The sequence below is a fragment of the Marinobacter litoralis genome (assembly GCF_003336705.1).
In the GTDB taxonomy this organism is placed as follows: Bacteria; Pseudomonadota; Gammaproteobacteria; order Pseudomonadales; family Oleiphilaceae; genus Marinobacter; species Marinobacter litoralis.
Genome location: NZ_QMDL01000001.1, coordinates 114777 through 230119, shown reverse-complemented (window position 1 = coordinate 230119; position 115343 = coordinate 114777). Strand labels below are relative to the sequence as shown.

The following is a 115343-nucleotide window of genomic DNA, read 5'->3' as shown; positions in this document are numbered from 1 at the left end:
TCCTTGAACTTCGGCGAGCCTATTCCGCTGGCTAACGTGTTAGACGATGTGCGCGGCACCTGGCGCGAAGAAGCCTACGATCCCGAGTACCGGCCAGACTGGCTGCCTGATGCGGTATCAGAACTGTCTCAGCGGGTAGCGGGCAATATCAATGCGGCAGTCGCGGTCAATCCGATAGGCATTACCGCAACCGTTTTACTGGGCACCGAGAGAATGGCGATGGACGAAGGCCAGCTGGTGCGCCTAATGGACCAGTTTGCCAGCATGCTGAAAGCATTCCCATACGCCGACACCGTGACATTACCTGAAGGCGATGCAAAAGACTGGCTGACCTACTGCGAGGGCATGGGGCTGATTAACCGCTTGCCTCAAAAGCTGGGTGATATCATTTCATTGGAAGGCTCCAACGCCATCCTGATGACGTATTACCGTAACAACATTCAGCACCTGTTTGCCCTTCCGGCACTGATTGTCAGCCTGTTCGAGAACAAGGCCTGTCTGCGTCGCGAGAAAATCGTCTTCCTGGCGAGCGTTGCCTACCCTTACCTTCAGTCGGAGCTTTTCCTCCGCTACACACAAGACGAAATCGAAACCATCATCCACCAGTGGATTGACGTGTTGATCCAGCAAGGCCTGCTTGTGGCTCTTGAAGAAGACAAGCTCAGCCGGCCCGAAGAGGGCACTGAATCGATGTTGCGCGCGCGCATTCTGTCACGCTTTGTCATTCAGACCCTTGAGCGCTACCACATCGCTCTGGGCATCCTGCGTAAATACGGCTCGGGCAAACTGACTGCGGCCGAACTGGAAGAACAGAGCACGCTGCTGGCTGAGCGAATGTCGATCTTGTTTGGCCTGAACGCTCCGGAATTTTTCGACAAAACCCTGTTCCGCAGTTTCATCGCGAACATGCAAAAGAATGAAGTACTTATTGCAGACGAAGATGGTCGGCTATGTTACGGAGAGGGGCTGGATGAAGTCGCTGAAGATGCGCGCTTGGTGCTGAGCGTTGAGAAACGCCAGGCGATTCAGCAAATCACGATGATGGACGCCTGAACAACAAACCCTGCCGGGATGGATCAGATTCAGCCCGGCAGGGCTTTTAGCGGATAAATATCGTAACGACTGCTTTTGCCTTCCACCTGCGTTGCAGGTTTCGGCCCTGCCACTGACGGAGCCTTACGGGGCCGCTTAACCACCACCCGGTAGCGAGCCGCTGACAACGCGGCCTCCAACAATTGTTCCGAATCGTCATCATCGCCGACCACCTGCCGGAACACCTGCATTTCTTTCTTCACCAAGGCCGATTTATCACGGTGCGGAAACATTGGGTCCAGATAGACCACGTCCGCCACTTCGGCACCGGACTCCCGTAGCCAGTCCACAGAATTGCCGGTTTGCAAATCCATACGTTGCACCACGGCGGCACATTCCGCATTTAACGCGGCTCGTGCCAGACCGTCGGCCAACAACGCATGAATAACCGGATTACGCTCAAACAGCGTCACTTTGCAGCCCAGTCCTGCCAGCACGAACGCGTCTTGCCCCAAACCTGCAGTGGCGTCGAGCACGTGCAACTCCGATTTGGTTTTCTGCAAGCCCACCGCGCGGGCCACCAGCTGACCGGTGCCTCCCCCATGCTCGCGCCGATAACCCATCTTGCCCGTCACGAACTCGGCCCTGACAGGGCCGGGAGCGCCTTTCCCGGTTAGCTGAAGAGCCAACCCTTGGTCATCCATCATCAGCAACACAGGAAAGTCCCTGACAAGCTTTGGCTTCACTAAGCCCAGCCAAGTCAGTCCCAGTTGATCGGCGAGATTCCTGGCGCCCTGGTTGTCTCCCAACGGGGTACAACCCACGGCAACAATGTCTTCCAGAGAGATGGAATTTACGGGTGAGCTATCAGCCATGGCAATGGTCTCCCGAGACTATTCCCGCCCCGGGAGCTTCTTCCAGGTGACTTCATCGCGGACATACACTGGCTGTGCCTGCTCCGCAGGAACTGCCTGACCCGCATGAAATTCGGGGATCGCCAAGCGAGCGACATGAGCCGCCCTCGGCACGAGAGAGAGATCAACGGAGGCCATACGAGTTGCTACAGCCTCCGGCATGTCACTTTGAAACTTCCAGCCTTGACCTGCACCAAACCAGGTGCCGGTTATATCGTCCGACTCGGTCAGGCTGACCTTATCCGGATGACACACCCGTTCGTCGCCCTGCAAAACAGGCAGGCCGCCCCGGCAGGCAAAGGTCGCCCAATACACCTCACTCATACGTGCATCGAACGCGACCGCAACACCGCTACCGTCGGATAACTGATGCTCTTCAATCGCGTTAAGAGCTACAGCCGCCAATGAAGATACCGGTACAACCGGCAAATCGAGCCCCCAAGCCAAACCTTGAATAACTCCGGTGGCGATGCGTAATCCGGTAAACGACCCCGGCCCACGAGCAAAGGCTAAGGCATCCAGATCGGAAGGTTTCAGCCCCTGTTCGGCGAGCAGTTCGCGCACCATGGGCATTAAAAGGCGGGTATGGCCACGAGGGGCCAGTTCAAACCGCTCGGTAATCTGGCCATCGAGCCACAAAGCGGCGGAGCAGCCTTCGGAAGACGTATCCAGTGCTAACAACTTCACAGATCAGGCCTCCGCGGCTACTCCGGTTTCAGTTACTTGAGTTGTGACAGGATCTGGTCGCGAATGCTGTCCAGGCTGCCAACACCTTCCACGCGAACGTACTTAGGCGCATCTGCAGGAGCCTTCTCAGCCCAGCCCTGATAGAAACCGATCAGCGGTGCAGTCTGGTCATGATAGATGCCCAGGCGCTTACGCACAGTCTCTTCTTTATCGTCTTCACGCTGAACCAGATCTTCACCGGTTTCATCGTCTTTGCCGGCAACCTTGGGTGGATCGTATTTCACGTGATAAATACGGCCACTGCCTTCGTGAACGCGACGGCCAGATAGACGGCTAACAATTTCTTCGTCGTCTACGGCGATTTCCACAACGTAATCGATATCAATGCCTTGATCCTTCAGCGCTTCAGCCTGAGGAATCGTGCGCGGAAAACCATCCAGCAGATAGCCGTTTTTGCAATCCGGCTGCTGAATGCGCTCTTCAATCAGCGCGATAATGATGTCATCAGACACCAAGCCACCGGAAGCCATCACTTCTTTCACCTGCTTGCCCAGCTCAGATTCCGCTTTAACGGCAGCGCGCAGCATGTCACCGGTCGAGATCTGGGGGATATCGAACTGGCTGGTGATAAATTGGGCTTGAGTGCCCTTGCCCGCACCTGGCGCGCCTAGCATGATGATTTTCATAACGTTGTACTCCCGTTGTCTTAAATTGTCGTGCGAAAAGTTGTTGCAAAAACCCGAGTTTTTGCGACAACCTCTCCAGAATCGTAAGGCGGTTTCAGCAGGCCCAGACGAGAATCGAGGCCGCATTATACGAACTCAGCCCCTGCAGAGAAAGTCGACCTCTGTATCATCGCGTATTTTAAATAGATGCAAAGTGGATATAGCTGGCTTGAGCAAGGTCGTTTGGCTCAAGAAGACAAGGAGGATGCGAGCACATCCAAGTCGGAAGATACTTGCTCTACGTCTTGTTTCACCCGTTCCAGATCGGTTATGTCCAACCCTAACGCGGCAACCAGAGCCGGCACATCATCGGCATTGAACTCATCACCAATTCCTTGCTCTTTCAACACCGCATTAGCGAGTTGAACCATCACCACATACTCTTCATGGTCGCCGTTGTATCCAATATGTTGGTGCATGCCGGCCGCTTTGATTACAGGTTCTGGCAGCTGCCAAAGCCGATGCAAGATACCACCGATCGCGCCGTGACCCACGGAAAGAATATCTTCCTGTTCGCTGTGCCCCAGAACTTCCTGCTCCAACGCTTGCAGGCTGGCTTTGGGGTTAATCTCTCTGAGCGCGTTCAGCTCGTCGAATTCGGTCGGAAACAGATGCCCGATCAACAATAAACCGAAATTGTGCAACAGCCCACACAGATAAGCCAAACCTTTATCATGCCCGGCTCGGGCAGCCAAACCCTGGCAGAGGAAGGCACAGTACAACGAATGTCGCCAGAAGTTGTCCATCCCCAAGGGCCCGTTGCGCGGCACATCAAAGGCCTGGACCGAGGCAATCCCCAGCGCTATATGGGCCACGCGATCAAAGCCCAGAACTCGCGTCACAGCCTCTTGAACCGTATTGACCTGACCGGGGTAGGCAAACAAAGCGGAACGGGCATACCGCATGATCTGTGCCGTCATGCTGGGATCGAACTCGATCAGCTCCGACAGCTCCTTCGCCGAAGCCTCTGGGTTGCCAGTCAGCCGGAGAATGCGCAAGGCCAGGGCGGGCATCGGAGGCAAACGGTAAAGCTTCTGGAGCTTGTCGGCCACCTGCTCGAGCGTTAAGGCTTCACGCTCACCCACACCCTGACCATGGATCACCAGTCGCCCTTCCCTTGCGCCCGCCAGCGCAAGTCTCAATGAGCGTCCATCCATCTCAAGCAATGAATGATTCGCCCCGCCAGTAAAAATCACCGTATCGGCAGTATTGACGTCTTCATCCACCAGCACAGGAATCCCCCATGCCGCGCCCAGGGGCGGCACAAAGCCGGGCGCACAATCACCGAACAACCGGCTTATCTGGCGGGCGGTCAACGGCTTCAGGCGTCGCCCGGTTAGTTGCTGCACCGAGTCCAAATCCGGCGCACTGTCAAACCGGTGCACAGCCATCACCACTCCGGTCATGTCGATCAGCATAGTGGCCTGAATAAAGTCGTGCTGCGATCGCCCTGACGCAAGCACCAAGGCATCCAGACTGTTGGCGGGTTCGGTTTCAATGAGCCGATAGGCAATCCCTTTTCGGCTCAGAAAATGCGCCAGTTTCTCTACCACTGCCAACAGTGCTTACTCCTTTGATGATCACAACTGATATAGCGCCACAACCTCGCTCTCTTTGGAGAGTTAACCCGTGTTACGCATGCCCGCGGAGATACCGGCCATTGTCACTTTAAGAGCCCGCTCGACCAACTCGGGCACATTGGTTTTGCCCTCACTCTCCCGATCTCGGCGCAGTAGCTCGGCCTGAAGGTAGTGCAATGGGTCGGTATAAGGATTCCGAACCCGCATAGAGTGGGCAAAGACCGGCTCTTCCTCCAGAAGACTTTTTTGCTCTTTCAGCTCAAGCAAACGCTCAACGCAACCCTGCAAGCGCCCTCGCAAGTTAGCACCGAGGGATTTCAGGGTGTCGTCCTGCACAAGGGTCTGTTCATAATAGGTCGCTATTCGCAGATCTGCTTTGGCCAACACCATTTCCAGCATATCTACGTAGGTTTTAAAGAACGGCCATCCCTTCATCATTTCCCTCAGTTCTGGCAAACGATTTTGACGCGCAGCTTCTTCAAGCGCGAGATCACTGCCCAACCAACTCGGCAGCATCAAACGCATCTGAGTCCAGGCGAAGATCCAGGGAATAGCACGCAAGCTCTCGACACCGCCAGTAGGTTTGCGCCGGGCAGGACGGCTACCAAGGGCCAACTTACCCAGCGCGGTTTCCGGTGTTACCTGACGGAAATAAGGCACGAATTCCGGATTTTCCCGCACCACATCGCGATAAGATTTGAGCGAGATGCTGGTCAGCCAGTCCATCACTTCCCGCCAGCTTTCCTTGGGCACCGGAGGCGGCGCCAACGTCGCCTCGACCACAGCCGTGGTATAAAGTGTCAGGCTTTGCACCGCCAGCTTGGGCAAGCCGAACTTGAAGCGAATCATCTCGCCTTGTTCGGTGATCCTGAAACTACCATTCACGGAGCCGGGGGGTTGCGACAGGATAGCCCTATTAGCAGGACCACCACCCCGCCCAACCGTACCGCCACGGCCATGGAACAACGTCAGATGCACGCCATATTGGTTGGCCACCTCGGTGAGTTTTTCCTGTGCCTGGTACTGCGCCCAAGCCGCCATCATTTGACCCGCGTCTTTGGATGAATCTGAATAACCGATCATCACTTCTTGCCGGCCCCGGCAATACTCGCGGTACCAATCTACCTGATATAGCGCAGCCATAGCATCCGGCGCGCCTTGCAGGTCGCTAAGGGTTTCAAACAGAGGCACAACCCGCATGGGAAACTGCATGCCAGCTTCCCGTAACAGCAAGATCACACTGAGCACATCCGACGGCTGACTGGCCATGGAGATCACATAGGAACCCAGCGCTTCCGGGGTCTGCCTGGCAACCACTTCACAGGTCGCCAACACTTCCTTAACTGCTTCGGACGGCTGCCAACCACGGGGCACCAGTGGCCGGCGCCCTTGCAACTCCCGCAACAGGAATTCTTGCCGCTCGGATTCAGGCCAGGATGTGTAATCCCCCATGCCCAGATAATCGACAATCTCCGCCACTGCCTCGGCGTGGCGGGCGGCTTCTTGGCGGATATCCAAACGAATCAGAGGCAGCCCGAACGTATGCGCCCGGCGAATCGTGTCCAGCAGCGGACCATTGGCAATGTGTTCCAAACCACAATCCACCAACGACCGATAACAAAGTTCCAGCGGTGCCGTCAGATCCTCGTTTTCAAACAGAATGCCTGTATCGTCGGCGGCTTCGCCTTTGGCGCGTGCGGCTGCCCAATCGCGGGTTTTGATTAACCGGTCACGTAACTGCCCCAAGACAATCCGGTATGGCTCCCGCGAGTCACCCGCCAGTGCCTTCAATTCATCACTGCCCTGCCACATAGACAATTCGGCACGTAAGGCTTTGATGTCTCGCAAATAAAGATCAGCCGCCATCCAACGGCCGAGCAAGAAGACTTCCTGGGTCACTTCATGGGTAACATTCGGGTTACCGTCGCGGTCCCCGCCCATCCATGAAGCAACCTGAACCGGCGTAGCCTCAATGGGAAGACCTTGACCAGAAACATCTAGCAGTGACTTGTCCAGATTGCGCAGGAAGCGTGGCAATGCCTCCCACAGGCTATTCTCGATCACCGCAAAACCCCACTTGGCCTCATCGACAGCTGTGGGGCGCTCGTAGCGAATTTCGTCGGTGTGCCACGCCTCAGTAATCAACTGGGACAGACGGCTCACAATGTCGTCGCGTTCATCGGGTAGCAAGTCGCTGTGATCCAGCTTCTCCAGGCAATCCGACATCTCGTCATACTTCATGATCAAGGTGCGGCGAGCCACTTCGGTGGGATGCGCGGTGAGCACAAATTCTATGTGCAAATCCGCTACCTTCTGGTGCAATTCTTCGGGTGCAACACCGCCAGCCTTCAGGCGTTCGAACACTTCGGTAAGCGATTCCACCGTCAGGTCCGATGCATGGCCCTGTTTGCGACGAATCCCGTGGTACTGCTCTGCCAGATTGGCGAGGTTCAGAAACTGATTAAACGCGCGGGTGACAGGAAGGAGCTCATCGTCACTCAACTGACCCAGCAAGGTCACCAGGCGCTGTCCAGAACCGCTTTCCTGGAGCCGGTCGGCTTTGGCAGCAGCCCGAAGCTCCTCTATTCGATCGTAACAGTCTTGCCCGGGAAATCGTTGAATGCTCTGGCCCAACAATTCCCCCAGTAAACGTACGTTTTCTCGCAAGTCAGGATGCAGTTCAGTCACGTGGAGTTCCTTTTAAATGAGCAGAAACAATCTGAACTTACGATACTAAGGATTCGCCAAAAACGCTATCAGGCCTTAGGGTTAGCCTTTTTCAACGCCTTTGACTTGCTGCCAAATGGCATCCAGCGCCTCAAGACTCTCGCTGTCCAGATCTCGCCCTTGTTCGCGCAGAATACGCTCAATGGCCCGAAATCTGGCATCAAATTTCCGGTTGGTTCGCTCCAGTGCCTGCTCGGGATTCACTTTCATGAACCTGGCCAGGTTCACGCACACAAACATCAGATCACCGAGCTCGTCTTCGACGGCATCACGATCCCCCGTGCCCGCTTCTGCCGCTTGCCAGGCTTCTTTCAACTCATCAATTTCTTCATGCAATTTATCGAACACCGGCGTTATGTCGGGCCAGTCAAAGCCATGGTTGGAGGCACGCTTTTGCAACTTTTCGGCTCGAGCGATGGCCGGCAAGGTGCGGGCGATGCCATCAAGCCGGCTAACCGGCTCGTTGGTTGCAGGCTTACTTGCCCGCTCTTCGGCTTTAATTCGCTCCCAACTGGCTTTGATCCAGGCCTCGTCCGGGCGATTGTCCGGGTCGATTCGACTGTCCAGAGTACCGTCCGGAAACACATGCGGGTGCCGGCGAATGAGCTTACGGACCAAGTGATCAACGATGGCATCAAAGTCAAAATGGCCGTCTTCTTTGCCAATTTGTCCGTAAAAAATCACCTGAAACAGCAGGTCCCCCAGCTCATCTTTCAAATGCGGAAAATCCTCTCGGGCGATGGCATCGGCCACCTCGTAGGCTTCCTCGATGGTATGGGGCACGATCGTGCTGTAGGTTTGTTTGGTATCCCACGGGCATCCGGTTTCCGGCTCCCGCAGGCGCGCCATGAGGGTTTTCAAATCATCGATCGAATAACTCATGAGCGCTTTCGCCTTACGTCGATAATGTTCGGCAAGTTACGCACCTGAGCCAGCAAACGAGCCAGCTGTTCAAGGCTGGAAATTTCCACCGTAACCCGCATGGTGGCGGTATTTTCATCTTTATTGGTCTGTGTTTGCAGCGACAGCACGTCACACTTGGAGTTCGAAAACACTTGGGTGATGTCCCGCAACAAACCAGACCGGTCGTAGGCTTCAATCTCGATCTCGACCGGATAGACCGCAGCCGGCTGGCCACCCCAGTTAACCTCGATGATGCGGTTGGGCTCAAATTCCTGAAGGTTCAGGTAGGTGAGGCAATCTTGCCGATGCACGGTTACCCCGCGGCCAACGGTGATGTAACCGCCAATGGGATCGCCGGGTAACGGTTTACAGCAGTTGGCCACTTGTGTCTTTAGATTGCCTACCCCCCGAATCTGGATATCGGAGTCTGTGCTGTAACCGCTTTTCCGGGCCGGGCTAAATTTCAAGTCCAGCTGTTCGGTTTTCGGCTCCAACATCTGCTGGGCCACGTTCGCTACGTGAGACGGCCTTAAGTCACCGGCACCAATCGCCGCAAACATATCGTCAGAGGAATGGTAGTTAACCCGTTTTGCCAGATCCGTAAGATTCAGGTCATAAAGCGACAATCGCTTGAATTCATCTTCGAGGATCGCTCTGCCATCGATGATGTTACGGCCACGATCTTGCTGTTTGAACCAACTGGTCACTTTCGCGCGGGCACGGGAAGTTTGTATGTACCCCAGGCTCGGGTTCAACCAGTCGCGACTGGGCGCAGGGTTGTTCGAGGTCAGGATAAAGACCTGATCGCCCGTTTTCAGCGGATAGGTCAGTGGCACTATCCGGCTGTTAACCCGCGCGCCACGACACGAGTGACCGATTTCCGTGTGAACGCGGTACGCAAAATCGACCGCCGTTGCCCCTTGAGGCAAATCCACCACGTGGCCTTCCGGTGTGAATACGTAGATTCGGTCGGGCACGAAATCCGATTTTAGGTGGTCGGCCAACCCGGACAAGTCGCCCAACTCTTCCTGCCATTCCAGAACCTGACGCAGCCAATTTATCTTGGCATCGTAACCGCTCGACTTGTTGTTCGTATCCGTGCCTTTGTACAACCAATGGGCACAAACGCCCAGCTCGGCTTCTTCGTGCATCGCATGGGTACGAATCTGGACTTCCATCACCCGCCCTTCTTCGCCCACCACGGCAGTATGCAGCGATTGATAGCCGTTCTCTTTCGGGTTAGCGATGTAGTCGTCGAACTCATTCGGAATGTGCCGCCAAAGCGAATGCACAATGCCCAGCACCGCGTAGCAGTCCCGCACTTCCGGCACCAGAATGCGCACGGCCCGAACATCGTACACCTGCGAGAAATCGATACCCTTCCGGCGCATTTTTCGCCAAATACTGTAGATATGCTTGGCACGCCCACTGAGTTCGGCCTCAATGCCGGAGGCTTTCAGCTCGGTCTGCAGGGTTTCAAGTACGCGGCGAATATAGCTTTCACGATCCAGCCGCTTCTCGTCGAGCAAGCGGGCAATCTTTTTATAAGCGGTGGCATGCAGGTAACGGAAGGACAAATCCTCCAGCTCCCATTTGATGTGCCCGATGCCTAACCGGTGCGCCAGAGGCGCATAGATATCGAACACTTCCCGAGCCACTTTCATGCGCTTTTCGGGGGTGGTGTCCTTGATCGCCCGAATCGCACAGGTACGCTCCGCCAGCTTGATCAGAGCAACCCGAACGTCGTCGATCATGGTAACCAGCATCTTGCGGACGTTATCCAGCTGCCCTTCACTCTGCCCCAAGACGTTACCTTTGAGGGGGTGGTGAATCGAGGAAATCGCAGCCATCTGCTGGACACCGTTAATCAATCCGGCAACTTCATCACCAAATTCTTTACGGATTTCTTCCAGCTCTACCCGTTCTTCCCGCACGGCGCGGTACAAAACAGCGGCCACCAGACTGGCCTGATCAAGGTGCAACTCGGCCAGAACCTGCGCCATCTCCAGGCCGGTATGAAAACTGTTAGCACCAGGCGCCCATAAACGGTCTTCACGGAACGCTTCCAACGCTATTCGGTCGGCCTTTTCACAGGCCAGGCGCAACTGATCCGGATTTTCCAAATGGACCTGTTCCGCAATACGTTGAACCCAACGGTCAATATCGACCTGACCGTCGCCGGTTACCCCGTAATCTTCCCTAACTTTAACCATAGCAAGGACTTACCTGATGCTGGCCCGGTGTTTCTGGAACTACCCTGATCGCAGAAAACCGGACACTTCAAACTTTTTTACGCTTGTCGCGCTCGAACAAGGCGATCGACTCAACGTGAGTGGTGTGCGGGAACATGTCCATCACACCCGCACGAACGAGACGGTAACCATTGTTCACCATAACCCCGGCATCTCTGGCCAGGGTTGCCGGATTGCACGACACATAGACGATCTGATCCGCACCGAAAGCCGTCAGGTACTTACAGATGTCTTCCGCACCGGAGCGGGGCGGATCAATCAGGATTTTATCAAAACCCTCTTTGGCCCAGCTTTGATCGGTGAAGTCGCCGTGCAAATCTGCCCCGAAAAACTCCACGTTATCCAGACCGTTCAGCTTTGCGTTTTCACGGCCGCGAACCACCATGGCATCGTCGCCTTCCACGCCAACAACCTGCCCACCCTTACGGGCCAGCGGCAAGGTGAAGTTGCCAAGGCCACAGAACAGATCCAATACCCGCTCACCGGGCTGTATATCGAGCCATTCAACCGCACGGTGCACCATCTTGCCGTTGATACCCGCATTCACTTGAGTGAAGTCCATCGGATGGAACTGCATGGTCAGGTCAAACTCTTCCATGCGGTAGCTCAAGCGCTCGTCATCGCGACCGGAAGACTCGGGCCAGATGCGGTGAACCGTATCCGGGCCTTTTGGCTGCAGATAAATATGCAGATCATGGATCTGACCGAAGGCGATCAGTTTTTCCTGATCTTCCGGCACCAGCGCATCCATGTTGCGGAACACCATGGCCGCATGATCATCACCACACGCCACCTCGACTTGCGCAATCCGATCGAACGCTGCCATGCCGTGCAACAACTCTCGTAGCGGCATAATCCGCTCGCCAATGCGGGGATCCAACACGACGCACTCATCGATATCGGTCAGGAAGCTGTTGCGCTTCTCGCGGAAACCAACCAGCACAGACTCACGGGCTTTTACGTAACGAACACCCAAGCGAGCCTTACGGCGATACCCAAGCGTGTCCGGTGAGCGCATGGGCTCTACCCAATCTTCCGGCTCAATACCGCCAAAGTGCGCGAAGTGCTCACGCAGAGTATTTTCCTTAAAGCGTATCTGAGCATCGGCACTCATGTGCTGAAGACTGCAACCGCCGCACAAGTCGGCAAATTTACACGGTGGTTGCTGGCGATCCGGAGCCGCTTCCAGCACCTCCAGCGTACGCAACTCATCAAACTTGCTGCGGCTGCCCACCACTTTTGCCATAACTGTTTCGCCCGGCAAACCGCCGTCAACGAACTGAACTTTGCCATCGGCACGGGCAATACCCCGGCCATCGTGGCCAAGGCTTTCAATTTCACAACGCACGGGCTCTTGCGGCAGAACCTTACGGCGGCGTCTACTCATATCAATTAGTCTCTTGTCAGTTTCCGGCTTATGCGCTCGGGAACACACCGGTGGATAAATATCGGTCTCCGCGATCACAAATAATGGCTACGATTACAGCGTTTTCAACCTCTCGGGAGAGCTTGAGCGCGGCCGCAATGGCACCACCAGATGAAACACCGCAAAAAATTCCTTCCTCTTTGGCGAGGGCCCGCATGGTGTCTTCCGCCTCTTGCTGACCAATGTCCAGCACGGAATCCACTCTTGCGGCGTCGAAAATTTTTGGCAGATAAGCTTCAGGCCAGCGCCGAATGCCCGGAATAGAAGCACCGTCTTCCGGTTGCAGCCCGACGATCTGCACATCCGGATTACACTCTTTAAGGTAGCGGGACACGCCCATAATGGTGCCGGTGGTCCCCATGGAGCTGACAAAGTGGGTCACGCGGCCTTTGGTCTGTTCCCAAATCTCTGGCCCGGTAGTGCGGTAGTGGGCCAACGGGTTGTCCTGATTACTGAATTGGTCCAGAACCTTGCCTTTACCTTCGGCTTCCATACGAATAGCCAGATCCCGGGCGCCTTCCATTCCCTCTTCCCGGGTAACATTGACCACCTCGGCCCCGTAGGCGCGCATAGATGCCCGGCGCTCCTCACTCAGGTTATCCGGCATAATCAGTATCATTCGATACCCCTTGATGGCCGCAGCCATTGCAAGGGCGATCCCGGTGTTGCCCGACGTTGCTTCGATCAAGGTATCACCGGGGCTGATATCACCACGGCGCTCCGCTTCCTGAATCATGCTGATGGCTGGTCGGTCTTTCACCGAGCCCGCAGGATTGTTGCCTTCCAGTTTCGCCAAAACGACGTTACTGGTATCACCCGGCAAGCGTTGTAAACGCACTAACGGGGTGTGGCCGACATAATCTTCAATAGTGGGGAAAGTCATATTGAAACCCTGTGATACACTTTCGGGTTCGAATCATACTCGCTATAGCCGCTATGTCCCAATACAGCTTATCGCTATATCCATGACCTCTGGCTATAAATGAGTAACGTGCCTTCTCCGGCATCGCCGGGGACTCATGAGAATAACAGGAACAAGATATGCGGCGGTGGGGCATTCGCAAAAAAGTCTTGGTGGTAACTCTTGTTCCCACCCTCGTCACAACGCTACTGCTGGGGCTGTTCTTCACCCACAGTTGGATAAATAACATTGAAAGCCTGCTTCATGACCGTGGCGAATCCCTCTCTCGCCAACTGGCAGCAGGTTCCGAATACGGTCTGTTTACGGCCAACCGCAGTCTGCTCAGCAGCCTCTCCAACGCCTTGCTGGAAGAGCAAGACGTTCGCTCGATCTCTTTCTTCACTCCAGAAGGCAAGCGACTTCTACACACTGGTCCCGGTAGTTCCGAAGAAATCCCCACAAGCGCCTTTAAGCCCGATCAAGAAGTTAAACTGACCCTCAATCACACCACGCGCTTTATCAACCCTGTTCACCTGCAGGACCTGAGCATCGAAACTATGATCGACCCGGAGGCGCGCTTAACCGCATCTCGAGCGCAGAACCCATTGGGCTGGGTGATGGTCGAGATGTCTCACACCCGCACCGAAAAGGAAACCTACAAAGCCTTGTTGATTTCACTGCTGATGATCATCGGCGGCGTTTTCCTGAGTATGGGTATTGCCATGCGCCTGAGCCGCGCTTTCACCGACCCGGTGTTCCAGCTAAACGAGGCTGTGGCATTACTTAAAGAAGGCAAGCTGGAAACCCGGGTGTATACCGGTGCAGGGCCGGAGTTTGAGCAGCTGGAATCGGGCTTGAATGACATGGCTTCGGAACTCGGCAAGGCACAAGCCGAAATGCAGCAGAACATCGATCAGGCTACCGAAGACCTTCGGGAAACCTTGGAAACCATTGAAATCCAGAACATCGAACTGGACTTTGCCCGCAAGGAAGCCCTCGAAGCCAGCCGGATCAAATCCGAGTTCCTGGCCAATATGTCCCATGAAATCCGCACGCCGCTCAACGGCATTATCGGTTTCACGGAACTGTTGCTAAAAACCCCGCTGCCTCGGCAACAGCGGGATCATCTCAATACCATTCGAAAGTCGTCTGAGATTCTTCTCACCATCATCAACGACATTCTCGACTTCTCTAAAATCGAGGCCGGCAAGCTGTTACTCGACAGAGTGCCCTTCCCGCTTCGCGATATCGTCGAAGAAGTAATGACTATGCTGGCACCGGCGGCACACGCCAAAAATCTCGACTTGGTGCCCTTGGTCTATAACGATGTACCTGACCACATTGTCGGCGACCCATTACGGGTGAAACAAGTCATCACTAACCTGGTCAACAACGCCATCAAGTTCACGCAAACCGGTGAAGTGGTGCTGCGCGCAAGTCTTGAGGAAGAAGATCCCGAGAACAACCGCGTCACCTTGCGCTTGAGCATCACCGACTCCGGAGTGGGGTTATCCCGTGCCCAACAGCAATCCCTGTTTAACGCCTTCAGTCAGGCAGACGCTTCGACAGCTCGCCAGTATGGCGGTACCGGCCTGGGGCTTGCGATTTCCAAGCGCCTGGTAGAAGAAATGGGCGGCGAAATCGGGCTAAAAAGCGAGCTGGGCAAAGGTTCAACTTTCTGGTTCACACTTACGCCGGAACTGTCTTCACCCGCCGACAACAGACCCCCCAAGGAAGCGTTGCGTGGCGAGCGTGTATTTACCTTGAGCAGCAAAAAACCACCGGGCTTGCGGTTGAACACTTGTTGCGGGACTGGGGCATGGTGGTGGACCGGGTGTCATCGCCAGCAGCTTTACAGGAGCACGTCGAAGAAGCTCAACTGCACCAGGAAGGCTACGCCGCCGCGATCGTTGGCATCACACGCCACTTGTTGAACTCGAACCAGTACGGCAACTTGCTACGCGCGCTGGAAGTGGAAAGAGACTGCCGAACTCTGCTTTTAACCCCCACTCTGGAAACACTCGACACGCCGCTTTCAGGTTTGTCCAGCGGCCACCTGACCAAGCCGATTTGCCGGGATTCTCTTTACGACGAGCTACTGGCACTGATACACGGCATCCGCACGGGCCACCGTGAAGACACACCGGTGTCGATACCGGAACGCAATCAGGTGAAAGCACCCCGCATCCTGGCGGTAGACGATAACGAAGCCAACCTGAAACTGGTCATGACGCTGCTTCAAGACTGCAAAATCAATGCAGAAGGCGCGTCCAGTGGCTTCGAAGCTCTGACGAAGGCTCGTAAAAAGCCGTTCGATTTGGTTTTCATGGACTTGCAAATGCCGGGCATGGATGGTGTTGAAGCGACTGCACGTATTCGGGATTTGGATTCTGACACCCATTACACCCCAATCATCGCTCTAACCGCACACGCCTTGGCAGATGAGCAGGAACGGCTTTCACAGCAGGGGTTCGACGGTTATATGCCCAAGCCGATCAGTAGCCGCCAATTGAACGAGCTGGTGCGCGAATACACCGGCTATGACTGCAAAGCCTCCGGTACATCCTTCAAAATATCCGAAATCCGGGACACCGGACGCATCCTTCGCCCGTCAAATCGCCGCATACAACAGGATTGCATGAGCATTGGCGAAAGCATTCAGCTGGCTGCGGGCAAAGCAGATTTGGCCGAAGAGCTGTTCAGCATGCTGCTGGAACAACTGCATTCAGACGCGCCCAAGATTCAGGCTCTGTGGGATGAAGGTAATCATGAGGAATTATTGGAGTGCATCCACAAGCTGCACGGGGCAACCCGGTATTGCGGCGTGCCGGAACTGAGAGCCGCCGCCAACCGGTTTGAAACCGCGCTAAAATGCAAAGCGGCGGACCGCGAAATTCTGAAAGATCAACTCACCTGTGCGATCGACCGCTTGCAGAACTGGAGCGAGCAAACCGACTGGCAATCGCTGTTCCGTGAACAACAACGTCAGCCGGAAGCCTACTAAGCGATTCAGGCCCGCGCGCGATCTAAAATCGCGCGCATGTCTTTCACCGCGTCTTTCAGTCCTGTGAACACGGCTCGGGCAACAATGGCGTGCCCGATGTTCAACTCATTAATGCCGGGAATAGCCGCCACTCTTTCCGTATTGTGGTAGTGCAGGCCATGCCCGGCGTTCACGATCAACCCTTGTTGACGAGCGTAGGCAACCGCGTCTTCGAGGATCTTCACAGAAGCTTCAGCCTGCGCCGGCGTTTCCGCTTCGGCGTACTCGCCCGTATGGAGCTCAATCACAGGTGCACCGCAACGGACAGCGGCATCTATCTGAGCCCGGTCCGGATCAATAAACAACGACACTTCTGCCCCGATGTTCGCCAATCGCTCACACGCTTTCGCGACTCGATCTTCCTGCCCTACAACATCAAGCCCGCCTTCCGTTGTCAGCTCTTCGCGCTTTTCAGGTACCAGACAGACACACTCCGGCTTCACCTGTTCGGCAAACGCCAGCATGGCGTCGGTCACCGCCATTTCCAAATTCATTTTGGTCTGCAAAACGTCCTTCAGCAGCAAGACGTCACGATCCTGAATGTGTCGGCGATCTTCCCGCGGATGCACCGTGATTCCATCTGCCCCCGCCTCTTCGGCGACCAACGCGGCCTGTACCGGGTCGGGATAGCGGGTTCCCCGCGCCTCTCGCAAAGTGGCCACATGATCAATGTTTACACCAAGCAACACTCTGGGGTTCATAAGGTTCTCTCTGATGAAGAAACGGAATGACTGAATAAACTTCGGCTGTGCAGCGGCTTTCCCTGCAGCAGAAAATCGACAAGTACACGCATCACGCGCTTAGCTGTTCGACGCGCCGACTCATCGCTGTAATCATCGCCAGCCAGCGCAATCAAGGCTTCCCCTGGCAGTCGCCCTAAACGAGCGTCAGCACCACTGGCGGAGACAATTCCTTGAGTAGGATCATAACCATAATACCGTCCAACCTCTACCGGGCTTCCGGTATCGGTGGTCTGATCCCATGAAAAATCGTACCCCAAAGCCGCGGCGAAGGCTCTCTCGAAGCGCCGCAATATCGGCTCGACATCGCCGTTCACCTTAACGCCTGCCAAAGCTTGAAGACTCTCGATGTAACAGGCAAACAACTCCGGATGGGGGTCTGCAGCAGGCAAAACACGCTGCAACAGTTCGTTGATGTACAACCCGCTATACAATGCTCGGGTTTGACTTAAGCGGGGGGCCTCTCGAAGCTCCAGCTGCACCAGCGTTTTGAGATCGCTTTTACCCGTCCAGTCAATCAACAAAGGCTGGAACGGTTGAAGCTGAGCTTTCAGGGGGCTTTTAGCGCTGTTGCCACCACGGGCAATAACGCTCATACGGCCATGGTTCAAGGTGAAGATATCCACCTGCAACGTGGTTTCCCGCCATGGCCGCCGATGGATGACGTAAGCGGGCTCTTGTTGCACCGCTCCTCTCATATCAACCTCAGAGGTCGTTCATGCCCAGGCTTTTCAGGGCTCGGTCGCTGTCGGCCCAGCCACGCTTAACCTTGACCCAAAGTTTGAGCATGACTTTGGTATCGAACATGCGCTCCATATCAATCCGAGCTTCCTGGCCGATCTGACGCAACCGAGCGCCCTTGTCGCCGATGATAATCTTTCGCTGACCGTCACGCTCAACCAGAATCAGCGCAGAAATGTGAAGGGTCTTACCTTGTTGCTTAAACTCTTCAATTTCCACCGCAACCGAATAAGGCAGCTCTGCGCCCAATTGGCGGGTAATTTTTTCCCGCACCATTTCTGAAGCCATGAAACGCTGACTGCGATCCGTAATCTGATCATCCGGATAGAAATGCACACTCTGCGGCAGGAAACGACCGACGGCTTCTTCCAAAGGTTCCAAATTGGTCTCCCGCAGCGCGGACAACGGAATAATTTCGGCGAAATCCCGCTTTGCGGCCAAGCTTTCAAGGTGTGGCAGCATCAATTCACGCTTTTCCAGCTTATCAACCTTGTTGATGGCCAGAATAACCGGGCACTTAACCCGCTCCAGCTTCTCCAGAACCATCTCATCAGCGGTGGTCCAGTTCAATTGGTCAACCACGAACACGACAACGTCAACGTCCACCAATGCGGAGGTCGCCGCTTTGTTCATATAACGGTTAATCGCCCGCGGCTCTTCCTCATGCATGCCCGGCGTATCCACATAAATCGCCTGCACGTCCCCTTCGGTCTTGATACCCAGCACCTGATGGCGAGTGGTTTGGGGTTTACGTGACGTGATGCTGAGCTTCTGCCCGAGGATGTGGTTCAACAGTGTCGACTTACCCACGTTGGGGCGCCCGACGATTGCAACAAACCCGCAACGGCTGTTCGGATTGTCCGGGGTGGTAATATCGTTCATCATGAATTCTCCACGCCCAGCTTCTTGAGGGCACTGCGGGCGGCTTGTTGCTCAGCAATTCGGCGACTGCTGCCGGTGCCAGTGGTTTTACGGTCCAGCGACGACAATGCGCACGTAACATGGAACGTCTGATTATGGGCTTCGCCTTCCACCGAGATCACTTCGTACCGCGGTAACGGGAACTGGCGCGATTGCAGATATTCCTGCAACCGTGTTTTCGGGTCTTTTTGGGTATCCTGTACATCCAGACCTGCAAGCCGCTCGGTAAACCAGCGCAATACCTGCTCTCGGCAGGTATAAAAATCGCTGTCCAGATAGATGGCTCCGATGATCGATTCCACCGCATCGGCCAGAATAGACTCTCGGCGGAAACCGCCACTCTTGAGTTCTCCCGACCCCAGCCTCAGGTACTGCCCCAACTGGAACTCGCGGCCGATCTCGGCAAGGGTAACGCCTTTTACCATACGGGCCCTGAGACGACTCAACTGGCCTTCGCGGGCGGCTTCGAACTTCAAAAACAGGTGTTCGGCGATCACCATATTGACGATGGAATCGCCAAGAAATTCCAGACGCTCATTGTTCTGGTTGCCAAAGCTTCGATGGGTAAGCGCCAGCAACAGCCGTTCAGGGTCTTTGAACTGATAGCCGATGCGGCGCTGGAGTTGATCAAGATCTGGTTTTGAACTCACTTGCCTTTAAACTCATACTCGTGTTGAAAGTGAACGACGGTGTCGACACTGCCAAATAGATTGTTGCGAACCTCATAATCAACGTTTATGAGCACCCGATCGCCGTCCTTATCAACAGTGATATTCTTGGCATCAAAACCGCGTACGTTGTTCACGCTTAATTGCTTGTTGATGACTCCCCGCACCTGAGCTGGCCCCATTTCGGAAAGGCCGTCGATGTTTTCAAGGTTTTCGAGGGCTTCCTGAATCGTGTAATCATCAAGATAAGCCGGCCCCACTTTAAGAGCAAACGTCAGCAAACCGGCAAAAAACAGGGCCACGATCATCATCGTCAAGCCACTGCCTTGCTGGTACTTCATACCTGCGGGAAATCCGTTCTTCATACGTGTTCGCTCCGAAATCTTCAAATTCATTCTATGCCACCCACTCGATCAAAAGATGGCAAACTTGTGAAAGATTTCCAGTGCATCCAGATACCGAAGGCCTTGCCGACCACCAGCTCATCCGGAACCGTGCCCCAGAAACGACTGTCGTTACTATTATCCCGGTTATCGCCCATCACAAAGTAATGTCCTTCCGGAACCGTCCACTCGCCCTCTCCCGAGCCAGACACTCGCCCCATGGTAAGGTAGATATCATGCTCGACACTGCCCATGGTTTCACGCCAGCGCTCCATCGGAGGCAAGCGCGCGACAAAATCCCGAGGCACCGGCTCATCATTGATAAAGAGCTGCTTGTTACGGTACCGAACGGTATCGCCCGGCAAACCGATCACCCGCTTGATGTAGTTGGTTACACCGTCTTCAGGGAAGCGGAACACCATGACGTCGCCACGTTCCGGGTCGCCGATCTCGACAACTTTGGTACCCGCCACCGGCAACCTCAGGCCATAGGCGTATTTGTTCACCAATATGAAATCGCCTACTTCCAGCGTGGGCAACATAGACCCTGATGGAATCTGAAACGGCTCAATAAGGAACGAACGCAACACCAAAACTACGGCCAATACCGGGAAAAAAGAGCGGCTGATATCAATCAGCCAGGGCTCTTTGGGCTCTTCCGGACTGTTCGCTTCGGCTTGTTCGCTCGCGTTGGCAAGACGACGTTTTCTCAGAAACAGCTTGTCCGCCAGCCAAACCACACCCGTCACAAAGGTGAGAACAACCAATACCAGTGGAAAATCAATATCCATCGGGCGCCTTAGTTTTATTAATTATCGACTTTCAATACAGCAAGAAACGCTTCCTGAGGCACCTCAACATTACCCAGCTGCTTCATGCGTTTTTTGCCTTCCTTCTGCTTCTGAAGCAGCTTCTTCTTACGACTGACGTCACCACCGTAACACTTGGCCGTTACGTTTTTGCGTAAGGCTTTGACGGTCACCCGAGATACTACCTGGGTACCTATGGCCGCCTGAATCGCAATATCAAACATCTGACGCGGGATCAGCTCTTTCATCTTCTCGATCAGCTGGCGCCCCTTACGGTGCGCCAGATCACGGTGCACGATGATAGCGAGAGCATCAACACGCTCACCGTTGATCAATACGTCCAGTCGCACCAGATTCGCTTCCTGGAAACGCACGAAATGATAATCCAGCGATGCAAAGCCCCGGCTTGCGGATTTTATGCGATCGAAGAAATCCATCACCACTTCGGCCATCGGCAACTCGTAGCTGAGCTGCACCTGAGACGACATAAAGTGCATGTTTTTCTGAACACCGCGCTTTTCTTCGCACAGAGCAATGACGTTGCCCAAATGCTCTTGGGGTACCAGAATGTTGGCCTCGACGATCGGCTCGCGCATTTCTTCAATCGAGCCAATATCCGGCAGCCGGGACGGGTTGTCTACCGACACCGTCTCACCCTGTTTGGTCACGACTTCATAGATAACCGTAGGTGCTGTGGTGATCAGGTCGATGTCGTATTCCCGCTCCAGCCGCTCCTGGATGATTTCCATGTGCAGCATGCCCAGGAAACCACAACGGAAACCAAAGCCCAGAGCATCGGAGTTTTCAGGTTCGAAGAACAGAGACGCATCGTTGAGGGTCAGCTTTTCCAGCGCATCCCGGAAATCGTCATAATCATCGGCACTCACCGGGAACAAGCCCGCATACACCTGAGGCTTAACCTTCTGGAAACCCGGCAACATCGGGGTTTCTTCTGCGTATTTCTGATGCACAATGGTGTCACCCACCGGCGCACCGTGAATATCTTTGATGCCAGCGACCACAAAGCCTACGTCGCCCGCTTCGAGAATATTGGTATCGGTGGGCTTAGGGTTAAAAATCCCGACCTTGTCAGCGTTCCACGCCTTGTTGGTCGATTTGATAACGATCTTGTCGCCCTTGCGCAGAACACCTTCGATAACACGCACCAGCGACACAACGCCCAGATAGTTATCAAACCAGGAGTCGATGATCAGAGCCTGAAGCGGTGCACTACGATCGCCTTTAGGCGGTGGAATCTTCTGAATCAGATCCTCGAGGACATCTTCAACGCCCAAGCCACTCTTGGCGCTGCAGCGCACGGCATCCTGAGCTTCAATACCAATGATATCTTCAATCTCGGCAGCCACCCGCTCTGGCTCTGCCTGCGGAAGGTCCATTTTGTTCAGTACCGGAACAACCTCCAGCCCCTGCTCCAGCGCCGTATAGCAATTAGCCACTGATTGAGCCTCTACGCCCTGGCCGGCATCCACAACCAGCAGCGCACCTTCACAGGCATACAGAGAGCGAGAAACTTCGTAAGAGAAGTCCACGTGCCCCGGTGTGTCGATGAAGTTCAATTTATAGGTTTCGCCATCTCGAGCGGTGTAGTTGAGCGTTACACTCTGGGCTTTAATGGTAATGCCCCGCTCTCTCTCGAGATCCATGGAGTCAAGCACCTGAGCGGCCATTTCACGCTCGGTCAAACCGCCACAGCTTTGAATGAAACGATCCGCCAGCGTGGATTTACCGTGGTCGATGTGGGCAATGATGGAAAAGTTACGGATTCGGCTCAGTTCAGTCACAGACAATGATTACTCATATAAGACATAGGATTGAGCCCGGTATAGCCGCTACGGGTCCGGGAACGGCGTGATTTTACCGGTATCCGGCCGCTATTGCCATGATCAGGAAATAAGCGGCTTCTCATATTGGCGAATCAGGAACCCGATAAGGGCATCTTCATCCAGCGGATAGCTGAACAAATTGCCTTGGCTTTGAGCACAGCCAGCGGACTTCAAAAAGGCAAGTTGTTGTAACGTTTCAACACCTTCGGCCACGACCGTCAGGTGTAATTTGTGCGCCAGTGCGATAACGGCCGACGCGACATCGGTTGCACTGACGTTGTAGGGGATATCACGAATAAATCCGTGATCAATCTTGATAACATCCAGAGGCAGCTGTTGCAGTGCAACCAAAGAGCACGACCCCTTGCCGAAATCATCCAAAATCAGGCAAACACCGAGATCATTCAGAGATACCAGCAATTCTCGCAGCATTCGAGGATCTTCATTGAGCAGTTCCGCCGGAAGCTCCAATTCGATTCGATCCGCAGTAACACCGGTTTCGGTAATCACTCGCCGAATCAAGTCCAAAAAGCCCGTATCGGTGATCTGGCGAACCGAAAAATTAACTGCCATTTTAAGGGATTCAAAGCCCGCACGCTCCAGCGCCTGCACCTGAATACAAGCTTGTCGGAACGCCTGCTCACCCAACCGGATGATCAATCCGGTTTCCTCGGCCAGATTAATAAACTGCTGCGCGGGCACCAACCCCTTCTCGGGGTGATGCCAACGCAAGAAGGCTTCCACGCCGATCACCTTCTGGGTCACTAAATCCACCTTCGGCTGGTAATGCAGCACAAAGCGGTCTTCTTGCAGCGCTGTCGCCAACTCTTCCTGTTGTAGCATGCGACGCGCAGCCTTGATATTCATCGCCGGGGTAAAGAACTGGTAGTTATTGCGGCCCATTTCTTTGGCCCGATACATGGCCAGGTCCGCATATTTCATGAGTGTACCCACGTCTTCGCTGTCGTGAGGAACCATGGTAATACCGATACTGACAGTCACACCTACGTCGTGATCGCTCAGCCGTATCCTTTGGCACAATCGCCGCAAAATCGTTTCCGCAACTTTGCCCGCGGCGTCGGTTCCACTCACCCGGGAAAGCAGCACCACAAATTCATCGCCACCGAGGCGAGCCACAGAATCTTCTTCCCGGACACAGCCCTGTAGCCACTCCGCCACCTGCCGAAGCAACTCATCGCCGGCATCATGCCCCAAGGTATCGTTGATCCGTTTGAACCCGTCCAAATCCAGATACATCAAAGCAGCCGGTTCTCCGCTTCGACGGGACCGTTGCACAACGCTATTCAGGCGATCACGAAACAACTGCCGGTTGGCCAAACCGGTTAAGGGATCGAAAAAAGCCAGCCGATGCAATTCCGATTGCGCCGCTTTTAACTGTGTCAGGTCGCGCAAGCTCAACACGACCCCGCTCACCCCGGGCACGCCGAGCATAGACGTGAAGGTGCCTTCCATGTCGCGGCAATGTCCGTCGGCATCATTGACACGAGCCCGCACCACAGGCATTTGTTTACCCGGAGAAGACACGGCATCTTTGAAGGCCTGCCGCAAACCCGCCCAATCATCGGGATTGACCAATGACTTGAAGTCCAGTTCCGAAACCCGGTCCGGATCAAAACCGAGAATGTCCCGGGCGGACGGGCTCGCATACATCGGGTTACCCGCCCGATTCATGACCATTGTTACGTTTGCCGCACCTTCGGTAATCGCCCGATATCGGCCCGCACTGACCTGAGCGCCCAAACGTGACCGCACCAGAGCGAGCACAAACAGATACATCAGAACACTGATGGCCAATCCCGCGCCTAGCACAATAGGAGGACGCGGGTCCGAGGCCAGATAGTCAAACGCGGGGGTAGAACGCGTTTGCAATAGCCATTCTCGACCACCATGAGAGACGGTTTGACTGAGTTCGAAACTGAACTCGTTATCCAGCGACCCCAGGTTAGAGCCATACATGAGGGTGTTCCGGGAAACGACGGCGGCATCGTATATGCGCACATCAAGGAAGGGCGAAATCAGGCCGACAATGCCATCCAGCAGGTTATTCATGCGAAAGGCACTGAATACATAGCCGGCAAGCATCATCCTTCGTTCTGCTCTGACACTCGGGACGGCACCGCCCTGATAAACGGGGTAGTACATAAGGAAGCCCGCCTGATCTTCGGCCAAAGCTTCCTGAACCAACACGACCTTACCTGTTACCATGGGTTTGGCATCATCCCGAGCCCGCTCCATGGTCACCCGGTGGATAGGATCACTAAAGGCGTTATAACCGAGGGCGCTCAGATTTCGCTCGGTACCGGGCTCAAGGTACACCATGGGGTAATAATACGGCCCCGTGCCCAACGGTTTTACCAAATATTTATACACCCCTTCAGCCCGGACAAAGGCAATGTGGTCCGCCATTTGTCGAACCCCAATCCTCTGTACGTAACCGATCCCTTCTATTCCGGGGTAATAACGGTTGATATCGACTTTCTCAACGTACTCACGCCACTCATCACGACTGACTTCGCCTTTAACCGCGAACAGGCCGGCACTGCCAGCCAACACCTGTTCGTAGTTAAGCAGGCGCTCTTCAATGGCTGTTTTCAGCTGCAGAGATTGAGCCCGAAACTTGGCTTCAGCACGTTCTTCGACCAAGCGAATGGACACCTGCCAAAGCAATATAGTGACACAAACAGAGACGATGAAAACGAGCAATGCCAACCAGGAATTGCGCAGCTTAAGCAGTTGGCGGAGGGATAATTCCTTATTTTTCATATTGTCACCGGGTCCATCCCATGACCTAGGGTTCGAGAATATCCGGCGAGTATAGCAAAAGCTCCCGGGCATGTCGTGACACACCCGGGAGCCAGTGCACAGCTTTGACTAACAGGCTAACTTAGGGGCGCATCACCAGATAGATTGGCCGCCCCTGACGCACTACCCGAACTGAAACGGCCTGACCTTCGGGCAGGCTTTCTGCGATCGTCCGGAACGCCTTCAGCGAATTCACAGGTTTGCGGTTAATTTCCGTGATGATGTCTCGAGTTCGGATTCCCGCTTTCAGGGCTGGCCCTCGCTCAACGCCTGTTACCAAAACCCCGCCTTCAACACCCGCGGCACGAGCGTTCTCAGGCGTAAGCGGCTCAACCGTCAGACCAAGGGCCCCGGTTTTTCCGCCCAAGTGGTCACGAGCCTTGGAGCGACCGGTACGGCCATCCTCCGGCAACTCTCCGATTTCCACATCAAGCTCAATTTCGTCGCCGCCTCGGAGCACGGTCAGCCGGGCCGATTCACCCACGGGCGTGCGGCCGACTTTCGGGGGCAAATCCGAGGACAGTTCAATTTCCTCGCCGTTGTACTCCAGCACGATATCGCCAGACTGCAGACCTCCCGCCTGAGCGGGCGAATTAACCATCACTTCAGCAATCAAAGCGCCGCGCGGCCTCTTCAGCCCAAAAGTCTCGGCAAGATCCCGGTTAACCTCCTGAATTAGCACACCCAGCCAGCCACGGGCGACCGTTCCTTCGTCTCGAAGCTGACGGAACACACTCATGGCATCGTCGATCGGAATCGCAAACGATACGCCCATGAACCCACCGGAACGAGTATAGATCTGAGAGTTGATGCCAATCACTTCACCGTCCAGGTTGAACAGAGGCCCACCGGAATTCCCGGGGTTGATGGCAACGTCGGTTTGGATAAAAGGCACATAGTTTTCAGAGGGCAAAGATCGACCAAGTGCACTGACGATACCGGCGGTTACCGTGTAATCGAACCCGAACGGTGAGCCGATTGCGAATACCCACTCGCCCACTTTGAGCTCTTCCGAACTGCCTACCTTAACCACAGGCAGGTCATCGGCATTCTCGATTTTCAAAACCGCCATATCGGAGCGAGGGTCTGTGCCTACAATCGTCGCCGCAAACTCGCGGCGATCGTTCAGCCGGACAATCACTTCATCGGCGCCTTCAACCACATGGTTATTGGTCAGAACATAACCGTCTTTAGAAACGATAAACCCGGAGCCCATTGAACGTGCCGGCTGTTTACCTCCCGGAGCACCACCAAACGGGGAATTCGGGCCACGAAAGAAGTCCTGCAAAAACGGCGGCAACTGATCGAGCTGCCCTTCGTCAAACGGCAGTCCCTGAAAGCGTGACTGGCGACCCGCGGGCTCACTCGTAGTACTGATATTGACGACGGCGCTGGAGTTTTCTTCGACAAGTTCGGTGAAATCCGGCAAGCCTCGGGCCGCCAAATGTTGACTCCACAGCGTCGACACCAGAACAGCCAACACCAGCCATACGCCCGGGATGAGACCTGATCGGAACAAATCAGGATAACGAGCGACCGGCGTAGTTATTTTTTGCATGAGAACCCCCTTATTTTAGCCGTTGGTCTGCCGTTACAATTTATGGCTGCACGGCCACTTTTCAACTTAAAAATCGGTAGGTTTTAGAGACAGGTAACCGACGCTATCCGGTTTACTCGAACCATATGGGGTTGAAACCGGTCCCCGAGCTTTGATTGCCAACGGCGCACCAACGCGAACCCCGCTCCTAAACCCACTAGTGCTCCCAGAATTGCCACCAAGTCCGTTCCACCGAGCAATCGGAATGCTCCGATACTTACCAGGACCATCAGCAGCAGAGGCACCCCGTATACCGCCAACGAAGCCACCAACAACGATTGCTCATCCACCCCGATGACAACTTCGTCGCCAACCTGTGCATCGACAGTATTCAGCACCAAAACCTGATTTGCCTTGCCCCCGGAAACCGCCGCAAGCGCCCGCTGCCCACACCCTGCCCGGGCAGAGCAACTTTCGCATGCACTGGTCTGAATGGTTTGCACCCAAGCTTGTGTGCCCTGTAGGGCAATCACTTTTCCGGTTTCAGTGATCACTTGCTATCCATCCTTGGGCCAAGGCGTCGTCGATCGATACCGAGCGGGCAACTTTCCGAGCCGTTTCAGGTGGAATTTCCCCGACCACGACAATTAAAAATGGCCGCTCTGCTGCCGACACTTCATGTATATAGACCGTCGAAGCTCCCACTCTTGACGCCCCTGTGGGCATTTTGACCCCTTTAACGGGTTCGACAAACACCGAAAACGTTGCCAGGCCATCCGAGAACGCAACCGCTTTACCATTACTGGAGCTGGGAGTGGCGGCAGCCATGTAACCATCCGGACGCCAATTCAACGTCCAGCCGGTCATTCGCCCCACGGACGATTGCTGGGGTTCAGGATCGCCAAGGTGGCGGGTTATCTCGCGCCCCTCCGTTTGTACTTCGAATTTTTCGTCGGCAATATCATCGGTAATCTCAAGGCTGGTGAACTGAAAATGTTCCAAAACAGTCTCATCCACGTCGCGAACGTGGCTTTTGACCAATAGTCCGGTTTCTTTTTCAACCCAAAGACGATGGCTGTAACGATCGTTATCCTTGGCGGTCAGATCCACCGTCACCACATCGTAACCAGCGACCCGGTCCTCGCCCACTAACGCAGGCTGATACCATTGACTGACCGGCATCAGTTGGCTGGTAAACGCCTCGGCAAACGGCCCCGACGGAATGACTTCATCTAACCGAATGCGCCCCTGATCCGGTAACACACAGACTACGTCCATACCTTTCCGGACAATCTCACCCGAGCCGCCGTCTTGCATAACCAACCGCTCTTCCACTTGTCCGTTCCGGTACCGATGGGCAATGCGCATTGAATGCACCCGATCTCCCCGGGCGTATACAAACACGCCTTCATAAGAGGTCATATTCAGTGCCGGGCCTAGCCGCTCCAACCAGTCCATTGCGGTCATTGAAGATGGAGCTTCCGCCTGTTTGTTTTCAGCATGGACCGCCATCGCAGGCGCAAGCAATACCCACAGAACAACCATCAGCCTTCGGACCATGGCGAGCTCGCCTCTAAGCGGACTTTTCATATCCAGATACCTCAGGCTCAATATCCACCGTTCGCACTAACCATTCTCGCGTACCCCATCGAGCCGCGGCCTGCCCCCACGCTATTGTGCTGGGCATGTTCCAGCAAATACTGACGCACCTGGCGCAACTGTTGCTCATCTAACCTTTGCAGTGCGACCTCCTCAGTGCTTAACAAGAGCTGAGGCGCAACTTTGTCTGCTTCGTTCAATGCCAGTGCATTTCCTGCCTCACCCGGCGAGGTTCCCCAGCCGGCTCCGGCACCAAACCCAACCAGCAGCGCTAACGTTACCATGGCCGCCACCGGCCAATGCCAATACCCGCCGGCACGAGCGCTTGTCGCAGCGGCCTTAACGGCAGGCACCTCTTGGTCGTCAATCGCAGCTCGCACTGCACCCGCAACGTCTACACCGTATGAGGTGCCCGGTGCTTCGTGCATAAGGTCACGCACTTGCTGCCATCGTTGCCACTGTTCTCTAACTTCGTTCTGATCGTCGTGCGAAAGCAATCTGCGCACTGAAAGCTCGTCCGCTTCATCGTCCATCATTGCTGACAGAGTTTCTCTGAGACGCTCATCCATCGGGTGCAACCTCACTTACGTCACTGAATGATTAAGTAGTGGACCAATATGGCGATCCACTGCATCCCGGGCTCTGAAGATCCGAGAACGAACCGTTCCAATCGGGCACTCCAGAATCCGGGCAATGTCTTCATAACTGAGACCGTCATATTCTCTGAGCAAGAAAGCGGATCTTAGTTCCTCAGGTAATGCGGCAATGGCCTCCGCCAAAGCTTTTTGCAGCTGATCTTTTTGCAGAAGCTTTTCCGGTGAAGCCACATCTCTTAACCGGCGGCCGTCGTCATAGTTTTCCGCCTCGGAAGAATCCGCTGAACCTTGCGGCCGGCGCCCTCGGGCCTCTAGATGATTTTTTGCGGTATTCACAGCAATACGGTACAGCCAGGTGTAAAATGCGCTGTCGCCACGGAACCGGTCGATGGCCCGAAACGCCTTAATGAACGTTTCTTGCGCCAAATCCATCACCTCGTGACTGTCGTATACATAACGGCTGATAATAGACGCTACTCGAGACTGATATTTCACCACCAGCAGGTCGAACGCCGCCCGATCCCCATGACGAACCTTGCGCACCAGCTGCAAATCCGTCTGGCTTTCAGTCTGCTCACTCGATGTAGAATCTGTATCGGAAATCATGGACGAAGCAACGGAGTGTCCCGCTTGGTTGGCCAGTTGGCTGGCTTTTAATCGGCTCGCTTGTGTCATTGTGTTATTCCGGTGTTCATACATGAACCCAGGTTGCCGACAGCAACCGGCTCGAAGCATATCCATCGGGCCAAATAGACAGCAAGCACAAAGTTTAGTTCAATACACTTCCACATTATGGCCTGCGACAACAACCCAATGCCACAATCCTACGAATACGATGTTCTTATTATTGGCAGCGGCGCTGCCGGACTGACCGTCGCCTTGAATTTGCCAGAGCACTTGAACGTTTGCGTAATCAGTAAAGCTGACATCAGTTCCGGAGCTACGCTTTGGGCGCAAGGCGGTATTGCAGCCGTTCTCGATGCAACCGATTCGGTTGAGAATCATATTGAAGACACCCTGAACGCCGGGGGTGGTTTGTGCCACGAAGATGCCGTGCGCTTCACGGTAGAACACGGTAAAGAAAGCATTGACTGGCTTATTGAATCCGGCGTGACTTTCACTCGTAAAGAAAACAATGATCAATACCACCTGACCCGGGAAGGCGGCCACAGCCATCGCCGCATCATTCATGCCGCAGACGCGACGGGGCAAGCGGTATCAACGACCCTCGCCAGCCAGGCCGCAGCCAAGCGAAACATTGAGCTAAAATCTGGCCGGGTGGCCGTTGACCTGATCACCAACCGAAATCTGTCGCTGCCCGGCAACCGGTGCGTAGGTGCCTACATTCTTAATCTGGAAGACAACCACGTGGAGCTTTATCGCGCGCGCTTCACCGTTGTCGCAACCGGTGGTGCCTCCAAAGCGTACCGTTACACCACCAATCCTGACGGTGCCTCCGGTGATGGCATTGCGATGGCCTGGCGGGCCGGATGCCGAGTCGCCAACATGGAATTCAATCAATTCCACCCAACCTGCCTGTACCACCCTCACGCCAAATCCTTTTTGATAACCGAGGCCGTTCGCGGCGAAGGTGGCGTACTGAAACTGCCCGATGGCAGTCGGTTTATGGACAAGTTTGATGAACGTGCCGAGCTGGCTCCCCGCGACGTTGTCGCACGGGCTATCGACCACGAAATGAAACGCATAGGTGCGGACTACCTGTATCTGGACATCAGCCATAAACCGGCCGATTTTATAAAGCACCACTTCCCGACCATTTATGAAAAATGCCTCGGTTTCGGCATCGACATTACCAAAGATCCGATTCCGGTCGTGCCGGCCGCCCACTATACCTGTGGCGGCATCATCAGCGACAAGCGCGCCAGAACCGACATTAATCAGCTTTACGTAGTCGGTGAAGCAGCCTTTACCGGCCTCCATGGTGCCAACCGCATGGCCAGCAACTCCTTGCTGGAATGTCTGGTTTATGGCCGCGCGGCCGCTCAGGACATTGCTCGCCGCGAAGCGGATATCCCAACCGTGCCCTCAGTGCCCGCATGGGACGAAAGTCAGGTCCGAGACTCCGATGAAGACGTTATCATCTCTCACAACTGGGATGAGCTGCGCCATTTCATGTGGGACTACGTCGGCATTGTGCGAACCACCAAGCGCCTGCACCGCGCCAAACACCGGGTGGATCTGCTGCAGGGCGAGATCAACGAGTTCTACAGTAACTACCGGGTGACCAACGACCTCATTGAATTACGTAATTTGGTCACCATATCAGACCTGATCATTTGCTCGGCTTTGCAGCGCAAAGAAAGCCGCGGGTTACATTACACGCTGGACTACCCGCTGGCCCAGAGCGAGGCTCGCGACACAGTGTTGGTGCCTACAACTTATCGAACTCTGGCCCCGTGAGTCAGAGCTTTCAACAAACGCCTAAAAACGGAACCTGTTATGTCCGACACTCAAGACACAAACGCGCACACTGAATTCCACCGTCTTTGGTGGCACAGCCGTCGTGGCATGCTGGAACTGGACGTTCTGCTTCTTCCGTTTCTGGAAGAAGCTTACCGAGACCTGGAACCCGAAGACCAGGCTCGTTATCGCAAGCTGCTAAGCTGCGAAGATGCCGATATGTTTGAATGGTTTATGCAACGCAGCAAACCCGAGGATCCGGATCTTCGCCGCATCGTCGAAATGATTCTGAACCGTGTCCAACCGGATTGAACTAACCCTGTCACCTTCGGTTTCCGCTGGCCTTTTAGCCATTATCCCATGGCTTGGGCTTGCGGTGTTCACGGTTTCAGCGGCTCTGGAAGCCTCCTATCTGTTGTTGCTACTGGCGTTGCCAATACTTGCTTTGGGATGGGCATCGTTCCTGCGTTATGGATTATTACGCAAACCGGATGCGATCGTTGCCATCTCCCATGACCATGCGGGGCTAACCTGCCGGCTGGCCAACGGACGCCATGTGCCCGCGACGGTTAGCAACGCCAGCTTTTTCAGTTCTCGGCTACTTGTTTTACAGTTCAAACCACGAGTGCCAGAATCAAGCCCAATGCTCGCGATCATCACAGGCTCCCACGCTGGGCTAAGATCAAACGTTAACGACCCGACTGCTTTCAGACGGCTGCGAATGTTACTTCGCGCCGGTTCACCGGAAGCTGGACACAACACTCCTTCGCATTAATTCTGGAGACTATTTTGAGTAGACAGGATTCTCAGCAAGCCGCACATCCTAACGGCCACACTCTGTTGGGCGACCGTCTGATGGCTCGCATCAGCGGCCCGGGAACCGACAAGTTTGTGCAGGGCCAGTTCACCCAACACGTGGACGAAGTAACCAGCGAGCAATCACTCAGAGCCGCTGCGTGTACCCATAAAGGCCGAGCCTACTGCCTGACACGTCTGGTTCGGGATGGCGAAGACTTGCTCATGGACTTTGATGCCGGCCAAGCCGAAGCCACAATTGCCCACTTGAAAAAGTACCTGATGCTATTTCGGGGCACGACATTGGAAACCCTTCCGACTGGCCGGATTATCGGCCTGATCGGCGAATCCTCGGCAGTCTCGGTCGCCGGAGAAGATGCAAGCTCTCTGACCCAACCCGGCCAAGTTCTGAAGGTTGGCAACAGCCACTTGATTCGGATTGAAAACACCGCCGACCACAGTGCCCGATATGAGTGGTGGCAACCAACCGGAGAACAACCGGTTCCGGAGGACATACCCGAAATCACACCGGAGCAGTGGCTGGCCTCCAGCATTTCGGCGGGCGTGCCCTGGCTGACAGAGGCCTCTCAAGAAGCCTATGTGCCTCAAATGCTGAATCTTCAGCACTTGCAGGGCGTACATTTCAAGAAAGGTTGCTACACCGGACAGGAAGTTATTGCCCGCATGCACTTCCTTGGCCAGTTGAAAAAAAGCCTGCACCGACTATCTTTCAACAACGCTCATCAAGCGCCTGCAGTCGGCACCAAGTTGCTGACCGAGGGTAAAGCGATCGGCGAAGTGGTCAACGCCTTGATGACCAGTGACCAGAACGGCGAAATGCTTGCTGTCATTCGCCATGACGCCCGCTCCAAAGCACTTTCTTTAGACGGAATGGACGACGTAACCATCAGTCTTCAGCAATTGCCCTATGCTGTGCCTGAACAGCAACCTTCTGATACATAAGTTGACAGGAAAGGCCGCTGTTATTTGCTATAAAGACAGCCATAAACTGAGCCCTTCTTACGGGCCCCATTTACGCGGAAACAGACGAATTATGGCCGACATTATCGAAACCATTAAAGCTGACCTGACCAGCGCCATCGAGAACGACAAGTTAATCTTGCCAACGCTTCCCGAAGCAGCCCTGCAAGTCAGAGAAATCGCTGAATCGGAAGATACCTCGATTGCGGATCTGGTGACGGTGATCAGCAACGACACGGCTTTGTCTGCCCGCATCATTCGCGTTTGCAACAGCCCTTTGTTTCGCGGCAGCCGCGCCATTGAGAACCTGAACATGGCGGTGAGCCGCCTAGGCATGGCCTACACCAGCAACCTGGCAATGGGCCTTGCTATGGAGCAAATGTTCCAGGCAACGTCGGACATGGTCGACAAGCGGCTGCGTGCCACTTGGCAAACCAGCACCGAAGTCGCCGGGATCTGTCACGTACTCGCTCAGCACTACACCAAATTAAGACCGGACCAAGCCACCCTGGCCGGGCTGGTCCACCTGATTGGCGTGCTTCCCATTCTTCGCTATGTTGAAGACCATAACCTGGATCTGAGCGGTATCGTCCTGGATGCAGTAATCGAAGAACTGCACCCCCGCATTGGCAGTTTAATCCTGAAAAAGTGGCAATTCCCGGAAGCGCTGCAAAATGTGCCTTTGGACTACGCCAACTTCCAGCGCGAAGTGCCTAAAGCAGATCATGCTGATTTGGTGATGATTGCCAACCTGCAGCTGATCGCTGGCACCAACCACCGCTGGAACCAAATGGATTTCACCACCATTTCGGCGTTTGGCCGGTTAGGTCTGGACCCTGAAATGAACATGGCTGAGGAAGAGGATCTGAGCGCCCAGATGGAAGCCGCCATGGCGCTGCTCGGCTAAGCCGAGCTCATCTAGAAATCAAGCTGTTCCTGCTGTGAGGAAGATGCCAGAGCCCAATCTATCGGGCTCTGGTGGTTTTCAAGCAGCCACTGATTAGCACGAGAAAAATGCTGACACCCGAAGAATCCGCGATAGGCGCTGAGTGGTGACGGGTGAGGCCCTTCCAACACCAGATGACGATCGCGATCAATGATCTGCCCTTTTTTCTTCGCGTAACTGCCCCAGAGCAGGAACACTACGCCTTGGCAGTGCTCATTGACCACCTCAATCACCCGATCCGTAAACACCTCCCAACCTTTACCTTGGTGGGCTCCAGCTTTGCCTTGCTCAACCGTCAATACGGCGTTTAGCAACAAAACACCCTGCTCGGCCCATGACTGAAGGCAACCATGATCTGGCGGTATGACACCCAAGTCTTGCTGGATTTCTTTGAAGATATTCACCAAGGAGGGCGGTGTCGGCACACCGGGAGAGACGGAGAAACACAAGCCGTGAGCCTGACCGGGGCCGTGGTAGGGGTCTTGCCCCAAGATGACCACTTTGACCTGATCCAGAGGGGTGCTATTTAACGCATTGAAAAGCTGTGGTCTCGGCGGGAACAGCGTCTTTCCCGCATGTTCTTCAGCGGCAAGAAACTCCGCCAAGTGATGCATGTAGGGCTGACGGAACTCGTCCGCCAGCCACTCGTCCCAGCCGTGCCCGGGCTTCAATTCCTGAGCCAGTGCCTCGACCGGGTGCATAACTTATTCCTCTCCGGAATTCTGCTCTGCTTTGTGCTCGGGGCGCATGGCGGGGAACAGAATCACGTCACGGATAGACGGCGAATCAGTCAGCATCATGGCCAAACGGTCGATGCCAATCCCTTCACCCGCGGTCGGGGGCAAGCCGTACTCCAACGCCATCACGTAGTCGTCGTCGTAGAACATGGCTTCGTCGTCGCCCGCGTCTTTCTCGGCAACCTGGGCCTTGAAGCGCTCGGCCTGGTCTTCCGCATCGTTCAGCTCCGAGAAGCCGTTGGCAATTTCACGGCCACCCACGAAGAACTCGAAACGCTCGGTGACAAACGGATCGCTGTCTTTGCAACGAGCCAGCGGCGACACTTCTTTCGGATACTCGGTAATGAAGGTCGGCTGCATCAAACGGTGCTCGGCCGTCTCTTCGAAGATCTCGATTTGTACCTTACCCAAGCCCCAGATGTCTTTAACCTTGATGCCCAGGCCTTTGGCCAGCTCGCGTGCCTGAGCTTCGTCAGCCAGCTGCTCGCGGGTGAACTCCGGGTTATAGCGCAAGATGGCATCCACAACGGTCAAGCGCTCAAACGGCTTACCAAAATCATATTCAACGGTTTCTTCGGTACCGTCTTTCAACACACGAGTGTTGGTGACCGTGGTCGTGCCCAGCACTTTTTGAGCGATGGTGCGCAGCATATCTTCTGTCAGGTCCATCAGCTCGTTGTAATCCGCGTAGGCCTGATAGAACTCCACCATGGTGAATTCCGGGTTGTGACGGGTCGAAAGACCTTCGTTACGGAAGTTACGGTTGATTTCAAACACCCGCTCGAAACCGCCCACAACCAAACGCTTGAGATACAGCTCCGGTGCTATGCGCAGGTACATATCAATACCCAGAGCGTTGTGATGAGTCACGAACGGACGGGCAGTAGCGCCACCAGGAATCACCTGCAGCATCGGTGTTTCAACTTCCATGAAGTCACGCTCGGTGAAGTACTGGCGCATCACGTTGATGATTTTCGAACGCGCATGAAACACCCGACGGCTGTCTTCGTTCATCATCAGGTCCACGTAACGATGACGATAGCGAGCTTCTGTGTCGGTCAGACCTTTGTGCTTCTCTGGCAACGGACGCAGCGACTTGGTGAGCAAGGTGTACTCATCCATCGCCACGTAGAGGTCGCCTTTACCGGACTTGCACAGCACGCCGCGCACACCCACGATGTCGCCGAGGTCCCAGTGCTTGGTGTCTTTCTGAACATCTTTGGTGGCGTAGATCTGAATGCGGCCAGTCATGTCCTGAACCACTTTGAACGCCTTGCGGTCGAGCATCATGCGGCCAGCGATGGCCACCTGGATGCCCATGGCTTCCAGCTCTTCCTTGGACTTGTCACCGTATTTTTCCTGCAGTTCTGCGGCGGTCGCATCACGGCGGAAATCATTCGGGAACGCATTACCCTGCTCTCGCAGGTTGGCCAGTTTGGCGCGGCGCTCCGCTATCAGCTTGTTGTCCTCGGGCTGTGTCGCGTTCTGGGTCTGTTCGGTCATGTTAGCTCACTAAGAAGTCGAGAGGGGTCCGGTTCAGGTTGAATGGCGCTGTTTACAGCGCCATCTTCAGACTGGCTTCGATAAACTTGTCGATGTCGCCATCGAGCACCGACTGGGTATTACTGGTTTCCACCTTGGTGCGAAGATCTTTGATACGGCTGTCGTCCAGCACGTATGAACGGATCTGGCTACCCCAGCCGATGTCAGACTTGGAGTCTTCCTGCTTCTGTTTCTCGGCATTGCGCAATTGCATCTCGCGCTCGAACAGCTTGGCTTTCAGCTGTTTCATCGCCTGGTCTTTGTTCTGGTGCTGGCTTCGGCCAGCCTGACACGCCACCACGATTCCGGTGGGGTTGTGGGTCAGTCGCACGGCCGATTCGGTTCGGTTTACGTGCTGACCACCGGCACCGGAGGCTCGGTACACGTCCACGCGCAGGTCGGCCGGGTTGATGTCGATTTCAAAACTGTCATCCACTTCCGGCGAGATGAACACGGAAGAGAACGAGGTGTGGCGACGGTTACCGGAATCGAACGGTGATTTACGCACCAGTCGGTGAACACCGGTTTCAGTCCGCAGCCAGCCGTAGGCGTAGTCGCCCTGAATGTGGATGGTTGCGCTCTTGATGCCCGCGACTTCACCTTCCTGCAATTCGACGATTTCGGCCTTGAAGCCTCGACGCTCGGCCCAGCGCAGGTACATGCGCAGCAGCATATTGCCCCAGTCTTGGGCTTCGGTGCCGCCGGAGCCTGCCTGGATTTCCAGGTAGGCGTTGTTGGCATCCATTTCACCGGAGAACATGCGGCGGAATTCGAGTTTCTCGAGTTCTTTATCAAGGCCTTCTAGATCGGCCTCGATTTCTTGCACAGTGCCTTCGTCGTCCTCTTCAACGGCCATTTCGAGCAGACTTTCTGCGTCTGCCAGACCGGAGGTGAGGTTATCAATCGTTCTGACGATCAGTTCGAGGTCAGAACGCTCTTTACCCAGTGACTGGGCGCGCTCCGGATCGTCCCATACGGTTGGGAGTTCAAGTTCGCGTTCTACTTCGACCAGACGTTCGCTTCGCTGATCGTAGTCAAAGATACCCCCTCAGCGCTTCGGTGCGCTCGCGAAGCTCTTTGATCTTCGTCACTATGGGATTAATTTCCATGAAACCTTGTCTCGCTTTGGAAAATGGTGCGATAAAAACTGAGGGCGAATTCTACCGGAATTCGTGCGTTAAATCAGCTATTCGTAGATGGGTGCAAGCACGCTACGAGGTAGGGCTTTCCGAGAGACGCAGTCAGCCCAGCGGCTCGAGATAATCCACCATCAACTGCAAGTTGGTCCGCCCGCGGAAAGTGTTGGCATCCGGTTTGTAGACCACCCGGGCACCCGAGCGGGTGTAGTCTGGAACTTCAGGGCCGGTGTTAAAGGCGATGGCATCAATAATGCCACCACCCTCTGCCGGCTGAAGCACCAGTTTCAGGTGGTTTTCTCCCACAATGCGCTGGCTGACGACGTTGAATTCACCGTCAAACAGCGGCTCGGGGAAGTGTTGTCCCCAGGGGCCGCTGCGCTTAAGCAGGTAGGCGGTATCGAGATTAAGTTCTGCGGGTGCCAACGGGCCGTCGGTGACGATGGCCGCTTCCAGATCTTCCGGTTTCAGGGAGTCTCTCACCGCCTCGTCGAAGGCTTTACTAAATGCTTCCAGATCGTCGCGGGCGATGGTCATGCCGGCGGCCATGGCGTGGCCGCCGTATTTTTTCATCAAGCCAGGTGATTTCGCATCCACCACCGCCAGGGCATCGCGGATGTGCAGGCCTGGAATGGAACGGGCAGAGCCTTTGAGGCTAACGCCGTCGTCGTCCGGCGCAAACGCGATGGTCGGGCGATGGGTTTGTTCGCGGATTCTGGCGGCCAGAATGCCGATCACACCTTGATGCCAATCCGGATCAAACAGCGCCAACCCCCAAGGCAAACCGTCGATATCCAACGACATGGAAGCCAGCAGCTCTTGCGCTTGGCTTTTCATGTCTTTTTCGATGGTGCGGCGTTCGCGATTGAAGGTGTCCAACTCCTGCGCGAGGCGCAAGGCTTCATCGGGGTTATCCGCGAGCAGGCAGGCAATGCCGATGCTCATATCATCCAGGCGCCCGGCGGCATTTAGCCGAGGGCCAACCACAAAGCCAAGATCGGTGGAACTGATTTCGGTGTGGTCCCGGCCTGCCACTTTTAACAGCGCCAATATGCCGGGGCGGGCCTCGCCTTTGCGGATGCGGCGTATGCCCTGCTCTACAAAAATCCTGTTGTTATGATCCAGTGGGACAACGTCCGCCACTGTGCCCAAGGCGACTAAATCCAGCAATGTGCCCAGATTCGGCTCAGGGCTTGGTAGCAGGTTGTGATCCCTCAGGTGTTTTCGCAGCGCGGTCAGCACGTAGAACATGACACCCACGCCAGCGGCGTTCTTGCTAAAGAACGGGCAGCCGGGCTGATTGGGGTTTACGATGGCATCTGCGTCTGGCAATTCTTCTCCCGCCAAGTGGTGATCGGTCACAACCACTTTGATCCCGAGATCCCGGGCTGCCCGCACACCCTCGATGGCCGAGATTCCGTTGTCTACCGTCACCAAGAGATCGGGCAGCTCACCTTCTTCCTGCAACCGGTGAATGATTCCCGGCGTTAGACCGTAGCCATCAGAGAAGCGGCTCGGTACTCGGAAGTCAACCGCTGGCACCCCCAACATCGACAAGCCGAGCATCGCGACGGCGGTACTGGTGGCTCCGTCTGCGTCGAAATCACCCAGAATCATGACGCGTTGCTTGTGAACCACGGCGTCAGCCAACAATTCAACAGCCCGGTCTATACCCCGCAACTGCATCGGCGATGCCAAGTGCTTCAGGGTGTACTGGAGTTGTTCGTCGGAATGAACCCCTCGGGCGGCGTATAACCGACGAAGGATTGGAGGCAGACTTTGCCCCCAGTCCGGACTGTTAACCGGCTGGGGGCGACGCAGGATCTTTTTGGGAGTCATGCCGGATCAGGCATTCTTCCAGTGCTTGGACAAAAAGCCCTGCACTTCAGCCAGATCATTCTCCAGCACGGTGTAGCGCTCTTCCCGCTCAAACAGATCCGCCATATGAGGCGGCAACTGCGGCTTCACCGACAGGCCGGATTCTACAATGGCATCCGGGAACTTAGCCGGGTGCGCCGTACCCAATGTAATCATCGGAACGGTTGCATCGCGGCGGCAGTTGCGGGCCGCGCGCACACCGATGGCGGTGTGCGGATCCAGCAGGTATTCGTTCTGCTCGTAGATCTCACGGATGGTATCGCACGTTGTTTTGTCGTCTACCGCATCGCTGTCGAACAGCTTACGAGCAGCCTTCCAACGATAATCTTCGATACTGACCGGACCTTTCGCGGCATTTTCCAGCAAATCTTTTACCGCTGCGCCATCACGACCGTGCAGGTCAAACAGCAGGCGTTCGAAGTTGCTGGACACCATGATGTCCATACTCGGCGACAAGGTGTGCTCAAGCTGCTGTTGCTCATACCGGTTGCCGCTCATGAAGCGATGCAGAATATCGTTACGGTTGGTGGCGATCACCAGCTGGCTGATTGGCAAGCCCATCTTCTTCGCCAGGTAACCGGCAAAGATATCGCCGAAGTTGCCGGTAGGCACAGAGAATGCCATGCTGCGATCAGGACCACCCAGGGCCAATGACGCTTGGAAGTAGTAAACGATCTGGGCCATGATCCGCGCCCAGTTAATGGAGTTTACAGCCGCCAACTGAGTTTTACCGCCCAGGAACGACTGATCACCGAAGCTTTCTTTGACCATGCGCTGGCAGTCGTCAAAGTTACCCTTCACAGCGATATTGTGAATGTTATCGCCCTGCACCGTGGTCATCTGGCGGCGCTGAACTTCAGACACGCGCTGATACGGATGCAGGATAAAGATATCCACGTGTTCGCAGCGGCGACAGCCCTCAATGGCTGCCGAACCCGTGTCACCCGAGGTCGCCCCCATGATCACCACATGCTGCTTGCGCTTTTCAAGCACATAGTCGAGCAAACGTCCGAGCAATTGCAACGCGAAGTCTTTGAATGCCAGCGTGGGACCGCGGAACAATTCCATCACCCATTCATTGCTGTCGAGCTGCACCAGCGGCGCTACCGATTGGTGGGCAAAGCCGCTGTAGGTTTCATCCAACATTTTGCGAAAGTCATCCGCCGGGATGGCATCTTCCACAAACGGGTACATAACCTTAAAGGCCAGCTCCGAGTAGGGAAGGCCCCGCCAGCTGCGAATTTCTTCCAGGCTGAAATGCGGCAGTGACTCCGGTACATAGAGGCCACCGTCCGTCGCCAATCCGGTCAGAAGAACGTCTTCAAAGCCTAAAGCGGGTGCTTCGCCCCGTGTGCTGATGTATCTCACGTGCGTACCTGTTAGTTAAAATTTTCTGCGCGGATGCGGACAACGGAGCCGTCTACGTCGACCAGCGATTCCATTTCTTCAATCGCCAGGTTCATCTGACGCTCCTGCACCGTATGGGTCAGGATAATGACCGGAATACGGCCGTCCTCAAACTCGGATTCTTTCTGCATGATCGATTCGATGTTGATGCCATGCTCACTCAGAATCGATGCAATTTTGGCCAGTACACCTGGACGGTCAAACGCCTGAATCCGCAAGTAGTATGCAGATTGAATCTCTTCCATCGGCAACACGGGCAAGTCTTCCAGTGCATCTGGAGTAAAGCCCAGATACGGAACTTTCTGCTGGCTGCCACTTGCAACCGCTCGGGCAACGTCCACGATATCGGCAATCACCGCAGAAGCCGTAGCTTCGTCACCCGCACCGGGGCCGTAATACATGGTTTGCCCTACGGCATCGCCATCAACCATCACAGCATTCAACACACCATCAACCTGAGCAATCAGATGAGTTTTCGGCACCAGCGTTGGGTGAACACGCAACTCGATACCGTCATCTCGACGGCGGGCAATACCCAGATGCTTAACCCGGTAACCCAGCAATTCTGCGTGAGCGATGTCGCTCGGGGTGAGCGATGAAATGCCTTCGGTGTAGGCTTTTTCGAACTGCAGCGGAACACCGATACCGGACGATGCCAAAATCGTAAGCTTGTGCGCCGCATCAATGCCTTCAACATCAAACGTCGGGTCGGCTTCCGCATACCCCAGCGCCTGCGCTTCTTTCAACACTTCATCAAAGGGACGGCCTGCGCGCATCTCGGTCAGAATGAAGTTACCGGTGCCGTTGATGATTCCAGCGATGGTGTCGATACGGTTTGCCGCCAAACCTTCACGAACGGCTTTGATAACCGGGATACCACCGGCCACACCGGCTTCGTAGGCTACCACCACACCCGCTTTCTCGGCGGCCTCAAAGATTTCGTTCCCGTGCACGGCAATCAGGGCTTTGTTGGCGGTGACCACATGCTTGCCATTGGCGATGGCAGTCAGCACCAGCTCTCTGGCAACGTCGTAACCACCGATCAATTCAACAACGACATCAACCGAAGAGTCATTCACCACATCAAAAATGTCGGTGCTGAACGGAATATCGCCTAGGTCAAGATCGTCCCGGCGCTTCCGGCTGGCCACTCGGGCAATTCGGATGTTGCAGCCGACACGGCCAGAAATAATCGCCGCGTTGCGAGTCAGGACATTAAATGTACCGCCGCCGACGGTTCCTAATCCGCAAATTCCGACATTAACGTCTTTCAAGCTCTCACCTCTGATCCCGCTTGGGGTGCTAATGGATTGCAATTGGGGGCATAGTATACCGATTCAGGCGCTCCTGAATAAGCCCTGAATCGGTTACGTTTCAAACAGTGGGGAACGGCCCTCAAACGAGAGCCGAAAATTTAAAGCAGACCAAGACCTTCCGCCAGATTGCGAGCCGGGACATAGCCTCGAATCATATTGCCGTCCTCAAGAACAATTGCCGGGGTACCGGTTACCCCAACCTTGCCGCCTAACTGATACTGTTCAGCAACCGGGTTCTCACAGGTTTTACTTGGCACTGATTTGCCACCTTTGGCTGTGTCCATCGCATCACGCTGATCTTCGGCACACCACACCGACTCGTATTTCCGAAACGAAGGGGTATTAGGTCCTGATCGCGGGAAAGCATAATAGTTAACGGTAATGCCGTACTCATTGAGTTGCGGCACTTCATCGTGCAGCTTTCTGCAGTAGGGGCAATCGATATCGGTAAACACGTCGATAACGGCTTTCTGCTGGCCCTTCGCCGGGTAAGAGATGACTCCGCCGTCTCCAAACTCAGCCATCTGTTTCTGGCGCACCCGAGCCCGCGCCTCTTCTGTCACGTTGGCGATTCCATTGTCGGTAATTTTTAACATGTCGCCAGTCAGCAGATAGACGCCATCTTCGGTGGTGTAAATGGTGTCACCATTACTGCTTTGCACCTCGTAAAGGCCCGGAGCCTCTGATTTGCTCACAGACATTATTCGCAGGCCTGGCACTGCCTGCGACAAACGCTCCGTGATGGTTTCCTCAACCTCACCGGCATTTACTGCGCTCACAGTTACCATCGACGCCACCAGGCCAGCCATAGCGGCCAAAGTTCTTAGCTTCATATGCTTACACTTACCTTGTTGTTTAAGGAATTCAGGACTCAAACCCCACCCGCCGGCAGATTCAGACGATTAGACCGCCATTCATAGGAGAGTGCGACACAGAGCAACAGCAAAAGTTCAATCCCACACCATACCAGATCAGCCTCTGGGATGATGCGTTCGATGCAGATCCTGCAATCGCTGGCGGGCGACATGAGTATAAATCTGTGTGGTCGAAAGGTCTGAATGACCAAGCAGCATCTGCACCACCCTCAAATCGGCACCATGATTGAGCAGGTGAGTTGCAAATGCGTGACGGAGAGTATGAGGCGACAAGTGTTTCTGTATACCGGAACGAGAGGCGTATAACTTGATACGGTACCAAAAAGCCTGCCGGGTCATCGCACTGGCGCGATTTCCGGGAAAAAGCGCGTCACTGCTCTTACCCCTTAAAAGCTCGCCCCGAGCTTCCCGCATATAGCGTATCAGCCAATCAACCGCCTCTTCACCCAAAGGTACCAACCGTTCTTTTCCACCCTTACCACTCACGCGAACCACACCCTGACGAATATTGACCTGATCAACCGTCAGGCCGGTCAATTCCGTGACGCGCAAGCCGCAACCGTACAAAATTTCGAGCATAGCCCGGTCACGTAACTCCAATGGCAACTCGGGGTCCGGCTCTGCCATTAATCGCTCGACATCGTCCTCGGTCAAGGTATCCGGCAGCCGCCGAGGCAAGCGAGGACTGTCTATCCGCAACGTCGGATCCTCGGCGATCAACCCCTCTCGCAACAAATAGCGGTAAAAGCGCCGAATGCCTGAAAGGCGACGCGCTGCGGTACTTGCTTTCAGACCATCCGCCATCCCCCGGGACATCCAAGCCAGTAAGTCGGTGCGTGACGCCGATTGCAAACCCGGCGACCCGGGCTGTTGCTGCAGCCACGCAGACAACCTCGATAAATCACTGGCATAGGCCATTCGGGTTTTCTCACCCAACCCATCCTCAAGCCAGATGGCATCAGAAAATCTGGCAATCAGCGATTGATCTTGAGTTCTGAGCAAAAGCACCCCCCACGGCCACCTCACTACCGAAATTTAAGCACAAAAAAAGCAGCCGCTGGGGCTGCTTTTTTCTGCACTGATCGGTCGAACCGATATCAGCCCAGCTTTTCCTTGATACGAGCTGCCTTACCAGACAGGTCGCGAAGGTAGTAAAGCTTGGCCTGACGCACATCACCACGACGCTTCACGCTCACGCTGTCTACCAGTGAGGAGTAAGTCTGGAAAGTACGCTCAACGCCCACGCCGTAAGAAATCTTACGAACAGTGAAGGAAGAGTTCATGCCACGGTTGCGCTTACCGATAACCACACCTTCGAACGCCTGCAGACGCTCACGGCTACCTTCTTTTACGCGAACCTGAACAACCACGGTGTCGCCCGGCGCAAACGCTGGGAGTTCCTTGGTCATCTGTTCTGCTTCAAGTTGACTGATGATGTTGTTCTTGCCGCTCATCGTAATGCTCCTGATACCTAATCTTTCAATGCCCTGATGATTCAGAGGCACCCGGTTCGTTCAAAATTTCACCCAGTAGCTGACGCTCTTCTTCCGTAAACACCCGCTCTTCAAGCAGGTCGGGGCGTCGCTCCCGTGTTCGCCTCAACGATTCTTTCAACCGCCAACGCCGGATCTGTTCATGGTGACCGCCCAAAAGAACTTCCGGCACCGCCTGACCTTCGTAAACCTCGGGCCGGGTGTAGTGCGGACAATCCAGCAAACCATCAGCAAAGGAATCTTGCTCTGCCGACTGCGCATGACCCAGCGCTCCGGGGATGAGGCGTGTTACCGCATCAATTACAGCCATCGCCGCCAGTTCGCCACCTGAGAGCACAAAATCACCCAGTGACACTTCCCGGTCGACTTCCGCCGATATCAGACGTTCATCAACGCCCTCGTAACGACCGGCAACGAGAATCAGCTGTTTTTCGGCAGCGAGAGACTCGACTACCGACTGATCCAGCCTTTCACCCTGCGGAGAAAGATAGACCACACAGGCCTTGCCGGGTGCCGATGCCCGCGCCTCATGAATAGCATCCCGGAGCGGCTGAATTTTCATCAGCATTCCCGGGCCACCGCCATAGGGTCGGTCATCAACAGTACGGTGACGATCATGCGTGAAATCACGGGGGTTCCAGCTCTTGAAGGTCAAAAGACCTTCTCGAACAGCCCTACCGGTAATCCCGTAATCCGTCACCGAAGAAAACATGTCCGGAAACAGACTGACTGCGCCAATCCACACTCGTCAGAACTCCGGATCCCAATCGACCACCATACGCGAACCACTCAGATCCACACTCATCACCACCTGGTCCGGCAGATAGGGGATCAGTCGCTCCCGCTGGTCAATAGAACCGGCTGTCGCACGCACAACCAACACATCGTTGGCGCCCGTTTCCAGCAGATGATGCACCTTACCCAGGCACTCATCCTCAACCGTGAAGACATCAAGACCTTCCAACTGAAACCAGTAGAACTCCCCATCAGGAAGCGCTGGCAATTGCTCAGTCGGAACCCTGATCTCCGCCCCCGCATAGGTGCGGGCCACTTCACGATCATCAAGTCCTTTCAGCTTGACGACGATCCCCTGCCCTTGGCGGCGACCATCCTCAAGCTTTGCCGGGATACGCTTACCGTCAAGGACCAAGGTCCAATCACGGTAGTTCAGTATTCCCTCTTTGGGATCGGTATCAGAGAAGACCTTAAGCCAACCCTTGACCCCAAACACCGAGGTTACCCGGCCGATCACAGTTTCCTGCGAAGTCTGTGTCATGCCTGTCAAACCTCGATATTAAACTGCAATTACTCAGCAGTCTTAAGCAGCTGCGCAACGCGATCGCTGGTTTGAGCGCCTTGGCCCACCCAGTAATCAACGCGCTCACGGTTTACACGCAGACGCTCTTCCTGACCGCGGGCAACCGGGTTAAAGAAACCAACACGCTCAATGAAACGGCCGTCACGAGAATTACGGCTGTCAGTGACTGTCAGATGGTAGAACGGGCGCTTCTTAGAGCCGCCACGAGCCAAACGGATTGTTACCATTTCGACCAATATCCTGTTCTGTTGTACGAACTTTGTACGATTCTCACCAGGCTGCTAGCAGCCGACGAGAAGACCCATACTCGAAAGGGGCGCTATTCTATGCGAAAAAAGCGCCAATGAAAATAGGGAAACGCTCGGTTTCCCTATTTTATATGTAAGGCTTTTTACATACGGCCAAACGGAGGCATTCCGCCACCGCCGCCGCCAGGTGGCATCATACCACCTAGACCGCGCATCATGTTGGCCATTCCGCCTTTCTTGCCAAACTTTTTCATCATCTTCGCCATCTGCTTATGTTGCTTGAGCAGACGATTCACATCTTGTATCTGGGTACCGGAGCCCGCAGCAATGCGGCGCTTACGCGAGTTATTGATGACATCCGGATAACGACGCTCCTTCGGGGTCATCGAGCAAATGATCGCCTCCATCTGCCCCACCGACTTGTCATTAACCTGCTGCTGGGCCATCTGGGCCATCTGACCCATACCCGGCAGCTTGTCGAGCAAGCCACCAATACCACCCATATTCTTCATTTGCTGAAGCTGGTCCCGAAAATCTTCCAGATCAAAACCTTTACCCTTCTTGATCTTCTTGGTCAGCTTTTCTGCTTTCTTCTTATCCAGCTTGCGTTCGGCTTCCTCGATAAGCGACAACACGTCACCCATCCCAAGGATTCTCGAAGCAACCCGCTCCGGATGGAACGGCTCAAGAGCGTCTGTCTTTTCACCAACACCCAAGAACTTGATCGGCTTGCCGGTAATATGACGAACAGAAAGCGCCGCACCACCGCGGGCATCACCGTCAGTCTTGGTGAGAACCACACCCGTCAAGGGCAAAGCATCGTTAAACGCTTTAGCGGTATTTGCTGCATCCTGACCGGTCATGGAATCAACCACGAACAATGTTTCGATCGGCTCTACAGCTGCGTGCAGGCGACCGATCTCACCCATCATCTGCTCGTCGATGTGCAGACGGCCGGCAGTATCAAGAATCACCACGTCCACGTGTTTACGGCGGGCTGCATCAATCGCGCCGCTGGCAATATCAACAGGATCCTGATCCGCACTACTCGGGAAGAACTCAACCCCGACTTCCGAAGCAAGAGTTTCCAACTGCTTAATAGCGGCCGGACGATAGACGTCCGCACTCACCACCATGACAGATTTTTTCTGACGCTCTTTAAGGAAGCGAGAGAGCTTGGCGACCGTTGTGGTCTTACCAGCACCCTGAAGACCCGCCATCATAATGACCGCAGGCGGGCGTGTAGACAGATTGAGAGCCTCGTTACCCTCTCCCATTACCCGCTCAAGTTCTTGCTGAACAACTTTGACGAACACCTGGCCCGGAGTCAGGCTTCGCTGCACTTCCTGGCCGATCGCGCGCTTGCGCACACCCTCGACAAAGTCTTTGACCACCGGCAACGCCACATCGGCTTCGAGCAGCGCCATGCGCACTTCGCGCAGCGTATCTTTGATGTTGTCGTCGGTGAGGCGCGCCTGACCAGAGATCTTGCGCAAGCTACCGGATAGCCGGTCCTGGAGATTCTCAAACATGTTGCTCTTCCGTACCCCGGAGAAATTTGTCCACACAAATCAAGAAGCCGGCCCGGGCCGCTTGATTCCTGTTGCATAATCGCGACATTATACCCAGACTTGGGAGCCTCAGAACAACTCCGAGGCCGCTTTAACCCTTAGACCAGCATATAAAGGACGTCATGGGAACGCTGATTATCGCGGTTACCGCACTTTTCTTGTACAGCGTTGGAACTGCCCTTCAAGCACTCCATTTCAGAGGCAAAGTCGAAACCAGCCTTGCGATTACAACGCTCATCGGCATTCTCGCCCTGACCGGGCACGGCTTGCTCATCGCGCAAACCGTGTATTTGGACGGCGGCTTCGATCTCAGCTTTTTCAAAAGTTCGGTCCTGATCTCCTGGCTTATCGTATTTCTTTTATTGGGCTTGAATTTGACCAAACCAGTTGGCAGCTTGTTTCTGGGCGCCTACCCTATCGCCGCCGGCACCATTGTCATGGCTCTCATTGTCCACACCGAATCAAGGTTAGTGTCAGAGCAAAGCTACGGAATGCTTTCGCACATCGCCCTATCCGTCACGGCCTATAGCCTGTTCACGCTGGCCGCCATCCAGGCTGTGCTGCTTTACGTCCAAAACCGACAACTAAAACATAACTACAACAGTCGCCTGATTCGCAACCTGCCCCCACTACAAACCATGGAGTCACTGCTCTTTGAGATGGTTTGGGCGGGCGTTGTCTTGCTGGTTCTGGCCATTATTACCGGGGCCGTTTTCATTGAAGACCTTTTTGCTCAGGATTTGGCCCACAAAACCATCTTCTCCCTCCTGTCGCTTTTAGTGTTTGCCGGCCTCCTTGTTGGCCGATACACCAAAGGCTGGAGAGGACTTACCGCAAGCCGATGGACCCTGACCGGTTGCGCTCTTCTCATGATTGCTTTTTACGGCAGTAAATTCGTACTCGAGCTCCTGTTCCGGTAGGGCTTGACCGCCCTCCGCGGCACCGCTTGACAGTACAGGCTTTAACACCTTATTTTCGCAACTTGTCATCCATAAAAGGGTTTCCCTCTTGAACGAGACATCGCTGACCGCGCTGTTCATTCTCCTTGTCGGTTTAATCATCCTCTCAGCCTTCTTCTCAAGCTCCGAAACCGGGATGATGTCACTTAACCGCTATCGCCTTAAACACATGGCGAACACCGGCCACAAGGGCGCAAAACGTGCCCAAAGACTCCTGAACAGGACCGATCAACTGATCGGCGTCATCCTGATCGGCAACAACTTCGTCAACATCCTCGCTTCGTCTATTGCTACCGTCATTGCCATCCGTATATGGGGCGATGCCGGTATTGCCATTGCGACTATCTTGCTGACCGTGGTCATTCTGATTTTTGCGGAAGTTACACCAAAGACCCTGGCAGCATTGTTCCCGGAAAAAATTGCCTTCCCGGCCAGCCATGTGCTCGCGCCACTGCTCAAACTTCTCTACCCGCTGGTTTGGTCGGTCAACCTTTTCACTACCGGCATTTTGCGTTTGATTGGCATTTCGTCAGCTCAGGCAAACGAAGATCATCTTAGCCGTGAGGAATTGCGCACCGTCGTTAACGAAGCCGGCGCCCTGATTCCAGCGAAACACAAGGACATGCTGGTAGGCATTCTGGACCTCGAGAAAGTCACCGTCACTGACATTATGGTGCCTCGCAACGATGTCGTTGGCATCGACCTGGAAGACGACACGGACGACATCATCCGGCACTTACGCAACAGTCAGCACACGCGCCTTCCGGTGTTTGAAGGCGACATCAACAACATTCAGGGCATCCTGCACCTGCGCAGCGTTGCCAAGCTGCTGCACGAAGACGACATAACCAAAGACATGGTGCGGCAGCTATGCCAAGAACCTTATTTTATTCCGGAAAGCACGCCTCTTAATACGCAGCTACTCAACTTCCAAAGTGTTAAACGCCGATTCGGCATGGTCGTTGACGAATACGGAGAAGTGCTCGGGTTAGCCACCCTCGAAGACATACTCGAAGAAATCGTCGGCGAATTTACCACCGACTACTCTTCAACCTCACCTGACATTATTCCTCAGGACGACGGCACCTACATCATTGATGGCAGCACCTCGGTACGAACTATCAACAAAACCCTGGACTGGGAACTTTCAACGGATGGCCCCAAGACGCTTAACGGGCTCATTACCGAACGGCTGGAAAACATTCCCGACACCAACGTGTGCCTTAAGGTCGAAGGACACCGGGTGGAAGTGCTGCAAATCAAAGATAATGTCGTGAAGGCCGCGATTGTGCACCCGAGACACAGCTCTAAGCGCCTTCGGAAGAGGCCTGCGAAAGAAATCGAATAAACACGAAACAGCAAACACCTCACCCAGAATGTTGACCCAGGTCCCAGCTTTCGGTTTATTTGTGTTCTTTGTGCAAAAAGTGCGCTAAATTTAACCAAAACGATAACGTGGAAATAGCTCGGTCATGTATCCGGTTAAGGCGTAGACAGGAGTTGGCCATGAACAAGCAGTCCGGTATACATTACCTTCGCGAGCATAGAGAAGCTGCCAGCAGTGACTCTGTGCCCTCTGAGGTTACTCGCATACGCAATACCGTTGTTGCCGGATTGGGAGATCTGCTGCAAGGAGCGTTTGATGCTGTGGACGACTCACTCTTTGAGCTCGCCAACAACGCCCGAAGCAACAACGAACAGAATCGATATTTTGAAGCGATGCGGGAAATCCGCATCAAGCGCAAAGGTGTGGAACGCCATTTTCAGGGTGCTGTTTCTCAGTTTTTCACCACACCGCCTCATGCTGGTGCACAGCAAGACCAAGATGTACAGCCGCAGTCAGACGCGTCCAACCTGACTCTGCTCGGCAATGACGACCTGGAAGAGCAGGTCGCTTTGAATGCCATGATCAGCAAGGCGAAAACCCACTTCCAGGGAGCGCTGCTTCAGCTCCAGGCCCGTTTCACACAGGCATACCCTTCCGCGAGCGAAGACCACCCGGTCAACCCCATGGCCCCGGAACATCTGTGCAGCGCCTTTACCGAAGCCATTCAAGCTCTGGACATCCAGATTCGTGAACGCCTGATTCTCTTGAAGCAGTTCGATCGATACGTGGTTTCGAATCTCGGCATGCTGCTCGATGAAGCCAACAGAATCTTGATCCAGGCCGGCATCATTCCCAACTTCCGCTATCAGGGCAAAAGCCACGGTTCGAAAGCCAAGCCTGCAAGCGGAGAGTCTGCGCAAGCCGATTCTGACTCGCCCGCCAGTGAATCCGAGACTGGCCGCGAAGACAGCGCGATGTTCGAACAAATTCGGCAGATGCTCAGCCAACAAAGGCACAGCACGGGCACCATGCCCCGAAGCTCTGATCCATCACTGCACGTTATCGGAGGCCGCGAGCTGGCCGACCTTCTCAGTTCGATACCAACCCACCCTACTGAGCAGGATTTCGGCGACCTGAGTTCTGGCGAACCGGTGACCGTTGATTTGCGAGAGGTAGTGCAACAAATACTGTCGCACACTCAAACGACGGATGGCCGCAAACCGGCTTTGAATGAGGTCGACGAAGACCTGATCAACCTGGTTTCAATGCTGTTTGAGTTTATTCTGGACGACTACAACCTGTCAGCACCGGTACAGGTGCTGATCAGCCGGCTTCAGATTCCGATTCTGAAAGTCGTCATCAAAGACAAAAACTTCTTCAGCAAATCCAGCCACCCTGCTCGCAAGTTACTGAATTCGCTTGCCAAGGCGGGCATCGGCTGGAGCAGCAGCGATGAAAAAGCTCGAGACAAGCTTTACGGGCAGATTCATAACGTGGTCCAGCGAATCCTGAATGAGTTCGACGGAGACGTAACGCTGTTTGAAACTCTGAATACCGATTTTGAACAATTTCTGGAGCGGGAGAACCGCAAGTCCAATCTGGTTGAACAGCGAACCCGCGAGTCAGAGCGCGGTCGCATCAAATCCCAGAAGGCACAGGAAGCGGTCGACAAACTCCTGAAAGAAAAGCTGTCCCGCTATAAATTGCCAGAGTCGATTCACGAAATTCTTACTAACGGATGGAGCCGGGTCATGTTCCTGGCCTACCTTCGCGACGATTCTGAACACCGGTGGCAGGAAACCGTCAAAGTAGTCGACGACCTGATCTGGTGCTTACACCCGCACGAAGAAGACGAAGAACGGGACCAGTGGGTACGCGTGGTACCAAGGCTACTGAGAACCCTCCGAAGCGGCCTGGAAGAAGTCTCCTATAACGCCGCCAAGCTCGACGACATGATGGCACAACTAAAACACCAGTTGGCCGAAGCGTTCCGAACCAACGCGACGATTGAAGCCCGGAAAGACGGGCCTTCCCCGGAAGAGGATTCTGCGTCTCCCGAAACCCAAACCGCGATCCAGAGACAGCAAGAACTGGAAGATGCTGCAGTCTCCGAGTTCATCACTAAGATCGATCAACTGGATATCGGAAATTGGGTCGAGTTTCGTCTTGTCAATGGCGCAAGCTTCCGCTGCAAACTCTCTGCAATTATCGAAGAAGCCGATTGCTTCGTCTTCGTGAACCGTATGGGCCTGAAAGTTATTGAAAAAACCCGGGTTGAGCTGGCACATGAACTTCGCCGCGGACGCCTGACCATGCTAGAACAAGGCGCTTTAATCGACCGGGCTTTAAACGCTGTTGTGGGTAGCTTGCGCGCAAAAACCGCCTAATTCCCTATGCTGCAGTCTGATTCTGGCCCAGCCAAGTCCGTTCCGGCGTCCTACCGGATCGGCTTGGCACTTTCGTTAGCGTTGATGTCGCACATCCTGCTTCTTGCCGGAATGCCCTCTCCCCTTCTTGAAGCACAAGATCTTAGCCACCGGCTCGTGTTCACCCTTAACGCCACAAGTTCTCAGCCCGGCGTGCATGCCGCGCCTGACTCTGCATCACAGGAACCTCTCCGGCACTCCGAGTTCAGTGTCGAACCAAAAAAGCCCGTTATAAAAGCAAACTCCCCCGAGAACCCGGTTGCCGCCAAACAACCCAAACCAACCAGCACGCCGCAGCGCCAAGAAGCCCGTCAACAAGCCGCCAAAGCACAACCGGGCTTGGCGGCCGCACAATCTGCAACGACGCGCTCTCCCAAACAAGAGAGCAAGGAGACGATTCAGAGGATCGCCAAATCACCGACGGAGCAAGATCCCTATTTGGTCAAACTGGCCGTGCATTTGGCGGAGGAGCTGGAAAAAATGAAGGTACCGGCGATATCGCAACTGGATACAACCAAAGAGATGACACTTGAGCTGAGGATTTTGGCTAACGGGGCGCTGACTCTGGCGCGAGTAAAAGAATCAACAGGTATCGATACGATTGATCGGGCGGCCTATCGAGCGGCTTTGTCCGCCAGCCCTTACCCGAAGCCAGAGGGCGAAAAATCCGATCGCTTTGACGTAAAGCTGATGTTCACGCCAAAGCGCCCGGAGCGATAAATCAGGCTTCAGCTGACTTTACGGCTTCTTTCACCGCGGTCGCAAGCTCGCCGCTCTCTGACATTTCAAGAACGATATCGCAACCACCGACCAATTCACCGCCGATGTACAGCTGAGGATAAGTCGGCCAGCTGGAGTACACTTTCAGGGCTTCGCGAAGCTCTTGGTTATCGAGGATGTTCACGAAAGCGAAACGCTCTCCACAAGCCATCAACGCCTGAACCGTACGCGCAGAAAAACCACACTGAGGGGCTTGCGGTGTGCCCTTCATGTACAAAATAACCGGATTCTCTTCTAATTGGCTTTTGATGGTTTCATTGATATCCATGAACACATACCTCTGGTTGAAATCTGGAGTACCGTCTGCCGGCATATCATAACATTGTACACCGCCGATCAAGGCCGCACCAAACCGCCCGCTTTGACGCAGAACAAACCCACGCTCACGAGCGTTGTCTTAACGGGAACGAAGGGCTAGACTTGATTCCCTTTTCAAAACGAAAACCTTAGCGCAGTTTCCTTGAAACAGGGGCCATTCATGGCAGTAAGACATTTTCTGACACTTAACGACATGACAACCAGCGAACTCGAGCAGTTGCTGGACCATGCTTCACGGCTCCGCAAGGAATGGCGTGAAGGCAAAGTCAGGGACTCCCTGAAGAACCGCGTGCTGGCCATGATTTTCGAAAAGTCATCAACCCGCACGAGAGTCTCCTTCGAAGCAGGCATGACCCAACTGGGCGGCACGGCCTTGTTCCTTTCCCCCCGAGACACTCAGCTCGGCCGCGGCGAACCGATTGAAGACTCTGCTATTGTCATTTCCAGCATGGTAGATGCGGTCATGATCCGCACCTTTGCACACGAAACCGTACAAACCTTTGCATCGGCTTCGAGCAAACCCGTGATCAATGCGCTGACCGACGACTTCCACCCCTGTCAGCTGCTAGCCGACATGCAGACTTACCGTGAACATCGCGGCAGCATTCAAGGCGCCACCGTCACCTGGATTGGTGACGGTAATAACATGTGCCACTCCTACATCAATGCGGCCGAACGATTCGGATTCCATTTGAACGTGGCCTGCCCGGACGGGTACGAGCCCGACCAAGCTCTGCTTGAAGCACATAAAGACCGCGTTACGATCTTCAGAGAGCCACAGGAAGCGGCGCGCGGCTCAAACTTGCTGGTCACCGATGTCTGGGCCTCCATGGGGCAAGAAGACGAGCAAAAAGCCCGCGAGGAAGCGTTCCGCAACTATCAGATCAACCCCGAACTGATGGCCCTGGCCGACAAAGACGCTTTGTTCATGCATTGTTTGCCGGCCCATCGTGGGGAGGAAGTTTCCGCCGACATGATGGAACACGCAAGCTCGGTGGTTTGGCACGAAGCGGAAAACCGCCTGCATGCGCAGAAGGCCTTGCTTGAATTTCTTATTCTCAACCGCCTGGACTGATCCATGCCAGAACCCAAGGTGCAGCCAAGTGATTGGCTTCTGAACGTCAACAACCTGTCTGTCGGGTATGGCGGCGAAGCCGTAGTCAAGAACATCAACTTCGCTTTAAGCCACGGCGATATCGGCTGCCTCCTTGGGCCCAGCGGCTGTGGCAAAAGCACCATTCTGCGTGCGCTTGCAGGCTTTCTGCCCATCAGCCAGGGAGAGATCAGCCTGCAATCACAAGCAATCAGCCAACCCGGCCGGTCGGTACCTCCGGAAAAACGTAAAATCGGTATGGTGTTTCAGGATTACGCCCTGTTCCCTCACCTGAGCATCGCCGACAACGTCGGATTTGGCCTAAAGTCCCTGAGCAAACGTGAGCGCCAGCAGAAAGTTACTGAATTGCTGAATTTGGTGCATTTGCAGGATCTCGCTGACAACTTCCCCCACGAGCTATCAGGCGGCCAGCAACAACGAGTCGCGCTGGCCCGGGCATTGGCTCCCGAACCCACGCTAATCCTGTTGGACGAACCCTTCTCCAACCTCGACACGGACCTGCGCCGTCGGCTGAGCCTCGACGTACGCGAGATCCTCAAAACACTGGGCATCAGCGCTATTCTGGTCACTCACGATCAACAAGAAGCCTTTGCCATGTGTGACCAAGTGGCGGTTCTCCGTGACGGCCATATTCAACAGTGGGACGTGCCTTTCAACTTGTACCACGAACCCGCTAACCGCTTCGTTGCCAGCTTTGTGGGGCAGGGCGGATTTATTCCCGGCAAAGTACTCGGGCCCGACGCCATCGAATCAGAACTTGGCGTTATCCACGGTAACCGGGCGTATAACTGGAAAGAAGGAACGCTGGTGGATATTTTGATTCGGCCAGACGACATCGTGCACGATGAAAACTCCGATCTAAAGCCAAAAGTCGTGGAAAAAACCTTCGCGGGCACCTCAACGCTTTATCGGTTTCGGTGTTCTGAAGACACCGAATTCGAAGCCTTATTCAGGAGCCATCTGGACTTCAACTTAGGCGAGCAGGTTCCCGTTCGTGTTGAGGCCGATCACTTGATCGCTTTTGAGCGAACAGCTTAAGGCTCACGGACAGGCTTATCTTTCAGGCAAAAAAAAGGGCTGGTAAAAACCAGCCCCAAAATGACGAATGAAACAAGGAAAGTTCGTAAGAACTACAACCTCTAAAGTCATCCCTTACGCAATGAAGTATCAAACAATCAGCCGCCCTATTCAGTAGCGGTTGTGTAGTGGTTTGTTACATCCCGTGAGGGGGCGAGACGCACGTCACAAAACAGACGATTCAAGCTTTCGCCTAGGCCATACCAAACTGAATTTAGCCCCGCCAAGCTGCTCGCTTCTGCCAACAAAAGCCTGCCCACCGTGCCAGTACAAAATACGCCGTACAATCGACAACCCCAATCCGTACCCGCCGGATGTTCGTGTTCGGCTATCGTCCAGCCGGGCAAAGGCCGTAAAGACCTTTTCCCAATCTGACTCCGGAATACCCCGACCATCATCTTCAACATCGATACGACAGTTCTCGTCGTCCAGATGGCACGTCACAAGAACTCGACCATCCGCGTAACGGGCCGCGTTACCGACCAGGTTTTGCACTGCACGATGAATATACCGAGGCTCAACATCAGACTGGGACCATCGACCGTCACCGTCCTCAATACGACACTCTATATCGACACCCTCACGAATAATGCGCTGCTCGGTAACAACCTGTTCAACAATTTCCGTCACCGAATCATCACGCAAGCTAAACACCGGCCCGCCCTGCTCCAACCGGGCGTAAGTAAGGATCTCATCAATCAACTCGTCGAGTTCTTGAATGTCACCATCGATCCCGGTCATCTGCTTTTGCAACGCTTCCGGCGAACTGGCTGATTCAATCATCTGAACACCAAAACGAATCCGGGCGACAGGCGTTCTGAGCTCGTGCGACACGGCATGAATCATTTCCCGCTGCACCTGAACCAATCGCTGGATGTGCTCGGCCATGCCGTTAAACGCCGAACCGAGCCGCGACACCAGCGTGCCGTCTTGCGATTCCACTCGGGCACCCATCTCGCCACGAGCAATGCGAAGCGCCACTGATTCGACTTTTCGCAGGTGCCTATCCACGAAACGGAGCGCCAAGAACAGCCCCAGCGCCAGCACTCCACCCACCAACACGAGCAGTAGGGTAACGATCGGCCACCCCCAAGGGTTGAATGCTTCTGGCATATTAACCGCAATCAAATCACCTTCTGACAGGCGAACCACGCCCGCGAGCCCACCATCATCTCTTCGCAGAAGGGCCAGTCCCGACGAGCTCAACCGATCCAGCACTGTCTGCGCGGGCAAATCCGCTTGTTTCTGCAACGGGTTAATTCGAACACCTAGTGCTTGCGCCAGATAATCCGAGGTTTGCGCACGCGCCTCTAACGGTGCAGCGTCCAAGTGCCAGCGCACGATCAGCGCGGTCGCACGTGCCAGGTCACGATAGGGCTGTTCAAGATTCAGGCTGATCAAACCGCCCGACTCCGAGGCTACGTAAAACACGAAACCTTCACCGGAGGGCTCAGCCACCACCTGACCATAGCTTAAGCGCTCACTGGCCACCGGCGTCAATTGAAATGCCCGGCTATCGCCAGTTTTCATACCGAATAAGGCTGGCATCCAATGATACTGCTCGGCGGGGGCCGGTACGGCCGCTAGCCATTCCATCAAAGGCTGCAGTGAACGCTCATGCCAAGCTTGGCCACGCACATTGTTTAATCCGTTAAACAGAACAACACACATCAGCGCCACCAGAGCGGCGACAGCAACTACCTGTGCGTAGGCTTTGAGGAGGAATTTCAGGGACATGGGCGCAACCCGGTGATTGGCGCGAGGCTAAGGCAGCATCACGCCAAAAGGACGGTCAGGCTTCTTTTACGAAGAGGTAACCCTTGCTCCGAACCGTTTTAATACGCCTCGGATGGATAGGGTCATCGCCAATTTTGGGACGAATGCGAGAAACCCGCACATCGATCGAGCGGTCTTGGCCGTCGTACTCAATGCCACGAAGGGCCGTAAAGATCTCTTCCCGGCTCAGAACCCGCCCTGCATTGCTGGCAAGCAACCACAGCAGATCGAATTCGGCACTGGTCAGATCAATGCTGTCGTCGTTCAGCCAGGCTTCGCGCATTGAGCGATCAACAATCAGGTCATTGAACTGGAGCCGAACGGCCTCTTCGTCATCGGCTTCTTGGCTAGATGCCTGGTTTGTCTCCGTCCGACGCAACATAGCCCGAATTCTTGCCAGCAAAACGCGAGGCTGTACGGGCTTACCAATGTAATCATCCGCACCCATTTCCAGTCCCAGCACCTGATCAAGATCATCTGTTCGGGCAGTCAGCATAATGATCGGCCCGGAGTAGTCGGGGCGAACTCGCCGACAAATCGACAAACCGTCTTCGCCAGGCAACATGAGATCAAGCACCACCAGATCCGGCTGCTCTTTGCGAATCCGTTCAACGGCAGCCCCGCCGTGAGTTTCCAAAGATACGGTCAGGCCATTACTCTCCAGATACTCGCGGGTTAGATCCGCCAGCCGCTCATCATCTTCTACAATCAGGATTCGCCAACTCTCGTTTGTATGTTCCACGCCGTCCATCTCTGATTATTATCTTTGATTTTAAGGTTATACACACAACAATACAGGCAACTAACGGTTACAGCAATTATACACTGCGCCCTTAACGGTACAGGCCACAACAAAACATTACAGCCTGTGACAAAGATCCAATTCTGAATGCCACAGGCTCCGGACTAGCGGCTCGACCAACGTCAGAACAACGGACGCCCTTGTGTGATTTCGTCCTCGGTCGCTTCACGCCGACCAACGATTTCTAAATCAAAATATAGCGTAAAACCGGCCAAAGGGTGGTTGGCATCCACTTTTACCAAGTTGCCATCAATACTGACCACCTGGACAATCTGTGCCTGATCGCCCGAATTGGTCTGAAATTTCATCCCGACATCGAGGTTTTCGACGCCCTCGAACAACGATCTTGGCACTGTCCGCACAAGGTCTTCCCGGTGCTCTCCGTAGGCCATTTCGGGCGGCACGGTGACTTCCAGACAATCGCCAGGCGAGCGGCCTTTCACCGCGGCCTGAATGCCTTCGATCACATCGGGACTGCCCATTAAAAAGTGGAGCGGCTCGCTGCCTTCGGAGGTGTCCACCAGCTCGCCAATTCGGTTCTTCAGGATGTAATGAACAGTGTAAACTTCCGGTCTGGTTTGCTGCGAATCTGCTTGCATTAGCTTTTCACGCTTCCTGTTTAGTTCGGAGATTCAAGTTGCTGGAGGCCGAGTATGACTAGCTTTCGGTCAAGTTTTTCCCGAAAACTTTGTGGGTTCGATAACCCCATACGGTCGATCATCGTAGAGTAGCGACCATCGTCATTCACTCGCACGGCCCGCCAAAGGGTCGAGAGTTTACCACGGGGTGTCGCTGTTGCGGCTTTAAGCGACTTAAGGGCTTTCCCCAACTTCAGCTCTTCGTCGGTAAAATCCCGCCCAAACGGGAAAGCCGGGAACCAGTCTCCTTTTCCCGCCGCAGCCAGAGTGTCTCGCACCTGTTTCGGAGTATTGTTTGCCCATTCCTTTGGCAACTTGAAACCCGACGACACTTTTCCGGCCTTCTTTGCCTGTTTGAGCAAGGATTCCTGAAAACGGGAATCCGCGATTTGGATCAGACTCAGGAACACATCCTCGTCGGATTTGCCGCGGAGATCGGCTATACCGTACTCAGTGATCACTATGTCCCGCAGATGTCGTGGAATGGTGCAATGTGGGTAGTTGAATACAATGTTGGAGACGGCTTCGCCTCCCGAAATCCGAGATGCCCGAAGCGCAATGATGGATCGGGCACCTGGCAACTCATGGGCCATGGCGACAAAGTTGTACTGACCACCAACGCCACTAACAACCCGGGCATCTGCCAACCCATCGGACACCGCTGCACCATTCAAGGTATACATCATCGTGGTATTGATGAATCGGCCGTGTATACGTTGTGCCGCTTTCATCTTCTGATCACCATAAGTGTGATCGTATAGATGGTTGATGAAATTCACACTGGTCATGCAAATTTTTTCACGCTGCTCTTTCGGTAAGCTTCTCAGTTCCTGATAGAACTTTTCCGGCCCCACAAAGAAGCCACCGTGCATCACGACACCACCCGTGAGCTTTTCTCCCAGTCCAATGGCCTGCAGCCGATCCCGACTATCAGAGTTGTCCAAATCCGCTACAACCGATGTGTCGTTATCCAGCCGTAAGCGGCCACCCTTAAGCTCAACTGAGCTTCTAACAATGCCATGATCTATCAACCACTGAAGGTCCCGGCTTCGGAGGGGTGAATCAATCAAGCCTTCGGTGCGCAGCACATCCAGCATTTCAAGGGAGGGCTTATCCGAGATCCTGGCTTCGTTGATCAGGCGTTGCAGCCCCTCGTGCTCAAAAACTTCACGCTTGAGGATGCCTTCTTGCAGCAAGTACAGAAACCCATCCACCATCATTTCACTGCAACCGTACAAGCCCGCCTCAAACGGCTCGGTGCCGCCATATTCACGTACAACCGGGAACCGCTCGTCTACACGGGCATGCTGATAAACAGACTTCCAAATATCATTGTGCTTGTGCCGAGCGATGGCACTGTGCACCAGAGCGACGCCCAACGATCCAATACCCACCTGCAGTGTGCCTCCATCCTTAAGCAGGCAGCTGGCGTAAAAACCTATCATGTGATCAGCGGGACTCACCGCCATCTGCGGTGCAGAAAACAAAGGATAATCCGTTTCAGCGGACGAAAGGATGACATCGAACCGATTGTTATCAACCATTGAATCGCGACCAAACCAAGGCAACTGCGGGTTCTGCTCAGCCACCATGGCGACCGGCATACCTTCAGCCTCCCGCTGACGCAACAAGGGTAAAATATCGAGGGAAAGATCCGGGTTGCAGCTGAAACTCATTTTACCAGGCTCGCCATGAAGCTCTCCCGGTGCCATCAACTGCCCAACGACGTTGACACCCTGAGCCATCAGATCCCTGACCGCATGGGTGTAATTGGTGCAGATGTAGTTACGCTGCTGGCTGGCATTCTTCAGGTAGCTGCCCGCTTTAAAAAAGAACTCTGAAACCTTTACGTTATCGGGAAGCTGGTTATTCACCACATCCCGCGCGTAAACCAGTTCCGGAATCGAACCATAAAGTCGCTTGGCGAACGGTTCCATAAAGCGCCGCTCCAGCGATGAACTGCCTTTGGGAGCCAATAATGAGAGTGCCGTTACTATGTGCAGGCGGATCTCGGGGTCTTCTTTGGCCCGCTGGTAGAGCGCATTAGCAAACCGTATCGGCTTGCCCAACCCCAGCGGTAGCCCCAGAGTAATCTCTTTTCCAACCCGCGCTATTACCTGATCAACGCAGGCATCTGCATCCTTCAAGTAGACTGTGTTCTGCCCTGTCATCGTATCCCTCATCAATCCGGAATGAGCCGTGGCTTTGATAATCACACGGTTGCATTCGCCTGACAATGAGGCAAATCACGAGTTACATCACTGAGAGATATTGAACGTTTACGGGAGGCCGGCTGAACTCGGCGAAAAGGAGAGAGAAGAAATTCAGAACATCCAACGAAGATTCAGACAGGCACCTTCATTCAGCAGCGCGATGCCGTGATCAGGTTGGGCAGGGTCTGATGCGTATTTCTTTCGAGATGACGCCTTTCGGCTAAAGCTAAGGCTCAGCAGCCTTGAGCCGATTGCCGCCAAAGCGTCATCATGATCATCCTGCTCATCGCCCGACATCCACTCCTGAAGCTCGTACATATCTTCCGCCGACATCGCTTCCTCACGCTCTGCCATCATCCGGTCAGAGAACAAAGGCTCTGATCGGGCAGGCTCTGCGGCTTCAGCGCTTGCCACAAAGGCGGCGCTATTTAAAGCCAGCAAAAGAAGGAAGATGCGGATAATCATAACGAACGGCGTGCCTCATGGCTTTTTTATAATTGCAACTGTCTATGCACTAAAGTCTAACCATTCTACTTGATAATAGTGTGAAATTGCACACAATTGCGCCAGTATGCCGACCCAAATTGGTCATTTTTTTGTCAACAAATGGACAGTTTATTTTGCGTTTTGTAACCACCCCGGCTCCCAATCGACCGAAACCGGGGCCCCTCATCAATATTAATTTACTGAATTACCGGGCGTTTACGGGCAGGGATACGTAAATTCGCTGTGTATCTCTTCAATCGCCGAGACAATATCCGCGCTCAGATTGATATCGACCGACCCGATATTTTCTTTTAGCTGCTCCATCGTCGTGGCACCAATGATATTACTGGTCACAAAATCACGACTGTTCACCCAAGCCAGCGCCATTTGGGCGGGAGATAGCCCATGCTGATGTGCCAGCTCGGCATAGGCGCGGGTCGCATCTGCAGCGTGCTCACCGGTATAGCGGGAAAAACGCTCATACAGAGTTAATCGCGCCTTTTCGGGCCACTTGCCCCCGAGGTATTTACCCGTGAGCATGCCAAAAGCCAGAGGCGAATAGGCCAATAGCCCGGTGCCTTCCCGATGCGCAAACTCGGCAAGCCCGGCCTCAAATGAACGATTCAACAGACTGTACGGATTCTGTATGGAAACCACACGGGGCCAATCATTCTCGCGGGCGTATCTCAGGTACTCCATCACCCCCCAAGGCGTCTCGTTCGATAACCCCACGTGTCGCACCTTGCCTTCTTTCACCAACTCATTCAGCGCTCCGAGCGTCTCCTCGATGGGAGTCATAACCTCTTTCGGATCGTGCTGGTACCCGAGTTTGCCAAAGAAGTTGGCATTACGATCCGGCCAATGCACCTGATAAAGGTCGATGTAATCCGTCTGCAATCTCTGCAGACTGCCCTCACATGCTTCACGAATTTGCGCCCGGGTCATTCGGGGCCCACCACGCATATAACCAAGGCTGGGGCCAGGACCCACTACTTTAGAGGCAATGACCAGATCATCGCGGCGCCCTCGTCGGGCAAGCCAATTGCCCAAATACTGTTCTGTCAGGCCCTGAGTTTCAGCCTTGGGAGGCACCGGATACATTTCCGCCGTATCGATAAAGTTAATGCCGGCCTCCACCGCATAATCAAGCTGCTCAAATGCTTCCTGCTCAGTGTTCTGCTCCCCCCAGGTCATGGTGCCCAGGCAAATCAGACTGACATCAATATCAGTGTTTCCAAGTTTTCGCATTCGCATAAAAGCTCCTTAGCGGCTTTCAGAAAAGAGTGAAACAAGCGTAAGAGGAATGTCACGAGGTTGTCGCAGAGTTGTCATGGCCTGCATCCATAGTGGCCACATGACAAAGAAACTTGCGGGATGCACCGTGACTGAGACCAAAAGATCAGGCCGGCACAGGCAACAGATTACCATTGTTTCTGAAACCTTTCCGCCGGAAATAAACGGCGTAGCCAACACCCTGCGTTACCTGTGCATGGGCTTGGTTGACCGCGAACACCAAGTAACGGTGGTACGCCCACGGCAGACCCACGACGCCACAGGATTCTACCCTAACACCGGCGGCCAGCTGTTTTCACATGAATTGGTAGTCCGCGGCCTACCGATACCCGGGTACAACGAATTTCGCTTCGGCATCACCCGGCCCTCTACCCTCGTCACGCTGTGGCAGAACAACCGGCCGGACTGCGTTTATGTGGCCACCCAGGGCCCTCTTGGCGTGGCCGCAGTGGCGGCTGCGAAACGGCTCAACATTCCGGTGCTCTCGGGTTTCCACACCAACTTTCACAGTTACTCGCGCTACTACGGGCTAGGTATCTTCGAACGCCTGCTGAGCACCTATGGTCGGTGGTTTCACAACCTAACCCAAAGAACCCTTGTACCCACCCGACAAACCATGGCGGCCGCCCAAGCAATCGGCATTACCAATACCGAGCTATGGAGCCGTGGTGTCGACTGCGAGCGCTTCACCCCAAAAAAACGGAGTCAGTCACTGAGGCAGCGCTGGGGCCTGACAGAAAACGATCTCGCCATACTGTATGTCGGTCGCCTGGCGCCGGAGAAAAATCTTCCTTTGGCAGTGGTTTGCTTTGAGCGTATTCGAAAGCTGTACCCGAACGCGCGTTTCGTATTGGTGGGAGACGGCCCCATGAGAGCGCATCTGGAGGAGCGGCACCCGGATTTCATCTTTTGCGGCATGCAGCGCGATGAAGACCTGGCCCAACACTATGCTTCCGGTGATCTGTTCTTGTTCCCGAGCAAAACCGACACCTTTGGCAACGTTGTTCTGGAAGCCATGGCCAGCGGCTTGGGCGTCATCGCGTTTAACGACGCAGCAGCATCGGAACACATCTACCACAACGAAAATGGTATGAAAGCGCCGCTGCATAACGACGACAACTTCGTCCATCACGCGCTCAAGCTGGCCGACCAACCGTCCTTACTCAGGCGGGTTCGCGCCAAAGCCCGGCTAGACGCGCTCGATCTCAACTGGAACCAACAAATAGAACAATTCGAACGCTTGCTGTTAAACCCAAACGCACAGGCCACCTATCATGCAAATCACAAACAAAGCTTCCCGATTCTTTGAACGGGCAGACCAAAGGGAGTTCGCCCTGTGTCAGTCCATCAACCGAGCTATAAGGTTTCGACCGATTAAAGGTTACTTCCGCTTGGTCAGCTGGCTGGGGGATGGCTGGCTTTGGTATGCCCTCATTCTGGCGATTCCCTTCATCAACCCGGTTCACGGCCGACAATTTGCACTTCTGATGGCACTGACAGGCCTGACCTGCACACTCACCTACAAGATGCTGAAACACCGACTCATCCGGGAGCGACCATTTATTTCGTTTCCGGCCATTAACTGTGCCATGCCTCCACTGGATCGCTACAGCTTCCCGTCCGGGCACACTATGCACGCAGCCTGCTTTCAAGCCATGCTGTTTACCCTGTTACCGGCAGTCGCTTGGGCGGTGCTGCCCTTCACGCTATCGGTTGCCGCATCCCGGGTGGTTCTGGGCTTGCACTACCCCAGTGACGTTGCCGCCGGGGCATTGATTGGGGGGTTGATGGGGTGGACATCCGTGCAACTGTTTGCCGACCTGGCCGCGTGATCAATCAAACAACCGCAACTGAGTCACTGGCGCTTCGTCGTTACGAAAACGAACGCCGACACCCATCAGGCGAACCGGGCGATCCTCGCGCGTGACCAACTCATCCAACAGAGGTTGGTAGTCGGTCGCTTCAGGTTCGGAAATCTGATCCCTGACACGCTCCAACGTGTGGGTAGAAAAATCGCTGTAGCGAATTTTGACGAACAACTTGTGAATGGGTTTGTCTCGGCTCTTGCGGGCCAGCCGCAGATTCAAATCCGCCACCAGTGACGGCATCACCGATTCACACGCCGCTTTGCCCGCCAGATCCTGGGAAAAGGTCCGCTCCACACTGACCGACTTGGCAACCCGAGACACCACCACCGGCCGCTCATCCCGCCCATGGGCCATTTCAAACAAGCGGTACCCTTGTTTACCGAACTTTTCAATGAGCACTTCAACACCCAGCGCTTGCATATCACCGCAGGTGGTGACTCCCAGTGCATGGAGTTTTCCTGCTGTTACCTGCCCTACCCCGAACAGCTTTTCAACCGGCAACGCTTGCACGAAAGCATCTACTTCGTCAGGCGTAATTACGAACAAACCATCGGGTTTGCGCCAGTCACTGGCAATCTTGGCGAGAAATTTATTCGGGGCAACGCCCGCAGAAATGGTGATACCCGTTTCCCGTTGGACGCGCTCCCGCAGGTGCCGGGCCATCAACGTGGCACTGCCCTTATGGTCGGTGATTTCAGACACATCCAAAAAGGCTTCGTCTAACGACAAGGGTTCCACCAGATCGGTCATGTCACGCAATATCGCCATCACCTGCTGCGACACCGCCCGATACTTGCCCATGTTCGTTGGTACGGTCACCAAGCCCGGGCACAGGCGCCGAGCCTCACTGCCGGGCATGGCCGAGCGCACCCCATAAGCCCGTGCTTTATAATTGCAGGTGGTCACGACACCTCGACCACCATCACCGCCGACCGCCAGCGGAACATCCCGCAGGGACGGGTCGTCCCGCATTTCGACCGCGGCGTAAAAACAATCGCAATCTACGTGGATGATCTTGCGCTGGGGCATAATCCGTGGCTCAGGTTAACAATCTGTACGTTTATACAGCCTTGTATCTTACGGTAACATACCGAGAATGTCAGGAAGTCCAAAGTCACTTCGACAACCTATTGCGAGGCTCCATGAGCAACCCTATTCCCGAATCCGAGCGCACTGAAATCGAAGCCGCCGCGTTCAGACGGCTGGTTGACCACCTGCGTCAAAACACCGACGTTCAGAATATTGACCTGATGAACCTGGCCGGGTTCTGCCGTAACTGCCTGTCAAAATGGTATCGAGCCGAAGCACAAGAGCGTGGCTTCGAACTGTCCGACCCCGCCGCCCGTGAAGAGATCTACGGCATGCCCTACGAGCAGTGGAAAGAAAAATACCAGACCGGCCCCAAGCAGGATCACAAATCATGAACATCACTGAAGCCGTCCGCATACATCTGGCATCGCTCCAAGGCGGCCACGCCGATTTCGACGATACCCTCGCCCTGATCGACCAGCATTTTGAGTTTGAACCCACCGGATTTGACAACGGCCCGCTCCGCAACGAAGCCGGAGAGAACGCCGGTTCCTGCCGCGTGTTCGCCCTGGGCCAGTACTGCAACCTGAACGAGAACGACACGCTCGCCTTGTTCGCGCAGCATTACCAGCAGGTTCTGGGCGACCCGACAGGCTCCAGCCATGGTAATATCCGGCAATTCATCAGCACCGGATGGTCCGGCATTCGTTTTGACAATCAACCGCTGCGGGCCCGTGCCGAATCCACCACCCAGTAACCCATCAGGGAAACGAGCATTCATGAGCGATACTGCTAACCCCGAAGTAAAACAGAGTTTCCAACTCAAAAGCGCGAACATCTCGCTAACCGCGCTGGAACTGTATTACTTCGATGAACATGAATTCGAAGCAAACCTGCGGGACAAAATCAGCCAGGCCCCCGGCTTTTTCAAAGACATCCCTCTGGTGATCAGTCTCGACAAGTACGAAGGCATCGACAGCGAGATCGACTTCTTCAAAATCATCGGTACTTGTCGCCGTCATAACATTCAGGTTATTGGTGTTCGGGCAGCTAACGAAAACCAGCGGCGACTTGCCAAGGGAGCTTCTCTGGCGCTTATGCCCGGCGGTTCGGTTCGCGAAAGACCAACAACACCAGAGGCCGCGGCAGAAAAAGCCGAACCGGTTACCGAAACCCCGGCAGTAACGCTCGCACCCGAGCCGGCAGCCACTAAAATTGTTACCCAAACCGTTCGGTCCGGGCAGCAAATACACGCCCCCGAAGGCGACTTGATCATCCTCGCTCCGGTCCAGGCCGGTGCCGAAGTCCTGGCGGCAGGCAATATCCACGTGTATGGCGCATTACGTGGCCGTGCCTTAGCAGGCATTCACGGTGCCGAATCTGCGAGAATATTTTGCCAGTCTCTGGAAGCAGAGCTTGTGTCTGTTGCCGGACACTATAAAATTCCGGAAGATCTTCAGAATAATGGCTGGAAAAGCGCTGTGCAGATCCAGCTCAAGGATGACGTGCTGGTGGTATCGCCACTGGAGAAAGGCTAGTAGTGCAATAACAAACCGACTTTGAAGATATGACGAATCCACCGCGAAACAGGAATTGAATCTTGGCTAGAATCATTGTCGTTACCTCAGGAAAAGGCGGCGTTGGCAAAACCACCACCAGCGCTTCAATCAGCACCGGGCTTGCCAAACGGGGCCATAAAACGGTCGTGATCGACTTCGATGTAGGTCTGCGAAATCTGGACCTGATCATGAACTGCGAGCGCCGGGTCGTGTACGATTTTGTTAACGTCATTCAGGGTGAAGCTACGCTGAACCAGGCCCTGATCAAAGACAAGCGCGTCGACACGCTGTACATTCTTCCGGCCTCACAAACCCGCGAGAAAGAAGCTCTTACGAAAGAAGGCGTTGAAAAAGTCATCAACGAGCTTTCCGAAACCTTCGATTACATCATCTGCGATTCCCCGGCCGGCATCGAGCATGGCGCACTGATGGCACTTTATTATGCCGATGAAGCGGTTGTGGTCACCAACCCGGAAGTGTCGTCCGTGCGCGACTCCGACCGTATTCTGGGCATCATGCAGAGCAAGTCTCGCCGGGCCGAAATGGGGCAAGATCCACTCAAAGAGCATCTGCTGCTGACCCGGTACAACCCTGATCGCGTTGAACGTGGCGAAATGCTGTCGGTGCAAGACGTTGAGGAAATTCTGGCCATCCCGCTGCTCGGCGTCATCCCGGAAAGCCAGATCGTTTTGAACGCCTCCAACCAGGGCCTGCCGGTCATTCTCGAAGAAGACAGCGATGCCGGACAAGCCTACGACGATGCGGTAGCACGACTTCTGGGCGAGGAGCGCGAACACCGCTTCATGACCGCACAGAAGAAAGGTTTCTTCTCACGGATGTTCAAGGGGGGCTAAGGGATGAGTTTCCTGGATTACTTCAGAAGCAGTAAAAACAACAGCACCGCAAGCGTTGCCAAAGAGCGCCTGCAAATCATCGTGGCCCACGAACGTGGCCAGAGGGGCCAGCCGGATTACCTCCCCCAGATGCAGCAGGAATTGCTTGCGGTTATACGTAAATACGTGCAAATCAGTGACGACATGGTGCAGGTCGAAGTTGATCGAAACGACAGCTGCTCGGTACTGGAGCTGAACGTCACTCTACCGGAGCAATAACACCAGCCCGCCTACCAGCGGGCAAAGTGGTCCTCCATCAATCCCCGTAGTCCCGCTACGGGGATTTTTTTACCCGACTTGCCCTCCACGGTTCCCTCGAAGGTGCCCACAAACTGGCGAAAATTCGAAGCCAGTATGCCGGCATTCAACTTTTCTTTGCGCACACCGGAGGGAGAAAACGACAGCTCGACTTTTCCGTCTTCCGTAGTCACCCGCCACTTGGCATCCTGCTGATACCGGTTAAATTCGAACCGGGCTGCCCCCAGCACGAAGCGCTGGCCATCCAACCAGAGCGCATTTTCCGTCATACCCGTTTCGTTAACACCCGCCGCCAGATTCAAGCCAATAGCCACGCCATCATCCGTCTGTCCGGCCAGGCAGGCCCAGTTCCAGGCCGTTTCCCGGCGCATGAAGCCACAGCTCCAGTCTACAGAGCCTCGACTCTTTTCCTCAGTTCGCCAAATCTGCTGCCCCCAGCGCACCTCCCCTTCAACCGGCAATCCTGCCGACTTACGGGTAAATACCCAGCCCGTATAACCAGCCGGGCAGACTAACCGATGAGGATCGTTGTCGTCGGTCAATTCCAAATCAACCTCGATGTTACCCGGCGCACTCACCCGCACATTCCGGCCACCGACCGAAGGTTTGATGGACAGCGAGACATCCCCCTTTCTGAAACGCGCCTCGCCACGCTCCGGGTAGGGCTCAATCTTGGTGTTGCGCGCCAAAGGCTGGAGGAACGATTGCTCGAACATCTGCCCGGATTCAAAATCAAACAGATAGAAAAATCCGGACCCCACCAGTTTTAAATCGACAATGGCCATTCCGAATACCCAACCCGGCGACATAGCGCTGACAAACTGGAATTGGTTGAAACGCCACTGCCGCGCCAACCGTGACCGAGGCTTATCCATTACCGTGCGCAAGTCGTAATCCATGTAATTGATGACATCCACAGGTTCGGACATCAGCCCCGGGGCAATCCGCCCTTTCGGGTCGATCAGTTTTTTCTGGGTCATAGTTTCCGTCAAATCAGGCCAATTCGAGTTTAAGCGGTATCAGGAGACTACCTGGTTCACAATCTTCCCTTGCAACAGCAAAAGGCTGTAGAGCAGCGTGGTAGACTTTCCTTAACCATTAATCGCAAAGTGTAGCTTATGACCATCACCCGTGTCCGTGGCACTATGGGCATTCTCTTCGGGTTCGCCGCCCTGCTATTAGCCGTTCCTGCATTTGCAGACGACCACTCCGCCTTGCCTCCGGAAAATTCGGAACACTGGGCTCTGCAAAAACAAGTAGACAACATTCGCATCTACACCATGGATCAGCCCGGTTCGGGCTTTCGAGCGTTCAAAGCCGTAGCCGATCTCAACGTGCGCATCAATAACCTGATGGCCGTCATGATTAATCCCGAATCTTGCAAAGAATGGGTTCACAACTGCACCGAATCATTCGCCTTCGGCAAGGGAACTTTCCATGACCGCTACGCTTACTCCGTCAACGACATGCCCTGGCCTGTTTCCGACCGGGATTATGTATTGCGGATTCGCACCCGTGGCAACGCCGATACGGGCGAAATCATCATGGATCTGAACGCCACGCCGGGCATGCGCGCCGAAGCAAACAGCCGTGTCCGGGTTGACGTTTCCAATACGCTTTACCGGTTCACTCCGACCGAACAAGGCACGCACATGGTGTGGGTACAACACACCGAACCAAACGGTGCCCTGCCGGAATGGCTGGTCAACCAGTTGGTGATTGATATCCCCGTGAAATCCTTGAAAGCTTTGGAAGCTGTAGCCGGTAAAGAAAAATATCAGGGCTACCGTATCCAATGGGGAGCCGACGGCAACATTGAGGCCGTTGTTCCTCACACCCCCTAAGCGCTTGATCGAACGGGGGTGACGACAGGCCAAGGAACGGCTAAGCTGCATCTGAAACATTGCGATTGGAAGAGCTATTATCTGATGCCTATTCTCGCCCACGAGATCATGACTCCCACCATCAAAGCGGTCCCTCAGAACTGGACGATGGATCGACTGGCCCGGTTTCTCACCGACAACGAAATCACCGGCAGCCCTGTCACCGACGACGACGGCGAAATCATCGGCATTGCCACCCTCAAAGACATCACCGAATTTCGCTGGAACGCCTCTCGCTCTGAAAATCAGCCCAAGCTGACCGCAGAAGAGCAAGACGAAGCCCGGCGCCTGCGCATGGTGATTTTCGAAGAAATGGGAAAAGTCCCCGTAGAAGTCAGAGACATCATGACGCCGCTGGTATTCTCAGTCGATGAAAACACCCCCGTTCGCGACATCGCCAATGTCATGATGAGCGAACACCTGCACCGCATTTTTGTCACCCGGGATTCAAAAATCACGGGCATCATTACCACTTACGACATGCTCAAACTGATTTCAGACAAAGAGCTGTCAAAGCGCTGCGCCGCGTGCGACTGACACAACAGAGGTAACGCATCTATGCCAAGAGCACCGCAAGCTCGCAAAAAAATGTACGTCCTTGATACCAACGTTCTTATCCACGATCCCAATGCCCTCCTGAACTTTGAAGAACACGCTGTCATCATCCCGATGACCGTCCTTGAGGAACTCGACAGTCTGAAATCCGGCAAACAAACCGTTGCGGCCGACTGTCGCCAGGCAATACGTAACATCGACAAGCTGCTGGGTGATGCCAACCCGAAAGACATCGAGAAAGGTGTGCCCATTCTGCGGGGCAAAAAAGCCGACCCGCTGGGTACGCTCGCCATCATCATGAGCACCGAACGCAACGGCAACCATTCACTGCCCGAGCACCTGAACGACAACAAGATCATCAATACCCTTGCGGCGCTGCAAGAACGGCACACGTCTCACGACATCATACTGGTCAGTAAAGACATCAACATGCGCCTGAAAGCGCGGGGCTTTGGCGTTGAAGCTCAGGACTACCACAACGACCAGTTGCTGGACGACATTGATCTGCTTCCCAAAGGTTACACGGAGTTTCCGAACTCCTTCTGGGATAACATCGCTAAAGTGGAAACCGTTCAGCGCGCCGGCGTTACCGAACACCTGCTAAAACGCGAAGGCGATCTGGCCAAACTCAATATCAACGAATTTGTTATTGATGAGCGAGGTTTCATCGGCCAGGTAGTGGATATATCCGAAGACCAACTGGTGATCAAAGATCTGCTCCACGACGACCTGATGAACGAAGAAGTCTGGGGGCTGATTCCGCGAGACATCTATCAGGCCATGGCCCTGCATCTGCTGCTGGACCCCGAAATCCATCTGGTTAACCTGACCGGGTCTGCCGGTTCCGGCAAAACCATTCTGGCGCTGGCTGCCTGCATCGAGATGACCGTGGCCAGCAAACTGTACAAACGCATCATCGCCACCCGCTCTACCCAGGGGCTGGATGAAGACATCGGTTTCCTGCCGGGTACCGAAGCCGAGAAAATGGAGCCATGGCTGGGCGCCATCGTCGATAACCTGGAAGCACTGCACGAAGACGACGAGAACATGTCAGCCAGTGTCGATTACATCCTTAGCAAAGTGCCGCTGCACTTCAAATCCATGAATTACATCCGGGGCCGCAGTTTCCAGCACAGCCTGATCATCATCGATGAATCCCAGAACCTGACCCCCCATCAAATCAAAACCATCATCACTCGTGCTGGTAACGGCTCAAAAGTGATTTGCCTGGGCAACCTGGCACAGATCGACACCCCGTATTTAAGCCCGCTCAGTTCCGGTTTAACTTACATGACCGAGCGTTTCAAAGGCTTTAAACACGGTGGTCACATTCATCTTCAAGGGGTACCTCGCTCGGTTCTGGCAGAGTTTGCAGAAGCCAACCTCTGATCGGCCAACTGAAACACGGGGCGACTCATCCCGCCCTGTGTTTAGGCCCTCCCTGACAACCCGTCATGTCTTGACCTAGCCTCCACCACGGGGCAGCATCTATCTATAACTATTACAAGCAGAGCCAACAGGACACCACATGGCGAAAACCATTTCATCAGACGTGCTGGTCGCCGGTGGCGGCCTGGCAGGTATCATCACTACCCTTGAAGCCCTTCGAGCCGGAAAAACCGTCACCCTGGTAGACCGCGATACGCCGGAACGTTTGGGCGGACTTGCCTTGTGGGCCTTTGGCGGCATGGCGTTGATTGACACCCCCCTGCAACGCCGATTAAAAATCCCCGACTCCCCCGAAACCGCTCTGACCGATTGGCTAAGGTTCGGCGAACTGGACCCGGATGATGAGTGGCCGATGAAGTGGGCCCGCTACTACGTGGAAAACTCCCGCACGGAAGTGTATGACTGGCTGCTGAGCGAAGGGCTTAAATTCATGCCTGCGGTGAACTGGGTTGAAAGAGGCCGACTGGCCGATGGCAATACCGTGCCCCGTTACCACATCGTTTGGGGTACGTCCCGGGAACTCACCCGAAAAATGATTGAAGCCATGCACCAGGCCAATTCAGGTGGTCGCCTGACCCTGTTGCATCAGCACCGGATCACCAGCCTGGATCACGAAAGCGGAAAGGTCTCAGGTGCCGTCGCCATCAACGAACAAACCGGCGAGGAGGTTCGTTTCACCGCGCCGGCAGTGGTCCTTGCCATGGGCGGCATCAACGGCAGCCATAAAGAATGCCGCGCCAATTGGCCTTCGGAACGCCCACAACCAACCAGTATGCTCAATGGCGCCCACCCGTTTGCGGATGGCAAGCTGCATCACTGGAGCGAAGACAACTTAGGGGCGAAAATCACCCACGCGGGCGAGATGTGGAATTATGCAGCGGGCTTCCCGCACCCTTACCCACACTTTAAAAACCATGGACTTTCCACCATTCCCTGTAAGTCTGCGCTCTGGCTAAACCACCGCGGTGAGCGCATCGGCCCGGAACCCTTGGTCACCGGCTTCGACACTCACTGGCTGTGCCAGCAAGTCGCGGCTCAGGAAAAACCCTGGACCTGGCATCTACTGAACCGGCGCATTGCTCTGAAAGAATTCGCCATCTCCGGCGCAGAGCACAACGCCCGGATTCGAGACAAACAATTCCCGTTATTCCTGAAAGAACTGCTGTTTGGTAACAAGAAACTGGTTCGTCAGATGGAACACGAAAGCCCGCACTTTCTGGTTGCCGACACCCTAGAGGAACTGGCTGACAAGATGAACAGGCTGACCTGCTCCGTGGATATCGACCCGGCTACCCTCAAGGCCACCGCCGATGCTTTCGATGCCAACTTCCACAAAGGCAACCAACTGAACAACGATCCACAAATCCGGCTGATCCAGCACGCGCGGCAATGGGGTCCGGACCGGCTGCGCACCTGCAAACCCGCTCCCTTGCAAAAGTCCGGTGCCGGCCCGTTTATCGCCATTCACATGCAGCTGACCACCCGGAAAAGCCTCGGCGGCCTGCGTACCGATTTACAAAGCCGTGTTCTGGATGGTGCCGACCAGCCTATCCCCGGCCTCTACTGCGTGGGCGAAGCCGCTGGCTTTGGCGGTGGTGGCGCAAACGGCAAACGATCACTCGAAGGCACCTTTTTGCCGGGTTGCATCATGACAGCTCGCGCTGCGGCCCGTTCCATCTTGGCGGCGGATTGATTCAAGTGCTTAGCAAAACCAATAAGAATACTGATCAGGAGAAGTTCCATGCCTAACGGCGCTCAGGCTTTGATGAAAACACTGGTAGATGCCGGAATCGAGGTTTGTTTCAGCAACCCGGGCACCAGCGAAATGCATTTTGTAGCCGCTCTGGACAATGAGCCCAAAATGCGCGCTGTACTGGCTCTGTTTGAAGGTGTGGCAACCGGTGCTGCCGATGGCTATGCACGCATGGCCGACAAACCCGCAGCCACCCTGCTTCACCTCGGGTGCGGGCTGGGTAACGGTTTGGCTAACCTGCACAATGCCCGCAAAGGCAAAGTGCCGATCGTGAATATTGTGGGTGACCACGCGACCTATCATGTGAAATACAACGCTCAGCTGCAATCGGACATCGAAACCGTTGCCCGAAACGTGTCGCCGGGGTTTGTTCGCACCTCTCAAACCACCGAACAGTTATGCCAGGATGCCGCTGAGGCCATTGCCGCCGCCAAAGGTCTTCCCGGCCAGGTCGCCACGCTGATTCTGCCTGCCGACGTTTCCTGGGGCGAAGGCGGTGTGCCTTGTCAGCCTCTACCTGAACCGGAACTCATTGGCGCCGACGATGCCACGGTTCAAACCGTTGCGGACGCGATACGCAGCGACAAGAAGACCGCGCTGCTGCTGGGTGGCCGGGCACTTCGTGAACCCAGCCTGATGGCAGCGGCGCGTATTGCCGCGCACAGCGGAGTAAAACTGTTCGCAGAAACCTTCCCGACACGCATTGAACGGGGCGCGGGCCTGCCGCCGGTTGAGCGGATCGCTTATCTGGCAGAATTGGCCACACTGCAATTGTCCGAATACGACAATCTGATTGTGGTGGACGCCAAACCACCGGTGTCGTTCTTTGCCTACCCCGGCAAAGCCAGCGACCTGGTACCCGAACACTGCACGCTCTATACCTTATCCACGCCCGAGCAAGATGCTCTCACCAGCCTGAACAAACTGGCGGACGCACTGGGAGCCAATACGACAGAACCCGAACTGCAGAAGCCTGCTCGGCCGTCACGTCCGCGTGGAAAACTCACAGCGGAGAAAGTCTGTAAAGCGCTGGGCCACATGATGCCGGAAAACAGCATCATCGTAGACGAAGCCATTACCTCCGGTTTGATGCTGAACGCCATGACCGCAGGTGCCCCCCGGCACGACATCATCACCCTCACCGGTGGTGCCATCGGCCAAGGCTTACCCAGTGCAACCGGCGCTGCCATCGCCTGCCCGGACCGGCCAGTTTACGCATTGATTGGTGATGGCACCGCCATGTACACCATTCAAGCCTTGTGGACCATGGCGCGCGAGCAACTCAACGTCACCTCGATCATCTTCAACAACGCCTCTTACTCAATTCTGAACGTTGAGCTGGAGCGTGTGGGCGCTGAAGAAGCCGGGGAAAAGGCCAAGTCTCAGCTGGACATCAGCGGGCCCGTTACCCACTTCGCCCAGTTGGCTCAAAGCATGGGCGTACACGGCATTCGGGTACACACTACGGAAGAGTTATTAAAAGCCATGGAGTACGCCCAGAACAACCCGGGGCCGCACTTGATCGAAGCGATCGTGCCCGAGTCACTGAACGGCGTTAAACGGAAGGTTTTACCGTGGCTGCTGCGCTCGCTGCCAAGCTTGCCACGGCCGGTGACCAAGGCGCTTAAGAAAAAAATCGCGCCTTAAGCGATCACCGCGTACGAGTCGGTGCGGCCTGGGTTCCCGCACCGACTCAGTCTTTGAACTGAGCCTTATCCAAACCGTGTTTTTTCATCTTGTCGTACAGGGTTTTTCGGGCAATGCCGAGCGCCACCATGGTGTCTTTAATGCTGCCCTGACACGCATTCAGTGCACTCACGATAGCCGCCCGCTCAAACCCGTCCATCATTTCGGACAACGTTTGCCTACCCGCTAAATGTCGGGTGTCTGCACTGTCGCTATCTTCTAAGGCTGCAGGCCCTAGCAGCACGTAACGCTCCGCCAGATTTCGAAGCTCCCTGACGTTTCCGGGCCAGGAGTGCTGCATCAACCGGGCCGCCTGGCGAGCATCCAGCGGCACGCTTTCCCGGTCATAACGGGCAGCGGCAATCAACGCAAAGTGATGGAACAGCGTGGGAATGTCGTCTTTCCGCTCGCGCAGTGGCGGGATATCCACCTTTACCACATTCAGGCGGTAATACAGGTCTGGCCGAAATTCGCCGTCATCACACAGTTTTTTCAGATCGGCTTTGGTCGCCGCAATGATGCGGACATCCACATCCAGCACCTGGTTACTTCCCAAGCGCTCCACCTTCTGTTCCTCAAGCACACGCAGCAGTTTAACCTGCAGCGGCATAGGCATGCTTTCGACTTCATCCAGAAACAGCGTGCCCTGATGCGCGTATTCCACCTTACCGATACGGCGCTTATCCGCGCCGGTAAAAGCACCTACTTCGTGGCCGAACAGTTCACTCTCGATCAAATTCTCGGGCACGGCACCGCAGTTGATCGCCACAAAATTGTGAGCACTGCGCGGGCTGCTCTCGTGAATATAACGGGCCAACGCATCTTTACCCGAGCCTGTCTCGCCGTGCAGCAAAATATTGGCTGAAATATCGAGAATCGGCTCGACCGTTGCCATCACCCGCTGCATGGTTGGGGAGTCCCCCAATATCCGCGGCCCCGGCTTTGCCAATTGCCGCAGTTGCGCCTTCAACCGGCGGTTTTCCAGCGCCAGATGACGCTTCTCCAGCGCGTGTTTCAGAAGCTCGATCAGCTCTTCGTGATCAAACGGCTTCTCGATGAAATCATAGGCACCCTGCTGCATAGCCGATACCGCGGTGCTGATATCGCCCTGACCGGTCAACAGGATCACCGGAATGTCTTCGTCGATGGTTCGCACGGCCTGCAACAACTCCAAACCGTTCATGCCCGGCATGTTGTAGTCGCTCAGCACGATGCCTTGGTACTCCGGCCCCAAGCATTTGAGCGCTGATTCTCCATCGGCAAAACAGGCCACCGGCATATCTTCCAGCGCCAGCGTCTGCTCCATCACCATCCGAATATCGGGATCATCATCCACAAAGATCACTAACGGTGCGGTCATTCCCCTGCCCTACGCTGTTTCAGTTTCAGAACAAACTCGGCGCCCGGGCCATCCGCCCGGTTCTGGCCAGACAAACTGCCCCCGAGAGACTCAACAATCTGTTTCGAAATCGACAAACCCAACCCCAACCCCTGCTTCACCGATCGGGTCGTAAAGAACGGCTCGAACACTTGTTCTGTGTTTCTCGGCAAGCCGTGGCCGTTATCCCGAACCACACAACGCCAATAATCGCCATCTTCCGAGATCTCCACCTGAATCTCCGGCTCGGCCTGCTCTTCCACGGCCTGAACGGCGTTGGCCATCAAGTTAACCATCACCTGCTCAACCCGAATCAAATCACCATGGCACATGATGGGCGCATCCGGCCGAATCCAGCGGATATTGATGCCGTCGCTGCTGCTCTGAGCAGTTATGATCTTCAAGGCAGCGTCTACCGGTAACCGAAGATCCACCAGCGACGGTGGCCCTTCTGATTTGCGCGCGAATACTTTGAATTGGCGAATCAGCTCGGCCATTTTGTCGCACAACGTGACAATTTCCTGCAGGTTGGCATCAACCATATCGCCCGCGCCACGTTCCAGGAACTTCCGGCTGTTGCGAGCGTATGCCTGAATGGCCGTCAGGGGTTGGTTAATCTCATGGTTAAGGCCCGCAGACATTTGCCCAAGCACCGCCAACTTAGCCGCCTGAATCAGTTCCTGCTGGGTTTCACGCAATTCCGTTTGAGCGCGCTCCCGCTCCTGTATTTCCGCCAGCAATTGGTCGTTCGAACGCTTCAAATCAATGGTACGCTGGGCAACCCGGCGCTCCAACTGCTCGCCTCTGGCCGCCAACTCTCGTTCCCGTCTTTGCCGTTCACGTAAATACAGCCAGGTCAGAAAACCGGCAAGGAAGATTGCACCGCCGCCCACCAGAAAACCGATCCGTGTCCAAACTATCGAACGCGTATCTGCAATCACGACCAGCCGCCAATCCAACCGCGGCAATCCGGCGTCCAGCGCCAGATAGCTTTGCTCCGAGTCGCCGTCTTTTATTCGCATGCGGGTTGCCTGTTCCGACAACACCCATGGGCCATCTTGCAAACGGAAATCGACAGGTGTCAGGTCCCGCTGCGGGTATCGCTGACGAATTTTGGGGTTTTCGGCGGCATCCCCCGTCGGCGAAAAATCCCGATACAGCCACTTCCGATTACTGGCCAAAAAGCTGATGCCGTCACCATCCAGCACCACCATTTCGGCCTGTCGCTGAATATCAGGTCGCTGCCAGTGCGATTCCAGCTCGTGCACCAACACCTTGACCGCCACTACCCCAAGAATCGCCCCACGCTGATCCCGAACCGGATGGGAAAAGTACAGGCCACGTTCAAGCGACATGGTGCCGAGTGCAAAATACACCACCGATCCGCCGGTATTCAGAGCATCGTAGAAATAGGGCCGGTAAGAATAATTACTGCCCACAAAACTGTCGGGCTGACCAAAGTTATTCGCGGCAATCGCGAGGCCGGTCAAATCCATCAGATAAATGTCGGAGCCACCCACAATGGTCGCCATACGCTGCATTTGCTCATTGGCTTTAAGCAAGGTGACAGGATCATCAGGGCGTTTTAGGGCTTCGGCCAATAAAGGATGTTCCGCAATCAATTCGGGAACGGGGATATAACGGTTCAGTTCATTGGCGACCAACTGCCGGTAACGGAAGGCTTCCTGAAGACTGTCGTTCTCAAGCTGGCGATACCCAAACCAACCACCAAGCACCCAAGCCAACAGCAGGGTAGCAGTCAGAACGACAACAACACTGATCCGATAAAACATGGGGTCGGGTTCCGGAAAAGCCTCTAGACTAACGTCCGGAACCCGGCAGGACAACCGGCTGCCCTGCCTGTTGCCCTGCTCTGACTTAATCACGTCAGGCCGCGGCCAGTCCTGGCGCACGTTTACGTTGGATCAGGAAGGCAATCACTGCCAGCCCAATACCCGCCAAGTCTGTCCACATGCCCCCCTCAATGGTCAGCAACGCAGCAGCAACCAGCAGCAAACGAACCAAAACCGGCGCAGCGGATTTCGCGAACCAACCCAGTACGCCCGCCGACAGCAAGTACACACCAAAGATGGCGGTGATCAGCGCACGCGCAATCTCAAGCCACTCGGCCTCCATCAACAGCGCACCGTTGTAGAAGAACATGAACGGCACGATGAACGCAGCAATACCAATCCGGAATGAAGCCACCGAGGTTGACATGGCATTGGCACCGGAAATGCCCGCTGCCGCATAAGAAGCCAGCGCTACCGGTGGTGTGATCGCAGACACAACCGCGAAGTAGAACACGAAGAAGTGTGCCGTCAGCGGCTCAATACCCAACTGCACCAAACCTGGTGCCACCACCGAAGCAGCTACCGCATAGGCAGCCGTGGTTGGCATACCCATACCCAGCAGGATGGAGATGAACATCGCGAACACCAGCGCCAACAAGTTACTGTGCGCAGCCACATCCAGCAGCAACACCGAGAAGCGGGCACCAACACCGGTCAGTGAGATTACACCCACAATAATACCGGCCGCCGCACACACCACGATGATCTGGATAGACATATAAGCCGCGATTTCAAACGCGCGCAGAATCGACCGGATACCCATCTTGTTGGGTGAAATCCAGCTTACAACCGCTGCGGAAACCGTGGCCAAAGTGCCGGCACGAATAACCGAATAGCCTTGGAACAAGGCCACAATCAGAATGATGATGGGTGCGAACAAATACACCTGGCGCGCCAGAACCTTCAGGTTCGGCAGCTCGTCACTGCGCATACCGCGCATGCCCAGCTTCTTGGCTTCGAAATCCACCATGAAGAACACAGAGGCGAAATACAGAATCGCAGGAATAATCGCCGCAATGGCAATGTCGGTGTAAGGAATACCGGTGATTTCCGCCATGATAAAGGCGCCGGCACCCATGATCGGCGGCATGATCTGCCCACCGGTAGAGGCAGCCGCTTCAACCGCACCTGCAGATTCTTTGCTGTAACCCACCCGTTTCATCAACGGAATGGTCAACGAGCCGGTGGATACCACGTTACCGGCACTGGTGCCGTTGATCATACCCATCAGGCCAGAGGCAAAAATCGCCACCTTGGCCGGACCACCACGGGAACGGCCCGCAGCTGCAAAGGCAAAATTCACAAAGTAGTCACCCACTTTGGAGGCCTGCAGGAACGCGGCAAAAATAATGAACAGAATGATGTACGTCGAAGACACCGCCGTGGTCGGCCCCAAGATACCAGCATCGGTGTACACCTGACTAAAGAAACGCTGCACAGACAAACCCGGATACCCCAGGAATCCCGGCAGATAAGGGCCCACAAACACGTAGGCAAGAAACACCAGCCCGATCACGACCAACGCCATGCCCGCCACTCGACGAGTCAGCTCCATGATCAAAGCGGTACCGGCAACAGCGGCGAAGGAAATCCCCACCGGGGCAAAGGCCGTGCCGGTGGTCATCCGCATGGATGTGTTGAACACCACCAGCAGGTAGGCGGCTACGGCGATCGAGCAGACCACCAACACCAGATCCGGCATACTGAAACGGGCACGATCACGCTGATGGAACCAGCTCATCACAATACCGATGCCCGACGCTGCCAACAACGGCCAGCCAAAATGCCAGGTTTCCAGTTCAGCCGGAACCCGGAAAGCGCCAGCCTTCAGCAAGCTATCGAAAGCATAGGTTTGGTACAGCGCATAAAACGCCGGAATCAAAGCAACCGCACTGATCCACGATGTCCACTTATGCCGTGCAGCGCCCTCTTCGGAGGAAACAAAACGGGCACCGGCAAACAAGATAAACCCCAACACCAGGGCGCCGGCAACGTGCACAATCCGGAACGACCAGGTTTCCATGGGTGCCACGTTCAACGTGTACAAATGGAACACGGAATAGGCAATGGCCAGCATGATCACGAACTTGAGCAGCAGCCCGGTAAACAAGCGGCGGTTGGCCTCTACGGGCTCTTCGTCAACGTCGTGCGCGAGCAGGTGGTCTTCGTTAATCGTCAGGTTTTCAGCCAATGGCTTCTCACCATCGGCAGGAAAATGTTCTTTGGTCATGATTGGTCCTGCCTACAGATAAGGCGGTTATTCAGAAACAACCAAGCCCCGGAGGCGATCACACGCTCCGGGGCTCAAGCCTGATTACTTAATCGCGGCGGCTTCGATGGTATAACCGTTTTCGTTAAACCAACGGGCAGCACCCGGATGCCAAGGCAGCACCGTGTTCTTGCTGTAGTTTTCAGGAACAGAGAAGCGCGCCGCTTTGTGGATCGACACCATTTTCTCGTTGTTTTCCATGGTCAGCTTGGTGATTTCATACACAAAGCTTTCCGGCATATCGCAGTTCACCATGGCGAAGTTCCACATAGACACAACGCGCGAAGGCTCGTCCAGTGACTGGTAAGTACTGGCCGGAATCACAAACTCGGAAACCGGGAACTGATCAACGATCTTCTTGGCTTCTTCATCGTTCATGCCAATGATGTTTACATCGGTCTGAACTTCCAACTGGCTAACCGCAGGGATTGGAATGCCGGCGGCAAAGGCAACCACATCAATCAAACCGTCCTGCAACTGGCCACCCAGATCAGACCAGCTTCCGTTACGGCGCTTAAAGTTAACCCCGAGGGCTTCCATCATGCGCGGGAAGTAAGTGTCAGAGGTGGAGCCTGCAGGCCCGAAACCGATGGTAGCGCCATCAGGAATGTCAGAAATGGATTTGATGCCGGTGCTGCTCAGCGCCGTGATAGAGAACGGTGTCTCGTACATCGGGAACATGGCGCAGACATTGTCCATCTTCATGCCCGGTGCCAGAGGGCTTTCGCCATCGCGGGATTCACGGGCCGGGCCCATGGTGGTCAAGCCAAACTTCAGGTCACCGGTGTGTACCAGCGCCATGTTCTGAACCGGGCCACCTGTGATTTCAGCGCCACCAGACACCCCCAGGTTTTCTGCAACAAAGTTCGCCCAACCAGAACCGTAGGCAAAGTAGGTGCCGCCCTGACTTGCAGTGCCTACGGTAAAGCTGTCTGGCCAACCGGCGCGGTCTTGTGCAACAGCCGGTGTTGCAGCAAATACAGATGAGGCGAACGCGGCCGCCACGATGGTCTGAAGTTTCATAAAAAAGGCTCCCGATGCGTTTTGTTAGTTCGGTGCAGGCAAGGCCGATCTCGACCTCCTGAAACAACTAACAGCAAACCTCGGGCCACAAAACAAAAACCAATACAAAACAACGGCCTATAAAAAGCACTCAGAAACCCAAACCCAAAAATGGGTAGAAACCCACACACCCCAAAAAAGAATTGGGTTAAAACCCGCCAACCCTAGTGCTCGCGCCCCCTCCCGCCACATTCATTCGCCTTCTAAACAATTAATAATCCAAAAAACACCCCGTCAGCCCTTATCTAGCGCCAGATAAGGCTTTGAACGCATCGATTTGTCGGTTTGATATTTAGCCTTCAAACCATTACGCTTATTTAAATTGAACGCTCATTCAAAAAGTTGAACAGGTATTCAGGGCGAGTGGAGCCGAGGACTCATGGCAAGAATCGGAATAGAAACAATTCGGCGTCAGCAACTGATCGACGCAACGCTGCAGATCATTGAAGAGCATGGGTTTCAAGGCGCAACGATCGGGAAAATCGCTGCGGTTTCAGGCCTGTCTGTGGGCATTGTCAGCCACTACTTCGGCGGCAAGCAGGGCCTGCTCGAGGCAACCATGAGGCACTTGCTGTCTTCACTGCAGCAAGACGTGTCGAAACTGATGGCCGATCGGCCCAATACACCCCGGGAACGGTTGATGGCCATTGTCGATGCCAACTTCTCCGGCGTTCAGACCCACGCCCAGTCCTCCAAAACCTGGCTGGCGTTCTGGACCCAAGCCATGCACAGCCCGGACCTCATGCGCTTACAGCGCGTGAACGAACGTCGCCTGCTGTCCAACCTGATGTTCTATTTGCGTGAGCTGATGCCAGAGCCCCAAGTGCGCAGCACCGCTCAAACCATCGCAGCTCTGATTGACGGCTTCTGGCTACGAGCGGCCATGAGTGAAGGCCGCATTGAGCCCTCGCAAGCCGTCACTCTGTGCAAAACCTATATCGACCAAGCCATTCAAGCAAACAACGGAGCCTCCTGATGACGCTGCCCATTTATCAATCGTTTATTAACGGCCAACCCATGGCCAATCAAAGCGGTGAGCGGTTTGATGTCGTGAACCCGGCAACCGGCAAAGTGATCTATCAGGTGGAACAAGCCGACGAATCCGTGATGAAAGCCGCCGTTGAGAGCGCTCGGGTAGGTTTTAACGCCTGGTCCGCGATGAGCGGTCTGGAGCGCGGGCGCATTCTTAACCGCGCCGCCAATATCCTGCGCGAGCGCAACGATGCACTGGCGAAAATCGAGGTACTGGATACCGGCAAGCCCTGGCAGGAGGCCAGCGTAGTAGACGTAGTAACCGGTGCCGATTCGGTGGAATACTTCGCAGGCCAAGCCTCCAGCATCACCGGCGAAAGCCAGCACTTGGGGCCGGACTTTTTCTACACCCGCCGCGAACCGTTGGGCATCTGCGCCGGCATCGGTGCCTGGAACTACCCGCTGCAGATCGCCTGCTGGAAATCCGCGCCGGCACTGGCCTGCGGCAACAGCATGATCTTCAAGCCGTCAGAAGAAACCCCGCTGGGCGCGATCAAACTGGCCGAAATCTACATCGAAGCTGGCGTACCGGCCGGCGTGTTTAACGTGATTCAAGGCGACTACCGAGTGGGCCAAATGCTGACGGCCGAACCCGCCATCGCCAAAGTTTCTTTCACCGGTGAAGCGAAAACGGGCCGCACCGTCATGGCCGACTCTGCATCCTCGCTGAAATCCGTGACCATGGAGCTGGGCGGCAAATCACCGTTGGTCGTGTTTGAAGACACCGACCTCGAACAAGCCGTATCGGCCGCCATGCTGGGCAACTTCTACACGCAAGGCGAAGTCTGCACCAACGGCACTCGCGTATTCGTTCAGCGTTCGATCTACGACGCCTTCATTGACCAGCTGGTGCGACGTACCGAGAACAACATCATCGCCGGAGACCCAGAACACCCCGACACCAACTTCGGCTCTCTGATCAGCGCCAAGCATCGCGATTTGGTGATGAAATACATCGATAGCGCAAAAGCTGAAGGAGCGCGCCTGCTAACCGGCGGTACAACTCTTCAGCCAGCCGGCTTTGAAGGTGGCTATTTTGTAGCGCCGACGATATTCGCCGACTGCACCGATGACATGACCATCGTGCGGGAAGAAATCTTTGGCCCGGTGATGTCGATCCTGCCGTTTGACACCGAAGAAGAAGTGATTCAGCGCGCCAACGACACCGACTACGGCCTGGCAGCGGCGGTATTCACCACCGACACCACCCGCGCTCATCGTGTGATTCATCAGCTTGAAGCCGGCATTTGCTGGATCAACAGCTTTGGCGCCTCACCCGCCGAAATGCCCGTAGGGGGTTACAAGCTCTCCGGGCTGGGTCGCGAGAATGGACGCGAAACTCTCGCCCACTATACCCAGACCAAATCCATCTACGTCGGCATGGCGCCACTTGAGGCACCGTTCTGACCCCCTCATTCCAACGAATATCGCTGCGGGCTGCTTGCCCGCATCCGTATGAAGGAGACAGCTTTGAAGTTTGATAATGAATTTGACTACGTGGTTGTGGGCACCGGCTCTGCCGGCTGCGTGCTGGCCAACCGGTTGAGCGAAAGCGGTGAGCACCAGGTGTTGGTGCTGGAAGCGGGCCGCCGCGACGACACCTGGAAAATCCACATGCCTGCGGCACTCATGTACAACCTCATGGACGACAAGTACAACTGGTACTACCACACCGAGCCGCAAGAATATCTCAACAACCGCAAACTGTACTGGCCCCGCGGCAAAGTCTGGGGTGGCGGCTCTACCCTGAACGCAATGGTATACATCCGCGGCCACGCCTACGACTACGACCGCTGGCACGATGAAGGCGCGAAAGGCTGGCGCTATCAGGACGTACTGCCCTACTTCCGCAAGGCCGAAAGCCGGGAAAAGGGTGCTGACGATTACCGTGGCGGCGATGGCCCCCTGAACGTCCATACCGGTGACGAACCCAACCCGCTGTTCGGCGCGTTCCTGGAAGCGACCAAACAAGCCGGCTACCCCTATACTGAAGACATGAACGGCTACCAGCAGGAAGGCTTCGGCGAAATGGATATGACCATTCGCAAAGGCAAACGCTGGAGCGCCGCTCAGGCCTACTTGCGGCCCGCACTGAACCGGCCGAACCTGACGGCCGAAACCGGCGCCATGACCACCCGCATCCTGTTTGAAGGCGAAAAAGCGGTGGGCGTTGAGTACATCCAGAGCGGCAAGACCATTCGCGTAGCGGCCCGCAAAGAAGTCATTGTCAGCGGCGGTGCCATCAACTCGCCACAGCTGTTGATGCTGTCTGGCATCGGTGCGGCAGACGAACTGAAAGAGCACAACATTCCTGTTGTGGCCGACCGCCCAGGCGTTGGTAAAAACCTGCAGGACCACCTGGAAATCTACGTTCAGCACAAGTCCACCCAGCCGGTTACGCTCTACAAGTACACCACCCAGCCGGGCAAAACCATCGCCGGCGTGAAGTGGTTCCTGAACCACGACTGGGGCGCATGCCGGACTGCACACCTGGAAGCTGGAGGCTTTATCCGCTCTGAAGCGGGCGTACAGCACCCGGACATCCAATACCACTTCTTGCCGTCTCAGGTTATCGACCACGGCCGGAAAGACGCGGAATGCCACGGCTACCAAGCCCATGTGGGCCCCATGCGCCCGACCAGTCGCGGTTTCCTGAAACTGAGATCCGCCGACCCGACCGATCACCCGATCATCGACCCTAAATTGCTCAGCACCGAGCGGGATCGCTGGGAAATGCGCCAAAGCATCAAGCTGACCCGCGAGATTTTCGCCCAATCGGCCTTCGATCCGTTCCGGGGTGAAGAGCTCCGCCCGGGAGCCAGCGCCACCACAGACGAAGACATCGATGCCTTCGTTCGGGAATACGCAGACAGCGCTTACCACCCGTCCTGCACCTGCAAAATGGGCGCAGCCGATGACCCCATGGCCGTTGTTGATGAAGAAGCCCGGGTGTACGGCGTGAGCAACCTGCGGGTGGTGGATGCCTCCATCATGCCGAGCGTGGTGAGCGGCAACCTGAACGCGCCCACCATCATGCTGGCAGAAAAATGCGCCGACCACATCCTCGGCCGCGAGCTGCTGCCCCCTTCGTCAGCCCCCGCCTGGGAGCACCCTGACTGGAAAAACGCACAACGATAAGACCGTGACAAAGAATCAAGAAAGGAGAACGACTATGAAGAAGATCATGTTGGCCTGTGCAGGCCTCGCAATGAGCGGCGCTGCCATGGCAGCCCCAAACCCTGAATGTAAAGCGGTTCGTTTTGCCGATGTCGGCTGGACCGACATCACTGCCACCACCGCGCTCGCTTCCGAGATACTGGAAGCGATGGGGTACGAGCCCAGCGCAAAAGTGCTGTCCGTGCCGGTAACCTACCGCTCACTCAAGAACAAAGACATCGACGTGTTCCTGGGTAACTGGATGCCGACCATGGAAGGCGATGTTCGCCCTTACCTCGAAAGCGGTGATGTTGAAAACGTGATCACCAACCTCGAAGGCGCGAAATACACCTTAGCCGTACCTCAGTTTGTGTACGACGCAGGCGTAACCAACTTTACTGACATCGCCAAGCACGCAGATGAGTTCAATGAACGCATCTACGGCATTGAGCCGGGCAACGACGGTAACCGACTGATCCAGGAAATGGTTGATCAGGATGCCTTCGGTCTTGGCGACTTCCGTGTGGTTGAATCCAGCGAAGCCGGCATGCTGTCACAGGTTAGCCGCTCTGTTCGCCGCAACCAGTGGGTGGTTTTCCTGGCGTGGGAACCGCACCCGATGAACGCCAACTATGACCTGGCGTATCTGGACGGTGGCGACGATTTCTTTGGCCCCAACTACGGCGGTGCCACTGTTCGTACCAACGTGCGCAAGAACTACCTGAACGAATGCCCGAACGTCGGCACCTTGCTGAAAAACATGAAGTTCACGCTCACCATGGAGAACGAAGTGATGGGCGCCATTCTGAACGACGGTGAAGAGCCACGTGATGCTGCCCACGCCTGGCTGGCCAACAACCCTGACGTGCTGACCAGCTGGCTGGACGGCGTTACCACTCTGAACGGTGAAGACGCACTGCCTGCGGTAAAAGCCTACCTCAAGCAGTAAAGCTCCCGGGGTGTTAAACCAACACCACCGCGGCTTATACAAGTAAGCCCCGGGCATCAGCCCGGGGCGCTTGATCTGAAGTTCCGATACCATTCACATCCCGTGCGGGCATTGCCCGCACCCAAAAAGACAGAAAACCATGAACTGGATAACTGAGCATCAACTGCCTTTCGGCGACTTCATGGAAGACGTTGTTGATTTTCTAGTCATCAATTTCAGCGGCTTTTTTGACGCTGTATCCGAAGGCTTACAAAGCATGATTCACGGGCTGACCGATGCCCTTCTCTGGATACCGCCCGCCGCCCTTGTACTCCTTTTGACCGTGGCTGCCCATCTGCGCCATCGCCGCTGGGGCCTCACACTTTTTACCGCCTTCAGCTTTCTTCTGATCTGGAACATTGGCTATTGGGAAGACACCATGGCCACGCTATCGCTGGTGCTTTACGCCACTCTACTGTGCGTGGTGATTGGCATCCCTCTGGGCATATGGGCCGCCCACAGCGAATGGCTGTACAAGTTCCTGCAGCCAGTTCTGGACCTTATGCAAACCATTCCTCCGTTTGTGTACCTGATTCCGACCTTGACCCTATTCGGCCTGGGCGTTGTGCCCGGCGTCATTTCCACCGTTATTTTCGCCATCGCCGCTCCGGTACGGCTGACCTACCTGGGCATTTCTCAAGTGCCGAACGAGTTGGTTGAAGCCGGCAAATCGTTCGGCTGCACCAACCGCCAACTGCTGCTCAAAGTCGAGCTGCCCGCCGCTATGAGTTCCATCGGTGCCGGTATTACCCAGTGCATCATGCTGTCCCTATCGATGGTGGTGATCGCTGCGCTGGTCGGGGCTGATGGCTTAGGTGTGCCGGTTGTTCGCGCCCTGAACACCGTCGACATCGGTAAAGGTTTTGAAGCCGGACTGGCCATTGTATTGCTGGCTATCTGGATGGACCGTTTTTTCCGCCAACGTAACGCTGGGGAGCCCACACAATGATCGAATTCGAAAACGTCAACGTCGTCTTCGGCAAACAGCCCAAACAGGCGTTGCCTCTGATTGAACAAGGCCTGGACAGAGCTGCGATTCGTGAGCAAACCGGCTTGGTGGTGGGTGTCCAAAACGCCAACCTGAGCGTGAAAAAAGGCGAAATCTGCGTCTTGATGGGGCTGTCCGGTTCCGGAAAATCAAGCCTGCTGCGCTGCGTGAACGGCCTGAACGAAGTCACCAGTGGTGCCATCCGCATTGAGCACGATGGCGAGATGGTGGACTTCACTCAAGCCAGCGAAAAAGTGCAGCGCGACATCCGTACCCGGCGCATTTCCATGGTGTTCCAGAGCTTTGCTCTAATGCCTTGGCTGACCGTTGAAGACAACGTGGCCTTCGGCTTGGAGCTGCAAGGGATGAGCAAGGCCAAGCGCCGGAAAAAAGTCGCTCGCCAACTGGAATTGGTCGGTCTTTCAGCCTGGGCCAAGTGCCGCCCGGATGAGCTTTCCGGCGGCATGCGCCAGCGTGTGGGACTGGCCCGGGCGCTGGCCACGGAATCCGAAATACTGCTGATGGATGAACCTTTCTCGGCACTGGACCCACTGATCCGCCACCAGTTGCAGGATGAGCTGTTGAGCCTGCAGGACGAACTGCAAAAAACCATCGTTTTCGTGAGCCACGATTTGGATGAAGCACTGAAACTGGGCTCTCACATTGCCATCATGAAGGACGGTCAAATCGTTCAGCATGGCAAGCCCGAATCCATCGTACTGCACCCCGAAAACGATTACGTGAAGAGTTTCGTGGCCAGCACCAACCCGCTGAACGTTCTGGCCGCCCGTTCGCTAGCCCTGCCGATTGGCGAAATTCAGGAAGATGCCCAAGGCAATCGTTGCCTGAACAAGCGCTACGACATCTGGCTGCACACGCCCGAATTAGCGGAGAAGGCGGTGGTTACCAGCAACGGCCAAACCTTCCAGACTCAATCCTGGCAAGAGGGCCAAGCCATCGAGAGTTTAGCCAAGCAGCCAACCCGCATCGCACCGAATACACCACTGCGCGATGCCGTGGAAATCCGCTACTTCACCGGCCACAGCCTGCTGGTTGAAGAAGGCGGACAAATCACAGGGGCTATTGGAGACAGGGAGCTTTACCACGCCATGCTGGGGAAGCATCTGGATGATAACTAGGGCGAGCTTTTCGCAGCCAAGATTCTTAATCGGTAGCAAGTTACAAAGCATGGCCAAACAGATCGGCGGGAACGGGGCACTCAGCCTCGCCCCGCTTATTGGCAACCTACGGTTCGCTACAGGAACCTCAGGTTACACGAACTGCTACGCCCAAAGCCCTCCTTTTCCCTAAAACGGCCGGCCACCGATAACGATCATCAAACCTCGCTGTCTCGAGAACTCTAGTAAAAAAAGCATAATCTACCGGCTCACACTGAAGTTGTTCAGCACACCATCGATCGACAAGCTTCTTCCCAAAATGAAAACCTAAGCCCAAAGGTTGTTTAAAGGGACATGTCAATCCGCGTGGGGCGCGACGTTCTTCGCTTTGACGTTCGCGCTCCCATCGCTGTTTCAATCCACGCGCCCGCGGGGGCGCGACGCCGCACGGCTGGCCGTTGTGCGTGGTCTTGGCGTTTCAATCCACGCGCCCGCGGGGGGCGCGACTTGGCGATCAGGCCGTCACGCTTCAGGTTGCCGAGTTTCAATCCACGCGCCCGCGGGGGGCGCGACTTGCCAGATAAAGCCGTACAAAGGGCCTTTCATGTTTCAATCCACGCGCCCGCGGGGGGCGCGACGTGACCGCCACGTAGTTGTTAACGTCTCGGCTTGTTTCAATCCACGCGCCCGCGGGGGGCGCGACGTGTGCTCCCGTCCTGCGCTTGCAGGAGATCGTAGTTTCAATCCACGCGCCCGCGGGGGGCGCGACAACCTACCAAAGCGCCAACCGCCAATTACGACAAGTTTCAATCCACGCGCCCGCGGGGGGCGCGACAAAACCAACATAAGGGGTAGCCTCATGGTAAATAGTTTCAATCCACGCGCCCGCGGGGGGCGCGACTGGCGTAACATCTCTAAAATAACACCCGGACAGGAGTTTCAATCCACGCGCCCGCGGGGGGCGCGACTTTGGCTGTGGCACTTGCCAACATCTACGAAAATGTTTCAATCCACGCGCCCGCGGGGGGCGCGACGGCTCCGGTCAGACAATCCGGCTGAGGCTACACTGTTTCAATCCACGCGCCCGCGGGGGGCGCGACCAATGATTTTTTCAAGCACTGGCAACTTGTAGGAGTTTCAATCCACGCGCCCGCGGGGGGCGCGACGTTGAACGCTCGGAATACTGGAGAATCTGAGCCTGTTTCAATCCACGCGCCCGCGGGGGGCGCGACTCCCTGCTAGGGTGTAGTCATTCACAGAAATCCGAGTTTCAATCCACGCGCCCGCGGGGGGCGCGACGTGCGCCATGAGTGGCTGCACGTAACTCTCGGTATCGTTTCAATCCACGCGCCCGCGGGGGGCGCGACCCTTTATCGTCTGTGATCTTGGATGGATAAAACCCGTTTCAATCCACGCGCCCGCGGGGGGCGCGACGAGGGGTCAGATACGACACAAGGTCGGAACCCTGTTTCAATCCACGCGCCCGCGGGGGGCGCGACGATCGGAGCTGAGCCTTTTGGCACCGTATCGCTAGTTTCAATCCACGCGCCCGCGGGGGGCGCGACTTGACTTGAGCTAGTACCATTATACACCAATCGAGTTTCAATCCACGCGCCCGCGGGGGGCGCGACGCAGCGTGTCTGTGATAGATCCTCCCATCGCCGGTTTCAATCCACGCGCCCGCGGGGGGCGCGACATCGTCCAGCTTGATCTCGTTTCCGAGCGAATTGTTTCAATCCACGCGCCCGCGGGGGGCGCGACACCAGCCAGCACATGACGCCGTAGAGCGTCACCAGTTTCAATCCACGCGCCCGCGGGGGGCGCGACTGCTCTAGCGTAACTTATTGAGTTCGAAGGAGCCATTCCTGTATTTCCGCTAACACCTTTTACAATATGAATAGGCAGCAATACAGAAAAGCACTAAAAAGACAAAAGGCCAGGCACCATCTAGGCTCTGGTCTTTCGCTAACATCCTGGGATTTTAAGGAGCACTAACGGTTAGCGATCAAAGAATCATCGCATCTCGGAATATATCTGGAGCGGGCTTTGCTCCGTGATGTTCAATACGACTTTTCCAGTTTTTACCTAACTTATAGAATCTGAGGCTATCCTTTTCTTCGTTATACAGACTTAATAGCTCGTCCCTGAAAAACGTCCACTGAGCGGCATCAACCTCACATTCAAATACGGAATATTGAACCCGCACACCATAATCCAGACATGCTTTTGCTACTCTCCTCAGGCGCCGAGGCCCGTCTGGATCTTCCATTGAAATATCGTAGGTGATCAGAACCATCATAGTGGGCTGTTCCTATCGCATAACGCACGGTGGATACTTCTCTAAATCCTGCCTGAGATGGCGGGCGAGCAACATTGCCTGGATATGGGGAATGATTCCGATAGGCACTTTTTCTTTCAGGAACGGGTGCATCACTTCTTGCTGTTTTCTTTCTTGGTAACTTACAAGCAGTGTCTTACGAGCTTCATCGGTCATCCGGACAGCGCCGGAAGATTCCGTAATAAAGTCTTTCGCACGCAATTGTTTTCGGTTGATCAGGCTCAAAACCAATCTGTCAGCAAGCCATGGCCGGAACTCTTCGAGCAAATCCTGAGCCAGACTATCCCGCCCTGGACGATCAGCGTGCAAGAACCCCACTTGTGGGTCTAGACCCACCCCGTTAAGTGCAGCACTAATATCCTGTCCCAAAATTGAATATACGAATGACAATAGTGCATTGGCAGCATCACGGGGAGGTCGTCTGTTTCTCCCGGCAAACAGGAAGTCATTGCGGGAACCCGCATTGATCAACTCTCCGAATACCGCAAAATATCTTGCAGCTGCATCCCCTTCAATGCCACGAAGAGAGTCCAAATTATCAATATGCTTTGCTTGTCGAATGGAAGCTGCAAGATGCTTTGTAGCGTTTGATAATGAATCCGTAGGGCCGTGATTACGCTGGTGCCTCAGGAGTACGTTTCGACTTCCCACCAGTTTTGCAGCAACGATTGACCGTGCTATTTCAAGACTGGTGGTTTTATTCGCATTATATTGAGCTCGCCGGAGCAGGACATTCCCTGACTTTTCCCCCTGCAACCTGCCATAAAAACGGCCATATTCAGTGAAGAAAGCAAGGTTTACGCCCTTCTCCCCGCAGAACCCCATCAGTGCTGGTGAAACAAGCACATTGCCAAAGCAAAACATCCCTGAAACCGAATGAATTGGCACCTGCATCAGCTTTTTACGTTCATGTTCAATTACAACGGTCTCGCGTTCTTTGTGAACATACGAACCCTGCCGGGTGATGTAGAGACTGTTTTGCAGCTTTTTCACTGTTCGTCCACCTCCTTGAACAGATCGTCTACATAACGGGCGCTACCGTCACGCCCCAGCAGCTTTGGGTTACACAAATCGTAAAGTGAACAGGCGTCACACTTTTTCTCGTAAACCGCTTTAGGTGTCTGCCCGCTAACCAGCAAGTCCCTCACACCCCGGATCGCGGCCACGGTTTCCTCTCTCAGCTCGGATGTGAATTCCACCTCATCCCTGTGCCGCGTTTGCCAATACCAAAGCGCGCCAGAACGAACCGGCCGACCGCGCATTTCTTCAAGACAAAGCCCTTGTGCACAAAGCTGGATGCGATCCCAGTTATCCCGCTTGGGCCTGCCTCTTTTATATTCAACCGGCTTCATGCTTCCAGTTGAAAGTTCAATCTCTACCAGATCCAGCTTGCCGGTTATTCCCAGCGATTCCGCACTGACCAGCACACCCCGTTCATAGCGAATACCCTTGCGGGTTTCCGGCTCTCCCCTGTCGACTCGCTGATGCAACACCTGCCCTTGCGCCGTCAGCCAGTTCTCGGCCCAGGCCTGCTCATTGTGTATGAGGGCGCATTGCCGGGGGCAAAAAGCGAAGTGTTGCAACGCGGAAAGCGGTATGAGCTTTTCATCTTGCATAGCCAGAAGCCTTCCATCAGGCAGCAAACTGGATGACTTCTACCTCATGATTCTGCTTGATGGCTTCTTCCGCCAGGCTCAGAATTTTTGCAGAGGTTGCATCGTCCAGGTAATACTCACCGCAGTTATCGCACACATCTGCGGGTACATTTTTGACAACGATTGTCGCTTCACCTCGTGTCAAGGTGACTGTCGTAGTACCGGGATGAGTTTCCCCGCTTTTACAGATTGAGCAATTCATTCAACTTCTCCTGATCTTGAAGTCGTCACTCCAGATTTCTGGTGACGGCACGTAAGCAGTTATCACATAACATTCATTGTTTCCCTGATTCTGTGCAACAACAACGTGAACCGGCTTGCCATTTACCCACCCCAGTCGCAACTCACTTGGGTAAGGTTTATCATCAGGATAGCCTTTTATCGTTTCTCCAGTTTGAATAGTGAATATAACTTCCTCAGTAGACAGCTTTCTGTCAAACATTCTCCTGAGCGCATGACCACTGAACTTAACTGATGTGCATTGCTTCATCCCTGAATGCCACTCCGTAACACTTGTTCTTGATCAGTTGGTTGCTCTCACCTAATCCAGGTATTTAAGCAACTCCACCCCGGCAGGCAACTTGTCCTCATCAATGGTCACCTCGTAATCACTGAAGTCACGGGCTGGGCCTTCTGTTTTCCGTTTTACATCGACCAGCTCAAACAGTATTCGAGCCGGGGCATTCCCAAGCACTGAATCGTGCTTGAACACCAGCAAGGCGCAGGCCGACATTTCTCCCCGGCTAGCCGACCGGTCATGGTCAAACATATTCACGAGCGCATCCCAGAACAGCTCAAGATCTTCTTCGCCAAAACCGGTTTGCTTGGCCAGATTTGCCGAAATGAAGCCGTGGCAGCGATAAAGGCCATAAGGAATTGTGAACTTTCGGCCCATAGTTCGGTTGTCACCACTCTGAGCTTCGGCTTCTTTTTCGGTGGTTACGGCCATTCTCGTGATGCTGTGCTCTGCACTCACCACTGGCTCAACGCTTCGGGCGAAATTCATCTGTACAGGTCCTCGAACCTGGCCAGTATTCACATCGGTAGACATCACGGCACCAAACGTGCGGATATCGAAGAAATTCTGGCACATCCACCGGGTTACGTTTTTGGCATCCTCGGCTTTTTTGGGCAGCTTTTTCGACTCATGCTTTAGCTCAAGCGCCTCGTAAGCCCGAAGGTTGTTTTTGTTCAGTACCGCTTTTTCCTTGATATAAATTTCAAATGGCGGGGTTTCTTCTTTGACCATTCCCACGTAGTTGCGAACCTTGCGCTTCAGGCACACATCGGTGACCAGCCCCTGCCCTGTTTCGGCATCCACTCGCGGCAGATTGCCAGCATCCGGATCCCCATTCGGGTTGCCGTCTTTTACATCAAAGAGGTACACAAACTCGTAACGGTGATTCAGGCTCATGCTTCAACTCCTTCAGGTTCATTAATTGCTTGTTCTTTGGTTTGCTTGGTAAACAGTACCTGGCGCTGATGGTAGTAGCCGATGGCAAATAGCCCCTGTTCCTCAAGGCTGAGGTGGGCTGGAAATTCGTTAATGTCTGCCATGATTTCTCCAATGCGTTTTTCGGCGACTACCTGTTGACCGCGATGTGGCAGCTTTTTCAAGTGGTGAGCGTGCAGCCGCATCAAGGTGCCGAAGACCGATTTCGGGTTACAGCTGGCACTGCTGTAATAACGGTCCCGGATGGTCGCGTTAAGACCCGGATTGGCATCTGACTGCAGCTTTTCCAACACGGCAAACAGGCATCCTAGGCGGTAACCAATCCGTTTTTCTTCAGGGTTGTAGGCCATAGTCACATCCTTATTGGTAATGTTCTGATGACGATAGGAGCGGTTCAGGAAGGCTTTGATTAGCCGCGCTCGATAGGGGGTAACTTCCCCTTGTTCTGCTTTGATCCGTTTGATGACGCTCTGCATAAGGCTCGCTGGTAACGGCAGCCCCATTAGAATTGCACGAACTGTTTCACCAACCAGGTGAGGCGGCAGGTTTTCGTCTTTTCCCAGCAGCGCTGTTGATCGCAGTAGTGGTTTCAGCGGAGGGTAATCTGCATTTTTGCTGGCAATTTCTATATCGCGGAACCACTGGGCCAGCTGTTGGCCGAATTCCGCAACAGTGCCAACCAGCCAAAAACGCACCGCAATTCTGGCGGCATTGGGAGACAAGCCCAGAAGGTAAAAACGCTCCGAAACGGTGCTCTCGATAAAGGCACTAGTGTGAATGCTTTCTAACAGTTGCCTGACAGCACGGGCACCTCTGTCCGGATCGTCTTTGGGTGCATCGTTAAAGAATGCCGGGAAATTTCTTTCAATCGGGTTGTCGCCAGATGACCACCAGACCACAGAGGTATCGTTGAGCTGGAGTCGCTGGGGACTGTTGGTTCGCAGCAGCTGATTAAGGGCCGTGGTGTATTTGAAGGCGGCTTCTTCGCCTATCGGCGCGTTGTTGCCTTTGTCCTTTCCCCAAGAATTGAAGGAGTCGATGTTGAACGAGACTATATTGGCACCGGCCATCTGGGCTCCCCAAACGCCTTTTACGGCGGGGTGCAGGCGTGCAATTTTGGTTTGCGCGCCGGTTACCAGGCAGATCCCATCCTGATTTTCGGTATCCAGAGGTTGTTCACCAATCCACTGCCTGACAGCGGGCGACTGGCAGACAAGGTGGTTTTCGGTACTCAACTGAAAGGTTAAGTTGCATCCGGAAATTTTCAGGCATTCCTGAAACTCGGCAGACTGTCGAACTTTTTCTTTTTCGGCCTCTTTATGCAGGAAGGTATTAACGGCACGGACACTCTCATCGTTCGGCAACTCGGCATGAAGCTGGCCCACAAAGCCCACAAACGCCTGGTGCTGCTTTTCTGCCATATCCACTTCTTTTGCGGAAGGAGTAGCGCCCGGCTTAGGCACTTTGGGTTGATTCAGCACGTATCCAAAATGATCCCAGAGGCAGTAAGCCGTTTCGTATGACTTGGCTCCACTGCGCTTAACCCCTTGTGGAACCGTGAACGTCTTGGCGATGGCCTTGCCTTTTTCCTGGAACTCGCGGGTATCTTTTAGCTGAACAAATTTACCTTCCGGGGTTAGCACAATGACAAATGGAATTTCCTTTTCCTCAAACCCGATTGGCGGCAACGGATTTCCTGCTGCCTGCCTTCGGTCGTAGTATTCGCACAACGCCTGAAGAATCATCCCCTCACCTCCCCGCTATAGCGGTCAGGCACCGTCACCACGCCATTCTCCATTTTTGCCCTGAAGAACAATGGCTTTGGTGAGGTGGGATCAGAGTAGTCCAGGTCGTACAGCATGAACCCAAGATCTGGGGAGTCTTGAATGGGATCGGGGCCGCGAGTTGCGTCCACCAATTCAAAGTCACAACTGAATTCACGACACCCCAGATAGGGTTGATTGAAACATTGACCTTTTTCTGCGCGGCGGCGAAACATATCGGCAAACTTTGCGGCTGAGTCCTGCGGACCAGCGTTGTCCGTCAGTTGAAACTCTCCGTGGAGCCGGTAGCGGACATCTTTCAGCAACAAGCTTGCACGCTGCTGGCGCTGCTCGTCCACATAGATTCCCAAATGCCCTTCGCCGCTCTTCATTGCTGTCTGAGCCGTTCGCGTAGACACGATGGATTCCACCTCATTGCGGCGCAGGTTCATCCATTTGATGGGGTTGAGTACCTCTATTTTGGATATCTGCCACTGAATAGCCGGTTTCCACAGAATGGCCTCAAAAATAGCCCGTGCGGCCGAAGGCGTAATCACGTCGTAACTCACCCGCTCCACTTTCATTTCCGGCCTTGTAAAGCAGGCGAATTCTCCGCTGACTTCCAGGCAAAATGCCATAAGCCCTCCTATATAACGGTTGATTCAGCAGGGATCAGGCTATCCGGTGCCTGCACACCCCAAACCGAGTGGTAATGACTGGATTCGACAACAAATTTCCCGGCCCGTTGGTAAATAGCACCCATGGCATGAAGCTGCTTGGCCAGCGACTCCGGCAGCGTAACGCTGTATCTCTGCAACTTGCGGTGCACCCACTTCAGAGAGCCGTCCTGCTCCAACAAAGCCAGCCATTGTTCAATGGGGGATTCTTCATGCTCACCCGGGCAAAACGGAACGATAACGCCAATCCCCAAATCGTTAATCAGCCGGAACTTCTCTGCGGCTTCCCGAAACTGAATGCCCAAAGGCGTATCGGAAGAGCTCTCTGCTTTTAGAAGCCGGCAAATTCCATGCTTGTCCCGATCGCCCTGGATGTTGAGATCACTAAAAAAGGCCTGTATCGCTTCGGGACTCAGTGGATCGTCCAATTGCCCACTAAGCAGCAGTTTTTTGGTCACTTGGGCAGCCTGTCGCAGGAAACCGGGTGGCGGAAGCTGCTCTGGCTGAAACACCACAACACGCCCCCTGGTTAACCGCCCCTCACGATTACACCGTCCTGCCGCTTGGGCAATAGAGTCCAGCCCTGCCATCGCGCGATAGACCACAGGGAAATCCACATCAACACCCGCTTCGATCAACTGGGTGCTCACCACACGTAAAGGACGAGTTGAGCCCGCCCGCCGTTCAGAAAGTTTGTCACGAATTTCTTTCAATATGCCGGAGCGGTGTTCCGCACACATATTTGCAGACAGGTGGTAGGTGTCGCCCTCATCTGGCAGCAAACTGAAGAGGGTTCTCGCATCCTGGCGCTTGTTAACCACCACCAGAACACACGGTTCTTCAGACAACTGGTGAGCCAGCGACTCCCAGGATGTTGTTTCGTCCGGGTCTGACGGCATCTCAATTTCTACTCGCTTTAGCTGGTTCGCGAGCTGCTCGGGCTCCGGAATTATTTCCCGAACATTTTCCAGTCCTGTGTGTAAGACTCGGCCAAAGGAATCTGCCTGCTTGCCCAGCTCCGGCTGAGTGGCTGTGCAGAGTAACCAGGTAACGTCGAAGTGGTCGGCCAACTGCTGCATGACTTGGGTAATCGGTTCGTGAAAGTCCCTGGGTATTTGCTGCGCCTCATCCAGAACAATCACGCTGTTCACAAGGTTGTGCAGTTTTCTGCAACGACTAGTGCGGCTAGCGAATAGCGACTCGAACAGTTGAACATTTGTGGTCACGATCAAAGGCGCATCCCAGTTCTCCGCTGCCAGCCTGGAACCTGCCTTTTCCGCAACCGGGTCGACATCAAGACTGCTGTGATGCTCAAGAACAGCGTCCTCACCAAGCAATTGCCGAAACACACCGGCGTTCTGTTCAATGATGCTGGTGAATGGAATGGCATAGATAATCCGGGACTTACCATGCAGTCTGGCATGCTCCAGTGCGAACCCGAGGCTGGCCAGGGTCTTTCCGCCGCCGGTGGGCACCGTCAGGCTGAATAGGCCCGATTCTTCAGCGGCACTGTGTTGACAGGCATCAAATATTGCTTTTCGGATTTTATTCAGTGGTGTGTCGTCTGCTTTTGTTTGCAGCTGCCTCATTTTTTTGAAGAATACCGGATGAAGTTGTGACAAACTGGGCGACTGACTGCGCTGGCCGGCTCGCTCTGGGGCCATGTAGCTCTCAGTGTCCAGAAAATCAGCATCTACCAGGCACGAAAACAACAAACGCATCCAAAGGCTTATGGAGTCCAAATTTCTGGCCGGGGCTGGAACATCCGGCTGATCCTCTGTCAGAAGATGCTCCGGAATGTCAGCACTCATTGCTTCTGAGTATTCCTTCCCCGCCTCCTGCAACCGAAACTGCAAGGAGCCTTGGTTCCCGGTCCAGTCTGGCAAACCGGCGTGGTGGCCAGCTATTAGGTAGGCGATGATATACCCCGGAACTGATGGCCATTGGTTGACCGCGTGAACTGCGCCTGCCGTTGAGTGTGTAACTCTCGTTGGCCCCTCAACATGGGCGTTCTCCCGTTCGTAGCCGGATGCATCGCGAATGTATGTCTGGAAAGCACTACGATACTTGCCCAAGTCATGCCAAAGCCCTGCAGCCTTTCCCCACCCTGCGGATTGAAATACCTCCGACTTTTTTGCGCTTAGGTTTGCCACTTTTTGAAGATGGTCCGCCAGCCCATGTGGTTCGAGCCACCCCCCTGTCTTGCCATCAATCTTTACATGGGCAACATACTTGAAATTATTCACACCCCGCCCCCTCTGCTTTGTATTCAGGCTTGTTTAGACATCGCATAGAGGTTATCGCAGCGAATCGCGTTTCTTGGCAATACCGCTGATGTATAACAAAAAAGGCGGGAAAAGCACGGGCAGTCCTGCGGAAACTCCGTAGACACCGCTTTGCGCAAATATTCCGCATGTATTGAGAATGAAATGTGCGCCCTTTAAGAGCGGGGATTAGAAAATCTCTAAGCAGGTCATGGATCTTATAGATCCTATCAAAACGACTCACACACACTCCTTGTGCACAGCGATCCTTTCAAACAAGATTAGCTAGTTACTCGTTTGTTTGCCACCCATAAAATGAAGAATCACCAACGCCCCTGCAAGGTCGCCACGATCTTTCTCCCACCTGCATGATTCCGGTGTTCACACAGATAGATGCCCTGCCAGGTGCCCAAGGCCAGCTTGCCGTGCGTAATAGGAATCGTCAGTGATGGCCCGATGATCACATTCTTGATGTGGGAGGTGGTATCGTCCGGGCCTTCCAGTGTGTGTTCATAGTAAGGCGCGTTTTCCGGCACCATAACGTTAAAGTGGCGTTCCAGATCACCGCGAACATCCGGGTCCGCATTTTCATTGATCGCCAAGGACGCAGAGGTGTGTTGAATAAACAGATGCAACAAGCCCACTTCGCAGTTCGCCAGCTCCGGCGCCCGCGCGAGAATGTCTTCGGTAACCAGATTGAAACCCCGCGGGTACGGCGGCAGCTCAATGATGTTCTGATGCCAGATCATAATCTCTCCACAGCTTATTTCTGCAGGTCATCCCACGGGTGAACCGGTACCGCGACGTCTTCCGACACTTCGCTTTCGTAGGAGCTCCGGAAATGGTCCATAGCTTTTTCGGCCTCGCCCAGCTCGTCAAAACGGGCGATGTGGTAAATCGCTTCGCCTTCGTTCACCAGCGGCAAATTATTCACACAGATCACAATGCCCGAACAAGGCGACGTAATCGCCACTTCCGTTTCACCAAACGGGTCTGCCACCATGGCCAGCTTCTGCCCTTTGCGAACACGCTGCCCTAAACGAGCGACCGGCCGCATGATGCCGTCTATGTCGGCCCTCACCCACTGGGAGTTTGCTGCGGTTTCAGAGCGCTTTTTCGGAGCCTTGGGGCCTTTCTTGGCCGGCACCATTTCCAGCTCGCGCATCACCCGAATAATGCCTTTCACACCACTGGCAATCACCACGTCATCAAAACGCAGGGCTTCACCACCTTCAAAGGTGATCACCGGTATGTCGAGCGAGTCAGCGTAGGCTCGCAAGCTGCCATCCCGCAGGCCCGCGTTGATGATGATCGGCGCACCAAAGGCTTCGGCCATACGGGTCGTTTCCGGGTTTTTCAGTTCGGCCCGGATCTGCGGCAGGTTAAAGCGGTGAATGGCCCCGGTGTGCAAGTCGATGATGTGCGTCACCCGCTCCATAATCAGAGTGCGCAGCAAGTAGGCAATCCGACCGCCCAACGAGCCGGATTCCGAACCCGGAAAGCAGCGGTTCAGATCACGCCGGTCCGGCAGGTAACGGGAGCGCTGAACAAAACCGAATATATTGACGATAGGCACCGCAACCAAGGTTCCGCGCAGGTGCCTGAGCGCCGAGTTTTTCATCACCCGGCGAATGATCTCAACACCGTTGATTTCATCACCATGAATCGCGCCACATACCATCAATACCGGCCCATCACGGCGACCATGCACCACTTCCACAGGTATATGCAGTGGCGTGTGGGTGTACAGTTTCGCCACCTGAACGTTGACGGTTTCACGGGTGCCGGCTTTTACCTGCACACCGGCAATCTCAAACGGTGCTCTTGCCATAAACGGTTAGCCTCGGCCTCTGGTTTTGGTTTTCCAGGGCTTATAGTTTTTCTCGGTCCAGTTAATGATCATGCCTGCGACGTTTTTACCGGTGGCATTTTCAATGCCTTCCAACCCCGGTGAGGAATTCACCTCCATCACCAGCGGGCCACGGCTGGAACGCAGGAGATCCACACCGGCTACGTTCAGGCCCATGGCTTTTGCGGCGGTGACCGCCGTGCGCCGCTCTTCCGGCGTAATACGCACTAACGAGGCGGTACCCCCGCGGTGCAAGTTTGAACGGAACTCGCCCTCGGCACCTTGGCGTTTCATCGCCGCAATCACTTTGTCGCCAATCACGAAACAGCGAATATCCGCACCGCCGGCTTCTTTGATAAATTCCTGCACCAGAATGTCGGCCTTCAGGCCCATAAAGGCCTCGATCACGCTTTCGGCCGCTTTTCGGGTTTCCGCCAGCACTACGCCGATTCCTTGGGTGCCTTGCAGCAACTTGATCACCACCGGCGCGCCGCCCACCATTTTCAGCAGCTCCGGCACGTTATCCGGCTTGTTGGCGAATCCGGTGACGGGCATGCCCACGCCCTTGCGAGCCAGCAACTGCAACGAGCGCAACTTATCCCGTGAGCGGGTAATCGCTACCGACTCATTCAATGGAAACACGCCCATCATTTCGAACTGACGCAGTACCGCCGTGCCGTAAAAGGTGACCGAGGCACCGATCCGCGGAATCACCACGTCGAAGTCTTCCAGAACCTCTTCGTGGTAATGAATCTTCGGGTCTGCAGAGGTGATGTTCATCGAGCAATGCAAGCAATCGATAACTTTCACTTCATGGCCGCGATTGATGCCTTCTTCCATCAAACGCCGAGTCGAATACAGGTGACGATTGCGCGACATAATCGCAATTTTCATAATTAAATCCTTGGTGCCGGCTCGCCGGCAAGATAAGAAGCTTCAGGGTATACAGTGGCACGGCCCGACATAGCGGTGCGGCCCAACAGCATCCGAAATCTCATAGAGTCCCGGTTGGTCAATGTCATTTCAATCGGCCAGCTTTCGTTGCCCACGGTTACCATGGTTTCGATCACCAGCCGTAATTCTTTGTGGCCGCCGGAATCCGTCACCGTCCGCTCGTCCAGCACTTTGGCATCGCACTCAATGACGTCCTTCATTTCGTTCTGGACCGGGTGCACCCAGAACTTCACGCGGCGTTCCCCGTTTTCAGTATAGGGCTCTGTACGGAAAGTATGCAGGCAGGAGGTGCGCGCTCCGGTATCGACCTTGGCTTTCATTCGGCCAATACCCAGCTCTGGCAGCCCCACCCATTCGCGCCAGCCCAGACCTATTCTATTTTCCGTGGAAGTAGGCGGCGTGCTTATAATTTCTTCAGTCGTTTTGATCGACATCCGGGAGACCCTTCTCTTTTTGTTGCTCCGGCGCTAACAGCTGCACCCTAAATGGCTCTGAATGACTACCCGCATAAATGCTGGTATGTGGAAACGGAATTTCGATGCCGTGGCCATCCAGCATTTTTTTCACAGCAATCATCATGCTGCTTCGGCCTTCCAAAAACCGGTCTTTAGGTACCCAAAACGAAAACTGTAAATCCACGGAAGACGCACCAAACCCGGTGACTTGCACGAAGGGTTTCGGTTCTTCCAAACACGCGGCATTTTCATTAGCCAGTTCTAGCAGCAACTCACTCACCCGCTCCGCGTCTTCGGCGTAGGCAATGCCCAGCGTCAGATCAATTCTCCGGATAGGGAAACGTGAGCGGTTTACCACACGCGTTTTAATCAGGGTTTCGTTGGGAACGCGCACATACAGGTTATCAGGCGTTCGCAACTTTACGCTGAGCAGATCAATCGACACCACTTCACCGGCGGTGGCATCCACTTCGATGACATCGCCAATTTCGAAGGGTTTCTCCATCACCAGAAACAAGCCGCTGATGATGTTCGAAGCCGACGTTTGGGAAGCAAAGCCGATCGCCACGGTTAGAATCCCCGCAGCACCCAACACCACTTCCAGAGAGAAACCGGCTTCGCGCAGAGCCGCCATCGCAAACAGTATAAACACCAGGTAAAAACACAAACGACGGATCATCACCTGATGATGGCGAGAAACCCGATCCCCCACCAAACGGCCTGTGCTGCGGGCCACCAACGTGCCAAGCACAGCACCCAGCGCCAAAAGAAAGGCCGCCGAAAACCACTGGCCCCAAGCAATGCCGTTGGTTATCTCGCCGATGGTTTGCTGTATCGAATCAAACAAAGCAAAACTCCTGTTCTGGCTCTCAGCCAAAAATGTGGTCAACAGCGCGCACTAATCTTCGGCCACGAGCCAGTTTTTCCCGAGCCGGAGCAATAGGTTCGCACTCACCCGCTTCAGCAACCACCATATGATCAATATGCAAGCTGGCCGAACTCATGTCGGTCTCGCACTTCACCGTAACACCCGAGGTCCAGAGTTGCCCCCGTTCGTTCTGATAGATTGCCAGCAGCGGGGTTGGCAAACTGAACCGTTCCAGCAACAGCGGTTTTTCCCGGTCATTAATAATCGTCACGGGCGTCACGGCTCGCCATGGGCGCTTGGGAACAGCCTCCAATGCCAATCGGCCAAAGGTAGACGAGGCATAACACAGCTCACCTTCCCGAGTATTTCGCCCCAGCCAAGTCATCGATGGCGGTGCCAAAGGGAACTCAGCCAACTCAGTACGCGCATCTCCCACACACACCTTCATCCACAGAGTGGTCCCCACGTACAACACACAACGAGCACCCGCAGGGATGGTCAAAGGCTGGAACGGGCGAATAACCGTGGGCAAATTGGCCATGGCTGGCAAAAAAGAAAGAACCCCATCATCCTTTGTACGCACAAAGCGCTGCACCTTAAGGTCGGACGACGGCAAAGTATGGCCCGTTGATTCGTACCAGTTTTCAGGATCGGTTCCTTGCTGGGCCGACTGTTCCCGGATCTGCCATTCAAGATCCAGCAGCGTCACCCACAACTTGGTATGACCAAGCTGATGGTGTTGCGTCTGCCCGGAAACCAGTTGGTAGGGGTGCGCCCAGACACCAGCGCGCTGGCTTTCGGATTGCTCTGTCATACCGTAGAAAAAACTCCTTTTTCATAGCCAGAAATATTGTTTAACTATAATCCAATCAGCCAAGGTCAGCGAATATATAAGTTAATGATTTGCCGCCTGTAATTACCCCTACTCCACAGCACGAGGTAAACCCGCTCATGGCAGAACTGGTCTGGTTCCGGAACGACCTGCGCACCGCAGACAATGCAGCTCTCACCGCTGCCTGCAAAAGCGGCCGCCCCGTGCGTGCGTGCTTTATCGTCACGCACGCGCAGTGGCAGGAGCACGACTGGTCGGCCGCTCGGGTTAAGTTCGTGCTGGAGCATGCAAACGCGTTGTCGAAACAGCTGGCCAAACTCGGCATTGCTTTGACCTTTCTTCATGCCGACACCTTCGCAGCCAGCCTGGACGTGCTCGAGCAACACTGCCAGCAGCACAACATAAGCCATGTGCATTTCAACGAGGAATACGGTGCCAACGAGCGCAAACGGGACAAACAGGTTCGCGACCGGCTAACCAAGCGGGATATCGCGGTCAAAAAATACCGGGACCAAACCGTCGCTCCGGTGGGGCAGATTCTCACTCAGAAAGACGAGCCCTATTCCGTTTTCACCCCGTTTGCTCGCCGGTGGCGGGTGTGGATAGAAGAAACCCACCCCACGCTGTATGCGGCCCCTTCTGCAACAGGGCCTGAAGTGACTCCTGAACAAACCGACACACTACCCGCGCCCTTCAAAGACGCGCCGGAGCCATTGGTCGAAACCGGCGAAAGTGCCGCCCACGATGCACTGGAAGAGTTTTTGGCAGAACGGGCCGCCAGCTACAAAGACACACGGGACTTCCCGGCTCTGGACGGCACCAGCCAACTATCACCCTACTTGGCCAACGGCGTATTGTCGGGCCGCCAGTGCTTGATTGCCGCCCAGCAAACCGGCAGTTCCGGCGAAGGCATTGAAACCTGGATCAACGAAATTGCCTGGCGCGACTTCTACATCAACATCCTTTATCACTACCCACGGCTCAGCATGCACCGCGCTTTCAAGCCGGAAACCGAGGCCTTGAACTGGAACGAGCCCGGCGCACACTTTGAAGCGTGGAAGGAAGGGCGAACCGGCATTCCGATTGTGGATGCCGCCATGCGTCAGCTAAAAACCACCGGTTGGATGCACAACCGCTTGCGGATGATCACCGCGATGTTCTTATCCAAGAATCTGTTCATTGATTGGCGGCTGGGCGAAGCCTGGTTTATGCAGAATTTGGTGGACGGGTTTCTGGCCTCTAACAACGGCGGCTGGCAGTGGAGTGCATCTACCGGCACAGATGCAGCACCCTACTTCCGGGTGTTTAATCCGGTCACCCAAAGCGAACGTTTTGACCCCAAAGGCGAGTTCATCCGTAACTGGGTGCCAGAGCTGGCGAAGCTGGATAACAAGCGGATTCACGATCCGTCTAAAGGTGGGGTTGTTCCGAAAGGGTATCCACGGCCTATCGTGGATTTGAAAGAAAGCCGGAAGGAGGCGATTGCGCGGTTTCAGGCTTTGAAGGACTGAGTAAGGTTCCCGGTCAGGGTTGGGGCGGCTCTCCAAAAACCGCTCCTTCGGCACGTCCATGTGACGCTTCTGCTCCGCCATCCATGGCTACGCACATTTTTGGAGAGCCGCCCCAACCCTGCCCTACTTTGGAGTTAGACCGAACATACGGGGCAGTCAGGGTCTTTCAGTAGCTTCATTTCTCGCCACTGCATCTGCCAAGCGTCCAGAATAAGCAATCGGCCTACAAGTGGGGTACCAATTTCCGCGATAAGTTTTATCGCTTCCATCGCCTGAGCTGAACCAATCATGCCTACTAAGGGCGCGATAACACCCGCTTCCGAGCAGGTCAGATCCTCGTTGCCCTGCTCTTCGTACAAACAGTGGTAGCAGGGGCTTTCAGGGTTTCGAGGGTCGTATACGGATATCTGCCCTTCCCCCCGAATCGCCGCACCAGACACTAACGGAACCCCGGCAGCAACGGATGCACGGTTAAGGGCGAAACGGGTGTTGAAGTTATCGGTGCAATCCAACACCAACGTTGCTTCCGAGACCAGCTGTTGAAGATCATCACCATCCACACGGCGATTAACGGCAGTCACGGTAATTTCGGGATTAATCGCGCGAACACGCTCGGCCAAGCGTTCGGCTTTGGAGTCACCAAGCCAGCTTTGCTGGAAACCGATTTGGCGCTGCAGATTGGCCAATTCGATCTGGTCGTCATCCACCAGCGTTAACTGCCCCACGCCGGCCGAGCCCAGATACAGCGCAACGGGGCAACCCAAGCCGCCGGAGCCCAGGATCATTACCCGGGCTTCTTTCAGCTTTTGCTGGCCGGCGATATCAAATTGAGGAATCAGAATTTGGCGGCTGTAGCGGAGCAGTTCGTCATCGCTGAGCATAGGACATCTCGCAGTTAGTCGCTGGCTGGCTTCCGGGCCAGGGTCATGCGGTCGTTACCGCCGTAATCTTTGCGGGTTTCTATGTTGCGCCAACCGGCACTGGCGAACAACTCCCGAACCACCTCACCTTGGTCGTACCCGTGCTCCAACATCATCCAACCATCGCCGTTTAACCAAGCCAGCCCCTGAGTGACCAACAAGCGAATATCATCCAGCCCGTCGTCGCCGGCAACCAAAGCGGATGCCGGTTCGAAACGCACATCGCCCTCACTGAGATGGCGATCGCTGGCGGGAATATAGGGCGGGTTGGAAATCAGCAGATCGAAGGTGTCTGCCGGGATGCTTTCAAACCAGTTGCTCTGGACCACGGTGATGGGAAGGTTCAGGTTTTGGCCGTTCTCGCGGGCCAACTCGACCGCTTCGGCAATGCGGTCACTGGCGGTTATCTGCCATTCGGGCTTTTCGCTGGCGAGTGCCAAGGCAATGGCACCGGTGCCTGTGCCCAAATCCAGAACCTTGGCGGCTTCGGGTAATTCAAGCGATAAGGCGGTTTCTACAAGACACTCAGTGTCTGGGCGAGGTATCAGCGTGGAGGTAGAAACCTTCAACGGAAGCGACCAGAACTCTTGTTGGCCGAGCAGGTAGGCAATGGGTTTGCCCTCAACCCGCTCCGCCACCAGCGCGGAAAATTGTTCAGCCTGCGCTACTGTGACTTCCCGCTCAGGCCAAGCCCGAAAACCGGTGCGGCTGTGACCGGTAACGTGACTCAACAACAGCTCGGCATCCAATTTGGGTGAATCGCCACCGATTTTGGCTGCCGCATCTTTTATCAGGGCTTCACAGGTCAACAAGGGTTTACTGGTCCTGTGACAATTCGGCCAACAACTCAGCCTGATGTTCCTGTTGCAGCGGCACCACTACAGCGTCCAGATCACCACCAACCACTTCATCCAGCTTATACAGCGTGAGGTTGATGCGATGATCAGTCACCCGGCCTTGCGGGAAGTTATAGGTGCGGATGCGCTCGGAGCGGTCACCACTGCCTACGAGACTTTTTCGGGTTTCCGCCATGCTTTGCTGCTGTTTTTCCAACTCGGCATTCTGCAGGCGAGAGGCCAGCAAGCTCATGGCCTTAGCGCGGTTTTTATGCTGCGAGCGTTCTTCCTGGCACTCCACTACCAACCCGGTTGGCAGGTGGGTAATTCGGATCGCGGAGTCGGTTTTGTTTACGTGCTGTCCGCCAGCACCAGAGGCCCGGAAGGTGTCTACGCGCAAGTCGCCTTTGTTGATATCGATGGCTTCTGCTTCGTCTGCTTCAGGGATAACGGCCACGGTGCAAGCAGAGGTATGAATGCGGCCCTGGGATTCGGTTTCCGGCACCCGCTGAACCCGATGTGCTCCGGATTCAAATTTAAGAGCCCCGTAAACGCCCTCTCCTGACAGCCGGGCAATCACTTCTTTATAGCCGCCGTGCTCACCTTCGTTCTCGTTCAGGATTTCAACCTGCCAGCGGCGCTTTTCCGCGTAACGGGAATACATGCGGAACAAGTCACCGGCAAAAATAGCCGCTTCGTCACCGCCCGTACCCGCGCGGACTTCCAGAAACACGTTTTTGGTGTCGTTCGGGTCCTTCGGCAACATCAGCCGCTGGAGCTCCGCATCCAGCTCTTCGCTGCGGGCCTGAGCATCGGATAGCTCTTCTTCGGCCATGGCGCGCATATCGGCATCGCCGTCTTTAGCCAACTCTTTCGCTTCCGCAATATCGTCAAGAGACTGCTGCCATGCCTGGAAGCATTTCACCACAGGTTCAATTTCTGCGTATTCTTTGGATAAATCACGAAACTTGTTCTGGTCGGCAATCACCGAGGCATCGCTCAACAGCGCACTCACCTCCTCGAACCGCTCTACTAACTGTTCAAGGCGGGATTTAATCGATGGCTTCATAGTTTTTCCGTGGTGGTGGGCTCGTCAGCATCCAACATTTCAAGCTGATAAAGCTCACGCAGGAAGTCCGCAACTTCGGTACGCCCCTCAGCCATGGCTCTTCGTACTTGGGTAGATGGTTGGTGCAGAAGTTTATTGGTAAGGCCTCGCGCCAGGCTGCGGAGCGCAGTTTCCGGGTCAGCACCGTTACGCAGCGCCCTGAGCGCTTTTTCAGTTTCCGCGTCGCGTAATGATTCCGCTCGTGAACGGAATACCTTTAGCGTAGAGACCGCGTCTAACGCCCGCAGCTGATCCAGAAAATCCTGAACGCCGCTGGCAATCAGGTTTTCAGCCTCTCGGGCAGCACCTTCCCGCGAGCGAACGTTTTCTTCTATCACTTGGCGCAAATCGTCAACGGTATAGAGGTATACGTCAGCCAAGGCGCCCACTTCCGGCTCAATATCACGAGGAACGGCAATATCCACCATAAAATAGGGGCGGTGTTTACGTTTTTTCAACGCGCGCTCTACGGCACCTTTGCCGAGAATCGGCAGCGGGCTGGCCGTGGATGAGATTACGATATCGACGTCGGCCAAATGGTCCGGGATTTCAGATAAGACAATGCCCTTGCCGCCGTGGATTTCGGCCAACGCTTGGGCACGCTCCAGCGTTCGGTTGGCAACAAGAAAATCACGCACACCCGCATCAGCCAAATGGCGAGAAACCAGCTCGATGGTTTTACCCGCACCGATCAGCAGCGCCTTGTTGCGAGACATGTCGGCGAAAATCTGGTGCGCCATGCTGACTGAGGCGTAAGCGACTGACACCGGGTTCTCACCGATCGCCGTTTCTGTTCTAACCCGCTTGGCAACAGAGAAAGTGTGTTCAAACAGACGAGACAGGAAGGCACCGGTGGCGTTGTGTTCCCGCGCCAGAGCGTAGGCATCCTTTAGCTGACCAAGAATCTGCGGCTCGCCCAACACCATGGAATCCAGGCCCGCAGCCACACGCATCATATGCCGCACGGCATCGGAATCCCGATGCACGTAGATCACGTTTTCCAGATCGGCCGCGTCCAAGTCATGGAACCCCGCCAGCCAACGCAACAAGGCTGGCGCACAGTCGTCGTCGCCCGCCAAATAGAGTTCCGTACGGTTACACGTAGACAAGATGCCGGCTTCACTGGCACCCGTCGCCGCCCGCAGCTCGGAGAAGGCCTCGGCCATCCGCTCAGGCGTAAACGCGACCCGCTCGCGGATTTCCACAGGCGCAGTGCGGTGATTTATTCCCAGTGTGAGCAATGCCATGGTGAGCTTAAAACACCTCAGTCCAATGAAAGATAAGCAGCCTCATTCTACCGGCGCCCGCTCGCGCCTGCCACCTGAAAACACCCGGGCTTCGGCAACTGCGGACATGTTGGGCAACTTCAAGCGCTTATGCCATTATAGGCGTTCGGCCTTGACCACGATCCGATCTGCCTCAATTTTTCAGGCATAGAACGGACATTCTGAAACACAGCCTCGAGCTCACAGGACGCTGCATGCAAAGAAACGCACCATACCTGGCCACCTGCCTGCTGGGAATTACCTTCGCCACTTTATCCGGCTGCTCCAGTTTTTCAGGGTCATCAACACAACCGACCCCCGAGCCCGTTGCCACCCCGGCACCTGAACAAACCGACATCGAGTACGCCGACTTCGAGCCCGAAGTGCTTTACCAACTTTTATCGGCAGAAATCGCGGCGCAACGAGGCCGCTACGACGTTACTCTGGTGAATTATATTCAGGCCGCAAAAACCTCCAGGGACGATGGCGTGATCGAGCGTGCCATGCGTATTGCCCAAACCCTTAATGCCGACAATGCCCAACAACAACTGGCGGATCTGTGGCTCGAGAAGTCGCCGGACAACATCCAAGCCCACCGTGTAGCAGCCATCCAGGCAGTCAAACGACAAAACCTGGAAAAGGCGCTGCTGCACATGGAAAAGATCATGGACCAAGGCGAAGACGCTGATTTTGACAGCCTCGCGGCCATGGCCACTCAACTTCCACCAGCGCAACAGCAAGAGTTGCTGACACTTTACCTGCGCTTGGCCGAACGCCATCCGAACACTCCGGATTTGGAGTACGGCATTGCATTGCTGATGAAAGTCTCGGGCGATCCCCAATCTGGTCTGGAGCGTTTGGAGTCTTTGATCAGTGCGCACCCTAATTTCCAACCGGCGATCACGCTCAAAGGCGACTTGCTTTACCAAACTGGCCAGACAAAGGCGGCGCTAAACCACCTCACCACCAATACCCGCCGGTTCCCTGACAATCGTCAGATGGGCACACTTTACGGCCGGATTCTCATTAACGAGAAAAAACTGCAAGCAGCTCAAGACGAATTTCAACGACTGATAACACGTCACCCGGAAACACCAGGGCTGAAACTGTCCCATGCCTTAGTGGCACTGGAAAACCAGCAACCCGACGTTGCCCGTGCTGATCTTCAAGCGTTGGTCGATCAAGGCCACCATACCAACGAAGCCAAGTATTACCTTGGTCGCATTGAGGAAGAAGCTGGCAACACCGAGCTGGCCATCAACCTCTACCAGAGCGTGGAATCGGGCAACTACTATTTCCCCGCCCTGTCCCGCGCCAGCGAACTGCAAGCTCAGGCTGGCGAATTGAACGAAGCGCTAAGCCACATACAAGCGCTGAGAGCCAACAATCCGGAGCAAGCTGAAAAGTTCTGGCTGCTCGAAATCAACCTGCTGATTGACCAAGATAAAAAGACCGAGGCGCTGGCTGCGACTAACACAGCACTCGCCGAGCACCCAAAAAACGTTGAAGCTCGCTATGCGCGCGCCATGCTGCTCGACGCTAACGGTAAATCGGAGCAGGCAGAGCAAGACCTGAAAGCGATCCTCGACATAGAGCCGACCAGCTCCATCACCCTCAACGCGCTGGGCTATATATTGACCGAGCGAACCGATCGCCTTCAGGAAGCACAAGGTTACATCGAGCGCGCCCTGGCTCTCGACCCGGACAACCCCGCCATTCTGGACAGCATGGGATGGGTACTGTTCAAGCAAGGCCGCACCATGGAAGCGCTGAATTATCTGTCGGAAGCCTGGGGGGCCTACCCGGACCCTGAAGTCTCCGCCCATTACGGCGAAGCGCTGTGGAGCATTGGCGAAGAGGAGCAGGCTCGCATTGTCTGGGAAGAAGGTCTGGATAAAGACCCGGATCACGAGATTCTTCTCGAAACCATCGAGCGTCTGACCAACGAAGGGAGCGAAGAATGACTCGCAGAACCCTACCCCTGTTAGCCGCCCTCCTGCTCTCATTAGCCGGCTGTACCACCATACAGCTAGAGCCTTTAACCGAGGGCATGACGGAACAACCTCCCGCAGAGTGGGCTGCTCGCTCGAACCAACTGACGCGATTTAATCACTGGCTACTGTCCGGCAAACTGGCCGTCAAACAACCGTCTGACAGCGGCACCGCGGTGATCAACCGCTGGCAGCAACGCAGCGAGAGTTACGAGCTGGCGTTGTCGTCGTCGTTCCTCGGTATGGGCAGTACCGAACTGAAAGGGGTGCCGGGATACATTGAGCTAACGATGCCAAACGGCGACCGCTACCAGTCATCAGAGCCCGAGAAACTGATTCAGGCCGCCACGGGCTGGCAATTACCCATCGACAATCTGACCTGGTGGATCAAAGGCCTGCCAGCGCCAGACGGCGACTTCCGCCTGCTGTTTGATGAACAGAACAAACTGGCGATTCTCAAACAAGACGGCTGGGAAATTCGCTACGATCGCTGGCAACCGTTCGTAGACACTCTGCCCGAACTGCCCGCGCGCATCACCGCCCTGAAAGGGGACAAACGAGTACGTGTCGTTATCAGCCACTGGCAACGCGAGGACTAAGTCAGTGACAACCAGCATCACCCTGCCCTCGCCGGCGAAACTGAACCTGTTCCTGCACATCACCGGTAAACGGCCAGACGGCTACCATGAACTTCAGACCCTGTTCCAGTTTCTGGACTACGGCGACGAACTGACGTTCACCCTCACTCCGGAACAGCCTGAAATACGCCTTGAGAACCCCATAGCGGGCGTCCCAGACGACCAGAACCTCATCATCCGGGCCGCTCGGGCACTGGCATCGCGCAGTTCGAACGCCTTACCCGGTGTACGCATCAACCTGAACAAACGCTTGCCCATGGGCGGCGGGTTAGGCGGTGGCAGCTCAAATGCAGCCACCACCCTTCTCGGGTTGAACCATCTTTGGAACTTGAACCTGAGTGAGGACGAGTTGGCCGACATCGGCCTGACTCTGGGCGCCGACGTACCGGTTTTTGTTCGCGGAAAAGCAGCCATCGGCGAAGGCGTTGGCGAAGTCCTGACGCCCGCAAACCCGCCCCAGGACTGGTTTCTGGTGCTGAAACCAAACTGCGACATCAACACCGGAAAGATTTTTTCAGAAAAAAGGTTGACAAGAGACACCCCAAAATTGAAAATACGCCCCGCTTTTGAGGGAGACGCCTCGAGGTACCGAAATGACTGCGAGGATGTGGTTCGTGAACTGTATCCTGAGGTTGACCGAAGCCTGGAATGGCTTGCACAATTCGGACCTGCAAGATTAACCGGAACCGGGGCTTGCATTTTTGGACGTTTCCCTACAGAATCCGCAGCGCGGATCATCTGGGAAAGCAAACCCTCCGGCATCAAGGGGTTCGTAGCTAAAGGGGTGAACATTTCACCACTTCACACAAAGCTAACAGAGCTAAGATGATGCCAAAAAAGCACGATACTGGGGTGTCGCCAAGTGGTAAGGCAACGGGTTTTGATCCCGTCATGCGCAGGTTCGAATCCTGCCACCCCAGCCACCTTTCTCCCGCTTCTTCTGAATCAAACGCCGATACCGAGAAGGATGCCGTCGTGTCAAAACTGATGATCTTCGCTGGCAATGCCAATCCTGAGCTTGCCCAAGCAATTGCAAAAAAACTTCACATTCCCATGGGCGAAGCCACTGTTGGCCGCTTCAGCGATGGCGAAACCACCGTTGAGATCAATGAGAATGTACGTGGCCATGATGTCTTCATCATCCAGCCAACCTGCTACCCCACCAACGACAACCTGATGGAACTGATCGTGATGGCTGACGCCCTGCGTCGCGCCTCTGCATCACGAATCACCGCGGTTGTGCCTTACTACGGGTATGCACGCCAGGATCGCCGTGTTCGCTCAACGCGAGTTGCAATCAGCGCCAAGGTCGTAGCCGATATGATCTCCAGCATCGGCGTAGATCGCGTACTAACGCTTGACCTGCACGCCGACCAGATTCAAGGCTTCTTCGATATTCCGGTAGACAACATCTACGCAACACCCGTGATGCTGGAAGACATTGAGAAGCAACGTTTCGAAAACTTTGTTGTGGTATCCCCTGACGTTGGCGGCGTAGTTCGCGCACGCGCTGTCGCCAAGCGCATGGACGATGCCGACCTGGCCATCATCGACAAACGTCGCCCGAAAGCCAATGTATCCCAGGTTATGCACATCATCGGTGATGTTGCCGACAAGACCTGCATCTTGGTGGATGACATCGTGGATACCGCCGGCACCCTGTGCAAGGCTGCTGAAGCCCTGAAAAATCGCGGCGCTTCACGCGTTGTTGCCTACATTACCCACCCGGTACTGTCTGGCCCGGCAATCGAGAACATTAACGGATCTGAGCTGGACGAACTGATCGTCTGCGACACGATTCCGCTGAGTGACAAAGCGAAGAAATGTGATAAAATCCGCGTCCTCAGTATGGCTGGCCTGCTCGCGGAATCTATTCGCCGGGTTAGCAATGAAGAATCTATCAGCGCCCTGTTTGAGAACGTGTAACTCGGAAAATCCGAATTACAGCGTAATGTCCAAACATTAAAACACGCTGAAACCGTATCGGAGTCGGGAGCCTAACAAGGCTCCCGACTCTTTTAGTCAGTCTGAGAAATAATTTTCAGACTATTCAAAAAACATCATCTGTTCAAATGCCTGGTCGCGGGCTGTTCAGATGACGATTGAGGTACATATTATGTCCCAGGAATTTGTTATTGAAGCATTTCCTCGTGACGATCAGGGGAGAGGTGCGAGCCGCCGCCTGCGTCGTGAGGAAAAGAAAATCCCAGCGATCATTTATGGCGAAGGCAAAGAAGCCGTATCCATTTCTATCTGGGAAAACGAGCTGAAAAAAGCTCTGGAAAACGAATCTTTCTTCTCTCAGATCCTGACCATCGATCTGGAAGGCAAAAAAGAAAGCGTCATCCTGAAGGATCTGCAGCGTCACGCGTACAAGCTGCGCCTGATCCACGCTGACTTCCTGCGTGTAGACAAAGACCACGAAATCGTTGTTCAGGTTCCTGTTCACCTGGTGAACGAAGACA

Annotated in this window: 103 protein-coding genes, 1 tRNA gene, 1 pseudogene and 1 CRISPR repeat array (2 of these 106 cut by a window edge); of the genes and pseudogenes, 38 read left to right on the top strand and 67 right to left on the bottom strand. The window is 54.9% G+C overall.

Features of this window, described 5'->3' with window-relative positions; all coding sequences use genetic code 11:
* On the top strand, positions 1-1053 hold the 3' end of the coding sequence (gene plsB / locus DOQ08_RS01080; protein WP_114333062.1) for a glycerol-3-phosphate 1-O-acyltransferase PlsB. The gene continues 1419 nt to the left of window position 1, outside the view; the window shows 1053 of its 2472 coding nt (coding positions 1420-2472); its start codon lies off the left edge, out of view; the stop codon is at positions 1051-1053.
* 29 nt (positions 1054-1082) lie between these two features.
* Here plsB and DOQ08_RS01075 read toward each other — a convergent pair whose 3' ends face one another.
* The 9 genes from DOQ08_RS01075 to cysM all read right to left on the bottom strand — a co-directional run bounded on the left by DOQ08_RS01075 (position 1083) and on the right by cysM (position 13129).
* Positions 1083-1907: a class I SAM-dependent methyltransferase gene (locus DOQ08_RS01075; RefSeq protein ID WP_114333061.1), complete on the bottom strand. Its 825-nt coding sequence runs from the start codon at positions 1905-1907 to the stop codon at positions 1083-1085.
* Positions 1908-1925: 18 nt separating this feature from the next.
* Positions 1926-2633, bottom strand: a complete 708-nt coding sequence (tsaB, locus tag DOQ08_RS01070) for a tRNA (adenosine(37)-N6)-threonylcarbamoyltransferase complex dimerization subunit type 1 TsaB (RefSeq protein ID WP_114333060.1) — start codon at positions 2631-2633, stop codon at positions 1926-1928.
* A 32-nt stretch (positions 2634-2665) separates the two neighbouring features.
* Entirely contained in the window at positions 2666-3319 is a 654-nt protein-coding gene (gene adk / locus DOQ08_RS01065) for an adenylate kinase (RefSeq protein WP_114333059.1), read from the bottom strand.
* Between the two features lie 227 nt (positions 3320-3546).
* On the bottom strand, positions 3547-4917 hold the full coding sequence (locus DOQ08_RS01060; RefSeq protein ID WP_114333058.1) for an HDOD domain-containing protein: 1371 nt from the start codon (positions 4915-4917) through the stop codon (positions 3547-3549).
* A gap of 63 nt (positions 4918-4980) precedes the next feature.
* On the bottom strand, positions 4981-7626 hold the full coding sequence (gene ppc, locus DOQ08_RS01055) for a phosphoenolpyruvate carboxylase (protein WP_114333057.1): 2646 nt from the start codon (positions 7624-7626) through the stop codon (positions 4981-4983).
* Between the two features lie 81 nt (positions 7627-7707).
* On the bottom strand, positions 7708-8547 hold the full coding sequence (mazG, locus tag DOQ08_RS01050; protein ID WP_114333056.1) for a nucleoside triphosphate pyrophosphohydrolase: 840 nt from the start codon (positions 8545-8547) through the stop codon (positions 7708-7710).
* Entirely contained in the window at positions 8544-10781 is a 2238-nt protein-coding gene (gene relA / locus DOQ08_RS01045; protein WP_114333055.1) for a GTP diphosphokinase, read from the bottom strand. The genes mazG and relA overlap by 4 nt, the downstream gene beginning before the upstream one ends.
* A gap of 67 nt (positions 10782-10848) precedes the next feature.
* The gene (gene rlmD, locus DOQ08_RS01040; RefSeq protein WP_114333054.1) at positions 10849-12207 is read right to left on the bottom strand and encodes a 23S rRNA (uracil(1939)-C(5))-methyltransferase RlmD; all 1359 of its coding nucleotides are present in this window, start codon (positions 12205-12207) and stop codon (positions 10849-10851) included.
* A 28-nt stretch (positions 12208-12235) separates the two neighbouring features.
* Entirely contained in the window at positions 12236-13129 is an 894-nt protein-coding gene (gene cysM, locus DOQ08_RS01035; RefSeq protein ID WP_114333053.1) for a cysteine synthase CysM, read from the bottom strand.
* Positions 13130-13287: 158 nt separating this feature from the next.
* Between cysM and DOQ08_RS16130 the strand changes: the two are divergent.
* Positions 13288-16151: pseudogene (locus DOQ08_RS16130) on the top strand (ATP-binding protein).
* 5 nt (positions 16152-16156) lie between these two features.
* Here DOQ08_RS16130 and pdxJ read toward each other — a convergent pair.
* From pdxJ to rpoE, 13 genes are all read right to left on the bottom strand, one after another.
* Positions 16157-16891: a pyridoxine 5'-phosphate synthase gene (gene pdxJ / locus DOQ08_RS01025; RefSeq protein WP_114333052.1), complete on the bottom strand. Its 735-nt coding sequence runs from the start codon at positions 16889-16891 to the stop codon at positions 16157-16159.
* Positions 16888-17628 carry a DNA repair protein RecO gene (gene recO / locus DOQ08_RS01020; RefSeq protein WP_114333051.1) on the bottom strand — a complete coding sequence of 247 codons (741 nt, stop codon included), beginning with the start codon at positions 17626-17628 and terminating at the stop codon, positions 16888-16890. Before recO ends, pdxJ begins: the two co-directional genes overlap by 4 nt.
* A gap of 7 nt (positions 17629-17635) precedes the next feature.
* On the bottom strand, positions 17636-18553 hold the full coding sequence (gene era, locus DOQ08_RS01015) for a GTPase Era (protein ID WP_114333864.1): 918 nt from the start codon (positions 18551-18553) through the stop codon (positions 17636-17638).
* Positions 18553-19242 (bottom strand): ribonuclease III, encoded by a 690-nt coding sequence (rnc, locus tag DOQ08_RS01010; RefSeq protein WP_114333050.1) that lies wholly within the window; start codon positions 19240-19242, stop codon positions 18553-18555. Before rnc ends, era begins: the two co-directional genes overlap by 1 nt.
* On the bottom strand, positions 19239-19625 hold the full coding sequence (locus DOQ08_RS01005) for a DUF4845 domain-containing protein (protein ID WP_114333049.1): 387 nt from the start codon (positions 19623-19625) through the stop codon (positions 19239-19241). The genes rnc and DOQ08_RS01005 overlap by 4 nt, the downstream gene beginning before the upstream one ends.
* 26 nt (positions 19626-19651) lie before the next feature.
* Entirely contained in the window at positions 19652-20434 is a 783-nt protein-coding gene (gene lepB, locus DOQ08_RS01000; RefSeq protein ID WP_114333048.1) for a signal peptidase I, read from the bottom strand.
* Positions 20435-20451: 17 nt separating this feature from the next.
* Positions 20452-22254 (bottom strand): translation elongation factor 4, encoded by a 1803-nt coding sequence (gene lepA, locus DOQ08_RS00995; protein WP_114333863.1) that lies wholly within the window; start codon positions 22252-22254, stop codon positions 20452-20454.
* A gap of 102 nt (positions 22255-22356) precedes the next feature.
* Positions 22357-25080: a bifunctional diguanylate cyclase/phosphodiesterase gene (locus DOQ08_RS00990; RefSeq protein ID WP_114333047.1), complete on the bottom strand. Its 2724-nt coding sequence runs from the start codon at positions 25078-25080 to the stop codon at positions 22357-22359.
* 121 nt (positions 25081-25201) lie between these two features.
* Positions 25202-26677, bottom strand: a complete 1476-nt coding sequence (locus tag DOQ08_RS00985; protein WP_165823574.1) for a DegQ family serine endoprotease — start codon at positions 26675-26677, stop codon at positions 25202-25204.
* 83 nt (positions 26678-26760) lie between these two features.
* Positions 26761-27210, bottom strand: a complete 450-nt coding sequence (locus DOQ08_RS00980; protein WP_114333046.1) for a SoxR reducing system RseC family protein — start codon at positions 27208-27210, stop codon at positions 26761-26763.
* Positions 27200-28246 carry a MucB/RseB C-terminal domain-containing protein gene (locus DOQ08_RS00975; protein ID WP_227537436.1) on the bottom strand — a complete coding sequence of 349 codons (1047 nt, stop codon included), beginning with the start codon at positions 28244-28246 and terminating at the stop codon, positions 27200-27202. Before DOQ08_RS00975 ends, DOQ08_RS00980 begins: the two co-directional genes overlap by 11 nt.
* Positions 28247-28263: 17 nt before the next feature.
* Positions 28264-28824, bottom strand: a complete 561-nt coding sequence (locus tag DOQ08_RS00970) for a sigma-E factor negative regulatory protein (protein ID WP_114333045.1) — start codon at positions 28822-28824, stop codon at positions 28264-28266.
* A 15-nt stretch (positions 28825-28839) separates the two neighbouring features.
* Positions 28840-29526: an RNA polymerase sigma factor RpoE gene (gene rpoE, locus DOQ08_RS00965; RefSeq protein ID WP_114333044.1), complete on the bottom strand. Its 687-nt coding sequence runs from the start codon at positions 29524-29526 to the stop codon at positions 28840-28842.
* Between the two features lie 138 nt (positions 29527-29664).
* Between rpoE and nadB the strand changes: the two genes are divergently transcribed.
* From nadB to DOQ08_RS00940, 5 genes are all read left to right on the top strand, one after another.
* Entirely contained in the window at positions 29665-31272 is a 1608-nt protein-coding gene (gene nadB / locus DOQ08_RS00960; protein WP_206074756.1) for an L-aspartate oxidase, read from the top strand.
* 39 nt (positions 31273-31311) lie between these two features.
* Positions 31312-31584 carry an FAD assembly factor SdhE gene (locus tag DOQ08_RS00955; RefSeq protein WP_114333042.1) on the top strand — a complete coding sequence of 91 codons (273 nt, stop codon included), beginning with the start codon at positions 31312-31314 and terminating at the stop codon, positions 31582-31584.
* A complete protein-coding gene (locus DOQ08_RS15920) occupies positions 31568-32047 on the top strand; it encodes a hypothetical protein (protein ID WP_133297152.1) in 480 nt (159 codons plus the stop codon). The genes DOQ08_RS00955 and DOQ08_RS15920 overlap by 17 nt, the downstream gene beginning before the upstream one ends.
* Before the next feature lie 14 nt (positions 32048-32061).
* A complete protein-coding gene (gene ygfZ / locus DOQ08_RS00945) occupies positions 32062-33030 on the top strand; it encodes a CAF17-like 4Fe-4S cluster assembly/insertion protein YgfZ (protein WP_227537435.1) in 969 nt (322 codons plus the stop codon).
* A 91-nt stretch (positions 33031-33121) separates the two neighbouring features.
* Complete coding sequence (locus tag DOQ08_RS00940; protein WP_114333040.1) at positions 33122-33955, top strand: HDOD domain-containing protein; 834 nt, start codon at positions 33122-33124, stop codon at positions 33953-33955.
* An 11-nt stretch (positions 33956-33966) separates the two neighbouring features.
* Here DOQ08_RS00940 and ung read toward each other — a convergent pair whose 3' ends face one another.
* From ung to ffh, 13 genes are all read right to left on the bottom strand, one after another.
* Positions 33967-34695, bottom strand: a complete 729-nt coding sequence (gene ung / locus DOQ08_RS00935; protein ID WP_114333039.1) for a uracil-DNA glycosylase — start codon at positions 34693-34695, stop codon at positions 33967-33969.
* A gap of 3 nt (positions 34696-34698) precedes the next feature.
* Entirely contained in the window at positions 34699-36234 is a 1536-nt protein-coding gene (lysS, locus tag DOQ08_RS00930) for a lysine--tRNA ligase (RefSeq protein ID WP_114333038.1), read from the bottom strand.
* A gap of 52 nt (positions 36235-36286) precedes the next feature.
* Positions 36287-37382, bottom strand: a protein-coding gene (prfB, locus tag DOQ08_RS00925; protein WP_114333037.1) for a peptide chain release factor 2 whose coding sequence is annotated in 2 segments (ribosomal slippage) — positions 36287-37309 and positions 37311-37382 — 1095 coding nt in all. Because the reading frame shifts where the segments join, the coding sequence is not laid out codon by codon here.
* Positions 37383-37514: 132 nt separating this feature from the next.
* Positions 37515-39248, bottom strand: a complete 1734-nt coding sequence (recJ, locus tag DOQ08_RS00920; protein ID WP_114333036.1) for a single-stranded-DNA-specific exonuclease RecJ — start codon at positions 39246-39248, stop codon at positions 37515-37517.
* Between the two features lie 6 nt (positions 39249-39254).
* Positions 39255-40655, bottom strand: coding sequence for a threonine synthase (gene thrC, locus DOQ08_RS00915; protein WP_114333035.1), 1401 nt, complete (start codon positions 40653-40655; stop codon positions 39255-39257).
* 11 nt (positions 40656-40666) lie between these two features.
* On the bottom strand, positions 40667-41968 hold the full coding sequence (locus DOQ08_RS00910; RefSeq protein ID WP_114333859.1) for a homoserine dehydrogenase: 1302 nt from the start codon (positions 41966-41968) through the stop codon (positions 40667-40669).
* Positions 41969-42108: 140 nt separating this feature from the next.
* Entirely contained in the window at positions 42109-42843 is a 735-nt protein-coding gene (locus tag DOQ08_RS00905; RefSeq protein ID WP_114333034.1) for a DsbC family protein, read from the bottom strand.
* A 138-nt stretch (positions 42844-42981) separates the two neighbouring features.
* Positions 42982-43887 carry a site-specific tyrosine recombinase XerD gene (gene xerD, locus DOQ08_RS00900; RefSeq protein ID WP_114333858.1) on the bottom strand — a complete coding sequence of 302 codons (906 nt, stop codon included), beginning with the start codon at positions 43885-43887 and terminating at the stop codon, positions 42982-42984.
* Between the two features lie 95 nt (positions 43888-43982).
* Entirely contained in the window at positions 43983-44339 is a 357-nt protein-coding gene (gene rplS, locus DOQ08_RS00895) for a 50S ribosomal protein L19 (RefSeq protein ID WP_114333033.1), read from the bottom strand.
* 25 nt (positions 44340-44364) lie between these two features.
* The gene (trmD, locus tag DOQ08_RS00890) at positions 44365-45123 is read right to left on the bottom strand and encodes a tRNA (guanosine(37)-N1)-methyltransferase TrmD (protein ID WP_114333032.1); all 759 of its coding nucleotides are present in this window, start codon (positions 45121-45123) and stop codon (positions 44365-44367) included.
* Between the two features lie 3 nt (positions 45124-45126).
* Positions 45127-45654, bottom strand: a complete 528-nt coding sequence (rimM, locus tag DOQ08_RS00885) for a ribosome maturation factor RimM (protein ID WP_114333031.1) — start codon at positions 45652-45654, stop codon at positions 45127-45129.
* Between the two features lie 29 nt (positions 45655-45683).
* Positions 45684-45923 carry a 30S ribosomal protein S16 gene (gene rpsP, locus DOQ08_RS00880; RefSeq protein ID WP_114333030.1) on the bottom strand — a complete coding sequence of 80 codons (240 nt, stop codon included), beginning with the start codon at positions 45921-45923 and terminating at the stop codon, positions 45684-45686.
* A gap of 164 nt (positions 45924-46087) precedes the next feature.
* Complete coding sequence (gene ffh, locus DOQ08_RS00875) at positions 46088-47476, bottom strand: signal recognition particle protein (protein ID WP_114333029.1); 1389 nt, start codon at positions 47474-47476, stop codon at positions 46088-46090.
* 161 nt (positions 47477-47637) lie between these two features.
* Between ffh and DOQ08_RS00870 the strand changes: the two genes are divergently transcribed.
* The 4 genes from DOQ08_RS00870 (at position 47638) to DOQ08_RS00855 (ending at position 52947) form a co-directional block, all read left to right on the top strand.
* Complete coding sequence (locus DOQ08_RS00870; RefSeq protein ID WP_114333028.1) at positions 47638-48435, top strand: cytochrome C assembly family protein; 798 nt, start codon at positions 47638-47640, stop codon at positions 48433-48435.
* A gap of 88 nt (positions 48436-48523) precedes the next feature.
* Positions 48524-49822 (top strand): HlyC/CorC family transporter, encoded by a 1299-nt coding sequence (locus tag DOQ08_RS00865; protein ID WP_114333027.1) that lies wholly within the window; start codon positions 48524-48526, stop codon positions 49820-49822.
* Between the two features lie 158 nt (positions 49823-49980).
* Complete coding sequence (locus DOQ08_RS00860) at positions 49981-52188, top strand: DUF1631 domain-containing protein (protein ID WP_114333026.1); 2208 nt, start codon at positions 49981-49983, stop codon at positions 52186-52188.
* Positions 52189-52194: 6 nt separating this feature from the next.
* Positions 52195-52947: an energy transducer TonB family protein gene (locus DOQ08_RS00855; protein ID WP_114333025.1), complete on the top strand. Its 753-nt coding sequence runs from the start codon at positions 52195-52197 to the stop codon at positions 52945-52947.
* Position 52948: 1 nt separating this feature from the next.
* On the opposite strand, the gene grxD is transcribed toward DOQ08_RS00855, so the two are convergent.
* Complete coding sequence (gene grxD, locus DOQ08_RS00850; RefSeq protein WP_114333024.1) at positions 52949-53275, bottom strand: Grx4 family monothiol glutaredoxin; 327 nt, start codon at positions 53273-53275, stop codon at positions 52949-52951.
* 210 nt (positions 53276-53485) lie between these two features.
* Here grxD and argF point away from each other — a divergent pair, with 210 nt between their 5' ends.
* Together argF and DOQ08_RS00840 are read left to right on the top strand one after the other, a co-directional pair.
* Positions 53486-54400 carry an ornithine carbamoyltransferase gene (gene argF, locus DOQ08_RS00845; protein WP_114333023.1) on the top strand — a complete coding sequence of 305 codons (915 nt, stop codon included), beginning with the start codon at positions 53486-53488 and terminating at the stop codon, positions 54398-54400.
* Between the two features lie 3 nt (positions 54401-54403).
* The gene (locus DOQ08_RS00840) at positions 54404-55477 is read left to right on the top strand and encodes an ABC transporter ATP-binding protein (RefSeq protein ID WP_114333022.1); all 1074 of its coding nucleotides are present in this window, start codon (positions 54404-54406) and stop codon (positions 55475-55477) included.
* 204 nt (positions 55478-55681) lie between these two features.
* Here the strand turns inward: DOQ08_RS00840 and DOQ08_RS00835 are convergent, their stop codons facing one another.
* The 6 genes from DOQ08_RS00835 to DOQ08_RS00810 form a co-directional block, all read right to left on the bottom strand.
* Positions 55682-57253: an ATP-binding protein gene (locus DOQ08_RS00835; RefSeq protein WP_114333021.1), complete on the bottom strand. Its 1572-nt coding sequence runs from the start codon at positions 57251-57253 to the stop codon at positions 55682-55684.
* A gap of 55 nt (positions 57254-57308) precedes the next feature.
* A complete protein-coding gene (locus DOQ08_RS00830; protein WP_114333020.1) occupies positions 57309-58043 on the bottom strand; it encodes a response regulator in 735 nt (244 codons plus the stop codon).
* A 173-nt stretch (positions 58044-58216) separates the two neighbouring features.
* Complete coding sequence (locus tag DOQ08_RS00825) at positions 58217-58693, bottom strand: FKBP-type peptidyl-prolyl cis-trans isomerase (protein ID WP_114333019.1); 477 nt, start codon at positions 58691-58693, stop codon at positions 58217-58219.
* A 20-nt stretch (positions 58694-58713) separates the two neighbouring features.
* Complete coding sequence (locus DOQ08_RS00820) at positions 58714-60903, bottom strand: acetyl-CoA hydrolase/transferase C-terminal domain-containing protein (RefSeq protein WP_114333018.1); 2190 nt, start codon at positions 60901-60903, stop codon at positions 58714-58716.
* A gap of 153 nt (positions 60904-61056) precedes the next feature.
* A complete protein-coding gene (locus DOQ08_RS00815) occupies positions 61057-61410 on the bottom strand; it encodes a hypothetical protein (protein WP_114333017.1) in 354 nt (117 codons plus the stop codon).
* Between the two features lie 237 nt (positions 61411-61647).
* Positions 61648-62685, bottom strand: a complete 1038-nt coding sequence (locus DOQ08_RS00810; RefSeq protein ID WP_114333016.1) for an NADP(H)-dependent aldo-keto reductase — start codon at positions 62683-62685, stop codon at positions 61648-61650.
* A 127-nt stretch (positions 62686-62812) separates the two neighbouring features.
* Here DOQ08_RS00810 and DOQ08_RS00805 point away from each other — a divergent pair, with 127 nt between their 5' ends.
* Together DOQ08_RS00805 and DOQ08_RS00800 are read left to right on the top strand one after the other, a co-directional pair.
* Positions 62813-64033, top strand: coding sequence for a glycosyltransferase family 4 protein (locus DOQ08_RS00805; protein ID WP_227537433.1), 1221 nt, complete (start codon positions 62813-62815; stop codon positions 64031-64033).
* The gene (locus DOQ08_RS00800; protein WP_114333014.1) at positions 63999-64556 is read left to right on the top strand and encodes a phosphatase PAP2 family protein; all 558 of its coding nucleotides are present in this window, start codon (positions 63999-64001) and stop codon (positions 64554-64556) included. The genes DOQ08_RS00805 and DOQ08_RS00800 overlap by 35 nt, the downstream gene beginning before the upstream one ends.
* On the opposite strand, the gene dinB is transcribed toward DOQ08_RS00800, so the two are convergent.
* Entirely contained in the window at positions 64557-65621 is a 1065-nt protein-coding gene (gene dinB, locus DOQ08_RS00795) for a DNA polymerase IV (RefSeq protein ID WP_114333013.1), read from the bottom strand.
* Between the two features lie 113 nt (positions 65622-65734).
* On the opposite strand from dinB, the gene DOQ08_RS00790 reads away from it, so the two are divergent.
* The 5 genes from DOQ08_RS00790 to minE all read left to right on the top strand — a co-directional run bounded on the left by DOQ08_RS00790 (position 65735) and on the right by minE (position 68292).
* On the top strand, positions 65735-66016 hold the full coding sequence (locus DOQ08_RS00790) for a DUF1244 domain-containing protein (protein ID WP_114333857.1): 282 nt from the start codon (positions 65735-65737) through the stop codon (positions 66014-66016).
* Positions 66013-66378 carry a HopJ type III effector protein gene (locus DOQ08_RS00785; RefSeq protein WP_114333012.1) on the top strand — a complete coding sequence of 122 codons (366 nt, stop codon included), beginning with the start codon at positions 66013-66015 and terminating at the stop codon, positions 66376-66378. Before DOQ08_RS00790 ends, DOQ08_RS00785 begins: the two co-directional genes overlap by 4 nt.
* Positions 66379-66400: 22 nt before the next feature.
* Positions 66401-67159, top strand: coding sequence for a septum site-determining protein MinC (gene minC, locus DOQ08_RS00780; protein WP_114333011.1), 759 nt, complete (start codon positions 66401-66403; stop codon positions 67157-67159).
* A 62-nt stretch (positions 67160-67221) separates the two neighbouring features.
* Complete coding sequence (gene minD, locus DOQ08_RS00775) at positions 67222-68034, top strand: septum site-determining protein MinD (protein ID WP_114333010.1); 813 nt, start codon at positions 67222-67224, stop codon at positions 68032-68034.
* Positions 68035-68037: 3 nt separating this feature from the next.
* The gene (gene minE, locus DOQ08_RS00770; protein ID WP_114333009.1) at positions 68038-68292 is read left to right on the top strand and encodes a cell division topological specificity factor MinE; all 255 of its coding nucleotides are present in this window, start codon (positions 68038-68040) and stop codon (positions 68290-68292) included.
* 11 nt (positions 68293-68303) lie between these two features.
* On the opposite strand, the gene DOQ08_RS00765 is transcribed toward minE, so the two are convergent.
* The gene (locus DOQ08_RS00765) at positions 68304-69311 is read right to left on the bottom strand and encodes a DUF2804 domain-containing protein (protein WP_114333008.1); all 1008 of its coding nucleotides are present in this window, start codon (positions 69309-69311) and stop codon (positions 68304-68306) included.
* A 138-nt stretch (positions 69312-69449) separates the two neighbouring features.
* Here DOQ08_RS00765 and DOQ08_RS00760 point away from each other — a divergent pair, with 138 nt between their 5' ends.
* The 5 genes from DOQ08_RS00760 to DOQ08_RS00740 all read left to right on the top strand — a co-directional run bounded on the left by DOQ08_RS00760 (position 69450) and on the right by DOQ08_RS00740 (position 75618).
* Positions 69450-70175 carry an START domain-containing protein gene (locus DOQ08_RS00760; protein WP_114333007.1) on the top strand — a complete coding sequence of 242 codons (726 nt, stop codon included), beginning with the start codon at positions 69450-69452 and terminating at the stop codon, positions 70173-70175.
* An 84-nt stretch (positions 70176-70259) separates the two neighbouring features.
* The gene (locus DOQ08_RS00755; RefSeq protein ID WP_114333006.1) at positions 70260-70751 is read left to right on the top strand and encodes a CBS domain-containing protein; all 492 of its coding nucleotides are present in this window, start codon (positions 70260-70262) and stop codon (positions 70749-70751) included.
* A 21-nt stretch (positions 70752-70772) separates the two neighbouring features.
* On the top strand, positions 70773-72158 hold the full coding sequence (locus DOQ08_RS00750; RefSeq protein WP_206074755.1) for a PhoH family protein: 1386 nt from the start codon (positions 70773-70775) through the stop codon (positions 72156-72158).
* A gap of 139 nt (positions 72159-72297) precedes the next feature.
* Complete coding sequence (locus DOQ08_RS00745; RefSeq protein ID WP_114333005.1) at positions 72298-73911, top strand: FAD-binding protein; 1614 nt, start codon at positions 72298-72300, stop codon at positions 73909-73911.
* A 48-nt stretch (positions 73912-73959) separates the two neighbouring features.
* Positions 73960-75618 carry an acetolactate synthase large subunit gene (locus DOQ08_RS00740; RefSeq protein WP_114333004.1) on the top strand — a complete coding sequence of 553 codons (1659 nt, stop codon included), beginning with the start codon at positions 73960-73962 and terminating at the stop codon, positions 75616-75618.
* Between the two features lie 46 nt (positions 75619-75664).
* On the opposite strand, the gene DOQ08_RS00735 is transcribed toward DOQ08_RS00740, so the two are convergent.
* From DOQ08_RS00735 to DOQ08_RS00720, 4 genes are all read right to left on the bottom strand, one after another.
* A complete protein-coding gene (locus DOQ08_RS00735) occupies positions 75665-77017 on the bottom strand; it encodes a sigma-54-dependent transcriptional regulator (RefSeq protein WP_114333003.1) in 1353 nt (450 codons plus the stop codon).
* Positions 77014-78828: a sensor histidine kinase gene (locus DOQ08_RS00730; RefSeq protein WP_114333002.1), complete on the bottom strand. Its 1815-nt coding sequence runs from the start codon at positions 78826-78828 to the stop codon at positions 77014-77016. Before DOQ08_RS00730 ends, DOQ08_RS00735 begins: the two co-directional genes overlap by 4 nt.
* A 94-nt stretch (positions 78829-78922) precedes the next feature.
* Entirely contained in the window at positions 78923-81118 is a 2196-nt protein-coding gene (locus DOQ08_RS00725) for a TRAP transporter permease (protein ID WP_114333001.1), read from the bottom strand.
* A gap of 84 nt (positions 81119-81202) precedes the next feature.
* Complete coding sequence (locus tag DOQ08_RS00720) at positions 81203-82180, bottom strand: TAXI family TRAP transporter solute-binding subunit (RefSeq protein ID WP_114333000.1); 978 nt, start codon at positions 82178-82180, stop codon at positions 81203-81205.
* 418 nt (positions 82181-82598) lie between these two features.
* Here DOQ08_RS00720 and betI point away from each other — a divergent pair, with 418 nt between their 5' ends.
* The 6 genes from betI (at position 82599) to choV (ending at position 89522) form a co-directional block, all read left to right on the top strand.
* Complete coding sequence (betI, locus tag DOQ08_RS00715; protein WP_114332999.1) at positions 82599-83195, top strand: transcriptional regulator BetI; 597 nt, start codon at positions 82599-82601, stop codon at positions 83193-83195.
* On the top strand, positions 83195-84658 hold the full coding sequence (gene betB, locus DOQ08_RS00710) for a betaine-aldehyde dehydrogenase (RefSeq protein ID WP_114332998.1): 1464 nt from the start codon (positions 83195-83197) through the stop codon (positions 84656-84658). Before betI ends, betB begins: the two co-directional genes overlap by 1 nt.
* Positions 84659-84706: 48 nt before the next feature.
* Complete coding sequence (betA, locus tag DOQ08_RS00705) at positions 84707-86389, top strand: choline dehydrogenase (protein ID WP_114332997.1); 1683 nt, start codon at positions 84707-84709, stop codon at positions 86387-86389.
* A 34-nt stretch (positions 86390-86423) separates the two neighbouring features.
* The gene (locus DOQ08_RS00700; protein ID WP_114332996.1) at positions 86424-87356 is read left to right on the top strand and encodes a choline ABC transporter substrate-binding protein; all 933 of its coding nucleotides are present in this window, start codon (positions 86424-86426) and stop codon (positions 87354-87356) included.
* A gap of 139 nt (positions 87357-87495) precedes the next feature.
* A complete protein-coding gene (gene choW / locus DOQ08_RS00695) occupies positions 87496-88344 on the top strand; it encodes a choline ABC transporter permease subunit (RefSeq protein WP_114332995.1) in 849 nt (282 codons plus the stop codon).
* Positions 88341-89522: a choline ABC transporter ATP-binding protein gene (gene choV / locus DOQ08_RS00690; RefSeq protein WP_114332994.1), complete on the top strand. Its 1182-nt coding sequence runs from the start codon at positions 88341-88343 to the stop codon at positions 89520-89522. Before choW ends, choV begins: the two co-directional genes overlap by 4 nt.
* Positions 89523-89976: 454 nt before the next feature.
* A CRISPR array of direct repeats spans positions 89977-91328; the repeat unit is 32 nt; unit sequence GTTTCAATCCACGCGCCCGCGGGGGGCGCGAC.
* A 178-nt stretch (positions 91329-91506) separates the two neighbouring features.
* On the opposite strand, the gene cas2 is transcribed toward choV, so the two are convergent.
* The 15 genes from cas2 to DOQ08_RS00615 all read right to left on the bottom strand — a co-directional run bounded on the left by cas2 (position 91507) and on the right by DOQ08_RS00615 (position 104591).
* Complete coding sequence (cas2, locus tag DOQ08_RS00685) at positions 91507-91800, bottom strand: CRISPR-associated endonuclease Cas2 (protein ID WP_114332993.1); 294 nt, start codon at positions 91798-91800, stop codon at positions 91507-91509.
* 12 nt (positions 91801-91812) lie between these two features.
* Positions 91813-92832 (bottom strand): type I-C CRISPR-associated endonuclease Cas1c, encoded by a 1020-nt coding sequence (gene cas1c, locus DOQ08_RS00680; protein ID WP_114332992.1) that lies wholly within the window; start codon positions 92830-92832, stop codon positions 91813-91815.
* On the bottom strand, positions 92829-93455 hold the full coding sequence (gene cas4, locus DOQ08_RS00675; protein WP_114332991.1) for a CRISPR-associated protein Cas4: 627 nt from the start codon (positions 93453-93455) through the stop codon (positions 92829-92831). Before cas4 ends, cas1c begins: the two co-directional genes overlap by 4 nt.
* Before the next feature lie 16 nt (positions 93456-93471).
* The gene (locus DOQ08_RS00670; RefSeq protein WP_114332990.1) at positions 93472-93696 is read right to left on the bottom strand and encodes a type II toxin-antitoxin system MqsA family antitoxin; all 225 of its coding nucleotides are present in this window, start codon (positions 93694-93696) and stop codon (positions 93472-93474) included.
* Complete coding sequence (locus tag DOQ08_RS16210) at positions 93697-93984, bottom strand: DUF4258 domain-containing protein (protein ID WP_114332989.1); 288 nt, start codon at positions 93982-93984, stop codon at positions 93697-93699.
* Positions 93985-94035: 51 nt separating this feature from the next.
* Positions 94036-94908 carry a type I-C CRISPR-associated protein Cas7/Csd2 gene (cas7c, locus tag DOQ08_RS00660; protein WP_114332988.1) on the bottom strand — a complete coding sequence of 291 codons (873 nt, stop codon included), beginning with the start codon at positions 94906-94908 and terminating at the stop codon, positions 94036-94038.
* Positions 94905-96692, bottom strand: coding sequence for a type I-C CRISPR-associated protein Cas8c/Csd1 (cas8c, locus tag DOQ08_RS00655; protein WP_114332987.1), 1788 nt, complete (start codon positions 96690-96692; stop codon positions 94905-94907). The genes cas7c and cas8c overlap by 4 nt, the downstream gene beginning before the upstream one ends.
* Positions 96689-97348: a type I-C CRISPR-associated protein Cas5c gene (gene cas5c, locus DOQ08_RS00650; RefSeq protein WP_114332986.1), complete on the bottom strand. Its 660-nt coding sequence runs from the start codon at positions 97346-97348 to the stop codon at positions 96689-96691. The genes cas8c and cas5c overlap by 4 nt, the downstream gene beginning before the upstream one ends.
* A gap of 8 nt (positions 97349-97356) precedes the next feature.
* Positions 97357-99633 (bottom strand): CRISPR-associated helicase Cas3', encoded by a 2277-nt coding sequence (gene cas3, locus DOQ08_RS00645; RefSeq protein ID WP_114332985.1) that lies wholly within the window; start codon positions 99631-99633, stop codon positions 97357-97359.
* Positions 99634-99974: 341 nt separating this feature from the next.
* Positions 99975-100400 (bottom strand): secondary thiamine-phosphate synthase enzyme YjbQ, encoded by a 426-nt coding sequence (locus tag DOQ08_RS00640; protein WP_114332984.1) that lies wholly within the window; start codon positions 100398-100400, stop codon positions 99975-99977.
* 14 nt (positions 100401-100414) lie between these two features.
* Positions 100415-101482 carry a succinylglutamate desuccinylase/aspartoacylase family protein gene (locus DOQ08_RS00635; protein WP_114332983.1) on the bottom strand — a complete coding sequence of 356 codons (1068 nt, stop codon included), beginning with the start codon at positions 101480-101482 and terminating at the stop codon, positions 100415-100417.
* A 6-nt stretch (positions 101483-101488) separates the two neighbouring features.
* A complete protein-coding gene (gene rimK, locus DOQ08_RS00630; RefSeq protein WP_114332982.1) occupies positions 101489-102394 on the bottom strand; it encodes a 30S ribosomal protein S6--L-glutamate ligase in 906 nt (301 codons plus the stop codon).
* Positions 102395-102396: 2 nt separating this feature from the next.
* Positions 102397-102888: an ATP-dependent zinc protease family protein gene (locus DOQ08_RS00625; protein ID WP_114332981.1), complete on the bottom strand. Its 492-nt coding sequence runs from the start codon at positions 102886-102888 to the stop codon at positions 102397-102399.
* A complete protein-coding gene (locus tag DOQ08_RS00620; protein WP_114332980.1) occupies positions 102869-103756 on the bottom strand; it encodes a mechanosensitive ion channel family protein in 888 nt (295 codons plus the stop codon). Before DOQ08_RS00620 ends, DOQ08_RS00625 begins: the two co-directional genes overlap by 20 nt.
* A 22-nt stretch (positions 103757-103778) precedes the next feature.
* Positions 103779-104591, bottom strand: a complete 813-nt coding sequence (locus DOQ08_RS00615; protein WP_114332979.1) for a hypothetical protein — start codon at positions 104589-104591, stop codon at positions 103779-103781.
* Between the two features lie 137 nt (positions 104592-104728).
* On the opposite strand from DOQ08_RS00615, the gene phrB reads away from it, so the two are divergent.
* Positions 104729-106120, top strand: a complete 1392-nt coding sequence (phrB, locus tag DOQ08_RS00610; protein WP_114332978.1) for a deoxyribodipyrimidine photo-lyase — start codon at positions 104729-104731, stop codon at positions 106118-106120.
* A 134-nt stretch (positions 106121-106254) separates the two neighbouring features.
* On the opposite strand, the gene DOQ08_RS00605 is transcribed toward phrB, so the two are convergent.
* From DOQ08_RS00605 to hemA, 4 genes are read right to left on the bottom strand one after another with little or no spacing between them, the layout of a single operon-like run.
* On the bottom strand, positions 106255-107001 hold the full coding sequence (locus DOQ08_RS00605; RefSeq protein ID WP_114332977.1) for a HesA/MoeB/ThiF family protein: 747 nt from the start codon (positions 106999-107001) through the stop codon (positions 106255-106257).
* A gap of 14 nt (positions 107002-107015) precedes the next feature.
* Positions 107016-107849, bottom strand: a complete 834-nt coding sequence (gene prmC / locus DOQ08_RS00600) for a peptide chain release factor N(5)-glutamine methyltransferase (protein WP_206074777.1) — start codon at positions 107847-107849, stop codon at positions 107016-107018.
* A gap of 7 nt (positions 107850-107856) precedes the next feature.
* Entirely contained in the window at positions 107857-108945 is a 1089-nt protein-coding gene (prfA, locus tag DOQ08_RS00595; RefSeq protein ID WP_114332975.1) for a peptide chain release factor 1, read from the bottom strand.
* Positions 108942-110231 carry a glutamyl-tRNA reductase gene (gene hemA / locus DOQ08_RS00590; RefSeq protein WP_114332974.1) on the bottom strand — a complete coding sequence of 430 codons (1290 nt, stop codon included), beginning with the start codon at positions 110229-110231 and terminating at the stop codon, positions 108942-108944. Before hemA ends, prfA begins: the two co-directional genes overlap by 4 nt.
* A 233-nt stretch (positions 110232-110464) precedes the next feature.
* Here hemA and DOQ08_RS00585 point away from each other — a divergent pair, with 233 nt between their 5' ends.
* The 6 genes from DOQ08_RS00585 to DOQ08_RS00560 form a co-directional block, all read left to right on the top strand.
* Positions 110465-112213 carry a tetratricopeptide repeat protein gene (locus DOQ08_RS00585; RefSeq protein WP_114332973.1) on the top strand — a complete coding sequence of 583 codons (1749 nt, stop codon included), beginning with the start codon at positions 110465-110467 and terminating at the stop codon, positions 112211-112213.
* Entirely contained in the window at positions 112210-112839 is a 630-nt protein-coding gene (gene lolB / locus DOQ08_RS00580; protein ID WP_114332972.1) for a lipoprotein insertase outer membrane protein LolB, read from the top strand. Before DOQ08_RS00585 ends, lolB begins: the two co-directional genes overlap by 4 nt.
* A 4-nt stretch (positions 112840-112843) precedes the next feature.
* Positions 112844-113707, top strand: coding sequence for a 4-(cytidine 5'-diphospho)-2-C-methyl-D-erythritol kinase (ispE, locus tag DOQ08_RS00575; protein ID WP_114332971.1), 864 nt, complete (start codon positions 112844-112846; stop codon positions 113705-113707).
* A gap of 19 nt (positions 113708-113726) precedes the next feature.
* Positions 113727-113801: transfer RNA gene (locus DOQ08_RS00570), tRNA-Gln, on the top strand.
* Between the two features lie 52 nt (positions 113802-113853).
* Positions 113854-114804: a ribose-phosphate diphosphokinase gene (locus DOQ08_RS00565; protein ID WP_114332970.1), complete on the top strand. Its 951-nt coding sequence runs from the start codon at positions 113854-113856 to the stop codon at positions 114802-114804.
* Between the two features lie 190 nt (positions 114805-114994).
* Positions 114995-115343, top strand: the 5' portion of a protein-coding gene (locus tag DOQ08_RS00560; protein WP_114333855.1) for a 50S ribosomal protein L25/general stress protein Ctc. The gene runs 293 nt beyond the window's last position; 349 of the gene's 642 nt are visible here — the first part of the coding sequence; its start codon is at positions 114995-114997; its stop codon lies off the right edge, out of view.

Excerpts from the sequence above, each read along its gene's own strand:
- phrB (WP_114332978.1), top strand. The coding sequence starts at position 104,729 with ATGGCAGAACTGGTCTGGTTCCGGAACGACCTGCGCACCGCAGACAAT.
- recO (WP_114333051.1), bottom strand. The coding sequence starts at position 17,628 with ATGAGAGGAGCGGTGCAACAAGAGCCCGCTTACGTCATCCATCGGCGG.
- lolB (WP_114332972.1), top strand. The coding sequence starts at position 112,210 with ATGACTCGCAGAACCCTACCCCTGTTAGCCGCCCTCCTGCTCTCATTA.
- betI (WP_114332999.1), top strand. The coding sequence starts at position 82,599 with ATGGCAAGAATCGGAATAGAAACAATTCGGCGTCAGCAACTGATCGAC.
- cas8c (WP_114332987.1), bottom strand. The coding sequence starts at position 96,692 with ATGATTCTTCAGGCGTTGTGCGAATACTACGACCGAAGGCAGGCAGCA.
- DOQ08_RS16210 (WP_114332989.1), bottom strand. The coding sequence starts at position 93,984 with ATGAAGCAATGCACATCAGTTAAGTTCAGTGGTCATGCGCTCAGGAGA.
- adk (WP_114333059.1), bottom strand. The coding sequence starts at position 3,319 with ATGAAAATCATCATGCTAGGCGCGCCAGGTGCGGGCAAGGGCACTCAA.
- DOQ08_RS00755 (WP_114333006.1), top strand. The coding sequence starts at position 70,260 with ATGCCTATTCTCGCCCACGAGATCATGACTCCCACCATCAAAGCGGTC.
- DOQ08_RS00835 (WP_114333021.1), bottom strand. The coding sequence starts at position 57,253 with ATGTCCCTGAAATTCCTCCTCAAAGCCTACGCACAGGTAGTTGCTGTC.
- rimM (WP_114333031.1), bottom strand. The coding sequence starts at position 45,654 with ATGACACAGACTTCGCAGGAAACTGTGATCGGCCGGGTAACCTCGGTG.
- choW (WP_114332995.1), top strand. The coding sequence starts at position 87,496 with ATGAACTGGATAACTGAGCATCAACTGCCTTTCGGCGACTTCATGGAA.
- rlmD (WP_114333054.1), bottom strand. The coding sequence starts at position 12,207 with ATGAGTAGACGCCGCCGTAAGGTTCTGCCGCAAGAGCCCGTGCGTTGT.
- DOQ08_RS00940 (WP_114333040.1), top strand. The coding sequence starts at position 33,122 with ATGGCCGACATTATCGAAACCATTAAAGCTGACCTGACCAGCGCCATC.
- rpsP (WP_114333030.1), bottom strand. The coding sequence starts at position 45,923 with ATGGTAACAATCCGTTTGGCTCGTGGCGGCTCTAAGAAGCGCCCGTTC.
- cas5c (WP_114332986.1), bottom strand. The coding sequence starts at position 97,348 with ATGGCATTTTGCCTGGAAGTCAGCGGAGAATTCGCCTGCTTTACAAGG.
- DOQ08_RS00955 (WP_114333042.1), top strand. The coding sequence starts at position 31,312 with ATGTCCGACACTCAAGACACAAACGCGCACACTGAATTCCACCGTCTT.
- DOQ08_RS00825 (WP_114333019.1), bottom strand. The coding sequence starts at position 58,693 with ATGCAAGCAGATTCGCAGCAAACCAGACCGGAAGTTTACACTGTTCAT.
- lepB (WP_114333048.1), bottom strand. The coding sequence starts at position 20,434 with ATGGATATTGATTTTCCACTGGTATTGGTTGTTCTCACCTTTGTGACG.
- minE (WP_114333009.1), top strand. The coding sequence starts at position 68,038 with ATGAGTTTCCTGGATTACTTCAGAAGCAGTAAAAACAACAGCACCGCA.
- DOQ08_RS00970 (WP_114333045.1), bottom strand. The coding sequence starts at position 28,824 with ATGGATGAGCGTCTCAGAGAAACTCTGTCAGCAATGATGGACGATGAA.
- DOQ08_RS00635 (WP_114332983.1), bottom strand. The coding sequence starts at position 101,482 with ATGGCAAGAGCACCGTTTGAGATTGCCGGTGTGCAGGTAAAAGCCGGC.
- DOQ08_RS00605 (WP_114332977.1), bottom strand. The coding sequence starts at position 107,001 with ATGCTCAGCGATGACGAACTGCTCCGCTACAGCCGCCAAATTCTGATT.
- DOQ08_RS00700 (WP_114332996.1), top strand. The coding sequence starts at position 86,424 with ATGAAGAAGATCATGTTGGCCTGTGCAGGCCTCGCAATGAGCGGCGCT.
- DOQ08_RS01005 (WP_114333049.1), bottom strand. The coding sequence starts at position 19,625 with ATGAAGAACGGATTTCCCGCAGGTATGAAGTACCAGCAAGGCAGTGGC.
- DOQ08_RS00615 (WP_114332979.1), bottom strand. The coding sequence starts at position 104,591 with ATGACAGAGCAATCCGAAAGCCAGCGCGCTGGTGTCTGGGCGCACCCC.
- DOQ08_RS00625 (WP_114332981.1), bottom strand. The coding sequence starts at position 102,888 with ATGTCGATCAAAACGACTGAAGAAATTATAAGCACGCCGCCTACTTCC.
- pdxJ (WP_114333052.1), bottom strand. The coding sequence starts at position 16,891 with ATGAACCCCAGAGTGTTGCTTGGTGTAAACATTGATCATGTGGCCACT.
- mazG (WP_114333056.1), bottom strand. The coding sequence starts at position 8,547 with ATGAGTTATTCGATCGATGATTTGAAAACCCTCATGGCGCGCCTGCGG.
- DOQ08_RS00725 (WP_114333001.1), bottom strand. The coding sequence starts at position 81,118 with ATGACCAAAGAACATTTTCCTGCCGATGGTGAGAAGCCATTGGCTGAA.
- DOQ08_RS00760 (WP_114333007.1), top strand. The coding sequence starts at position 69,450 with ATGACCATCACCCGTGTCCGTGGCACTATGGGCATTCTCTTCGGGTTC.
- cysM (WP_114333053.1), bottom strand. The coding sequence starts at position 13,129 with ATGACTTTCCCCACTATTGAAGATTATGTCGGCCACACCCCGTTAGTG.
- lysS (WP_114333038.1), bottom strand. The coding sequence starts at position 36,234 with ATGACCGAACAGACCCAGAACGCGACACAGCCCGAGGACAACAAGCTG.
- DOQ08_RS00735 (WP_114333003.1), bottom strand. The coding sequence starts at position 77,017 with ATGACCGCACCGTTAGTGATCTTTGTGGATGATGATCCCGATATTCGG.
- cas4 (WP_114332991.1), bottom strand. The coding sequence starts at position 93,455 with ATGCAAGATGAAAAGCTCATACCGCTTTCCGCGTTGCAACACTTCGCT.
- ffh (WP_114333029.1), bottom strand. The coding sequence starts at position 47,476 with ATGTTTGAGAATCTCCAGGACCGGCTATCCGGTAGCTTGCGCAAGATC.
- argF (WP_114333023.1), top strand. The coding sequence starts at position 53,486 with ATGGCAGTAAGACATTTTCTGACACTTAACGACATGACAACCAGCGAA.
- DOQ08_RS00785 (WP_114333012.1), top strand. The coding sequence starts at position 66,013 with ATGAACATCACTGAAGCCGTCCGCATACATCTGGCATCGCTCCAAGGC.
- cas7c (WP_114332988.1), bottom strand. The coding sequence starts at position 94,908 with ATGAGCCTGAATCACCGTTACGAGTTTGTGTACCTCTTTGATGTAAAA.
- DOQ08_RS00860 (WP_114333026.1), top strand. The coding sequence starts at position 49,981 with ATGAACAAGCAGTCCGGTATACATTACCTTCGCGAGCATAGAGAAGCT.
- DOQ08_RS00640 (WP_114332984.1), bottom strand. The coding sequence starts at position 100,400 with ATGATCTGGCATCAGAACATCATTGAGCTGCCGCCGTACCCGCGGGGT.
- prfA (WP_114332975.1), bottom strand. The coding sequence starts at position 108,945 with ATGAAGCCATCGATTAAATCCCGCCTTGAACAGTTAGTAGAGCGGTTC.
- rpoE (WP_114333044.1), bottom strand. The coding sequence starts at position 29,526 with ATGACACAAGCGAGCCGATTAAAAGCCAGCCAACTGGCCAACCAAGCG.
- nadB (WP_206074756.1), top strand. The coding sequence starts at position 29,665 with ATGCCACAATCCTACGAATACGATGTTCTTATTATTGGCAGCGGCGCT.
- DOQ08_RS00765 (WP_114333008.1), bottom strand. The coding sequence starts at position 69,311 with ATGACCCAGAAAAAACTGATCGACCCGAAAGGGCGGATTGCCCCGGGG.
- DOQ08_RS00790 (WP_114333857.1), top strand. The coding sequence starts at position 65,735 with ATGAGCAACCCTATTCCCGAATCCGAGCGCACTGAAATCGAAGCCGCC.
- hemA (WP_114332974.1), bottom strand. The coding sequence starts at position 110,231 with ATGGCATTGCTCACACTGGGAATAAATCACCGCACTGCGCCTGTGGAA.
- DOQ08_RS00670 (WP_114332990.1), bottom strand. The coding sequence starts at position 93,696 with ATGAATTGCTCAATCTGTAAAAGCGGGGAAACTCATCCCGGTACTACG.
- DOQ08_RS00820 (WP_114333018.1), bottom strand. The coding sequence starts at position 60,903 with ATGACAGGGCAGAACACAGTCTACTTGAAGGATGCAGATGCCTGCGTT.
- DOQ08_RS00905 (WP_114333034.1), bottom strand. The coding sequence starts at position 42,843 with ATGAAGCTAAGAACTTTGGCCGCTATGGCTGGCCTGGTGGCGTCGATG.
- DOQ08_RS00750 (WP_206074755.1), top strand. The coding sequence starts at position 70,773 with ATGCCAAGAGCACCGCAAGCTCGCAAAAAAATGTACGTCCTTGATACC.
- choV (WP_114332994.1), top strand. The coding sequence starts at position 88,341 with ATGATCGAATTCGAAAACGTCAACGTCGTCTTCGGCAAACAGCCCAAA.
- dinB (WP_114333013.1), bottom strand. The coding sequence starts at position 65,621 with ATGCCCCAGCGCAAGATCATCCACGTAGATTGCGATTGTTTTTACGCC.
- DOQ08_RS00855 (WP_114333025.1), top strand. The coding sequence starts at position 52,195 with ATGCTGCAGTCTGATTCTGGCCCAGCCAAGTCCGTTCCGGCGTCCTAC.
- ung (WP_114333039.1), bottom strand. The coding sequence starts at position 34,695 with ATGCACCCGGTCGAGGCACTGGCTCAGGAATTGAAGCCCGGGCACGGC.
- era (WP_114333864.1), bottom strand. The coding sequence starts at position 18,553 with ATGAACGATATTACCACCCCGGACAATCCGAACAGCCGTTGCGGGTTT.
- DOQ08_RS00870 (WP_114333028.1), top strand. The coding sequence starts at position 47,638 with ATGGGAACGCTGATTATCGCGGTTACCGCACTTTTCTTGTACAGCGTT.
- rimK (WP_114332982.1), bottom strand. The coding sequence starts at position 102,394 with ATGAAAATTGCGATTATGTCGCGCAATCGTCACCTGTATTCGACTCGG.
- DOQ08_RS00810 (WP_114333016.1), bottom strand. The coding sequence starts at position 62,685 with ATGCGAATGCGAAAACTTGGAAACACTGATATTGATGTCAGTCTGATT.
- DOQ08_RS00985 (WP_165823574.1), bottom strand. The coding sequence starts at position 26,677 with ATGCAAAAAATAACTACGCCGGTCGCTCGTTATCCTGATTTGTTCCGA.
- DOQ08_RS00740 (WP_114333004.1), top strand. The coding sequence starts at position 73,960 with ATGCCTAACGGCGCTCAGGCTTTGATGAAAACACTGGTAGATGCCGGA.
- DOQ08_RS00815 (WP_114333017.1), bottom strand. The coding sequence starts at position 61,410 with ATGATTATCCGCATCTTCCTTCTTTTGCTGGCTTTAAATAGCGCCGCC.
- betB (WP_114332998.1), top strand. The coding sequence starts at position 83,195 with ATGACGCTGCCCATTTATCAATCGTTTATTAACGGCCAACCCATGGCC.
- DOQ08_RS00830 (WP_114333020.1), bottom strand. The coding sequence starts at position 58,043 with ATGGACGGCGTGGAACATACAAACGAGAGTTGGCGAATCCTGATTGTA.
- rplS (WP_114333033.1), bottom strand. The coding sequence starts at position 44,339 with ATGAGCGGCAAGAACAACATCATCAGTCAACTTGAAGCAGAACAGATG.
- DOQ08_RS00840 (WP_114333022.1), top strand. The coding sequence starts at position 54,404 with ATGCCAGAACCCAAGGTGCAGCCAAGTGATTGGCTTCTGAACGTCAAC.
- DOQ08_RS01075 (WP_114333061.1), bottom strand. The coding sequence starts at position 1,907 with ATGGCTGATAGCTCACCCGTAAATTCCATCTCTCTGGAAGACATTGTT.
- DOQ08_RS00975 (WP_227537436.1), bottom strand. The coding sequence starts at position 28,246 with ATGAAAAGTCCGCTTAGAGGCGAGCTCGCCATGGTCCGAAGGCTGATG.
- DOQ08_RS00585 (WP_114332973.1), top strand. The coding sequence starts at position 110,465 with ATGCAAAGAAACGCACCATACCTGGCCACCTGCCTGCTGGGAATTACC.
- recJ (WP_114333036.1), bottom strand. The coding sequence starts at position 39,248 with ATGACTCCCAAAAAGATCCTGCGTCGCCCCCAGCCGGTTAACAGTCCG.
- cas2 (WP_114332993.1), bottom strand. The coding sequence starts at position 91,800 with ATGATGGTTCTGATCACCTACGATATTTCAATGGAAGATCCAGACGGG.
- DOQ08_RS00745 (WP_114333005.1), top strand. The coding sequence starts at position 72,298 with ATGGCGAAAACCATTTCATCAGACGTGCTGGTCGCCGGTGGCGGCCTG.
- DOQ08_RS00720 (WP_114333000.1), bottom strand. The coding sequence starts at position 82,180 with ATGAAACTTCAGACCATCGTGGCGGCCGCGTTCGCCTCATCTGTATTT.
- DOQ08_RS00800 (WP_114333014.1), top strand. The coding sequence starts at position 63,999 with ATGCAAATCACAAACAAAGCTTCCCGATTCTTTGAACGGGCAGACCAA.
- betA (WP_114332997.1), top strand. The coding sequence starts at position 84,707 with ATGAAGGAGACAGCTTTGAAGTTTGATAATGAATTTGACTACGTGGTT.
- DOQ08_RS00990 (WP_114333047.1), bottom strand. The coding sequence starts at position 25,080 with ATGAAAAATAAGGAATTATCCCTCCGCCAACTGCTTAAGCTGCGCAAT.
- grxD (WP_114333024.1), bottom strand. The coding sequence starts at position 53,275 with ATGGATATCAATGAAACCATCAAAAGCCAATTAGAAGAGAATCCGGTT.
- relA (WP_114333055.1), bottom strand. The coding sequence starts at position 10,781 with ATGGTTAAAGTTAGGGAAGATTACGGGGTAACCGGCGACGGTCAGGTC.
- minC (WP_114333011.1), top strand. The coding sequence starts at position 66,401 with ATGAGCGATACTGCTAACCCCGAAGTAAAACAGAGTTTCCAACTCAAA.
- DOQ08_RS00730 (WP_114333002.1), bottom strand. The coding sequence starts at position 78,828 with ATGTTTTATCGGATCAGTGTTGTTGTCGTTCTGACTGCTACCCTGCTG.